Raw genomic sequence first — 82,038 nt, 5'->3', positions numbered from 1 at the left:
GCGGATGACAAGGATTCGGCTGTCGCCCGGCTGGCGGAGGTCCGTGCGATGCTGGGTGTGCTGGGTCTGGATCCGCTGGACGCGCAGTGGGCCGATGCCTCCGGTCGTGGTGACGATCTGCACGGCGTGGTGGACTCCCTGGTCAGGCTGGTCCTCGAGCAGCGTGAAGCGGCCCGGGGGCGTAAGGACTACGCGACCGCGGACGCGATCCGTGATCAGCTCCAGCACTCCGGACTCGCGATCGAGGACACCCCCGCCGGACCGCGCTGGTCCCTGTCCTGAGGGACACTTTTCGTACGTACGTTTACTGAGCCTCTGTCCCAGAGGCTCTGAGCAGTAAAGAAACAGGTGACCCCATGGCCGGCAACAGCCAGCGCAGGAACCGCCGCACGTCCAACAAGAAGGGCGCGACGGTCGGCAGCGGCGGCAAGCGGCGCCGAGGCCTGGAGGGCAAGGGCCCGACCCCGCCCGCGTCGGAGCGCAAGGGGCACAAGAAGAACCGCCTCGCCAACGCCGCTGCCAAGCGGACCGTCGCCGCCCGCCGCCCCGCGCCGCGTCGCGGCGGCCCCAAGGGCACCAACGAGCTCGTCGTCGGCCGTAACTCGGTCGTCGAGGCGCTGCGCGAGGGCGTCCCCGCGAACACGCTCTACGTCCAGCAGTTCCTGGACAACGACGAGCGCGTCCGCGAGGCGCTCCAGCTCGCCACGGAAAAGGGCCTCAACCTCATGGAGGCCCCCCGTCCCGAGCTCGACCGCATGACCAACGGCCTCAACCACCAGGGCCTCGTGCTCTCGGTGCCGCCGTACGACTACGCGCACCCCGAGGACCTCACCGCCGCCGCCTACGACGACGGCGAGGACCCGCTGATCGTCGCGCTCGACGGCATCACGGACCCGCGCAACCTCGGTGCCGTCGTCCGCTCCGTCTCCGCCTTCGGCGGTCACGGCGTCGTCGTCCCCGAGCGCCGTGCGGCCGGCATGACCGCCAGCGCCTGGAAGACCTCGGCCGGCACGGCCGCCCGTACGCCCGTGGCGCGCGCCACCAACATGACGCGCATGCTCGAGGCGTACCAGAAGGAAGGCCTGATGGTCGTCGGCCTCGCCGCGGACGGCGACGTCGAGCTGCACGAGCTGGAGGCCCTGGAGGGCCCGGTCGTCATCGTCGTCGGCAGCGAGGGCAAGGGCCTGTCCCGCCTGGTCGGCGAGACCTGCGACTTCCGGGTGCGGATCCCGATGCCGGGCGGCGCCGAGTCGCTCAACGCCGGTGTCGCCGCGGGCGTCGTGCTCTACGAGGCGGCGCGCCGCCGCGCCTGACGCGAACCGTTTCGCCCGGCGGCCAGGGATGATCTTCCCTGGCCGCCGGGCGTTTTCTTGATGATCTTGACGGGTCTCGGACACATCGAACCGGTCAAGGCAGTGTCCTAATCTCCGGTCACTCGGTTAGATGAGTGTGGACACCAGAACACCCCGCACACCTACGGGGGGAAGCTCTTCGGGTTACGACGACCAGCCCGTGCTGAGTACGGTGAAGGTCCCGTCCGACCCCGCGCAGGTCATCGTCAACAACCTGAGCTTCCGGGTGCAGCTAGCCCGGCCCCCACGCGCCGTACGGCAATTCGCCGGAGGAGTGGACACGGCGCGGCTGCCCACCGTCAAGAGCGGCGCGGCCAAGCGCCGCGCCCCCGTGGTGTGGAGCGGGCGGACCGGTCCGGGCGACTCGGCCTCCACCCAACTCCTGGAGGCCGTCCGGGACTCCGGCGCCGCCGGGCCCGGCCATCCGGCCGCCTCGGGGGACGCCGGAGCCACCCAGGTGCTGCCGCGCATCGGCGCGGACGACGGCCCCCCGACCACCGTCATCGGCCCCCGGGTGCCCGCCGAGGCGGCTCCGGGCGGCCCCGGCACCCAACTGCTGCACGGCGTGCGCACCACCGAGAGCGCGTACGACGAAGAGCACTACGACTACCCCGAGTTCGACGAGCAGGACCCCGACGAGGACGACGAGCTCGACCAGGGCCGCGGCGACTCCGTCCGCCACGCCTACTACCCCGGGCGCCGGATGAACCTCGGCGTCGTCCTGCTGCCGCTGCGCATCTTCCTCGGCCTCATCTCGATCTACGCCGGCATGGGCAAGCTGTGCGACCCCGTCTACTTCGACGGCGGCAAGCGCGGCTCCATGGTCGGCTGGCTCACCCAGCTCCACCCCTGGGCCGTGGCCTCGCCCCTGCGGGACCTCGCCCTGAGCCACCCCGTCGGCGCAGGCCTCACCGTCGCCTTCCTCCAGGTCGTCGTCGGCATCCTGACGATCTTCGGCCTCTGGCAGCGGCTCGCCGCCTCCATCGGCGCCCTGCTGTCCGCGGTCCTCCTCGTCACGGTCAGCTGGCAGAACGCCCCCGCCTACGACGCGCCCGACATCATCTACCTCGCCGCGTGGAGCCCCCTGGTGATCGCCGGGGCGCCCTTCTACTCCATCGACGGGCGGCTGGCCGGCGAGGCCTGGCGGCGGCTCGGCCCGCGTGCCGAGCTGTGGGACCTGCGGCGGCGCGTACTGCGCCGGGGCACCGTGATGGCGACGGTCCTCATCGGGATCTCCCTGCTGGCCGGCTCGATGCTCGGCGGGGCCGTCCGCTCCTCCCGGGTCGCCCAGGCGCCCGGGACGCCCGCCCCGCCCGCCAACAGCCTCCCCGGCTCGCCGCTCCCGCAGCGGCCCTCCTCGTCCACCCCGCGCGGCTCCCACGGCCCCGCGGTCGCGGGCACCCCGAAGCCCAGCGCCTCCAACCGCAAGGCGCCGACGCCGGCCGCCACCCCGTCCGCGCCCGGCGCGGCACGGACGCCCGCGAGCTCGGCGGGCAGCGCCGGCCAGCCCGGCAGCACGGGCAGCGTCCGCCCGGCCCCGCAGACCCCGCGCCAGGCCCCGGCGCCGGCGGCCCCGCCGCACAGCTCCTCGGGCTCGTCGACGGGCACCTCCACCGGAGGGAGCGCGGGCGGCTCGGGCGGCTCGTCCAGCGGCTCCGGCTCCGGCGGCTCACGCGGCGGAGGCGCCCTCGGCGGCCTCCTCGGCTGAACCGCCTCCCCACCCCCCACGCGCCGGCCGGGCTGGACCTCCAGCCCGGCCGGCGCTCTGCTGTACGGGGGCGGAACCGGCTCCCTAGCGGGCCAGCTCCTTGGCGGCCTCGGTCAGGTCCTTGGCGGTGTCGATGGCGCGCCAGTACGCCCCGTGCGGCAGCGGGAAGCCGGCCAGCCGGCGCTCGCGGGCCAGCCGGGGGAACGTGGTCCGCTCGTGGTCGCCGCGCTCCGGCAGCAGGTCGGTGAAGCCGGGCGAGAACACGTACACGCCGGCGTTGATCTGGTACGGCGAGGGCGGCGACTCGATGAAGTCCAGGACGTGCCCGAACTCGTCGGTCTTCACCGCGCCCCAGGGGATGCGCGGCCGGGCCAGCGCCAGGGTGGCCGTGGCGTCGCGCTCATGGTGGAAGGCGGCCATCTCCCGCAGCGAGAAGCGCGTCCAGATGTCGCCGTTCGTGGCGTACCAGGGTTCGTCGGGGCGGGGCAGGGAGGCGGCCGCGTACTTGAGCCCGCCGCCCCGGCCGAGCGGCTCCTTCTCGACCACGGTGGTCACCCGGAGCGGCAGATCGGCCGACACGAGCCAGTCCTGGAGAACTTCGGCCAGATGGCCGCACGAGACCACGGCGTCCGTGACGCCTTCGGAGGCCAGCCAGGCAAGCTGATGGCCGATGATCGGGACTCCCGTGCCGGGAATCTCGACCATCGGCTTGGGACGGTCGTCGGTATACGGGCGAAGCCGTGAACCCTGGCCTCCGGCCAGGATCACGGCTTGCGCGGGGTACGGGTAGGGATGCGCGGCGGTCATGCTCCGCACGATATGCGGTGCCGCGAGCGGAGACGCCGCCGGTGGGCCCGCCCGTAGCCATGGGGGCGGCCGTGGGACCGCCCGGAGCCCGCCAGGGGGCTCAGCCGGCCCCCGGGGCCTCAAGGGGTCCGCCGGAGGCCGTCAGTGCCCCTGGACGACGCCGGAGGCGAAGGCCGTGTCACAGACGGGCCGTGAGTAGGACTGCGCCTGCTTGACCGAGTGGTACTTGGCGACCGCCGCACGCCCCAGCGCACGGGCGATGTCCGCGCAGTGCCGGGCCAGCGAGGGACGGCCGTTGGTCGCCTCCTGCAGGTGCGTGAGGGCGACGCCGGGGTTCTTCTCCTGCAGCTCACGCATCAGCCGGTCGCGCAGCACCTCGTGCGGGGCGCGCACCTGCGCGACGGTCGAGGCGTTGCCGGAAGAGGCGGTGAGTACCTGCGACTCGGCGTTCGGTGCCGCCCAGGGGACACGCGTTACCGCGAGAGTCCCCGAGAGCACAAGAACGACCGGGAGGACGAGAGCGAGGGTTCTGCCGATGCGGCGGGCGGCCTGGTTCATGCCGGAGATGGTAGCGAGGGGTAATGACGAGGCGACATTTAGTCACCCGGTCGAGCGACACGGCTGCGCACAGGTGCGGTTATTCCTTTGACGCGTGGGGCTCGAAATGGGGGATGTGTCGGGGATTTTGCGGACACGACGGCGCCCCGGGTCCGTACGCGACGGACCCGGGGCGCCGTCGTGTTGCTGTCGGGCTCAGTCGCTGAGGCGCTCGCCCGAGGACGTGGAGAAGACGTGGAGCTCGCCGGCGCGGGGCACGACGTGCAGGACGGAGCCCTTCTCCGGTACGCGCCGGCCGTTGACGCGCACCACGAGGTCCTTCTGCTCGCCGCCGACCTCGGCGGTGCCGTACACATAGCCGTCGGCGCCGAGCTCCTCGACGACGTTGACGGTGACGGCGAGGCCGGCCGGGGCGTCCTTGCTGAGCGAGCCGACGGAGCCGGCGCCCTGCTCGACGACGTCGAAGTGCTCGGGGCGCACGCCCACGGTGACCGTGCGGTCGCCCTTGTCGGAGGCGGTGGTCAGCGCCTCGCGCGAGACGGGCACGATGCTGTTGCCGAACTTCACGCCGCCGTCGGTGATCGGCACCTCGACCAGGTTCATGGCGGGCGAGCCGATGAAGCCGGCGACGAAGAGGTTGGCGGGGCGGTCGTACATGTTGCGCGGGGAGTCGATCTGCTGCAGCAGCCCGTCCTTGAGCACCGCCACGCGGTCGCCCATGGTCATGGCCTCGACCTGGTCGTGGGTGACGTAGACGGTGGTGATCCCCAGGCGGCGCTGCAGCCCGGCGATCTGGGTGCGGGTCTGCACGCGCAGCTTCGCGTCGAGGTTGGACAGCGGCTCGTCCATGAGGAAGACCTGCGGCTCGCGGACGATGGCGCGGCCCATGGCCACGCGTTGGCGCTGGCCGCCGGAGAGGGCCTTGGGCTTGCGGCCCAGGTACTCGGTGAGGTCCAGGATGCGGGCCGCGTCCTCGACCTTCTGGCGGATCTCGGCCTTCGGCACCCCGGCGATCTTCAGGGCGAAGCCCATGTTGTCGGCCACGGTCATGTGCGGGTACAGCGCGTAGTTCTGGAACACCATCGCGATGTCCCGGTCCTTCGGAGGCAGGTGCGTGACGTCGCGGTCGCCGATGCGGATCGAGCCGCCGTTGACGTCCTCCAGCCCCGCCAGCATGCGCAGCGAGGTGGACTTGCCGCAGCCGGAGGGGCCCACGAGGACCAGGAATTCCCCGTCCTCGATGGCGATGTCGAGCTGGTCGACGGCCGGCTTCTGGGCGCCCGGGTAGATGCGGGTCGCCTTGTCGAACGTGACTGTGGCCATGGTGATGCGTCCCTTCACCGGCAGGAACGTGCCGGACGATCCGAGTAGAGGGAGTGGTCCAGTCCAATTGGACGGGATCGCCGGTGACGCTACCCGGGCGGGGGACGGTTGTCAGCAGTCGGCGGGGTTACGAAATTGATGGCCTGTGCATGGTCGGAGTCCGGTTAGACTGCCTCTCGCAAGCCGACTTAGCTCAGCTGGTAGAGCACCGCTCTTGTAAAGCGAAGGTCGTCGGTTCGAACCCGACAGTCGGCTCTTCACGACAGAACCGCAGGCCCCCCGGAGGGGACCTGCGGTTCTGTGCGTTTCACGGGCCGTGGCGGCTAGCGCCGGACCTGCTCGCCCTCCCACTGCGGGGCGGTGCCCAGGGCGGCGTCCGCCGGGGCGGCGGTGGCCTTGGGCGCGTCCTGGTGGCCCGGCCACCAGGCCTTGTGGCCCAGCAGGGACGTGATGGTGGGCACCAGCAGCATGGCCATGACGAAGGCCGTGAGCAGGATGCCGAAGGCCACCGCGAAGCCCATCTGCTGGAGCATGGAGTTGTCCGCGAGCATCAGGACACCGAAGGTGCCGGCGAGGATGATCGCCGCGGCGCTGATGGTCGGTGCGGACTGGGCGACCGCGGTGCGGATGGCCTCCTTGGGCTCGACGCCGCGCTGCACTTCTTCGCGCAGGCGGGCGACCATGAGGATGTTGTAGTCGGTGCCGATGGCGACGACGAAGAGATAGACGATGACCGGCAGCATGAACAGCAGGCCGTTCTTGCCCTGCACGTCCTGGAAGAGCCAGACCGTCGCGCCGAGGGTGGCGCCGAAGCCGAGGGCCACCGCGATCATCAGGTACACCGGGGCGACGAGGCTGCGCAGCAGCAGGCCCAGGATGAGCATGATGGCGAGGCCGGCGACCGGGAAGACGAGCCGGTAGTCGTGCCCGACGGCGTCCTTGATGTCGTACAGGACGGCGGAGGTGCCGCCGACGAGCGCCTTGGTGCCCTCGGGAGCCGCCTTGTGGGCGCTGTCGCGCAGGGGGCCGCCGGCCAGCTCGATGGCCTTGTCGGCGCTGGGGGCGTACTTGAGGACGACGCTGTACTGGGCGACGGAGCCGTCGGGGTTGCTGACGGCGGGCGAGGCCTGGCCGACGCCCTCGACGGCGGCGAGCTTGCCGCGGAAGGTCTCCAGGGCGGCCTTGTCGAGGGGCGAGCCGTCCTTGGACTTGAGGTAGACCATGGCCGGGTCGGACTGGCCCGCGGAGAAGCCGCGCTGCAGGTCCTTCATGGCCTGGACGGACTCGAGCTTCTGCGACATCTGGCTGGAGGTGTCGAACTCCGCCTTGAAGTTGAACGCGCCCACGGCCAGGACGGCGAGCACGACGGTGGACAGCGCCGCCATGATGCCGGGACGGCGGGAGACGAGGTTGCCCACGCCGTTCGCGAAACGATTCTTCGGCTGCTTCTTCCACGCCTTGGACGGCCAGAAGGCCTTGGCGCCCAGCAGTGAGAAGACGGCGGGCACGAGCGTGAGCGCGGCCACGAGGGTGACGGCCACGGCGATGGCCAGGGACGGGCCCATCGCGCGCATCATGCCCATCGTGGACAGCAGCAGCGCGAGGAAGGCCACGATGACGGCGCCGGCGGCCGAGGCGATCGTCTCGCCGACCTTGGCGACCGCGTCCTCGAGGGCCTGCTTGGGCGCCTGTCCGGCCCGCAGGTGCTCGCGGTAGCGGAAGAGCAGGAAGAGGATGTAGTCGGTGCCGACGCCGAAGAGAACGACGATGAGGATCGCGGATATCGAGCTGTCGGCCTTCAGACCGCCCAGTTCGGCGGCGGTGCCGATCAGGCCGATGGCGACCATGAACACCAGCATGATGATGACGACCGGAAGAATCGCGATCAGCGGGCTGCGGAAGATGACCAGCAGCAGCACGATGATGAGCAGCAGCGTCGCCGACATGATCATCGCATCGGTGTCGCCCGAGGACTCCTGCGAATCCAGCGCGGTCGCCGCCTGACCGGTGACGCCCAGCTTCAATTGCGTGCCGTCCAGCAGCGGTTTGGCGTCCTCGCGCAACTGCTTGACCGACTTGGGCAACTGCTCGTCGTAAGCGTTCTTGGTGGTCGCGATGATGTTCGCGAGGGCTATTTCCCCATTGGGAGAGACGGCCTGCGGTCCGGTGACGACCTTGGCGATCTTCTCCCGGTGCTTGCCTTCGAGCCCGCCGGCCACCTTGATGACGTCACGCCGGTCGGCGTCCGTGAGCTTGCCGCCGTCGGTCCGCTGGAAGACGGCTATGGCGGCGGGCTGTTCGGTCTTGGGGAAGGCCTTTTCCTGGAGGTTGCCTACCTGTACGGATTCGTAATGGGAAGGCAGGAACTCCGTTTCATCAGTGGTGGACTTGAGACCGGGGGCCAGTATGGCGAGGGCCACGGCTGCGATGATCCAACCCGCGATCGTGAGCCAGGGCCGGTGGACGGCGAACCGCCCGACTCGACGGAACATGGTGCTCCTTCAACATTCTTCACTTGACGTCGCTGCGTCGCTGCATCTGTGCGTGCCGACAGCGGATTCGACTGCGGGGGTGTTCGTACGGGCGTGCAGCACGGGCATGAACACGCTAGGCAACCGAGTTCCGCGGACACAATGATTTCCGGGGGGAATCAGGGGGAAATCGACCCTGGGGTAGGTGGTGTCTCCACCCTGGGGAGGAGGGCCCCTCACCCGTGGGGTAGAGACCGCCCTGCCGAGCGCCTTCGTGGGGATTACTCTGCCCCCATGAGCGATGTCGACTTCTACGCGGCGCGCATGGACCGCGCCGCCCGCGCGGCCACCCAGGAAGGGCTGGCCGGACTGATCGTCACGCCGGGCCCCGACCTCGTATGGCTGTGCGGCTACGGACCGCCGGCCACCAGCGAGCGGCTGACCGCCCTGCTGCTCGTACCGGGCCGTCGCCCGCAGCTCATCGTGCCCCAGCTGGAGCGCCCCGACGCCGAACGCGCGCCCGGCGCGGGCGCGTTGGTCATCACCGGCTGGACGGACGGCGAGGACCCGTACGCGGCGGTCGCCAAGCTCCTTGACGGGCACGGCCGTTACGGTGTGTCCGACAATGCCTGGGCGCTGCACCTGCTCGCCCTCCAGCGCACCTTCCCGGGCACGGCGTACGGCGCGCTCACCGAGGCGCTGCCCATGATGCGGGCCGTGAAGGACGCCTACGAGGTGGAGCGGCTCGCGGCGGCGGGAGCCGCGGCGGACGCCACGTACGAGACGATCGTCGACCTGCGGTTCGCGGGCCGCCGGGAGAGCGAGGTGGCCGCCGACCTCGCCAGGCTGCTGCGCGAGAACGGCCACAGCCAGGTCGACTTCACGATCGTCGGCTCGGGCCCCAACGGCGCCAACCCGCACCACGAGGCGGGGGAGCGCGTCATCGAGGACGGCGACATGGTCGTGCTCGACTTCGGCGGGCTCAAGGACGGCTACGGCTCCGACACGACCCGTACCGTGCACGTGGGCGAGCCGTCCTCCGAGGAGCGCAAGGTCCACGACCTGGTGCGGGAGGCGCAGCAGGCGGCGTTCGAGGCGGTGCGCCCGGGCGTCGCCTGCCAGGAGATCGACCGGGTGGCCCGGCAGATCATCCGCCGGGCGGGCTACGGCGAGTACTTCATCCACCGCACCGGCCACGGCATCGGCGTCACCACCCACGAGCCCCCCTACATGGTGGAGGGTGAACATCTGCCCCTCGTCCCCGGAATGTGCTTCTCCATCGAGCCGGGCATCTATCTGCCGGGCCGTTTCGGGGTCCGCATCGAGGACATCGTCCTGTGCACGGAGACGGGGGCGCGGCGGCTGAACAACACGGCGAGGGAGCTGCGGATCGTGGCTTAGCCGCGGCTACCGCAGCGGGCGGTGCATGACGTGCAGCCCGGTGTACGAGCCGTCGGGGAGCCGGAAGCCGTCGGGGATCGTGCCGACGATCGTGAAGCCCAGGGAGCGCCAGAGGGCGACGGCCCGGGTGTTCGCCTCGACGACGGCGTTGAACTGCATGCCGCGGTAGCCCTCGGCGCGCGCCCACGCGATCGCGTGCTCGCCGAGGGCCCGGCCGACGCCGCGGCCCGTGTGCTCGGGCGCCACCATGAAGCTGGCGCTGGCGATGTGGGAGCCGCCGCCCATCTGATTGGGGTTCATCTTGGCGCTGCCGAGGACCGTTCCGTCGTCGTCCACCGCCACGACCGTCCGGCCCGGCGCCGTCAGCAGCCACCACTCGCGCCCCTGTTCGAACGTCAGGTCGCGGGGGTAGGTGTAGGTTTCGCCGGCGGTGGTGATGTCCCGGAAGAACGGCCAGATGGCAGGCCAGTCGGCGGGGTCGGCGTCTCTGATGGGCATGGGGGTCAGGATGAGGCCATCGTGCATTTCGCGCCACCGATTTTCGCCGGGCACGCCGACTGCCGGCCCCGTCCGGCCCTGTCCGCATGCCGCGCTCAGACGGCCCGCATGCGGTGCGGGTCGTAGGCGGGCCCGTACTCGGTGGCCGCCGACGCCTGCCGGGGCGCCCGCGCGGTGATCAGCAGCCAGGCCACCGTGGCCGCGAGCAGCATGATGCCCGAGCCCCAGGCGATGGCGACGCCGAAGCCGTGCACGGTGCCCTCCTTGACGACCCGGTCCTGGACGTCCGGGGTCATGCCGCCCGTGGCGGCCGCGGTCTGCAGGTGCGCGGTGATGTAGGCGGCGCTCGTGGAGGTGGCGATGGTGTTGAGCAGCGCCGTGCCGATGGAACCTCCCACCTGTTGCGCCGTATTGACGGTCGCCGAGGTGACACCCGAGTCGTGGACGGCCACCCCCGAGGTCGCGACGTCCATGACGGGCATGAAGATCAGGCCCATGCCGAGGCCGACCAGCAGCATCGACGGCAGGACGTGCGAGGCGTAGGCGGGCTCGACGGTCAGGAACGTCAGTGCGAACAGCCCGCCGGCCGCGAGGAGGGCACCGGGCGTCATCAGCAGGCGCGGCGGCAGACGGCTCATCAGGCGCGCGGAGATCTGCGTGGAGGCGAAGATGATGGCGCCCGTCAACGGCAGGAAGGCCAGCCCCGCCTTGAGCGGCGAATAGCCCAGCACCACCTGCAGGTAGTAGGTCATGAACAGGAACATCCCGAACATCCCCATGACGGCCAGCGCCAGCATCAGGAACGCACCGCCACGGTTGCGGTCGCGGACGATGTGCAGGGGGAGCAGGGGGTTGCGCGCCCGCGTCTGCCACCAGGCGAAGACGCCCAGCAGCACCACGCCGCCGCACAGCAGCCCCAGCACGAGCGGGTCGCTCCAGCCGCGCGGCCGGGCCTCGCTGCAGCCGTAGACGACCGCCACCAGACCACCGCAGCCCAGCACCACGCCGCGGATGTCCAGACTCGGCCGTCCCGCGCGCTCCGGGCGCGGGTCGTGCAGCAGCCAGAGCGCGCCCAGCAGCGCGACGAGGGCGATCGGCACGTTCACGTACAGGCACCAGCGCCAGTTCAGGAACTCGGTCAGCAGCCCGCCCATGATCAGCCCGATGGCCGCGCCGCCGCCCGCGATGGCGCCGTAGATGCCGAACGCCTTGCTGCGCTCCTTGACGTCGGTGAACGTCGTCGTCAGCAGCGACAGCGCGGAGGGCGCCAGGAGGGCGCCGAAGGCCCCCTGCAGGGCCCGGGCGGCGAACAGCAGCCCCGAGGTGTGCGCGGCCCCGCCCAGGGCGGAGGCGCAGGCGAAGCCGACCAGGCCGATGACGAAGGTGCGCTTGCGCCCGATCAGATCGGCGATCCTGCCCCCGAGCAGCAGGAGCCCGCCGAAGGCGAGGGTGTAGGCGGTGATGACCCATTGCCGGTTGCTGTCGGACATATGGAGCTCGCGCTGCGCGGAGGGGAGCGCGATGTTCACGATGGTCGCGTCGAGGACGACCATGAGCTGTGCGAGGGCGATCACCACCAGTCCCCACCAGCGGCGGGGGTCGGCCTCCGGCCGGTGGGAACGGGTGGTGGACGGTATGGAGGGCTGGCTCGTCGAGCTCATGAAGACCTGCTCTCGCGGCCGGCTGCGGGGAGCGGCCGATGGCGTGCAGAAGCTCGCAGTCCAGCGTAGGCCCGGCGGGTGACATTCGCGCGCCGGAGGTTTGGCGGACCGAGAGGCTCTGACAGCGGGAGCGCGGCGGGCCCGTCAGGGGACCAGGACGACCTTGCCGACCGTTCCGCGCGTCTCCAGCGCCTTGTGCGCGGCGGCGGCCTCGGCGAGCGGGAAGCGCTGCACGGCGGGTACGACCTTGCCGGCGGCGGCCTGCGCCAGGGACTCCTCCTCCAGCCGCCGCAGGCCGGTTTGACCGCCGCCGAAGCGCGCCAGCATGGCCGGCCCGAGCACGCTCCGCGAGGTGATGCCGCGCTCGGCGAGCCAGTCCGGGTCGAGATCCAGCGGGCCGCCGCCGGTGATGCCCCGCGCGGACCAGCCGAACACCAGGTGCTGCCCGCCCGGCCCGAGCAGGTCGACGGCGGCGCGGGCGGCCTCGCCGCCGACGCCGTCGAAGACGACCGTGACGGACTTCCCCCACAGGGCGGTACGGGCCCGCTCGGCCCACTCGGGGTCGTTGTAGTCCAGCGCGTGGTCCGCGCCCAGCGCGCTCACCTGCCGGACCTTGGCCGGCCCACCGGCGAGCCCGACGACCGTGGCGCCCGCGTTCCGGGCGTACTGCACGAGCAGGGAGCCGATGCCGCCGGCCGCCGCGGTGACGATCACGACGTCGTCCTCGGTCAGCTCGGTGAAGCCGAGGATGCCGAGCGCGGTGCGGCCCGTGCCGATCATGGCGATGGCCTGGTCCTCGCCCAGTCCCTCCGGTATCTCGTGCAGCCGTTCGGCGTCGGTGACGGCCAGCTCCGCGTAGCCGCCGCCCGGAACGCCGGCGCCCAGGTGGGCGACGACGCGGCGGCCGAGCCAGGCCGGGTCGGTGCCCTCGCCGAGCGCGTCGACGGTGCCGGCGACCTCACGGCCGGGGACGACGGGCAGTTCGGGGAGGGCGTACGGGCCGTTGGGGTCGCCGGCGCGCAGGGCGGCGTCGACGAGGTGGACACCGGCGGCGCGCACGGCGATCCGGACCTGGCCGGGGCCGGGGACGGGGGCTTCGGTCCGCTCGTAGGCGAGGTTCTCGGCGGGGCCGAAGGCGTGCAGCCGGACGGCGTTCATGGGGCTCATGGGGCTCTCCTCGAAGATCGGCGGGGGAACATCCCCGAGTCTTCAACCCCAACCATGGTTGAGGTCAAGGCGTCCCGGGACGTTGTCAGTGCCGTGTGTCACGGTGGGACGCGTACGGAGAGTGACGGCGAGGGGAGACGGGCATGAGCGGCACGGGCGACAGGGGCAGGACGCGCAAGGCCCGGCAGCCGCTGGCCAGGCTGCCCGAGGTGCGGCTGCCGGACCTGCGGCCCTTCGACGGGGGAGAGCTGGAGTCCGAGGAGGACTACGACGGGCTGGAGTTCACCGACGCCGACTTCGCGGGCCAGGACGGCCGCAGCGCGTACTTCATGGACTGCGCGTTCCGCCGCTGCGCGCTGGACGAGGCCCGGCTGCGCCGGTCGCGGTTCGTGGACTGCGTGCTCGACGGGGTGCGCGGCGTGGGCACGGACCTCGCGGACGCCACGCTGCGCGACGTGGAGGTGCGCGACGCGCGGTTCGGCGGGCTGCAGGCGCACGGCGCGACCCTGGAGCGGGTGCACTTCAAGGGCGGCAAGATCGACTATCTGAACGCCCGGAAGGCCGTGCTCAAGGACGTGACGTTCGAGGGCTGTGTGCTGGCCGAGGCCGACTTCGCCGCGGCACGCCTGGAGCGGGTCGTCTTCCGCGACTGCGTGCTGCGCGGGATGGACTTCGGCGGGGTGCTGATGAAGGACGTCGATCTGCGGGCTGCCACGGAACTGCAGATCACCAGGGGCATCGACCGGCTGTCGGGTGCGATCATCAGTCCGACCCAACTCATCGAGCTGGCGCCCGCGTTCGCGGCGCAGATAGGTCTGCGCGTGGAGGTGCCGACGGGGGAGTGACGCCCCGCGCGGGCGCCGGGAGCCGGCTCAGACGCGGGGGAAGCGGCTCTGCAGGTCCCAGACGACGGGGTTGTCGGCGAGGCCCTCGTGCATGTCGGCCAGGTCGGCGATCAGGTCGTGCAGGAAGTCACGGGCCTCGCGGCGCAGCGCCCGGTGGTTGAAGGTCAGCGGGGCCTCGTCGGGTGCCCAGTCGGCGGTGACGTCGACCCAGCCGAAGCGGCGCTCGAAGACCATGCAGTCGGTGGACTCGGTGAAGTCCAGCTCGGCGAACTGGGTGGCCGAGGAGCGGTTGCCCCGGGGATCGCGGTCGATCTGCTCGATGACGTCGCACAGGGCCCAGGCGAAGTCGAGCACCGGCACCCATCCCCAGGCTGTGGACAGCTCCCGGTCCGCCTTCACGTCGGCGAGGTAGACGTCGCCGCAGAACAGGTCGTGCCGCAGGGTGTGGACGTCCGCGGTGCGGTAGTCCGTCTGCGGAGGGTCCGGGAAGCGGCGGGAGAGGGAGTAGCCGAGGTCGATCACGCTTCGATGGTACGGAACGGACGGGTGCGCGAGGTACGGGCGCGGGGGCGGCGGGGCCGCACGAGCGGCGGGGCCCGCGCCCCGGCCACCGGGCGGGTGGCGGGAGCGCGGGCCCCACGAGGCTCCTGGAGGCCGCCGGAGGGCTCCGGACGGCTCGGGGAGGTGCTGCTTACGTCACTACTTCACGTTGATCGCGGTCCAGGCGGCGGCGACCGCCTTGTACTCGGCGCTGGTGGCGCCGTAGAGGTCCGCGGTGGCCTTCAGGGTGCCCGTGCGGGCGGCCTTGTAGTTCGTGGTGGAGGTGAAGTACGTGGTCAGGGCCTTGTACCAGATCTTGGTGGCCTTGTCCCGGCCGATGCCCGCGACCTTGCTGTTGTTGTAGGTCGGGCTGTCGTAGCTCACGCCGTCGATGACCTTGCTACCGCTGCCCTCGGAGAGCAGGTAGTAGAAGTGGTTGGCGGGGCCGGAGGAGTGGTGGACGTCCGAGTTGCCGAGGGAGGAGGACCAGTAGTCCTTGGAGCTCCCGTCCTTGCTGGGCTTGTCCATGTAGCGCAGCGGGGTGCCGTCGCCGTTGATGTCGATCTTCTCGCCGATGAGGTAGTCACCGGGGTCGGTGGCGTTCTTGGCGTAGAACTCGGCGGCGGTGCCGAAGATGTCGGACGTGGCCTCGTTGAGGCCGCCGGACTCACCGCTGTAGGTGAGGTTGGCGGTGGCGGAGGTGACGCCGTGGCTCATCTCGTGGGCGGCCACGTCGAGCGAGGTCAGCGGGTTGGCGTTGTTCTCGCCGTCGCCGTAGGTCATGCAGAAGCAGTCGTCGTCCCAGAAGGCGTTGACGTAGCCGTTGCCGTAGTGGACGCGGGAGTAGGCGCCCTTGCCGTCGCCCTTGATGCCGCTGCGGCCGAGCACGTTCTTGTAGAAGTCCCAGGTGACGGCCGCACCGTAGTGCGCGTCGACGCCGGCCTTCTGGCGGCCCGCGCCCCACACGTCGCTGGAGTTGGTGAAGAGCGCGCCGGTGCCGTTCTCGCCCTGGTTGAGGTCGTACGTCTTGTGGCCGCCGCGCGCGCCGTCGGTCAGCGTGTAGCTCGAGCCGGACTTCGTGGTGGTCAGCGGGACGGTGCCGCTGTAGGTGCTGGTGCCCGAGCCGGTGTGGACGGTCTCGTTCTGGAAGAGCTTCTTGCCGGTGTTCGCGTCGGTGATGACCTTCAGCTTGCTCGGCGTGCCGTCCTTCTGGACACCGGTGACGGTCGTCTCGTACGCGAGGACCGGCTTGCCCTGCGCGGCCCAGATCACCTTGCGCGGCGCCTGGCCGTCGGCCTTGGCCGTCTTCTCCTCGGCGGCGGCGCTGAGCGCGCTCTTCTTCGCGGCGGAGGGCGCGAGGGAGGGGGTCGTGCTGGGCACGGCTATCTCGGCGTCGGTCGCCTTGGTGACGTCACGGTCACCGCTCTTCTTCTGGTGCACGACCAGGTCGCCGCCGAGCACCGGCAGACCGTCGTACGTACGCTCGTAGCGCGTGTGCACCGTCCCGTCCGCGTCCTTGACGACGTCGCGGACGACCAGCTTCTCCTTGCCGTCCAGACCGATCTTCGAGGCGGTCGAGGAGGCCTCGCCCTGCGCGTCTCTGATCGCGGAGGCCTTCTGCCCGGCGGACAGCGCGAGCTGCTGCCCGCCGCTGTTCTTGTCGGCCGAGGCGTTCGCCGAGCCGGCCTGGACGCCGATGACGACCATCGTGGCGGAGGCGACCAGCGCGGCGGCGCGGAGAGTGGTCTTGCGGGAGGTGGAGGTGATGCTGCTCAACTCTGTCTCCTATGAGGGGGGTTACAGGCCGCCTGGTCAAGACGGCCCGCTGATGCAGGAGTGGTGCATGAGTGAAGTGAGGAGAGCGTGCCATCAAAAGTGCGTGTTTGACAGGGGCGCAACAAGGATTTGATCTGTTGGTAAACGATGAGCGGTGGATTGCGTCCGCTATGCGGCGAGTTGAGCAAAATCGAGCAGGGGTTCAACTGCTCATCATGTAAACGAGGGCAGGCAGAAACGATCGGGACAGATCAGAAGTGCCCCGACTCGGATACAACTGGCGCGGTCCGTACGGCAGATGACGAAGGAGGAAACGGACGTGAGAGTCGTAACCTACGCGGAACCCGAGGTTCCGTCAGAACTGCGCGCCCAGGCGACCGCCCTGCGCGAACAGGCGTGGCCCGGCCTCGGCGCCAGCCCCCACGACCGGGCGCTCAACCCGGTCGTCATGCTGCTCGTGTCGCCGGAGGGCGAGGTGACGGCGGCCCTGGACATCCTGTCCAAGGACCTCGAGCACGGCGGACGCACCTACCGCGCCGCCGGCCTGAGCGCGGTCGCCACGGCCGAAGCGCACCGGGGCAAGGGAAACGGGCGGCAGCTCGTGGCTGCCGCCCGTGAGGCGATCGCGCAAAGCGGCGCGGACGTGGGCCTGTTCACCTGCGACCGCCCGCTGCGGGGCTTCTACGAAAGCGCCGGCTGGTCAGTGCTCCAGGACGCGGTCCTGGTCGGCGGCACGCCGCAGGAACCCTTTCCGAGCGACCGACCGGGTTTCGACAAGGTCACCATGGCCGGTTTCTTCACGGAGAGGGCGCGGCGGCACGCGGACGCCTTCCCGGGCAGCCGGATCGGGCTGTACCCGGGGGAGATCGACCGGTTGTGGTGAACGGACGGGCGCCCGTCAGGGCTTGTCGTCCGTGGGCGGACGGTCGCCGATCTGCTCGTTGAGCTTCTGCTGGGCGGTGTCGACCTGGCTCTGGTACTTGTTCTGCGTCTTGGCGTCGAACGCGTCCCCCGCCTTCTCCACGCCCTGCCGGGCCTGGTCGGGGTGCCCCTTGATGAGGCCCTTGAGCTTGTCGAGCATGGACATGACCGTCCTCCTTATGGAACGCCTGACCTCCTCAGGATCGCGGTGTTCGAGCCGCCCCGCATCCCAGGACGGGGGCGCTCGGAGGCCCTCGGGGGGCGTACGGCGCGGGGCGGCCGGAGAAAAAATGTGTAGAGCAAGATCGACTCGTTGTGATGGGCTTTGGCGGCATGCGTGTCTGCGCACTTGCGTCGCCTTCTCAAGGGAGAGATCTCGATGAACGCAATGAAGCTGCCCCGCACCACCCGTCTGGCCGGTGTCGCCGTGGCCGCCCTCATGGCCACCGCCGGCGCCGTGGCCGTCGCCTCGCCCGCCGCCGCGAAGTCCCACAGCGTGGTCATAGACAAGGTCGCCCTCGGTTCGACGAACAAGTCCGTCGAGACTGACGTCACCTACACCTGCGACCAGGGCTCGGACGTCGACCTGAAGGTCACCGTCAAGGGCCCCGGCCGCGTGTTCGGCCTCCCGGCCCAGGGCACCACGACCGTCCCCAACAAGGACCTGACGTGCGACTTCAAGCCGCACGCCCTGCACCTCAAGGTGACCTCCCTGACGGGTGGCACCTTCGAGAAGGGTGACTACGTCGGCGTCACCGCCGGCTACCCGCTGAAGAACGGCGACTTCCTCGGCGAGACGAAGTCCTTCTTCATCTAAACCGTGCTTCCCGCGACGGCCATGCCCCGGCGCATGGCCGCCGCCACGCGGCGGGCCGCCTCGCGGTCCGCCGCGCGCCGCGCCCCGGGCGACGGGGTGACCGCGTGCGGCAGCCCCGGGGGCCGCAACGAGGCGTAATCCGGGAAACGCCGGGTTCCGCACCGTCCGCAGCGTTCCTCGCCCGCGGCGGTACGGGTCCAGCCGGCGTGGTGCCGGCAGTTGTCCACGAGGCGGCCGGCCCCGTACGCGGTGCGTCTGTTCCTCGTCACGAGGTCCTCACCGCCGGCAGCAGATGGGCCGAGCGGAAGTGACCGCGCACGGCCACGGTCGCGTCCGCGAGCGCCGTCTCGTCGCCGCCGGCCGCCGCGTCTCGGCGTGCCGCCTCCAGGGCCGTGCAGTCCGCGCACCCGTGCGGGGGCGCGGACGGGTTGCCCCGGATGCCGGCCGCCTCCCGCTCCCGGCGCGTCGCCAGCCGCAACGCCTGTGCCGGAACCTCCCACTCCCGGTCTCCACCGGGTGCCCTCACCCGGACGCGTCGCCCTTCGCCGCCCCTGACTTGGGCCAGCGTTTCGCTACGCGTGTCCACCACGTATGCGCCTTCGCGGTAGGTCACGGAATTTCCCCTTCGGGTTGTGCTTACTGCGTGTGCGTCCAGGGTTGCGGTTTGGAGCTACGCTCAACAGGGGGGAGCGCTCTACAACGGCGTTGTTGTGAAGGGGAGTTAGCCTGTGGCCAACGGTTCCGGTGCGAGCGGGCGGTTCGGTCAGTCCAAGCTGGGGTGGGAGTTCTTCGGCTCGGAGCTGAAGCGGCACCGCGAGGCGGCAGGGCTCACCCAGCAGGAGCTGGGCAGACGCGTGATCTGTTCCGGTTCGTACATCGGGCAGTTCGAGACGGCGAAGCGCAAGCCGCAGCTCGATATGGCGCAGCGGATCGACGTGGAGCTGAAGACGAACGGCCTCTTCGAGCGCATGTGTGAAGAGTTGATCAATGGCTCGCCGTACGCCCATTGCTTCGCCGAAGCGGCGTACCTCGAGGGTCTGGCCGTCACGATCAGGGAGTACGCGCCGACCTTCGTACCTGGCATATTGCAGACCCCTGCCTACGCTCGTGCCGTTTTCGTGGGCGGGTTTCCCTTCGCTCCTGAGGACGACATCCAAGCTCGCGTGACCGCTCGTCTGGAGCGGGCACGCCTCCTCGATCATCCAACAGAGCCCTTGTTGTGGGCTGTGCTCGACGAGAGCGTCATTCGACGCAAGTTCGGCAGCGCGGTCGTGATGCACGAGCAGTTGACGCACATCGTGTCGCTGGTGCGCAGGCGCCGAATCGGTGTGCAGGTGTTGCCGTTCGAAGCGGGCCATCCGGTGGTGGACGGCACGCTCACCCTCATGACCTTCGATGACGCGCCACCAATGGCGTACAGCGAGGGGCATCGAACTGGGAACTTGCTGGACGATCCGGCGATGGTGGCGCGGTGCGTGCGTTCGTATGAACTCGCCACGGCTGTCGCTCTGTCGCCGGCCGAGTCCTTGTCGCTGATCCAATCGGTTGCAGAGGAGTACGCACATGAGCACCGCGCATGACGCCAGCACTGTGGCATGGCGTAAGAGCAGCTACAGCGGGGCCGGCGACGAGAAGGGGGGCAATAGCTGCCTCGAGGTCGCCGACCACATACCCGGCTTAGTCCCCGTCCGGGACAGCAAGAACCCCCACGGCCCCGCCCTCGTCTTCCCGGCACCGGCCTGGGCCGCGTTCGTGGCCTACGCGGGCACCGCCCGTACCCATGTGCGGTCGTCCGTCAGGTAGGTGTCGACGGCCAGGTCGGCCTCGGCCAGGGCCCGTTCGAACGCCTCCGGCGTCAGGGGGCGGGACAGGAACGTCTGGGTCCAGTGGGCGTCCGGGAAGACGTACTCGGCGTGGACGGAACGGACGCCGGGGCCGGCCGGGTCGGAGGACACGATCCGGATGAGGCCGTCGGCCAGCGGCCGCTCCTGGGGCAGGTTGTCGTGCCGGTCAGCCGCTTCGCGCTGGATCAGTACGCAGCCGTCGTCCGTGACGTGCCGGCGGCAGGTCCGTAGGAGTCCGTGGGCGACCCGTGGGTCCCCGGCGTGCACGAGGAACGAGCCCAGGACCACCACGTCGAAGCGTTCGTCGAGCTCCAGCTCCTCGATCGGGCTGTGGACGGTCCGGGCGCCGCTCACCCGCTCCAGCATCTGCGGGGACTCGTCGACGGCGGTCACGGTGAAGCCCCGCTCGACCAGGGGGTGGGTCACGCGGCCGACGCCGGAGCCCAGTTCGAGGATGCGGGCGGCGGGCGGGGCCGCACGTTCGATGATGTCGGGTTCGTCCCACACGGGCAGCCGTAGATAGAGGTCGACCGCGCAGCCGTCCGGCGTGATCGCTCCTGGTCCGGTTCCCCGGTATCCCTCGCGCATTCGCTCGCTCATTGCTTCATCCGAACATGGCGGGGGCGGCCTGGGAAGGGTCGCGTCACGGGCCTTCCGGGAGATCGACGATGACGAGCGTGCCGTGGCTGCCGGGGCGGACGGCGGCGGCCCTCACTTCACCGCGGCGCTCTCCAGCACCGTGTCGACATTGCGGCGCTCGGTCGGGCCGGCCGACTGGGCGATGCCGAGGAGGAAGGACGAGCGGCCGTCGGGCACCGAGATGAGGGTGAGGCGGAGGTGGCCGGTGTGGCCGTGGCCGTCGTTGGTCTTCATGACCACCGTGTGGGCGGGCCGGCCGCTCACACGGGTCGGGCGGGACTCCTCGCGCGTCGAGCTGCCGTCCGGGTAGAAGAACTCGGCGTTCGACCGGGCCGCCCGCTCCGCCGTCCGCTGCAGCTCGGACTCCGGAACGGTTCCCGCGCGGCCCGCGAGGACGACGCTGCCGTTCGTGTCGTCGGCGTGCTCCGTGTTGATCATCGAGGTGAAGGCGTTGATCAGGCCGCCTTGGTCCTTCTGCTTCCAGCCCTCGGGGATCGCATAGGAGAGGCCCGTCGCGTTGTCCACGACGCGGGGCCGGCCGGCCAGTGGGGCGTCGTCGCGCGTCAGCCACCACGCGGCGGCGCCTCCGCCCGCGAGGACGAGGATCACTGCCGCGATGATGCCGGCCACGACGGCGCGGCGATTTCCCGAGGGCGTGACCGCGACCAGGGGCGGATAGGCCGGGCCGGGCGGATACGGCGGAGGACCGGCAGGGGGCGGTGTGATCATGCGTCCAGCATCCTGCCCCTGCCCGGATCGGCCGTGAGCGTTCGTACTCAGATTCGGTACTCAGATGCGGTACGAGAGGATTCAGGACGGCTCAAGGAGCTGCGCCAGCAGGGCGGTGTCGCGCAGATACCGCTCGTACGGGAAGCCGGCTTCGAGCAGGGCGTTGCGCAGCTCGTCGTAGAGCGGTTTCCCGTTGTCGTGGAAGGCCTTGCGGCCGGCGTCGGTGATGCCGACCAGGCGTCGCCGTCCGTGCTCGGGGTCGGGGCGGACCTGCACGAGTCCGGCTGCCTCCAGCGGGCGCAGTGCCCGGCTGATCGCCGGGTCGGACACCGACAGTGCCTGTGCCAGCTGGTGCTGAGTCACCGGCTGGATGTCCTCCAGTGTCCCCAGCAACCGCATCTGGCTGTAGCTCAGACCGGCGGGGCCGTCGCCGCGCTGCCGCGCGGCCTCCCCGAGCAGGAACACCACGCGATGCAGCAAGTCGGCCAGCCCGTCGTCCATGATCCGAGCGTACCAGAGTCTTGCGAGGTTAATATTAACCATGCAAGACTCGTTGGCATGGTCGAGATTCCGTACGTCCTACAGTCGGCATTCCCTCTGGTCTGGGTGCTGGTGGCGGTCTTCGGTGCATTGATCCGCACCCGGCACAGCCCCTCCCGCCAAGCGGCACTGGAAACCTGGCAGCGGTGGTGGGCCGTCGCCGCACTCGGCTGCGGGAGCCTGTGGCTGACGATCGCGTTCCTCACCGTCCCGGACGTGATGGCCACCGCGATCGGCTTCAACCGGACCCCGTTCGAGTTCGAGATCGCCTTCGCCAACCTCGGGCTCGCCGTCATGGGCTTCCGCGCCGCCTCGCCCTCGGCCACGGCCCGCGAGCGCATCACCGTCGGCCTCGGCACCGGCATGTTCCTCTGGGGCGCGGTGATCGGCCACGTCTACCAGTGGTTCGCCAACGGCGACCACGCTCCGGGCAACACCGGCGGGGTCCTGGTCTGCGACCTGCTCTTCCCCGCAGTCATGATCATCCTCGCCCGTCGCTCGCGACGTCTGCCCATTGCGGAGCAGCCCGCCACCGCAGCCCTCGCCTGACAAAACTGGAGCGCCCCTCCCATGCCGGAGAGGGCCACGCCCAAGAACGGGGTGGCCCTCTCTCGCTGCTGCGACGGCGCTACGGCAACGGCGCGACTACGGCGGCGTTGCGACTCCTACGGCGCCGAACGTCAGACGTTGACGCCGAAGTCCTGCGCGATGCCCGCGAGGCCCGAGGCGTAGCCCTGGCCGACGGCGCGGAACTTCCACTCGGCGCCGTTGCGGTACAGCTCGCCGAAGACCATGGCGGTCTCGGTGGCGGCGTCCTCGCTGAGGTCGTAGCGGGCGAGCTCGGCGCCGCCGGCCTGGTTGATGATGCGGATGTAGGCGTTGCGGACCTGGCCGAAGTTCTGCGAGCGCGTGGTGGCGTCGTAGATGGAGACCGGGAAGACGATCTTGTCGATGTCGCCGGGGAGGGCGGCCAGGTTGACGTTGATCTGCTCGTCGTCGCCCTCGCCGGCACCCGTGACGTTGTCACCGGTGTGGACGATGGACTGGTCCGGGGTGGACTTGTTGTTGAAGAAGACGAAGTGGGAGTCGGAGTAGACCCGGCCGCCCGCGTTCACGGCGATGGCGCTCGCGTCGAGGTCGAAGTCCGTACCCGTGGTGGTGCGGACGTCCCAGCCGAGGCCGACCGTGACGGCCGCCAGGCCCGGGGCCTCCTTGGTGAGGGAGACGTTGCCGCCCTTGGACAGGCTTACAGCCATGGGAATGTCCCTTTCTGGTGGGGTAGTGCCACGAAGCTCGCGCCCGAAGCTACCGTCACCCCAGTTAACGCCGACCGAGGGACGCAGGGTTCCAGCCTTCTTTACTTTCTTTGCCAATTCCTGATGCCGGCCTCGCCGCGGCCGGGCTCAAAACGAGGTGACGGGGGCGCTCGTGGCAGGGGAACATGGGACGCATGTCCGGTCCCCACGTCATCCGCGGCTCCGTCTCCCTGCCCGAGGCCGAGCTCATGTGGCGTTTCTCGCGGTCGTCCGGGCCGGGCGGACAGCACGTCAACACCAGCGACAGCCAGGTGGAGCTGCGGTTCGACCTCGCGGCGACCGACGCGCTGCCGCCGGTGTGGAAGGAGCGCGCCCTGGAGCGGCTCGCCGGCCGGCTGGTCGACGGGGTCGTGACCGTACGGGCCTCCGAGCACCGTTCGCAGTGGCGCAACCGCGAGACCGCCGCCGTACGGCTGGCGTCGCTCCTGGCGGAGGCCACGGCGCCGCCGCCGAAGCCGCGGCGGCCCACGAAGATCCCCCGCGGCATCAACGAGCGGCGGCTGCGGGAGAAGAAGCAGCGCGCCGACACCAAGCGGGGCCGGTCGGGCCGGGACTGGTCCTAGGGCCCAGCCCTCTCAGCCCCCTATGCCAGGAAGCGGTACCGCCCGCGGAAGTACGTCAGGGGTCCGCTCTCCGCGCTCGGGGTGTCGGCCCGCAGGACGCGGCCGATGACCAGCGTGTGGTCCCCCGCCACGACCCGCTGCTCCGTGCGGCACTCCAGCAGGGACAGCGCGCCCCGCACGAGCGGTGCGCCCGTGATCCCGCCGCGCTCGTAGGGGATGTCCTCGAAGAGGAGCCGGTCGCTGATGCGGCCCTTCATCGCGAAGCGGCCGGCGATGTGACGCTGGCTCTCGGAGAGGATCGAAACCGCCCACAACGGTTGGTGCTCCAGGAGATCGTCCATCCGGGAGTCGTTGCGAACGCTCACCATCACCAGGGGCGGCTCCAGCGAGACGGACACGAAGGCGGTCGCCGTCATGCCGACGTCCTCGCCGCGCGGCCCGTCCTCCGGGTCGTGCGCGGTCACTAGCACGACGCCCGCGGCAAGGCGGGCGAGGGCTGCACGGAATTCGTCGGCGGTCACGCATTCAGGATGAGCTATGCCGGTCTCTGGGGCCGAAGTCGTCTGCAACACGCTCCGCACGCTAGCCGTCCCGGGGGACGAGGCGCATCGGGCTGCGGGACCAGACGGGTCCTAGGTCGAAAGCGCCTCGAAACCGACGCGAAACCGTCGCGAAAACGATCCTGCCGTGTCTTCGAATTTGCGTTCACGAAGCATAGGGGTGCGCTCGAACGCCAGTAGTAGGACTTCATCACACTTTGTGACTTGAGTCACAGAGGGCAGTAATTGTTGACCCTGTGTACCGGGTGGTCAGCTCGCTGTGATTCAGTGGCCGGGTAAACGGACGAACAAGAAGCCTGGAGTTGCTGTCGAGGTCTCGGGGGAGAGCGAGCTATGGAGACCGAGTCGGAGCCGTATGTCCGCCTGGCGACCTTGAGACAGGTCCATCAGGCGATCGCGGAACTGAACACCGCGCGCAGCCTCGCGGACACCTTGCAGACCGTCGCCGACGGCATCGTCGCCGGGCTCGGATATGAGCTCTCGGCCGTCAACCTCGTACGCCCGGACGGCGATCTCGTCGTGGCCGCGGTGGCCGGAAGCGCCAGCGCCGAGGCGCTCATGGCCGGCCGCGTCGGCTCCCGCGTCTCGTGGGAGCGGCGGCTGTCGATGGGCGACCACTGGGGCGGGCTGCGCTTCATTCCGTACACCGAGGGCTGGGTCCTCGACGAGGACGACGTGCCTCAGTGGCACACCGCCGGACCGGCGCCGCGCTTCGCCGACGAGTGGCACCCGATGGACCGGCTCTTCGCCCCCATGTACACCGCCGGGCCCTCCGGCGGGGAGCTGCTCGGCGTCATCTCCGTGGACAAACCGCGCAACGGGCGGCGGCCCGGCCCCTGGGGTCGCGAGGCGCTCCAGATGTATGCGTCGCAGGCGGCGATTGCGATCAGTAACGCTCGTCTACGCGCAAATATGCAGCGTGCCCTGGTCCGGCTCGAACGCGAGCAGCAGGCCCTGCGCGCCAGTGAGGAAAGCTTCCGCCAGGCCTTCGAGTACGCCCCCAGCGGCATGGCCATCGCCGAGATGGGCGGCGACCAGCACGGCCGGCTGCACCGCACCAACGACGCGCTGTGCCGGCTGCTCGGCCGCTCCGCGTCCCAGATGCGCCGCTACTCCTTCTCCGACCTCGTCCACCCCGACGACATCGGCACCCTCCTGCGCACCTCCGCCGAGGGCGGCCGCGCCGAGCTGCGCCTGGCCCGGCGCGACGGCACGTTCGTGTGGGTGTCGCTGCGCAACTCCGTCGTGGCCGACGCCGCCGACGGGCCGCGCTTCCTGCTCACGCACGTCGAGGACATCGAGGAGCGCAAGCGGCACGAGCTCCAGCTCGCCCACCGCGCCAGCCACGACTCCCTGACCGGCCTGCCCAACAGCGCCGAGCTGCGCGCCCGCCTCAGCAGCCGCCTCTGCGGCCGCCCGCCGGGCAGCGACACCCACGCCGCCGCGGCGGTGGGGCCGTACGGCTCCCTCGAGGGGTTCGCCGAGGTCGAGAGCACGGCGAGCGCGGCGGTGGGCGCCGCGGCGGGCGCGGTCGGCGCGGTCGGCGCCGTGGGACTGCCGGGTGCCGCGGGGGCGGCGGGCGTGACGGGCGTGATGAGCGCCGCGCACGGCTTCGGCTCCGACACCGGGCCCGACTACGCGCCGGACTTCACGCCCGACGACTTCGGCGGCGTTCCCGAGAGCCCGTACGGCCGCCACGAGCACCACCACGAGCACGCGATAGCGCCCGACGAGGAGGTCGACGACGGCACCAAGGGCCTGGCCGTCCTCTTCTGCGACCTCGACGGCTTCAAGTCGATCAACGACCGCTTCGGTCACCACACCGGTGACGCCGTCCTCATAGAGGTCGCCCGGCGGCTGAGCAGCGGCGTCCGCGACGGCGACACGGTCGCCCGGCTCGGCGGCGACGAGTTCGTCGTCCTGGCGGACGGGCTGGCCCCGGCCGACGCGGAAGATCTCGCGGTCCGGCTGCGAAATGCGATCATTCCCCCGATAAGGGTTGATGGCCGTGCGGTGCGGGTAGGGGCGAGTTTCGGAATCGGCTGGGCGGGTTGCGGAATGTCCGCGGACGAGGTCCTGCACTCCGCTGACCAGCGCATGTACGTCGAAAAACGCTCTCGCGCCAAGGCCGGCAGGCGGGCCGGCTGAGCCCCCTTGCGCCCCTGTCAGGGGGGTTGGGGCGCGGCGTGAAACCGCCCTGTCGGGGTAGGCTGCGCCGATGCGGCACCGCCGCCGCCCGTGGTGGCCGCCCCGGCCTCGACAGCCGCGGATTTGGCGCGTACGAGCGTGGGCGCCGATGGGCACACCATGTGGGGAGTGACAGGGGATGACGGCCGGTAACAACGGCACCGGTACGCCGGAGAACGACGACCCGTTCGGTTACCTGTACCGAGGCGGTGAGGGGTCCACCGAGGGCGGCGGTTCCGCCACCCACCAGCCGGGCGTCCCCCGAACGTCGCACCACCAGGTACGCCCGGTCGGCTCACGCACCTACGGCGGCCAGCAGGGCGCCGCCGCCCAGCGCCCCGCGCCGAACCCGCACTACGCCGCCCCCGAGACCCTGCCGGGTGGCATGCCGCCCGCCGCCGGAGCCCCGCAGCCGAGCGGGCACGCGGCCGGCGGCAGCGCCCGGCCGAACCGGCGTGGTCTGCTCATAGCTGCCATAGCCGTGGTGCTCGTGGTCGCGGGTGGCATCGGTGTGGCGATCATGACCAATCAGTCGTCCGGCAAGGACGACAAGCAGAACAGTGCGAGTGATGGGGAGAACCCGGGCGGCGACTCGGGTGAGTCCGACAAGTCCGACGATTCTTCTTCGAAGAAGAAGGAGAAGGACAAGGACAAGAAGGACGACGGGCCCCAGAACCCCTCCGCGAACGGCCTGAAGAAGCGTGACGCGGCGAGCCTGCGTCTGAGTGGCGGCGCCACCACGGAGAAGACGGTCAAGGGCGCCGAAGCCGACGGCGGTACGTACATCACCGGGATGAACACGGTGGGTGCCGCGGTCGAGTGGACCGTGGACGTCGACGCGCCGGGCGAATACCGGCTGAACGCCCGTTACGGCGTGCCCGGCAAGGACGCCAACCTCACCATCTTCACCAACGGCAAGGGCGACACCCGTGCCATCAGCATGAAGAACTTCGGTGGCACGAAGGAAGGCGACTGGGAAGCCGGCTGGAAGAACACCTGGTCGCTGATCAAGCTGAACAAGGGCACGAACACCATCAAGCTCTCGTGCGAGCCGGGCAACGCGTGCGAGGTTCACCTCGACCAGCTCTGGCTCAGCGCTAAGAACGGCTGACCGCCCGCAGGAAGTGCCCACTGCCCTCGCCCCCGCCTCCCGTGCAGGGGCGAGGTATTTGCGGGGACATGATCAAGCTGTCGTTTGAGTAGGGCGACCAATGCGCCCGAGGCGTTTGAAGCCGTGGAGTCAGGCGGTCGGGTTCGCTCGATCAACTACCCGTACCCGCCGAGTCGCGGGCACGGTACGGCGGGTGTGAATCTGGTCGCGGCGGCCGTCGTGGTCATAGCCGCGTTCAGCCTGTCGGGCGAGGCAGCCGGGTACGACCGCCCTCCCCCTATTAGCGGTAGTGACCCGCTCGGGGCCGCGCAAAAGCTGGCGGACACTGTGACCTGCCGTCCGCCAGCTTTCTGTGCGTGACTTCGCTTCAAGCCTTCTCGTTTGGCACGAGAAAATCTGAGAGATTTAAGCGGCCGCGCCTAGTAGTCCACAATGTCCCATTTCTGTCCTGCGACATCCGCGTTGGACCACTGCTGGGCCTTGGCCCCGTTTTCACGACTGGAATTCTCTATCTCGAGAGGCTTTCCGCTGTTGTGATTCCAGATTTTGCCATGCGATACGTGCCAGAGCATGCCATCGTTACGCCTGTTGCAGGTCCACTGCTGGGCAGGTGCGCCATTATCGGTTCGTGAGTCGGAAATCTCCAGGCACTTATCGCTGTAGTTTCGGATCATGTACACTTCGTTAACTACGTGATCGAGGTACCAGAGGTTGCCGGTCTGGTTGCCGCAGCCCCACTGCTGGGCTCGGGCGCCGTTCTCGTCGCTTGAATTATCAATCTCAAGGCATTTGTTGCTGCCGTGGTTCACGATGCGGAAATAGGGTTCGGCGTGACTTACGTTTGGCGTCAGCATTGTGACGGCGATTGCGGACATTGCTAGAGCTGAAATTTTTGCGACGTTCTTCACGGTGGCTCCTCGGCTCCATTTTTCATCGGGCGTGTGCATCGGCTGAAGTTTGCGCAACGGAGGGTGATCGTACATGTGTTCGCATATGTCGGCAATGGGAACTATTCGCTCCGTTTAGTGATTCATTTTGGCCATTAGGTGGATTTTGGCCACCGTTGAGTGAGGGCTTCCTGAGCCGCCTCGCAAGCTGGCTCGGCTGCCATGCGGGATGCTGGATACGAGATCCCGTTAGACAACGGGTCGTAGCGACGGCGTCGGCCGAACGTCCTCGGCCCGGCGTCCTGGAAACCCTTCAGTGGGGGCTTGGCCGACCTGTGAAGGCTTGTCAAGGAACTCTTCCTCTATCGCCTCTGGCCACGGCGCTGGAGGCGCGGGGTCGATCCGGCCAGCTGGCGCTCGTCTTGTAGATGCGGCTTGGTTGTTAGCGGTACCCGGCGAGCTAGCACGGGATGGCCGCGCCGCTCGTTCGAGGTTCCCGCGCTCGAACTGTCGCCCATTAGGGGTGCGCTTTTCGGCAACGCGCTGAATTGGCAATGGCCGAATTCGGCGAGCCTCGTGCCATAGCCCAGAGGTTGCTGGGGCGTTGGGGAGAATAGTTAAGCTGTCGCGTTTCGTCTACTCGTCGCGAGCGCCCAGCTGACCGCTTGAGCGTAGCCATAGATCAACGGCATAACTTCTGGGCCGGATAGATGTTGATTCACTTACAGCGCAGCTGCCGAGGAGTAGGCCGAACCACGCCTTATTGGCCCTAGCGTTCGCCCGGTACGCCGAGCCCTAAAGCATCGCCATTATCTCTACGCCTATCAGGGCATCGCGGGCTATGCGCCAGTGTTGCTGCTCCTGTTTGTGATCCGCAGATAGGCCGCCACCGTCTCCGCCATCGCCGCCCGCGCCGGTGCGAGGTACTTGCGTGGGTCCACCGTCGACGGGTGGGCCTCCAAGAACGCTCGTACCGCGCCGGTGAAGGCCGTGTTCAGGGCCGTGCCGACGTTGATCTTCGTCATGCCCGCCGCCACCGCCGCGCGGAGTTCGGTGTCCGGGACGCCCGAGGAGCCGTGCAGGACCAGGGGGACCGGGACCGTTTCGCGGAGGGTCGCGATGAGGGTGTGGTCGAGGGTGGCCGTGCGGGTGGTCATGGCGTGGGTGCTGCCCACGGCCACGGCCAGGGCGTCCACGCCGGTGTCGGCGACGTAGGCCGCCGCCTCGGTGGGGTCCGTGCGGACGCCAGGGGTGTGGGCGTCGCCCGCCTTGCCGCCGACGCGGCCCAGTTCCGCCTCGATCCACAGGTCGCGCTCGTGCGCCCAACGGGCCGCTTCGGCCGTGACCTTGACGTTGTCTCCGTAGGGCAGCTTCGAGGCGTCGAACATCACTGACGTGAAGTCATGTGCTGACGCCGCGTGGAGGAGGGCCGTGCTCTCGACGTGGTCGAGGTGGAGTGCCAGGCGGGCGGTCGAGGACCGGGCGACCGCCGCCGTGGCGGCGGCGATGGGGGCGAGGCGGCCGCCGTGGAACTTCACGGCGTTCTCGGAGATCTGCAGGACGGCCGGGGTGCCGGCGGATTCGGCGCCGGTGGCGATGGCTTCGGCGTGTTCGACGGTGATGACGTTGAAGGCCATGACGGCTGCGCTCCGGGCTCGCGCCGTGGTGAGCAGTTCGCTCGTGCTGACGAGGGGCATGGGGGCCTCCTGCCGGTGACGGTTGCTGCGGTGCGTTCGGCACCGCCGGGCCTGTGCGTCGTGGTCGCGCGCCGTCGCGGCGGAGAGATCCTCCCCGGCCCCGCCCCTTCCCGTAACCGGGGCTCCGCCCCGGACCCCGGCACGCTCACAGCTCCCTCACCCGTACGCGCGTCAGCGTCTCCTCGTACGTCGCGCGGTCGAACTCGCCCGCCGCCGGGGCGCGGACCGTCGCGGCCGACAGGGCCACGGCGCGGGTCAGGCGGTCGGGCCAGGGCAGGCCCTCGGACCAGGCCGAGAGGAGGCCGGCCACGGCGGAGTCGCCGGCGCCCGTGGGGTTGCCCGGCAGGGGTTTGGGCGGGGTGGCGTGCCAGGTGCCGTCCGGGGTGACGGCCAGGATGCCCTCGGGGCCCAGGGAGGCGGCCACCGCGTGGGCGCCGCGGCGGCGGGTGTCGAGGGCGGCGCGCAGGGGCTCGGTGGAGCCGGTCAGGGCGGCCAGTTCGGCGGCGTTCGGCTTGACCACGTCCGGGCGGGCGGCGACGCCCCGCCGCAGCGGCTCGCCGCTGGTGTCGAGCAGGACGGGCACGTGCCGGGCGCGGGCCTCGCGCACGAGGTGGGCGTACGCGCCGACCGGTACGCCGGGCGGCAGGCTGCCGCACAGGGCGACGGCGCGGGCGTTGCGCAGGAGGCGGACGTAGCGTTCGTCGAAGGCGGCCCACTCGTCGGGAGTGACGTCCGGGCCGCCCTCGTTGAGCTGGGTGGTGTCGCCGGTGGAGTCGTCGGCGACGCCGACCGTGCGGCGGGTGTCGCCGGTGATGGGCACGAGCGCGTCGGTCAACGGGCCCGCGCATTCGGCGAGGAGCCGGCGCAGGGTGTTGCCCGTCGGGCCGCCCGCGAAGCCGGTGACCACGGTCTCGTGGCCCAGTGCGGCCAGGACCCGCGCGACGTTGAGGCCCTTGCCGCCGGGGCGTTCGGCGGCCCGGGCGACGCGGTGCGAGGCGTGCGGGAGCAGGCGCGGGACGCGGTAGGTCAGATCGAGCGCGGCGTTGAGCGTGACCGTGAGGATCATCGGCGCCTCTCTCTCACGACTGCGTGACTTCCCCCGATGACGGATGCGCGAGCGATCATGCCAAAACAGCGGCGGCAGGCCCAGACCTCGGGACCCGCCGCCGCCGTTCAAACCGGGGGAGAATCAGCCCACTTCGGGCCGAACCAGCCATTCGCCCTTGCGCATGACGCCGGCCAGGTCGTACGAGGCGTTCAGCACGACCAGGTCCGCGTCCTTGCCGGGCTCCAGCGAGCCGACCCGGTCGGCGACGCCCAGCACGCGTGCCGGATTGGCGGAAAGGGCCCGTACGACGTCCTCCACGGGCAGCTTGTCGATGGTCACCGCACGCTTGAAGGCCGTGTCGAGCGTCAGCGTGGAGCCCGCGATCGAGCCCGCCGTCGGGCCGTCGGCGATGCGGGCCACACCGTCCTTGACCTCGACGCGCATCGGGCCGAGCGGGTACATGCCGTCGTTCATGCCCGCCGCGCCCATCGCGTCCGTGATGAACGCGACCCGGTCCGCGCCCGCCCGGGCGAAGGCCAGCTCCAGGACGGCCGCGTGCAGGTGCGTACCGTCGTTGATCAGCTCGACGGTGACCCGCTCGTCCTCCAGCAGCGCCGCGATCGGGCCGGGCGAGCGGTGCATGAGCGACGGCATGGCGTTGAACAGGTGGGTGGCGACGGTCGCGCCGGCGTCGATGGCCGCGAGCGTGGCCTCGTACGTCGAGTCGGTGTGGCCTACGGCGGCGACGACACCGCTGTCCGCGAGCAGGCGTACGGACTCCAGGCCGCCCTCCAGCTCCGGCGCCAACGTCATCATGCGGGCCGCGCCGCGCGCCGCGTCGACGAGCTTGCGGACGTCCGCCGGGTGCGGGTCGCGCAGCAGCTCCGGCTGGTGGGCGCCGCAGCGGTGCGGGGAGATGAACGGGCCCTCGAAATGGATACCGGCCAGGTCGCCCTGCTCGGTGAGCTCGGAGAGGACCGCGGCCTGCCGGGCGAGGTCGTCGAGGTCGCCGGTGACCGTGGAGGCGACCATCGTCGTGGTGCCGTGCGCGCGGTGCGTACGGATCGCGGTGAGCGCCTCCTCGGCCGTGCCGGCGGAGAAGGACGCGCCGCCGCCGCCGTGGACGTGGAGGTCCACGAAGCCGGGGACGATCCAGTGCCCGGTCAGGTCGATGGTGGGTGCCTCGTGCCGCACGTCGTCCGCGATGCGGCCGCCCTCGACCGTGACGCGGCCGCCCTCCGCCACGCCGGTCGGCAGCACCACGCGGGCGCCGGTGAGAACCGTTCGTTCGACCATCAGGCGGATACCTCCGTGGGTTCCATGGATTGCTTGGCGAGCAGGTCCCAGGCGAGCAGGCCCGCGCCCAGGCAGCCGGCGGTGTCCCCGAGGGCCGCCGGGACGATGAGGGGGAGCTTCTGGAACGTGACGCGCCGCGCGACCGCCGCGCGCAGCGGTGCGAAGAGGGTGTCCCCGGCCTCCGCCAGCCCGCCGCCGATGATCAGCGTGCGGGGGTCGAGCAGGGTGAGGCCCATGACCAGACCGTCGGCGAGGGCGTCGACCGCGTGCTGCCACACGGCGCGGGCGCGGGGGTCGCCGGCCTCGACGGCCCGCGCGCAGTCGGCGGCGTCGGCGGCCGGGTCGCCGCTCGCGGCGGCCCAGGCGCGGCCGACCGCCGAGGCGGAGGCGACCGTCTCCAGGCAGCCGCGGCCGCCGCAGCCGCACTCCGGGGCGTCGGGGCCGGGGCGCACGGCGATGTGGCCGATCTCGCCCGCGTAGCCGTGGGCGCCCTCCTCGATGCGGCCGTCGATGCCGATGGCGCCGGCTATGCCGGTGCCGAGGGGGACGAACAGGAAGCGGTCGGCGCCCCGGCCGGCGCCGATGCGGCCTTCGGCCAGGCCGCCGGTGCGGACGTCGTGGCCGACGGCGACGGGGGTGGGGGCGGTGCCGTTCTCCGGGCCGCTTCCCGTGCCGAGGCGGCGGCTCAGCAGGTCCCGGAGGGGGACGTCGCGCCAGCCGAGGTTGGCGGCGTAGACCGCGATCCCCCGGTCGGCGTCCACGATGCCGGGGACGGCGACGCCCGCCGCGGACGCGGGTTCGCCGAAGCGCCGCAGGCCGAGGTCGCGCAGCTCGGCGGCGAGCTCGAGGATGCCGGTCACGACGGCGTCGGGGCCCTCGGTACGGCCTGTGGGGCGCCTGGTCTCGTGCAGGAGCGCGTGGTCGGGGCCGATCAGCGCGGCCTTGATGGCGGTGCCGCCCACGTCCAGGGCGATGACGTGTTTCACGCATGTAGTTTTGCGCGTCCGGGCATGAAAGGTCTAGTCCACTCGCCGTGGGTGGGCGGCCGCGGCGCCGTTTCCCGCCTGCGGCGGGGTTTCGGGGCTCTGCCCCGGACCCCGGTCCTCAATCGCCGGACGGGCTGGATTTTGCCCGCCCGGCAGGCAGGAAGCCCTACTCGCCCAGGACCACGCTCCGCGTCAGGTTCCGCGGCGTGTCCGGGTTCAGGCCCCTCGACTCCGCCACCGCCACCGCCAGGCGCTGGGCGCGGACCAGGTGGGCCATGGGGTCGCGGGTGGTGTCCGTCGGGGTGAGGGTGGCGCCCGTGCGGGTCACGTCGGCCGGCAGTCCTTCCGGGAGCGTCCCGAAGCCCCACACCACCCGGCCCGGCGCCGCGATCGCCACCGGCCCGTGGCGGTACTCCATCGCCGGGTACGACTCCGTCCACGCGCCCGCCGCCTCGCGCATCTTCAGGGCCGCCTCCTGCGCCAGGCCGTACGTCCAGCCGCTGCCCAGGAACGTCCACTGCTCCGCCTCCAGCGCCGCCGCCGGCAGCGGGTCGGCCAGGGCCCACTCCGCGTCCGCGGCGGCCGCGACGACCGGGTCCATGCCCTCCACGGCCGTCCGCAGGTAGGCCAGGGCCGTGGTCGCGAAGCGGGTCTGGACCACGGACTCCTCGTCCGCCCAGTCCAGCACCGCCACCTCGTCCGCCGCGTCCATGACCGGCGTCTTCGGGTCGGCCGTGATCGCCAGGGTGGGCGCCCGCACCGCGTCCAGCAGGCGCAGCACCTCCGTCGTCGTGCCCGAGCGGGTGATCGCCACGACCCGGTCGTAGGTGCGCGTGAGCGGGAACTCCGACGCGGCGAAGGCGTCCGTCGCGCCCTGGCCGGCGGCCTCGCGCAGCGCCGCGTACGACTGGGCCATGAACCACGACGTGCCGCAGCCGGTCACCGCCACGCGCTCGCCCGGCCGGGGCAGGCCCGCCGCGCTCGCCGCGGCCTCGGCGGCGCGCCGCCAGCAGTCGGGCTGGGTGGCGAGTTCACGACCGGTGAGGGAGTCAGAGGAAGGGGAGGGCTTCATGCGCTGCTGCTCCTTGCGAGGTGCGGTTAGCGGTCGTCCCGTGGATAGCAGCCCTCTGTGACCTGGGGGAAGACCGCTACGGCGATACCGAAGCGCAACGCCGGAGCCGTAGACCGTAAGGTGGCGCGCGGGAGAAACTCACGGTCTCCACGGGACTCACGAATCCCAGGGGGGAGATTCACGGTCCTCCACAGGGCGAATACGAACCACAAGGTGGGTAGCAGTAGTGCAGCGGCGGCGGTTCTTGGGCATGACGGCGGCGGGTGCCGCAACGGCGGCGTTGGCGCCCGCGCTGACGGCGTGCGGGAGCGAGGGCCCCGGCGGCGACAAGAAGCTGAAGCTCATCGCTGCTGACTATGGCGACAAACCGGGCAACTCCTCCAAGAAGTACTGGGACTCGCTGGTCCGCGAGTTCGAGAAGGAGCACGGCGGCATCAAGGTCGACGTCGAGGTCTACAGCTGGACCGAGGTCGACAAGAAGGTCGCCGACCTGGTCGCCGCGGGCAAGGCCCCCGACCTCGCGCAGATCGGCGCGTACGCCGAGTTCGCCGCGGCCGGCAAGCTCTACAGCGCCGAACAGATGATCTCCATCCCCACCCAGGCCGAGTTCATCTCCTCGATCGCCAAGGCGGGCGAGGTGCACCGCGTGCAGTACGGCCTGCCGTTCGTCGGCAGCACCCGCCTGCTCTTCTTCAACAAGACGCTCTTCCGCCGCGCCGGCATCGCCAAGGCCCCCGAGAGCTGGGAGGAGCTCCAGGCCGCCGCCGTGAAGCTCAAGGCGGCCGGCGTGAAGATACCTTTCGGCCTGCCCCTCGGCCCCGAGGAGGCCCCGGCCGAGACCATGCTGTGGATGCTCGGCGGCGGCGGTGGCTACACCGACAACACCGGTGCTTACATCATCAGCTCGCCCGAGAACGTCAAGGCCTTCACCTGGCTGCGCGACGAGCTCGTCGGCAAGGGCCTCACCGGCTCCGGCGACCCGGCCCGCACCAACCGCCAGCAGGTCTTCGACGCGTTCGTCAAGGGCGAGGTCGGCATGCTCCACGGCCACCCGACGCTGATGCAGCAGGCCAAGGCCAACAACATCGAGTTCGACATGGCGCCCCTGCCCGGCATCAAGGGCAAGGCCCAGTCGACCATGGGCGTCGCCGACTGGATGATGGCCTTCAAGCGCAACGGCCACGGCTCGCAGATCGGCACGTTCCTCGACTTCGTCTACAGCAAGAACAACGTGCTCAACTTCACCGGCCAGTACGAGCTGCTGCCGGTGACCAACTCCGCGTCCACCGCGATGCAGGGCGACCAGCGCTACCGCCACCTGTGGCAGTTCCTGGAGCAGCTGCAGAACGCCGAGTTCTACCCGGCCGACAAGACGTCCTGGGCGAAGGTCAGCGCGACGATCAAGGAAAAGATCGGCGCCGCCGTGCAGAAGGGCGGCGACCCGACCGCCATCCTCGGCGAGATCCAGCGCGAGGCGGAGGCGACGGAGCTCGCGGGCCGTTAGGTTGGGTGACGTGAACGAGGACCGGGGCGAGCCGCCGGGGGGCGATCCCTCCGCGCACGGGCTGTCCGGGCGCGATCTGGCCGTGCTCGCCCTGGAACGGCGGTCCTGGCCCGGCCCCGGCGCCAAGGAGCGGGCCGTGCGCGAGCGCCTCGGCATCACCCCGACCCGCTACTACCAGCTCCTCAACGCCCTCCTCGACGACCCGCGCGCCCTCGCCCACGACCCCGTCACGGTCAACCGGCTGCGGCGGCTGCGCGACGCCCGGCGCGAGCGCCGCTGACGTCGACGCGGTCGTACGGTTCGCGGGCGTACGGTTCGCGGGCGTACGGTTCGCGGGCGTACGCCCCGGGCGTTCGTACGTCCCGTACAAGTGCCCGCCCCGGCGGCAGCGGCACCGGTAGGGTCGCCGTATGGGCAGCCACCCCCTCCCGGAACCCGTGACCGCCGCCGGCCGCGACGGCCTGGCCGCACTGCTGGCGCGGCCCGAACGAGCCGTCGTCGCCCTCGACTTCGACGGCACGCTCGCCGAGATCGTGCCGGACCCCGAGCAGGCCCGCGCCCACCCCGGCGCCGTGCCCGCCCTCGCCCGGCTCGCGCCGCACCTGGGCTCCATCGCCGTGATCACCGGCCGCGCGGCCGGAGTGGCGGTGCGCTACGGCGGCTTCGCCGGGGTCCCCGGCCTGGAACACCTCGTGGTGCTCGGCCACTACGGCGCCGAGCGCTGGGACGCCGTCACCGGCACCGTGCACGCCCCCGCGCCGCACCCGGGCGTCGCCGCCGTCCAGGCGGAACTCCCGGGCGTACTGGACGAGTCGGGCGCCTGGCAGGGCACGTGGGTCGAGGACAAAGGCCGCGCCATCGCCGTCCACACCCGGCGCGCCGCCGACCCGCAGGCCGCCTTCGACGCCCTGCGCGAACCGCTCGCCGCACTCGCCGCGCGCCACGGCCTCATCGTCGAGCCGGGCCGGCTGGTGCTGGAGCTGCGCCCGCCCGGCATGGACAAGGGCGTCGCCCTCGCCGAGTACGTACGCGAGGTCGACGCCTCCTGCGTCCTGTACGCCGGTGACGACCTCGGCGACCTCGCCGCCTTCGCGGCGGTCGAGAAGCTGCGCTCCGAGGGGGTGCCCGGCACGCTCGTGTGCAGCGGCAGCGCCGAAGTCGCGGTGCTCGCGGAGCGGGCTGATCTCGTGGTGGACGGGCCGGCGGGCGTGGTGGAGCTGCTGACGGTGCTGGCGGCCGGCATCGGCTGACCCGGGGGCTCCGCCCCCGGACCCCCGGTCCTCAATCTCCCCCAGCTACCGCTGGGAGGTGCCCCCAGACGGGCTGGTTTTGTCCTCAAGCGCCGGACGGGCTGAAAGTCGTCACAGGTCCAGCGCCCGTAGCTGTTCCGCGAACCAGCGCCCCGGCGGTAGTGCCGTCGCCGCCGCGGCCAACCGCTTCGTGCGTTCGGCGCGCTCGCCGGGGTCCATCAGCAGGGCCAGGTGGAGCGCGCGGGCGGTGGCCTCGATGTCGTACGGATTGATGGTGAGGGCCTCCTCGCCCAGCTCCGCCGCCGCCCCCGCCTCACGGGAGAGGACCAGGGCGCAGCCGTGGTCGGAGACGACCGGGACCTCCTTGGCGACCAGGTTCATGCCGTCGCGGATGGGGTTGACCAGGGCCACGTCCGCCAGCCGGTAGGCGGCCAGGGAGCGGGCGAAGTCGTCCTCCAGATGGAGGGCCACCGGCTCCCAGTCCTCCGTGCCGAACTCGGCGTTGATCTCGCGGGCCAGCCGTCCGACCTCCGCCATGTAGTCGCGGTAGACGGCGAGGTCCTGCCGCGAGGGGTAGGCGAAGGCGATGTGCACCACCCGGCCCTGCCACTGCGGATGGTCCTGCAGCAGCCGCCGGAACGCGTGCAGGCCGCGCACGATGTTCTTCGACAGCTCGGTGCGGTCCACGCGGACGATCGTCCGGCGGCCCGGACCGACGCGCTCCCGCAGCGCCGCCAGCCGCTCCTCGACGTCCGGCCGGTGCGCGCGCTCCCGCAGGAAGTCCGCGTCCGCGCCCAGTCCGTGCACGCCGAGCCGGGTCGTACGGCCCTCGAAGCGCACCGCCGTGACCACGCCGTCCTTGCGCACCGCCTCCGCCCCGAGCGTGCTCTCGCAGCACGCGGCGAAAGCCTCGGCCCAGCGGCGGGTCAGGAACGCCGCCCGGTCGCCGCCCAGGACGCCGCGCAACACCTGCGCGGCCACGTCGTCCGGCAGCAGCCGGTAGTAGTCGGGCGGGGCCCAGGGGGTGTGCGAGAAGTGCCCGATCCGCAGGTCCGGGCGGCGGGCGCGCAGCAGCCCCGGGACCAGCGTCAGGTGGTAGTCCTGCACCAGCACGCAGGCGCCCTCCGCGGCCTCCTCGGCGATCGCGTCCGCGAAGGCGGCGTTGTACGCCTCGTACGCCGCCCACTGGGCGCGGAAGCCGGCGTCGAAGGAGGGCTCCAGCGGGGTCTGCCAGAGCATGTGGTGGAGGAACCACAGCACGGAGTTGGCCACGCCGTTGTACGCGGCGGCGAAGGTCTCCGGCGGGATGTCGAGCATCCGCACCTGATGCCCGCCGGTGTCGGCCGGCGACAGTCTTCGGCCCGCCCGCCCGGCCGCCTCGCGGTCGCCGGGGCCCAGCGCGGCGCACACCCACACCGCCGCCGCCCCCTTGGGGTCCCGCCCGATCTCGCTCAGCCCCGAGACCAGCCCGCCGCCGCCCCGCCCCGCCACGAGCGAGCCGTCCTCGCGCGGCTTGTACGAGACGGGCCCCCGGTTGGAGGCCACGACGATCGGCGCGGCGGCGATCGGTGCGTCCGGCGTGTGCTCAGCGACCATGACCGCAGCCTTGCCCTTGAGGGAACCGCTCAAACGTACGCTTACGCGGCGCGCCGTCGGGCGTACTCGGGTATTCCGGCCATCGGCGGCCGCTCCTCGGTGTCCACCGCGTACGTGCGCGGCACGAACCCTTCCGCCGTGCGCTCGAACTGGGTGAGCGCCGGACGCACCAGATGGCCGCGTGCCAGCCGCAGCTGCGCGGTGCGGTAGATCGCGGCGGCCATCCGGCCCAGCGCCCGCCCGTCCTGGTGACGGTGCACGCGCACGCCGACGTCCACCTGCGCCAGCGCGTCCAGGCCCACCGTGTGCAGCGCGTCCACCAGCAGCCCCAGCTCCACGCCGTAGCCCACCGGGAACGGCAACTGCTCCAGCAGCGAGCGGCGGGCCGCGTACTCGCCGCCCAGCGGCTGGACGAAGCCCGCCAGCTGCGGCCAGTGCAGGTTCAGCAGCGGGCGCGCCACCAGCTCGGTGACCCGGCCGCCCTGGCCGGAGACCTCGCCCAGCGGACGGTCGTACATGCCCTTGACGAAGTGCACGCCCGGGTCGGTCAGCAGCGGGCCGACGATGCCGGAGACGAAGCCCGCGGAGAAGTCCTTCAGGTCGGCGTCGATGAAGCAGACGATGTCGCCGGTGGTCGCCAGCAGCGACCGCCACAGCACCTCGCCCTTGCCGGGCAGCGCGGGCAGCCGCGGCAGGACCTCGTCGCGGTGCACCACGCGCGCCCCGGCCGCCGCCGCGACCTCGCCCGTACGGTCCGTGGAGCCGGAGTCCAGCACCACCAGCTCGTCCACCAGGGGTACGGCCTCGGTCATCAGCTCCCGGCGGATCGTGGCCACGATGGCCCCGACCGTGGCTTCCTCGTTCAGCGCCGGCAGCACGACGCTGACCGTGGTGCCGGTGCCGCCCTTCGCGGCCAGAAGCTGGTCGAGCGGACGGTCTGCTGCGGACCAGGACCGCCGGGCCAGCCAGCGCTCCACCTCTTCCAGCACGTGAATTACTCCTCGTCGTGACACATCTCGCGGTGCGGACGGCCCTCTCGTGCGGCCATCCCTTCCGTTACAGTCTTGAACAACGCGGACGCCCGTCCTATGTCGGGGTCGTCGTGCGCACAAACGCCTGGGCCCCGCCCAGTGCCATACCGCTCATCCAGAGGGGCAGAGGGACACGGCCCGATGAAGCCCCGGCAACCCTCCAGCCGGTCTTGTCGTTCACTGCGGCGAGGCTCCCGGCGGGGAAGGTGCCAATTCCGTCTCACGACGAGGTTCGTCGTGGGGAAGATGAGGAGAAAGGGCCTCGCCTCCATGGCTGTGCAAGCCGTTGAAAGTCGTACCGTCGTACCCTCCTTCGGCCCCGCCGTCGCGCTCTCCTGCCGCGAGTGCGGCGAGCGCTTCGACCTCGGCCCGGTCTTCGCCTGCGCCGTCTGCTTCGGCCCGCTGGAAGTGGCGTACGAGCTCCCGGCCGGCGACCCGGAAGAGCTGCGCCGGCGCATCGAGGCCGGACCCGCCAGCATCTGGCGGTACGCCCCGCTGCTGCCCGTCCCCGCCGACGTCGCCGACAAACCGAACCTCAACCCCGGCTTCACCAAGCTCGTCAAGGCCGACAACCTCGCCCGCGAACTGGGCGTCACCGGCGGCCTGTACGTCAAGGACGACTCCGGCAACCCCACGCACTCCTTCAAGGACCGCGTCGTCGCCATCGCCGTCGAGGCCGCCCGCGCCTTCGGCTTCACCACCCTCTCCTGCTCCTCCACCGGCAACCTCGCCGGCGCGGTCGGCGCGGCGGCGGCCCGCGCGGGCCTGGAGTCCTGTGTGTTCATCCCGCACGACCTGGAGGCCGGCAAGGTCGTCATGGCCGCGGTCTACGGCGGCGACCTCGTCGGCATCGAGGGCACCTACGACGACGTCAACCGCTTCTGCTCCGAGCTCATCGGCGACCCGCTCGGGGAGGGCTGGGGCTTCGTCAACGTCAACCTCCGGCCGTACTACGGCGAGGGGTCGAAGACGCTCGCGTACGAGATCTGCGAACAACTGGGCTGGAGGCTGCCGGACCAGATCGTGGTGCCGATCGCCTCGGGCTCACAGCTGACGAAGATCGACAAGGGGCTGAAGGAGCTCATCGCGCTCGGGTTGGTCGAGGACCGCCCGTACAAGATCTTCGGCGCCCAGGCGGAGGGCTGCTCGCCGGTGTCGCGGGCGTTCAAGGACGGCCACGACGTCGTCCGGCCGGTGAAGCCGGACACGATCGCGAAGTCCCTCGCGATCGGCAACCCCGCGGACGGGCCGTACGTGCTCGACATCGCGCGGCGGACGGGCGGCGCCGTCGAGGACGTGACCGACGCCGAGATCGTCGACGCGATCAGGCTGCTGGCCCGGACGGAGGGCATCTTCGCGGAGACGGCCGGCGGGGTGACGGTGGGGGTGACCCGCAAGCTGATCGAGGCGGGTGTGCTCGATCCGGCGCTGACCACCGTTGTGCTCAACACGGGGGACGGGTTGAAGACGCTCGACGCCGTGGCGGCGGGGCCGACGGTGACGATCCGGCCGTCGTTGGACGCGTTTCGCGCCGCCCGCTCCTGAGCGGGGCTCCGCCCCGCACCCCGGTCCTCAAACGCCGGACGGGCTGAGTGTGTCCGGCCTACTCAAAGGTGATCCCATGAGCGTCAGCGTCCGTATCCCCACCATCCTTCGTACCTACACCTCCGGCCAGGCCGAGGTCAGCGCCGAGGGGGCCACCCTCGCCGAGGTCATCGCGTCCCTCGAGGCGAACCACCCCGGAATCGCCGCCCGGGTCCTCGACGAGAGCGGCAGGCTGCGCCGGTTCGTCAATGTGTACGTCAATGACGACGACGTGCGCTTCGAGGGCGGACTCGAGGCCGCCACGCCCGACGGGGCGGGGGTCTCGATCATTCCGGCGGTGGCCGGCGGCTGAGCGGGCTAAATCATTGGCCTAAGCTTTTCGCAGCGTTCCTGAGCAATTCCCTGGAATCGCCCCGCCCGTTAAACGGACGGGGTGATTCCGTCTGTTGAAGCGCGATACAGTTGGGGCGTTCCCCCTCCGGTGTCACTGCCGAACGCATATGAGAACCCGTCAAGTTGTGCGCGTAACGTGTGCACGAATTGTCGGGTTGGTTGCGTTATGCCCGGCCCGACTTGCCCGGGAAGCGGTGGAAATCGGTGCTAATAAGCACTCGGCCACGCCCGGAATTCTCGTCCGACTGACCTGTTGCAGACGGCATCCGTGCAGATACATTCAGCCGCGGTCGACGCGTTCCGGCGCACACCCCCAACCTGTCTGGGGGTGAGGTCTGACCCGGGTCCGCGAGGTGCGGTCCTGCGCAAGGGCCAGTAATAGGGGAGTTAGGCATGGCTCAGGGCACCGTCAAGTGGTTCAACGCGGAGAAGGGGTACGGCTTCATCGCGGTCGACGGTGGTGCGGATGTTTTCGTCCACTACAGCGCGATTCAGATGGACGGCTACCGCACCCTCGAGGAGGGGCAGCGAGTCGAGTTCGAGATCTCGCAGGGCCAGAAGGGGCCTCAGGCGGACATGGTGAGGCTGGCCGCCGGCTGATCACGTCGCATCGACCATCGGCTCATAACGGCTCGCCGTCGAGGGGCCCGCACCTGTTCGAGGTGCGGGCCCCTCGCGTGTACGTCGTCGGACCGGTGTGCATGCCGGGACGCGAACGTGGGCAGACCCTGGGTTGTCCCGAGTCGCTTGCACTCGCAGGGGTCGAGTGCTAATCATTGGGCTTAGCACTCTCCGGGTGAGAGTGACAGATTTGGACCGTCGGTGAGGTCGGCGAGCCAAGCGGGGCAAGGAACCGCAGGGCACGCAGGCCGTCCGTCGCGGGCGCCAGCGCGGTCCGGAGCAATCCACCCCGTCCTGGGAGGACCACTTCACATGGCCAAGATCATCGCGTTCGACGAGGAGGCACGGCGCGGTCTCGAGCGCGGGATGAACCAGCTCGCCGACGCCGTCAAGGTCACCCTCGGCCCCAAGGGCCGGAACGTCGTCCTCGAGAAGAAGTGGGGCGCCCCCACGATCACCAACGATGGTGTTTCCATCGCCAAGGAGATCGAGCTCGAGGACCCGTACGAGAAGATCGGCGCCGAGCTGGTCAAGGAGGTCGCGAAGAAGACGGACGACGTCGCCGGTGACGGCACGACGACCGCGACCGTCCTCGCTCAGGCGCTGGTCCGTGAGGGTCTGCGCAACGTGGCCGCCGGTGCCAACCCGATGGCCCTGAAGCGTGGCATCGAGAAGGCCGTCGAGGCCGTCTCCGCCGCCCTGCTCGAGCAGGCCAAGGACGTGGAGACCAAGGAGCAGATCGCCTCCACCGCCTCCATCTCCGCCGCCGACACCCAGATCGGCGAGCTCATCGCCGAGGCGATGGACAAGGTCGGCAAGGAAGGCGTCATCACCGTCGAGGAGTCCCAGACCTTCGGTCTGGAGCTGGAGCTCACCGAGGGTATGCGCTTCGACAAGGGCTACATCTCGGCGTACTTCGCCACCGACATGGAGCGTATGGAGGCGTCGCTCGACGACCCGTACATCCTGATCGTCAACTCGAAGGTCGGCTCGGTCAAGGACCTGCTGCCGCTTCTCGAGAAGGTCATGCAGTCCGGCAAGCCGCTGCTGATCATCGCCGAGGACGTCGAGGGCGAGGCCCTGTCGACCCTGGTCGTCAACAAGATCCGCGGCACCTTCAAGTCCGTCGCGGTCAAGGCTCCGGGCTTCGGCGACCGCCGCAAGGCCATGCTGGGCGACATCGCCATCCTCACCGGTGGCACGGTCATCTCCGAGGAGGTCGGCCTCAAGCTGGAGAACGCCGGTCTCGACCTGCTCGGCCGCGCCCGCAAGGTCGTCATCACCAAGGACGAGACGACCATCGTCGACGGTGCCGGTGACAGCGACCAGGTCCAGGGCCGCGTCAACCAGATCCGCGCCGAGATCGAGAACAGCGACTCCGACTACGACCGCGAGAAGCTGCAGGAGCGCCTGGCGAAGCTGGCCGGCGGCGTGGCCGTCATCAAGGCCGGTGCCGCGACCGAGGTCGAGCTCAAGGAGCGCAAGCACCGCATCGAGGACGCCGTTCGCAACGCGAAGGCGGCCGTCGAGGAGGGCATCGTCGCCGGTGGTGGCGTGGCCCTGCTGCAGGCCTCCCAGGTCTTCGAGAAGCTCGAGCTCGAGGGCGACGAGGCGACCGGCGCCAACGCCGTGAAGCTGGCCCTGGAGGCCCCGCTCAAGCAGATCGCCGTCAACGGTGGTCTCGAGGGCGGCGTCGTCGTGGAGAAGGTCCGCAACCTCACCGTGGGTCACGGCCTCAACGCCGCGACCGGCGAGTACGTCGACATGATCGCCGAGGGCATCATCGACCCGGCGAAGGTCACCCGCTCCGCCCTGCAGAACGCCGCGTCCATCGCCGCGCTCTTCCTGACCACCGAGGCCGTCATCGCCGACAAGCCGGAGAAGGCCGCCGCGGCCGCTCCGGGCGGCATGCCCGGCGGTGAGATGGACTTCTGATCGACCTCTGACGGTTGATCGCCTGTCCTCATGGACACCGGGGCGGCACTCCCTCACGGGGGTGCCGCCCCGGTGGCGTTTTCCGGGACGCCGGGCGCGCCGGGCCCCTAGCGTGTGGTCGGCACACTTTCCGGAAGCGGAACGCGGGGGCGCGGGCATGCAGGTCGACAACGACATCAACGGCGGCGTCTTCTTCAACGTCGTCGCACAGGGCGGGAACGTCACCCTCGAACTGCCGAGGGAGATCACACCCGCCCTCACCGGCATGCCCGCCCCCTCCGCCACCTTCACCGGCCGCGACGCCGACCTGAAGCCCCTCGTCGAGGCGCTGCGCCCCGGCCCCGCCGGCGAGCGCGCACCCCGCGTCTGCGCCGTGGCCGGACTGCCCGGCGTGGGCAAGACCGAGCTCGTCCTGCAGGCCGCCCGGTACGCGCTGGACCAGGAGGGGTGGTTCCCCGGCGGCGTGCTGTTCATCGACCTCTTCGGCTACGACAACGAGCGCCGCCTCAGCCCCGAACGCGCCCTCGGCTCGCTGCTGCGCGCCCTCGGCATACCCGACGAACACGTCCCCGCCGATCTGCAGGACCGTGCGCGGCTGTACCGCTCGGTGCTGTCCGCCTACGCCGACCAGGGGCGCCGCATCCTCGTCGTCGTGGACAACGCCCATGCCACCGAGCAGGCGAAGCCGCTGCTCTCCGCCGATCCGCGCGTCCCAGTCCTGGTCACCTCCCGGCACACCCTGACCGGGCTCGGCGCCCGGCTGCGCGATCTGTCCGAGCTGGACGAGGAGTCGGCGGTCGAGCTGCTGCGCAGCGCGCTGCGCGAGGCCCGGGGGAAGGACGACACACGGGTCGACGACGACCCCGCGTCCGCCGCCGCCCTCGCCGGACTGTGCGGTTACCTCCCGCTGGCGCTGTGCATCGTGGCCGCGCTGCTCGCCGAGCTGGCGAGCCGGCCGCTGTCCTCGCTGGCCGGTGCGCTCAAGGACAACCGGCGGCGGCTGGAACGGCTCGCCTGCGAGAACGTCGCCGTGCGGGCCGTCTTCGGGCTCTCGTACGAGCACCTGGGCGCCGAACAGGCCCGGCTCTTCCGGCTGCTGTCGCTCAACCCCGGCCCCGACCTCTCCACCGAGGCGGCGGCCCACCTCGCCGACGCCGACCCGTACGCCGCCGAGGAACTCCTCCAGGCGCTGGCCCGCGGCCACCTGATCGAGCAGGGTGCCGCGTACGGGCGCTGGCGCATGCACGACCTGATGCGGCTGTACGCCGCCGAGCAGGGCGAGGCGCGGGGCGGTGAGGACGCCCCTGCCCAGGCCCTCGAACGGCTCTTCCAGTACTACGCGAGGACCACCGGCGCCGCCGCCGTTCACCTGGCCCACGCGGCGGGCCCGGACCGGGCCGGCCCGGAGCCCGGCTTCGCCACCCGGGAACAGGCCGTGGCCTGGCTCGACGACGAACGCGCCAACCTCGTCGCGGCCGCGGTGGCCGCACCCGGCCTCGGCGCGCGCAAACTGTCACTGATCCTCTTCGAGACGCTCGGCGGCTACTTCTCCCTGCGGCGGCACTTCGACGACTGGCTTCTCGTCGGCGTCACGGCCATGCAGGTGGCCCTGGACCTCGACTGGCCACTGGCCCAGGCGGAAGTGATGCAGAACCTGAGCGTCCCGATGCGCCACCTGAGGCGGTTCGACCAGGCGGCCGACATGCTGGAGGCGGCGAGGGCCGTCTACCGGAAGATCGGTGACCGGAGCGGCGAGGGCGGCGCCCTGAGCAACCTCGGCCTGGTGCTGTGGGAGACGCGCCGCTTCGACGAGGCGATCCCCCTCCTGGAGGAGGCGATCGCCGTCCACCGGGAGACCGGGGACCGCCACGGCGAAGGCGTTGCCCTCACCAACCTCGGCCTGGTCCTCCAGAGCCTGCGCCGGTTCGCCGAGGCCGTCGAGGTGTACCGCGAGGACGTCGCGATATGCGGGGAGATCGGGGACCGGCGGGGCGAGGCACAGGCCCTCAACAACCTCGGCACGGTCCTGCGGGAGGAAGGCCGGCTCGACGAGGCGGCCACGGCCCTCACCGAGGCTTGCACCATCTTCCGGGAACTCGACGACCGGCACGGCGAGGCCCAGGCCCTCACCAACCTCGGCGTCGTCCTCGCCCGCCAGGGCCGCTCCGAGGAGGCGATCGACGCCCAGACCCGGGCCGTCGAGGCGTTCCGCGCCTCCCGCGCCCCGCACGACGAGGCCACGGCCCTGAGCAACCTCGGCCTCGTCCTGCTCACGGCGGACCGTCCCGCCGAGGCCGTCGCCCCCCTCGACGAGGCCGTCGCCGGCTTCCGGCGCCTGGCCGACCGCGATGGCGAAGGCATGGCCCTGACGAACCTCGGCACTGCCCTGCGCCTGGCCGGCCGGACCCCGGAGGCCCTCGACACGTGCGCCCGGGCCGTCGCCTGCTACCGCGAGAGTGCCGACCGCTACCGCGAGGGCATGGCGCTGGTGAACCTCGCCGCGGCCCTCGGGGACGCCGACCGGGCCGAGGAGGCCCGGGCAGCCGTCGACGAGGCGGTCCCCGCCCTGCTGGAGACCGGGGTGCTGGCGGAGGGGGCGACCGGGACGGTCACCCTGGACGGCCTGCGCACGCTGCTGCGCGAGGCCGGGATCGTCTGGTGACCGGACGTGATCCGGCCCGGATGAGGGACACTGGAAGCTTGTCCCCCGTGCACGAGTGGAAGGCCGAGGCGTGAACGGACCCCTCATCGTCCAGAGCGACAAGACCCTGCTGCTGGAGGTGGACCACGAGCAGGCGGACGCGTGCCGCCGTGCCATCGCGCCGTTCGCCGAGCTGGAGCGGGCGCCCGAGCACATCCACACCTACCGGGTGACCCCGCTCGGGCTGTGGAACTCGCGGGCCGCCGGCCACGACGCCGAGCAGGTCGTCGACGCGCTCGTCACGTACTCCCGCTACCCCGTGCCGCACGCCCTGCTCGTCGACATCGCCGAGACCATGGCCCGCTACGGGCGGCTGAAGCTGGTCAAGCACCCCACGCACGGGCTGGTCCTGGAGAGCACCGACCGGCCGGTGCTGGAGGAGATCCTCCGGTCGAAGAAGATCCAGCCGCTGGTCGGCGCCCGGATCGACCCCGACACCGTCGCCGTCCACCCCTCCGAGCGCGGGCAGATCAAGCAGACGCTGCTGAAGCTGGGCTGGCCGGCCGAGGACCTGGCCGGGTACGTCGACGGCGAGGCGCACCCCATCGAACTGCGCGAGGACGGCTGGGCCCTGCGCCCGTACCAGCGGCAGGCCGTCGAGGGCTTCTGGCACGGCGGCTCCGGCGTGGTCGTGCTGCCCTGTGGCGCGGGCAAGACGCTCGTCGGCGCGGGTGCGATGGCGCAGGCCAAGGCGACGACGCTGATCCTGGTCACCAATACCGTCTCGGCGCGGCAGTGGAAGCACGAGCTGGTGAAGCGGACCTCGCTGACCGAGGACGAGATCGGCGAGTACAGCGGTACGAGGAAGGAGATCCGCCCCGTCACCATCGCCACCTACCAGGTGCTGACGACGAAGCGGAAGGGCATCTACCCGCACCTGGAGCTGTTCGACTCCCGGGACTGGGGCCTGGTCGTCTACGACGAGGTGCACCTGCTGCCCGCGCCGGTCTTCAAGTTCACGGCCGATCTCCAGGCGCGGCGCCGGCTGGGGCTGACCGCCACGCTCGTGCGGGAGGACGGGCGGGAGTCCGACGTCTTCTCCCTCATCGGGCCCAAGCGCTTCGACGCGCCCTGGAAGGAGATCGAGGCCCAGGGCTACATCGCCCCGGCGGACTGCGTCGAGGTGCGGGTCAACCTCACCGACTCCGAGCGGCTGGCGTACGCGACGGCCGAGACGGAGGAGAAGTACCGCTACTGCGCGACGACCGCCACCAAGCGGAAGGTCACCGAGGCGCTGGTGCGCAAGCACCAGGGGGAGCAGACGCTGGTCATCGGCCAGTACATCGACCAGCTGGACGAGCTGGGCGAGCACCTGGACGCGCCCGTCATCAAGGGCGAGACGACCAACGCCCAGCGCGAGAAGCTCTTCGACGCGTTCCGGCAGGGCGAGATCTCCGTGCTGGTCGTCTCCAAGGTCGCGAACTTCTCGATCGACCTGCCCGAGGCGACGGTCGCCATCCAGGTGTCGGGCACGTTCGGGTCGCGGCAGGAGGAGGCGCAGCGGCTGGGCCGTGTGCTGCGGCCGAAGGCGGACGGGCACGAGGCCCGCTTCTACTCGGTGGTCGCCCGGGACACGGTCGACCAGGACTTCGCGGCACACCGCCAGCGCTTCCTGGCCGAGCAGGGCTACGCGTACCGGATCATCGACGCGGACTCGCTGCTGGCGGGGGAGGGCGCGTAGGCCCGGCGGGGGCCCGGGGCAGGCCTTGCGCTTCAGGCCTTGCGCTTGTCGGCGTACTCGCCGAGGACGACGACGCTGACGGCCGCGCCGGCGAACGCCTTGAGGGCGCGGAGGGCGGTGGCCAGGGGGGTGGCGGCGGGGGCGACGGATGCTGAGGTCATGTCTTCCATGATGGGTTGCGGAATCGCCCCCGGCATCGGCCTGCCGGTGTAAACGCGCAGGTGCGCCCGTACGACCGAAGGATCATTCCGTCCCCTACGGGAGATGGACGGCAACCCTGAGGGCCTCCCGGGGGTGCGCGAAATTCGCTCGCGCGCCCCCTGTCCCGCTGACTACAATCCACCCTTCCCGCCGCCTCCCGCATCGCCTCGGGAGCGCCGCCGTCCGGACGGAAACCGGGCGGCTCACCGCTCTTTCCGCCGTACGCCTGGAGGCCTTGCCGTGCCCGCGCACGTAACCGACGCGAACGACCCGCTCGAGCGTGAGCGCGCCCATCTCGCCTCGTCCCGTTCCGCCCTGCGCGCGATGCGCGCCGATGTCGAGGCCCTCGACATCAAGGACGTCACCGCCAACTGGGTCAACGCCGCCGTCCTGGAGCGGCAGATCGAGGAGCGCATCACCGCGCTCGCCGATCTCGCGCACACCCCGCTCTTCTTCGGCCGTCTGGACTATCTGCACGCCCCGGGCGCGGAGCAGGCCGAAGGGGCGGACGGCGAGCAGTTCTACATCGGGCGGCGGCATGTGCACGACGCGGTCGGCGACCCGATGGTCATCGACTGGCGCGCGCCCGTCTCGCAGCCGTTCTACCGGGCGTCCAAGAAGGAGCCGATGGACGTCCGGCTACGGCGCCGGTTCGGCTATACGGGCGGGGAGTTGACCGCGTACGAGGACGAGGACCTGACGGACGCGGCGGCCGACGACCGTACGAGCCGGCTGCTGCAGACCGAGATCGAACGCCCGCGCGTCGGCCCGATGCGCGACATCGTCGCGACGATCCAGCCGGAGCAGGACGAGATCGTGCGGTCCGGAATCGGCGGCACCGTGTGTGTGCAGGGCGCCCCCGGCACCGGGAAGACGGCCGTCGGCCTGCACCGGGTCGCGTATCTGCTGTACGCCCACCGTGAGCGGCTCGCGCGAACCGGCACGCTGGTCATCGGCCCGAACCGCTCGTTCCTGCGGTACATCGAGCAGGTGCTGCCCGCGCTGGGCGAGTTGAACGTGCAGCAGGCGACCGTCGGCGATCTCGTCGCCCACGTCGAGGTGCGCGGGGCCGACTCGCCCGCCGCCGCCCGTATCAAGGGCGACGCCCGCATGGCCGAGGTGCTGCGGCGCGCGGTGCGGGCGGGGGTGACGATGCCCGTCGAGCCGGTGGTCGTGGTGCGGGGCTCGCGGCGCTGGCGGGTGCCGGCGTACGAGATCGAGGAGATGGTGCGGGAGTTGCTCGCCCGCGACATCCGCTACGGAGCCGCGCGGGAGGCCCTGCCGCAGCGGATCGCGCACGCCGTGCTCGTACGGATGGAGGAGGCGGGCGAGGCGCCCGACGACCGGGTGCAGGACGCGGTGGCGCGCAACGCTGCCGTGAAGGCGGCGGTCAAGGCGGTCTGGCCGGCCGTCGACCCGGTGAAGCTGGTGCTGCGGCTGCTGTCGGACGCGGAGTTCCTGGCGGAGCACGCCGGCGGGGTGCTGTCGGAGGAGGAGCAGGGGGAGATCCTCTGGGCGCGGCCCGCCCGTGGCGTGCGGTCCGCGAAGTGGTCGGTGGCGGACGCGGTGCTGATCGACGAGGCCGCCGACCTCGTGGCGCGTACGCCCTCGCTCGGGCATGTGGTCCTCGACGAGGCGCAGGACCTGTCGCCCATGCAGTACCGGGCGGTGGGGCGCCGCTGCACGACCGGTTCGGCCACGATCCTGGGCGACCTGGCCCAGGGCACGACGCCGTGGGCGACGGCGAGCTGGGCGGAGGCGCTGACCCACCTGGGCAAGCCGGAGGCGGCGGTGGAGGAGCTGACGCAGGGCTTCCGCGTGCCGCGCGCCGTGATCGCGTACGCCTCGCGGCTGCTGCCCTCGATCGCGCCGGGCCTGGCGGAGGCGACGTCGGTGCGCGAGTCGGAGGGCGACTTCTCGGTACGGGCCGTCGCGGGCGACGCGCTGGACGCGGCGGTGGTGGACGCCTGCCGCGAGGCGCTGGAGCGCGAGGGGTCGGTCGGACTGATCGCGGCGGACGCGCGCGTTCCCGTGCTGGGCGAGGCGCTGCGGGCGGCCGGCCTGGCGTTCCTCGCCCCGGGCGAGGAGACGTCGGCGGACGCGCGGCTGACGCTGGTGCCGGCGTCGCTGGCCAAGGGCCTGGAGTACGACTACGTCGTGCTGGACGAGCCGGCGGCGGTGGTGGCCGGCGAGCCGGACGAGCGGACGGGGTTGCGGCGGCTGTACGTCGCGCTGACGCGGGCGGTGTCGGGGCTGGCGGTGCGGCACGCTTCGCCGTTGCCGGTGCAGCTGGGCTGAGGCGGTTCGGCACCGCCGGGGGCCCTTGTGGGGGGCTGGGCGCCGTCGCGGCGGGATGGGCCCCGGCCCCGCCCTTTCGCCGTTTCCCTGGGGGCGGAGCCCCCAGACCCCCTTGTCCTCAATCGCCGGACGGGCTCTTATCGAGCGCCCTCCGCCACGCGCGTACCGCATCCGTGTCCACCGGGCCGTTCCAGCCCGCCGGGCGGGACGCGCTGCCGATGTGGAAGGCGGTGATGCCCGCGTCCAGCAGGACCGGCACGTGCTTGAGCTTGAGGCCGCCGCCGACCAGGATCCGCGGTTCGTAGCCCGGCTCGTCCGAGCGCGCCGCCTCCGCGAGCAGCGTGGCGAGGCCGTCGTCGACGCCCGAGGCGGAGCCGGCGGTGAGGTAGGTGTCCAGGCCCGGCTGGTCGGCGAGCTGCTTGCGCAGGGCGTCGCGGTCCGCCGCGCGGTCGATGGCGCGGTGGAAGGTCCACCGGGCCCGCGGCCCGACGGCCTCGGCCAGGTCGGCGACGGCCGCCAGGTCGGCGCGCCCGTCGTCGGTGAGGAAGCCGAGCACGAACTCCTCCGCGCCCTCCGCGCGCAGCGCCCGCGCCTCCTCGCACAGGGCGGCGAGCGCGGCGGCGCCCCCGGCGGAGAAGCCGTCCGTGGCGCGCAGCATCACCCGTACGGGGATGTCGACGGCGTCCCGTACCGCGGCGAAGGTCTCCCGGGCGGGGGTGAGGCCGTCGGCGGCCATGTCGCTGACCAGTTCGAGCCGGTCCGCACCTCCGGCCTGCGCCGCCACCGCGTCCTGGGGGTCGAGCGCGATCACCTCCAGGATTGCGCCGTTACCCACGTGACACCATTCCTCTCCAGTAACACGCGTCACTTGGACAACGCGTGTGCGGTCCTTACGGCCGTCGGCAGACGTGTCGCACGGGCGGCAACAGGTCTAGTCCAATAGCACAGCGTAAGTCCTGCGAGGCATTCGTGGCATCAGGGCCTGCTCGGGCGCATCCCGCCTACGGCCCGGCCCCGCCCCCCGCCTCCGCCCCCACCTCCTCGCTCACCCCGAAGAAGTACGTCGCCGCGAACCCCACCACGTACCCCACCAGCAGCCCCGCCCCGTAGACGGCGACCGCCTCGGTCAGGCCGTGGTTGCCCTTGAGCAGGGGGAAGAGGGCCCAGCCCGAGGGGCCGATGGCCGTCGCGCCGCACTTGGCGCCGAGCTGGTGGGCGAGGCCGACCAGGCCGCCCCCGAACGCGCCGCCCACGCACGCGGTGACGAAGGGCCGGCCCAGCGGCAGCGACACCCCGTAGATCAGGGGCTCGCCGATGCCGAGGACGCCCGCCGGCAGCGCCGAGCGGATGATCCTGCGGACCGAGAGGTTGCGGGCGAGGCGGACGTAGACGGCCAGGGCCGCGCCGACCTGGCCGGCGCCGGCCATGGCGAGGATGGGCAGCAGGACGGTGTAGCCCTGCTCGGTGATCAGGGTGGTGTGGATGGGGATCAGGGCCTGGTGCAGGCCCAGCATGACCAGGGGCAGGAAGAGGCCGCCCAGGACGAAGCCGGCCCCCGCGCCGCCGTGGGACAACAGCCAGTCCGCCCAGCGGCCGATGGCCGTCGAGACCTCGCCGGCCACGAACATCAGCCCGTACAGGGTGACCAGGCCCGGCAGCAGCACCGTGAGGAACGGCGTGAGCAGGACGTCCAGGGCCTCCGGCACCAAGCGGCGGCAGGCCCGCTCCACGTACACCGCCAGCAGCGCCGCGGCGAGCGCGCCGAGGACCCCGCCCTGACCCGGGGAGAGCTGCTGGCCGAAGGCGTCGACGTGGGTGACGCCGGGGTGGACGATGACGGCCGCGACCGCACCGCCCAGGATGGGCGTGCCGCCGAACTCCTTGGCCGTCTGGTAGCCGACGAAGACCGCGATGAGCGACATGAAGCCGGAGGCGATCGCGGTCAGCGCCGGTACGAGCGAGGGCAGCCAGTGCAGGTTGGCGAGCAGGCCCGCGGCGCCCGCGATGATGCCGCAGCCGATCAGGGCGGGGATCAGCGGCACGAAGATGTGCGCGATGCGGCGCAGGAAGAGCTTGAAGGGCGTGGCGTTGCGCGCCCGTCGCTCCTCCTTCAGCTCCGCGCCGCGCTCGGCCAGCGCCTCGGCGCTCACCCCGGGGGCGGCGGTCAGCCTCTCCAGCGCGGGGGCCACCCGTGCGACCGCGCCCGGGCCGAGCACGACCTGGTACGCCTGCGCGTCCTCCACCACGCCCAGCACGCCCGGCAGCGCCCGTAGCGCCCCGCCCCGGACCAGGGAGCGGTCGCGGACCTCCACGCGCAGACGGGTCATGCAGTTGGTGACGGAGAGGAGGTTCGCGCTGCCGCCGAGGAGGGGCAGGAGCGCGGCGGCGGTGGCGCCGTACTTGTCGTCGCCGTCTTCTCTGGCTTCTCTGGCTTCGCTGTCGTTACGGTCGTCGGGTGCCGGCATGGGACCTTGCTTCGCTGGTGCGTGACGGTGCGTCAGTCGGGTGAGGTCGCGCGGAGGGCCGCGCGCAGGTGGCCGTGCGACTCCTCCAGGAGGCGGGCGGCGGTGGGGCCGTCGACGTCGCCTAGGAGGACGAGGATGGCGTTCTTCACCTCGCCGTCGGTGGCGGCCAGCGCGGCCTCGATCTCCGCGTCCGGCGCGCCCGTGGCGAGGGAGACGATGCGCCGCGAGCGGGCGCGCAGCTTCTCGTTCGAGGCGCGGACGTCGACCATCAGGTTTCCGTAGGTCTTGCCCAGCCGGATCATGGTGATGGTCGAGAGCATGTTGAGGACGAGCTTCTGCGCCGTGCCGGCCTTGAGCCGCGTCGAGCCGGTGAGCAGTTCCGGCCCCACGACGACCTCGATGGCGTGCTCGGCGGCCGCGCCCAGCTCGGAGCGGGCGTTGCAGGACAGGCCGACGGTGAGCGCCCCGGCGGTACGGGCGTGCCGGACGGCGCCGACGGCGTAGGGGGTGCGGCCGGAGGCGGAGACGCCGACGACGGTGTCGTTCGCGCAGACCTTCAGCGCGTCCAGGTCCCCGGCGGCCAGCGCGGCGCTGTCCTCGGCGCCCTCGACGGCCGAGATCAGGGCGGGCGGGCCGCCCGCTATCAGGCCGACGACCTGCGCGGGGTCGGTGTTGAAGGTCGGCGGGCACTCGCTGGCGTCCAGCACCCCGAGCCGTCCGGCGGTGCCGGCGCCCGCGTAGATCAGACGCCCGCCGCGGGACATCCGGGCGGCGGTCGCGTCGATGGCGGCGGCGATCTCGGGGAGCCGCTCGGCGACGGCGCCGGCCACCGTCGCGTCCTCGGCGTTCATGATCTTGGCGATGGTCTGGGTGGGCAACCGGTCGATATCGGCGAGGTCGGCGCGGAACGCCTCGGTGGTGAGCGTCGCGAGCTGGGCGCGGAGGGCGGCGAAGGCAGCGGTCGAGGTCATGGCTGGCGGCTCGTCTCCGTGTCGGTCCGTGGCGGTTCCGTGGCGGTTCCGTGGCGATATGGGTCGATGGGGGCCGTACGTGCGACGCGCGCCGGCCGGGCCGTCAGCGCCGGTCGCGCGGGTCGTGCCGGTGCGCCAGCGCCTCGTACGACGCGGACAGGGCGGGCGCCGCTCTCTCGTACGTGCGCTGGGCGACGCCGATGAACAGGCAGTCCACCACGAGAAGCTGGCTGGTGCGGCTCGACATGGCCGCAGGCCGCAGCTCGCTCTCCCGTGCGGAGGACGTGGTGAGGATGTGGTCCGCGTACTGGGCGATCTCCCCCTGCGGGCGGCCGGTGATCGCCACCGTCGTCGCGCCGTGCTCGAAGGCGACCCGCAGCGGCTCGATGACGTCGGTGGTGCGCCCGGAGTGGGTGATGGCGATCGCCACGTCCCCGGAGCCCAGCTGGACGGCGTTGGTGACGGCCAGGTGGGGGTCGCCCGGCGCGTGGGCGATCAGGCCGATGCGCAGCAGCTTCTGCACGAGGTCCTGGCCGACGAGGTTCGAGGCGCCGATGCCGTAGACGTCGATGCGCCGGGCGCCGGCGAGCGCGGCGACGGCCGCCTCGAGCGCGGTGGTGTCGAGCCCGGCGGCGGTGTCCGCCAGGCACTGCGCCTCCTCCTGGGCGAGCTTGGCGACGACGCTGGCCAGCGGGTCGTCGACGGCGATGTCGGCGGTGACCGCGGGGGCCCGGCCCGCCGCCTGCTCGGCGGCCAGCGCGGCCAGCGCGAGCCGCAGGTCGCGGTAGCCGGGGTAGCCGAGGATGCGGGCGGTGCGCACGACGGTGGCCTCGCTCGTGCCCGTGCGCTCCGCGAGGCCGGTGACGGTGAGCGCGGCGGAACCCGCCGGGTCGCCCGCCACGGCCTCGGCCACCCGCTGCATGGAACGCGTCATGGACGGGGCGAGCGTACGGACCTTCGCCGCCAGCGCCGCGGGGGGCGTCGGGGCGGGAACGGGACCGGGGGGACGGGAGGAGCCGGAAGTTTCTTTCACCTTGCTGCTCACCTTCCGAAAGGTATTTTCGGCCCGGTGTGCCGTCAACCCTCCAGGCCCCCGACAATGGGTCATATGGAGCTCGAACAGGCACTGCACGCGGCGCGGGCGCTGGTCCTCGCCGACCTTGTGGCGGGTGATGCGGCCGAGGCCGATGTCGTCTCGCTCGTCGAGGACGCGGTCGCGCACCGCCGGTGGTGGGTCGAGCAGTGGCCGGAGGGCGCCGCCTTCCTCCCCGGCCTCGTCGCCCAGGACGTTCAGGACGCCCTGCTGGAGCGGCACGGCCGCTGGCCGCTGTGCCCGGTCTGCACGGACTCGGGCGACCCGCACGCACTGGAGGTCGAGCCGGAGCTGGGCCCCGACCCGCACTGGGCCTGCACGAAGCAGGCGGTGTTCGTCGCACCGGTGGGGTCCCTGGCATCGGCCCTGCGCCGGTGACCGCGTGACGGTGAATCGATGACCCTCTACATCGACCCGCCGAACTGGGCCGGTCACGGCCGCATGTGGTCGCACCTGATCAGCGACGTCTCCTTCGACGAACTGCACGCCTTCGCGAGCCTGCTGGGCGCTCCGGAGCGGGCCTTCGACGGCGACCACTACGACATCCCCTCCACGTCGTACGAGGCCGCCGTGCGGCTCGGCGCGGTGGAGGTCAGCAGCAAGGAAGTGGTCCGCCTGCTGAGGACGGCGGGCCTGCGCAGGCCGAAGCACCGCTGACGGAAGAGGACGGAAGAGGGCTGTCGGCCGTACGGGGTGTTTCAGTCCCCCGCCCGGGCCGGTGCCGCCTCGGGCACGGCCGCCGCGCCGCCCGCCACCACCCGGGAGGCGCCGCGCCGCAGCCAGGACGACGCCGCGGTGGTGCCCACCGCGAGCGCGGCGAGCACGGCGCCCGTCCAGGCGACCGCCGGATAGCCCCATCCGGCGGTGATGACGAGGCCGCCCAGCCAGGGGCCGAGGGTGTTGCCGATGTTGAAGGCGGCCGTCGTCGTGGCCCCGGCCAGCGTCGGCGCGGAGTGCGCGACGTCGAACATCAGCGCGTTGAGGGCCGGGGACGTGAGGAAGTCCGTGACGCCCAGCAGCAGCGCCAGCACGACCGCGACGGCCGGATACTGCGCGGTCAGCGCCAGGGCGGCGAGGATGACGGCCGAGGCCGCGATCCCCCCGTACATCGTGCCGAAGAGGTGGGCGTCGGCGAACCGCCCGCCGGCGGCCGTGCCGATCAGCGCCCCCACCCCGAAGAGGGCCAGCACGGTCGGCACCCAGCTCTCCTTCAGCCCGGCGGTCTCGGTGAGCAGCGGGGCGAGGTAGGAGAAGAGGCAGAAGACGGCGGCGGCGTTGAGCGCGGTGGTGGCCAGCGCGAGCCACACCTGCGGATCGCGGTAGATCGTCAGCTCCTTGCGCAGGCGCGGCGCGTCCGCGCCCGTGGGCGGCTTCGTGGCCGGTACGAGCGCCACGACGCCGGCCACGCCCACGGCCGAGAGCGCGGCCACCGCCCAGAAGGCGGCGCGCCAGCCCGCGTGCTGGCCGAGGAAGGCCCCGGCCGGCACGCCCACGATGTTGGCGACCGACAGCCCGCCGACCATCACCGCCATCGCCCGCCCCCGGGCGCCCGCCGGCACCAGCGACACGGCCACCGCGGCGCCCACCGCCCAGAACCCGGCGCACGCCAGTGCGCTCACCACCCGCGACGCGAACAGCACCTCGTACGTGGGCGCGAGCGCCCCCGCCACCTGCCCGAGCCCGAAGACGACCAGCAGGGCCACCAGCGTCGTACGACGCGGCAGCCGCAGCGTCGCAGCGGCCAGCAGGGGCGCGCCGACGACCATGCCGAGGGCGAAGGCGGACACCAGCAGCCCCGCCTTGGGGATGGACACCCCCATGTCGCGGGCGAGGGGCTGCAGCAGCCCGGAGAGCATGCATTCGGCGGTGCCCAGCGCGAAGGCGGCGAGGCCGAGGACGTAGACGGCGAGGGGCATGGGGGTACGAGCGGGCACGGTCCGGCTCGGGCTGGCGTTCGGCATACCGGCCGACCCTAGGCGCCCCCGCGCACGTAATCCCCCAGAATCCGCCGGATGCGGAGGGGACGGCTCAAGCGGTGAGCAGCTCCAGCTCGGTGGCGAGGTTGCGGCGCGCCAGCAGCTCCCAGCGGTCGTGCCCCAGCGGCGTACGGAACAGCCGCGGCAGCCCCAGCAGATGGCGCAGCACATCGGCACGCCCGGCGCGGAAGGCGTCGTCCGGCACGAAGCCGTACTCCTCACGCACCGCCGCCGCGTACGCCGCGTACTCCTGCGGCGTCCCGCCGAGCACGGCGAGGTCCGCGTCGCACAGCGTCTCGCCGTCCCGGTCGCCGGCGTCGGGATCGTGGCTGACCGTGAGCCGCACGAGCCGGGCGACCTCGGCCGTACGGGCCGCGTCGACGCCCAGCTCGGGCAGCGCCCGCTCGCACAGGTGGGCGCTGCGCTCCTCGTTCTCGGAGCGGTCGGGGCGGTAGACGGCGTCGTGGAACCAGGCGGCGAGGCGCACGGTCTCGATGTCGTCGGCGTGGGCGGCGAGCGTGTCGAGATGGCCGAGGACGGCGGCGAGGTGATCGACGGTGTGATAGCGGCGCTGCGGCTCGGACCAGCGGGCGAGGAGATCGTCGGCGTACGGGCCGGGATCCGGCTCCTCGACGGTACGGACCTGCCGCACGGTCTCCCGCCAGCGGGCGCGCAGCCCCTCGTGCCGGAGGCCGGACGGGTGCTCGGGCGTGAGTGCCATGGGTCCAATTGTGGGGTACGGCCTCAGGCACCGGACGCCAGCGCCCGCACGAGGAGCGTGCCGGTCCTCCAGCCGTCGGGCGGGGTGATCACGTTCGCCAGCGGGTAGCGGAACCCGTGCTGCTTCAGTCGGTCGGCCCACATGTCGGGGGTGTAGTCCCAGCGCTTGACGACCAGCGGGTCGGGGTCGTCGGCTTGGTTGATGTAGGACGCCTGGCAGCCGTAGCAGCCTTCGACCGGGGGCCGCTGGGAGAAGGCGAGCACGCCGCCGGGCTTGAGGACTTGCCGGATGGCGGGGAGCGTCCGGTCCGGGTCGGTGAACCAGATGGCGCCGAAGACGGAGTACACGGCGTCGAAGCGCTCGGCGGTCCCGCTCATGAAGTCGAGTGCGCCGCGCTGGTGCAGTTCCAGACCCGGCAGGTCGCCCCAGCGCTCGCGGGCGGCGTCGAGCTGGACGGGGGAGACGTCGACGCCGACGGCGCGATGCCCGACGGTGGCGACGTGAGCGAGGTTGCCACCTGTACCGCACCCCAACTCCAGGACGGAGGCGCCTGCCCTCTCGCCCAGCACTTCGATGCCGGGGCCGTGGTCGGGGTACTGGGTCCAGTTGAACCAGGTGGTCTCCCCCTTGGCGTTCTTCTCCCGCCGGCCGCCGGGCTTCCTGCGGGCGTAGGTGTCCCACGCCGTCGTGTCGCTCACGTGCTCCTCCGTGGTGTTCGTGGGTGCGGCCGGCCGCACCACGTGGGTACGGCCGGCCCGGGTGCCTGTGCGCTGGTCAGCTGGTCCTGGCGGCGTTGTGCTTCGGGCTGTTGTGGCAGTTCGCGTGGCACTGCGAGCAGGTGGCGATGTCCAACTCCGGCCAGAACTCGAGGTCGACGGCGTACCCGGCCGCCTGGATGGCCTCCACGGTCCTGACGCGCAGTCCCTTGCCTCCGCCGTGCTCCTCACGATCCAGGAACCCGGGCTGGTGATGGACGAACTTCCCGAACGTCTCCTGGCAGAAGTCGGCATACGCCTTGGTCCGCAGGATGAACGCGTGCCAGAAGTCGTCCACCAGCGGGGACGGGCTCAGCGGCTTCTCGCTGGCCGCGCCGGCGGCCACGAACGCCAGCATCTGGCCGACGCCCCGCGTCGCCGTGCCTGCCGGGATGTGGTCGTACTTGGCGCGCACGTCGGCGGCGAGGGTCTCCAGCAACTCGGCGCTGATCAGTGTGCCCGCGTCGATCGCGGCACGTTCCTCAACGATGGTCACGGCCTTGCCTCCTCTGTCGGATGGTGCTCGGCTGTACGAGCAGCAAGCTAGGGGCGAGGAGACGGGCGCGGAATCGCCGATTCGCGAATATTCGACCGTCGCGAGGTGGGCTTCCGCGTGATTCTCAGGCCGTGTTCAGGGCCCGCCGGGCCCGGGTGATCACGCGATGCGCGTCGGTGCCGTAGACGGCCGAGTCGGCGAGTGCCTGCCACACCTTGAGATACAGGCCGACGCTCTCCGCGTCGTCGAGCCACAGCTCCGCGTGCCAGTCCTCCGCGATCACCAGACGCTCGTCGTAGACCCAGAAACCGTTGGCCGGCGGGAGTTTGAGGGGTGCCCCGAACGGGATGATGCCCAGGGAGACGGTGTCGAGGCCGAGTACGCCACTCAGCCGGTCGAGCTGTGCGGCCAGCACCGGGGGTGGGCAGACCAGGGCATGCAATGCCGCCTCCCACATCACGATGTGGAACGTCCTGCCCGGCTCGTACAGCATCTCCTGGCGCTTCACGCGGGCCCGGACGGCTTCCTCCGTATCCCGGACCGACTGATGCAGATCCCTGTACCGCGAGATCACATGACGGGCGTACTCCGCCGTCTGGAGCATGCCGACGACCATGGCGCTCTGCCAGGCCCTCAATGTCGTGGAACGTTCGTACTCGGCCGTGAGCGTGTCCTGTACGGGCTTGTGTCCGGCGGCGAGCTGTCGCCGCCAGGAGCGGGACCGGGACTCCAGGCACCGGAGCCGGCTGACCAGCTCCTCGGCCGCCTCGGGCCGCCCCGTGCCCCGTGCCCACGCCAGAAGGTCGTCCGCCGTCGCGGTCTGGCGGCCAGTCTCCAGCTTGCTGACCTTGGACTGAGTCCACCCCAGCCTGTCCGCCAGTTCCCTGCCGGTAAGCCTCTGCTCGGTGCGCAACTCGCGGAGTCGTGCACCGAGGGCGGACCTGGCCTGCTGAAAGTCTGTGGTCACTCGGTGGAAGGCACCTGATTCCCGAACGTGTCGTATGGAACGGCGTGGTGCCATGCGGCATCGCGGACCTGACAGGCGCGTACGACCTCCACGGGGTCCGTGACGAGTTCGACGCCCGTCATCCGGTCCGCGTCGTCGAAGTGGAGGCGTGCGACGACGCGTGAATCGAAGAGCCAGAAGTCTTCCTCTGGGAGCTTCAGCCGCTCCGCGTCGCCCCTCCACAGATTGCGGATGTCTTCGCCCACGGCGCTGTTCCGGCGCGCGTTGTCCAGCAGGTACCGCTGCCCCAACGTCGGCGGGTTGTCCACGACGCGGACGCGCTCGAACCGTTTGCCCAATGACGACTCTTCGCGCCGCGAGACACACCACGGGTCGTCCAGGTCCCATGCGGGGGCCTCGCCACGAGCGAACCGGCGGTACGTCTCCGTCTCCTCGTCCGACTGGTAGCGGCGACGGGTCTCCAGGCGCCAGGCGGTGTGCTCGAACGTCTGGAACATCCCTCCGAACTCGTCGAAGTCAATCATCACGGGCACCCGGTCGACCTCCCTCGGAGCGAAGTCCGCCAACAGTACGCGCGGCACCACGACGAACCCCTCACCGTCCTTGACGTCACGGAGCTGGGCCACGTCGTCGGGGTCGGTCACCGCGTCCCCTTGGACCAGGACCTCTCCGGTGTCCAGGTCTTCATACAGTGTCGGACAGCCGTCGTTGCCGGAGTTGGTACCGATGAAGCGGAGTCGCCGAGCCATCGCCGCTCTCCTCTCGCCGGACTGGTCCCGACCAGGATGGGACCGTCCAGCGGGATCTGTCCGGCGTGATTCTCGATTATTCGCGCAGATGGCTGACGTTCCGTCACACCACGTCGTCCGCCAGCTCCGCCACCCCCGTGATGCGGTGCAGCGGATACGTGCGGACCTCGTCGGCCGTGTGGTCGTACGCCGTGACGAAGCCGCCCTCCACGCGGATGGGGGCGATGACGCGCTGGCTGGCGGCGCCGTCCGCGTTGACGTAGCCGATCCATACGGCCTCGCCGGTCAGGACGGCGGCCTGGACCGTGGCCAGGGTGTCGGCCGACGTGGTGCGGGGGAGGCCGCCGGTGGTGGGGGTGGTGGTCGGGGACTGTTTGCGGGGGGTGGTGGAGGCCAGGTCGCCGGCGCGGATGGCGCGGACGGCGGCGCCGAGGAGGGTGGTGTCCGGGGCGGGCGGGCCGTCCGGGACCGGGGCGGGGGGCGTGCGCGGGGGCGTGCGGTGGACGTCGGCGCGGGTGACGACCACGTCGCCCTCCGCCGACTCCGCCGCCGGGGCGTAGCCCATCGCGCGCAGGCCCTCCAGGAGCAGGTCGGGGGCGACCTGGGCGGCCAGGACCGTCGCCGCCAGGCGGCGCAGCCGCAGCGGCGCCGAGCGGCGGTCGGCGAGGAGCTCCGCCAGCACCGCCTCGTCGTCGCAGCGCAGGTACGAGGAGGCGGCGCCCACCCGCAGCCGGCCGTGGCGGCGCGCCACGTCGTCGATGAGGTACGCCAGCGGCTGCGGCACGGGCGTACGGGAGTGCTCGGTCAGGAACGCCCGCAGGTCCGCGGCCGTGCGGCCCGCGTCGAGGGCGCGGCGCACCGACCCGGGCGTGAAGCGGTAGACCGTCGCACCGCCCTTGGACTCGATGTCGGCCAGCACCGACAGGGTCTGCGCGAGGGGGCGGCGCAGCGGGCCGGGCGCCACCGCGGTCAGGTCGGCCTGGAGGAGGACGTGGTCCAGCGGCTCGGGCAGGAGCGGGGCCAGCACCCCGCCCGCGGCCGGCGGGTCGAGCAGGAGCGCACGGCCGTGGCCGGACAGCGCGCCCCGGCTCGTCAGCCCCAGCTGGTCCGCCTCCGCCAGCGCCCACAGCGCCAGCCGCGAGCGGAGGTCGTCCGTCGCCGTGCGCGGCGGGCGCTCCCACTGCAGCCGGGCCAGCAGCGTGTCCGCCGAGACGGACGCCCCTTCCGGCAGCTCGGCGAGCAGGGCCAGCACCCGGCGGCGCACCTCGGGGGCCGGGCCCCGGTCCAGGTCCGGTCCCAGCGCCGCCAGCGTGCGGCCCTTCGCGTCCTTCTCGCCCGCCAGGCCCGGGGTGCGGGTGGTCGCGAGCCACGCCTCGGCCAGCCGCGTCCAGCGCTGCTCGGCGGGCAGCTGCAGCCAGTCGTCGTAGGCGGGGGTGGGCGCGTACCGCTCGTCGACGTCGCCGTCGGAGGCCAGCAGCCCCGCCGCGTAGGCGAGCTCGGCCCAGAAGGCGGCGGCCGCCTCGGTCGTGTCGAGGGCGCTCGCGCCGCGCTTGAGGTCACGGACGCTCAGGCCGCCCGCGCGCAGGACCAGCGGTCCCGCGCTCTCCCACTCCTTGAGCAGCTCCTCCACGGTCGACAGGGCCGTGAAGGCCTGCCCGGCGGCCGTCGCGTCGACCAGCCGCGCGGAGTGCTCGGTGACGGGCGCGAGCTCCGGGGCCACCGGCTCGGGGGCGCGGTGCGCGCGCCCGGCGCGCAGATGCAGGGCCGCCTCGCGGGGCAGCGCCACATTGCCGGGGCCGGTGGACAGCAGCAGGCCACGGTCCATCAGCCAGCGCAGGTGCGCGGCGGGTTCGGCGGTGACCGTGCCGTACGGCGGACCCCACACCAGCTTGCCGAGCACGGCGGTGGCCTCCGCCGGGGCCCCGGCCAGCAGCGCCGCCATGCGCGTACGGTCGCCGAACAGCCCGGTCAGGGCGGCGACGGCCGTCACCGGATCGTGGGTGGCGGGCAGCCCCGCCGCGGCGATGATCTCCTGCAGCCGGCCCGGCGACATCCCGGCCGTGGCCTCGGCGACCGTCGGCCCCAGACCCGTGGGGGAGGGGTGCGCGGGACTGGGCGCCAGCAGCTCGTAGGCGGTGCGCACCAGCCGCAGCCGCTCCTCGCCGCCCCACACCAGTGCCTGCTCGCGCAGCGCGGCCACGGCCCGCGGCAGGGCGGCCGCGATGGCCGGACCGGCGCCCTCCGTGCTCGCGTCGCCCGTCATGAGCGCGGCAAGCGTGTCGTACGAGCAGGGGTCCGGGGCCACCGCGAGCGCCTCCGCGACCTGCAGCGCGAACCGGTCCAGCCGGTCCAGCGCACGGACCACCGAGGCCCGGGTGGACGCCCGGGTGGCGAGCTGGGTGAGATCGCCGGGCACCGGATTGAGCAGGTCGGGCCGCGCCCGCAACAGGCCCGCGAGGGCGTCGTCGGGACGCGTGCGCAGCTCTTCCGCGAGCGTGCGCGGTGCGCTGCCGCTGCCGGCGGTGCTTCCGGTCTCCCGCGAAGTGGTCATTCTGCTTACGGTACCGGGTCCGTGCCGGCCGGCCCCGGCTTCGGCCCGCCTTGGCCCCGCTTGGCTCCCGGCTTGCCCCGTGCCCGAAGACCCGTGAGCGGGAACCGGGTACCTTCGGTGGGGTTCGACGGCTCGTGCGGTCTTGGGGGTTCCGGTGGGGATCGAGAGCGATCAGCTTGTTTACGACTATTTGAGCAGGGTCGGGGACCTCGCCCAGAGACAGTCCCTCACCTCGGGCGACCGCATGCGCCTGGTCTCCCGGCTGCGCGCCGAGATCGAGCGCCGCCGGGCGGCCGAGGGGGCCGACACCCCCACCGCCGTCCAGCGCATCCTCGACGGGCTGGGCACCCCCGCCGAGGCGGTCGCCGGCGCCGACGACGCCCTGGGGGCGGCCGCCGCCGAGACGGGCCGGGTGCCCGTGCAACGCCGGAACGACGAGGCTCCCGCCCCCGTCCGCGCGCTGCCGCCGCACCTGGCCACGGAGGAGGAGCTGCGCCCGCACGGCGGCGAGGTCCCGGAGGGGTGGGGGCTGGAGCCCGGACCGTTCGTGGGCGGCGACGAGGTGCACGGATTCGTCGGCGGCATCGAGATCCCCGACATGCTCAGGCCCCCGGAGGCGGCACGGAAGGCGGCGGCGGGCAAGGCCGTGGCCCCGGCCGCGGCGGAGAAGCGGCTCGAGAAGCCGCAGGAACCCAAGCAGTCCAAACAGCCCAAGCAGTCCGGGCAGCCGAAGCAGTCCGGGCAGCCCGAGCAGTCCGAGGACGAGCCGGCTGACGGGTCCGGCGGGCGCCGCTTCAGCTTCTGGCGCTCGCGCTCCGGTGTCCCCATGAGCCCGCTGCTCCTGCTGATCGCGATCCTGCTCGTGGTCGGCGCCGTCATCGGCAACTGGCTCGTGCTCGTCGCCGGCTGGGCCCTGGCCTATGTGACGCGCCGCCTCACGCAGACGGAGTCGAAGCTGGCCGTGCTGGGCGTGCCGGGGCTGGTGGTGGCGGGCGGCCTGGTGTGGCTGTGGGGCCGGGTGAACGGGCGGTGGGGCGAGCCGATACCGCAGGGGGAGATGGGGGCGGCGCTCTCCGACACGCTGCCGGTGGTGGTGAAGGTGGCGGCGGTGGCGTCGGCGGCGTTCGTACTGTGGCGGGCGCGGAAGCCGGGCTGAATTTCAGCCCGTCCGGCGTTTGAGGACCGGGGTCCGGGGCGGAGCCCCGATTACTGAGCTGGCTCCCACGGCCTCCCCGGCACCACCAAGGGGCTGCCCGTCACCGGATCCGGTACGACCACCGAGTCGAGGCCGAAGACCTCGCGCACCAGGTCCGCCGTGACGACATCCGCCGGCCGGCCCCGGGCCACGATCCGCCCCGCCTTCATCGCCACCAGATGATCCGCGTACCGCGCCGCCTGGTTCAGGTCGTGCAGCACCGCCACCACCGTCCGCCCCCGCTCGTGGTTGAGCTGGCGGACCAGGTCCAGGACCTCCACCTGGTGGGAGATGTCCAGATAGGTCGTCGGCTCGTCCAGGAGCAGCAGATCGGTCTCCTGCGCGAGCGCCATCGCGATCCATACGCGCTGCCGCTGGCCGCCGGAGAGCTCGTCCACCGGGCGGTCGGCGAGCGCGGACACGTCCGTACGGGCCATGGCGTCCGCCACCGCCCGCTCGTCGGCCTCCGACCACTGCTGCCACCAGCGCTGGTGCGGCTGCCGGCCGCGGGCGACCAGGTCCGCCACCGTGATGGCCTCCGGCGCCACGGGCGTCTGCGGGAGCAGGCCCAGCGACTGGGCGATCCGGCGCGTCGGGATCCGGGCCAGCTCCTCGCCGTCGAGGAGGACCGTGCCCCGCGCCGGCTTCAGCAGCCGGCCCAGCGCGCGCAGCAGCGTCGACTTCCCGCACGCGTTGGGACCCACGACGACCGTGACCTCGCCGTCCGGGATGTCCAGGTCGAGGCCGTCCACGACCGTGCGGTCCTCGTAGGAGAGGGTCAGGTCGCGGGCGGTGAGGCGGCTCGCCGCCAGGACGTCGGTCGTGCTCACGCTCTTCCTCCGGTGCGGCCGCGGACGAGCAGCCAGATCAGGTACGGGGCGCCCACGGCGGCGGTCAGCACGCCCACCGGCAGCTCGGTCGGCTCGAACAGCTTGCGGCCCAGCAGGTCGGCGGTGACGACGATGAACGAGCCCGCCAGCGCCGAGCACAGCAGCGGGATCTGCGCGGTGCGCGTCATGCGGCGGGCGATCTGCGGGGCGAGCAGCGCCACGAAGTCCACCGGGCCGGCCGCGCCCGTGGCGACGGAGGCGAGGACGACGCCCAGCAGCGCCAGCCCGACCCGCACCCGGTCCAGCCGTACGCCGAGCGCGGTCGCCGTGTCGTCGTCCATGGACACCGTGCGCTGCGCCCGCGCCGCCCAGCACACGAACGGCGCCAGGACGAGCAGGGTCCAGGCCAGCGGGGCCGCCTCGTCCCAGCCGCGCGCGTTGAGCGAGCCGGTCATCCAGACCTTGGCCTGCTGGGCGACCAGGTAGTCGCCCTTGGTCAGGAAGAGGTGGGTGACCGAGCGCAGCGCGACCGCGAAGCCGATGCCGACCAGGACGAACCGGGCGGCCTGCAGCCCGCCGCGCCAGGCGAAGGCGTAGACGAGCGCCGCCGCCAGGAGACCGCCGGCCACGGACAGATAGGGCAGCGTGGCGTACGAGGTCACGCCGAAGGTCATCGCGCCGACCGTCAGCGCGCTCGCGCCCTGGCTCACGCCGATGATGTCGGGGCTGGCCAGCGGGTTGCGGGCCACGGTCTGGATGAGCGCACCGGCGACGCCGAAGGCCGCCCCCGCCAGCAGGCCCACCGTCATCCGGGGCAGCCGGAAGGTGCCCACGGTGAGCTCCTCCGGGGAGGGCTGCCCGAACAGCACCTTCAGCGCCTCGCCGGGCGCGGTCCACGTCTTGCCCGTGCACAGGTACAGCAGGCAGACGCCGGCCAGCAGCACGGCCAGGCCCAGCGCGACGGCCGCGCCCCGGCGGTGCACGAGGAAGGAGCTCCGCCCGGCCCGGACCAGCGCGTACCCGGCGGGACGCGCTCCCTTCGCCGGAGCCGGAGCCGTCGCTGTCGCCGTCGCTGTCGATATCGCGCTCACGCCGCCACCGCCTTGCGGCGGACCAGCGTGACGAGGAAGGGCAGGCCGATCAGTGCGGTCATCACACCGGACGGCACCTCGCTGCCGTCGTAGACCACCCGGCCGGCGACGTCGGCGCCCAGCAGCATCACCGGGCCGACGAGCGCGGCCATCGGCAGCACCCAGCGGTGGTCGTTGCCGACGATCGCGCGGGCGATGTGCGGCACGGCCAGGCCGAGGAAGACGATCGGGCCCGCGGCCGCGACGCCGACGCCGGTGAGGACCGTCGCGCCCAGCCCGCCGACGATGCGGACGAGCGCCACGTTCTGCCCCAGCCCCTTAGCGACGTCGTCGCCCAGCGCGAGCGCGTCCAGACCGCGCGCCACCGACAGCACCATCACGGTGCCCACCAGCAGGAACGGCCAGATCTGGCCGACGATGTCCGCGTCCCGCCCGGCGATCGAGCCGACCTGCCAGAAGCGGAACTCGTCCAGCGCCGAGGCCTTCGTGGTCAGGACGCCGGAGATGACGGAGACCAGCAGCGCGTTGATCGCGGCGCCGGCCAGCGCCAGCTTCAGCGGCGAGGCCCCGCCCCGGCCGCGCGAGGCGATCGCGTAGACGCCCACGCCGGCGACGGCGGCCCCCACGAACGCGAACCACACATAGCCGCTCAGCGTGTGCAGATCCGCCACCGCGATCGCCAGGACCACGCCCAGCGAGGCGCCCTGGCTGATGCCGAGGATGCCGGGGTCGGCGATCGGATTGCGGGTGATGCCCTGCATGACCGTCCCGGCCATGGCGAGGGCCGCGCCGACCATCACGCCGATGAGCGTGCGGGGCAGCCGCATGCTGCGCACGATGACGGTCGCCTTGTCCGTCCCGTCGTGCAGCAGGGCGTCGAGGACCTGGGACGGTGCCACGGGGTGGCTGCCCACGGCGAGGCTGAGCAGGACCGCGACCAGCAGGGCGGCGACCGCGGCCGCCGTCCAGCCGACGCGGCGGCGGACCAGGGACGATCCGGGGCTGCTGATCGGGACGGCGGTAGACATCGCTTCCACTTCGGCGGGCGGCACAAGAAAGCCCCGGCCACGGGATCCGGCCGGATCCTGCTGCCGTGGCTGGAATGGGCCTCGGGTTAGGCGAGGCTAAGTGTACGGGTGGGGGGAGCGGCACAATGTGGCGCATGACCTCAGCACCGCGTACGGACCCGCTGCCGCGCACGGACCACCGGTTCACGGTCGGCTTCGACCTCGACCTGACGCTGGTGGACTCCCGCCCCGGCATCAGAGCCGCCTACGAGAGGCTGGTCGCCGCCACGGGCGCCCACATCGACATCGACCTCGTCGTCAGCCGGCTCGGGCCGCCGCTGACCCACGAGCTGCGCAACTGGTTCCCGGAGGAGAAGGTCGAGGAGGCCGCCGGGATCTACCTCGCCGCCTACCCCTCGCACGGCATCGCCTGCTCGCCCGCCATGCCGGGCGCCCGGGAGGCCGTGGCCGCCGTCCGGGAGCTGGGCGGGCGGGCCATCGTCGTCACCGCCAAGTTCCCGCGCAACGCCCGGCTCCACCTCGACCACCTGGGCATCGAGCCCGACGAGCTCGTCGGCGGACTATGGGCCGAGGGCAAGGCCGTGGCCCTGCGCGAGCACGGCGCCGCCGTCTACGTCGGCGACCACGTCGGGGACGTACGCGGTGCACGCACCGCGGGCGCGCTGTCCGTGGCCGTGCCCACCGGTCCCTGCGACGCGGAGGAACTGCGCGCGGCCGGGGCGGATGTGGTCCTGCCCGGCGGCCTCATGGACTTCCCCGCCTGGCTGCGCGGCTACTACGCCGCCGAGCTCGCCTCGCGGGCCTGACGGCGCTGCTCGGCGATCGAGCGCAGCACCCCGGCCGCGGCGACGACGAAGCCGACGCCCATCAGCATGCAGACGAAGTACGCCGCGGGCGGCAGCGGATCCGCGCCGAGGAACAGCGGGGCCACCGTGGCCAGGGTGGCCACAGCGCCGACCAGAAAGACGATGGCTCCGGTCCGTACCAGCAGATCCCCGGCTCGGGGCGTTTCGCTACTCACCTGACCAGGGTAGATCCCCCTGCGGCGGTATGGCTGCCGGATGACCACGAACAGATCGGACGCGCAGAGGTACGACCCGAGGACGTCTTGTCACCGGGCCCGGGACCATTAGCCTTGGGGGTAGCGGGTCTTGCGGCCCGCTGTAGTGCTATCCAGAGCTGTTTTTTCTGTCGTCAATTGATTGCAGATTTTTCGGTTTTTCGGTATCCGACAAGACACGAGGACGAGGACAGACGTGCCTACCGGCAAGGTCAAGTGGTTCAACAGCGAGAAGGGCTTCGGCTTTCTCTCCCGCGACGACGGCGGAGACGTCTTCGTGCACTCCTCGGTGCTCCCGGACGGGGTCGACGCCCTCAAGCCCGGCCAGCGCGTGGAGTTCGGCGTCGTGGCAGGCCAGCGCGGTGACCAGGCGTTGACGGTGACGCTGCTCGACCCCACCCCGTCGGTCGCGGCCGCACAGCGCCGCAAGCCCGATGAACTGGCCTCCATCGTCCAGGACCTCACCACTCTCCTGGAGAACGTCACCCAGCAGCTCGAGCGCGGCCGCTACCCCGACAAGGCACACGGATCCAAGATCGCGGGCATGCTGCGCGCGGTGGCCGACCAGCTGGACGTCTAGCCCGCAGCGGGTGTGACGGGCCTCTAGTTTGGCCCGCTAGACGAAGGCGAGCGCGTCCGGGCCGAGGGGCGGTACGAGCCCCTCGGCCGCGGCGCGTGTGAGCAGGCCCCGCACCGCGGCGTAGCCGGGCTCGCCCAGGCCGGCCGTGAATTCGTTGACGTACAGCCCGATGTGCTGGTCCGCGACCGCCGGGTCCATCTCCTGCGCGTGCTCCAGCACATACGGACGGGAGGCCTCCGGGTCGTCCCAGGCCATCCGCACCGATGCGCGCGCAGCCTCGGCCAGTTCCCGCAGCAGCGGGGCCCCCAGCGACCGCTTGGCGATGATCGCGCCCAGCGGGATGGCCAGCCCGGTGGTGTCCTCCCAGTGCTCGCCCATGTCGGCGAGGCAGCTCAGGCCGTAGTCGCGGTAGGTGAACCGCGCCTCGTGGATGACCAGACCGGCGTCCACCTTGCCGTCGCGCACGGCCGGCATGATCTCGTGGAAGGGCAGCACGACGACCTCGCCCACACCGCCCGGCACCTCGGTCGCCGCCCACAGCCGGAACAGCAGATACGCCGTCGAACGCTCGCTGGGGACCGCGACGGTCTTCCCCGCCAGGTCCGCCGGCCGCTGGGCCTCGTTGGTCAGCACCAGCGGGCCGCAGCCACGGCCCAGGGCACCGCCGCAGGGCAGCAGCGCGTACTCCTCGAGCACCCACGGCAGCACCGCGTACGACACCTTCAGTACATCGAACTCTCCGCGCTCGGCCATGGCGTTGGTGATGTCGATGTCCGCGAACGTGACGTCCAGCGGGGGCGCACCGGGGACGCGGCCGTGCGCCCAGGCGTCGAAGACGAAGGTGTCGTTGGGGCAGGGCGAATAGGCGATCTTGATCGGCTTGCTCATCCGGACACCTCGGATTCGTCGGTCAGTGCTGCGGCGAGCTTGCGGAAGGCGCCCGAGAGCGCGCCCAGCGCCTCGCCGATGCGCCAGGCGTCCTTGTCGCGCGGGCCGATCGCGTTGGAGACCGCACGCAGCTCCAGCGCGGGCACGCCGTGCGCCCGGGCCGCCTCCGCGACCCCGAAACCCTCCATGGCCTCGGCCACCGCCCGCGGATGACGCTCCGCGAGCTCCGCGGCCCGCCCGGCGGTGCCGGTCGCCGTCGAGACGGTCAGCACCTCGCCGCGCAGCGCGCCCGTCGCCCCGGCCACCCGTCGCACCAGCGCCTCGGGCACCTCGTGCGCGACCGTGCCGAAGCCCAGCTCCGCCACGGACAGGAAACCGCCCGCACCCGACTGCGCACCCAGGTCCGCGGCCACGATCGCGTCGGAGACGACCACGGAACCCACCGGCACGCCCGGCGCGAAGCCGCCCGCGATGCCCGTCGAGACCACCAGGTCGTACGGCTCGCCCGCCAGCGCCGCGGCCGTCAGCGCCGTGGCCGTCCCGGCCGCCGCCGCGCCCGGACCGACACCGGCCGCCAGCACGTCGAACACCGGGCCGCCGTCACCGCCCGGCAGGGCCCGGCGCAGCACCGCGCCGGGCAGGGCGATCTCCGTCGTCTCCGGCCAGGCGGCCGTGACGACGTCGCGTTCCGCCGCGACGGCGGCGACGATCAGGACGCGCATCCGCGAGGGGGCCACGGTGCGTCAGGAATCGCGCTCGAGGGTGAAGTTCCAGATGCCCAGGGCCTTGCCCGAGGACGCCTCGACAATGCTGATCTGCGTCTTCTTCACGGCAGCACCCTGGCCGGCGGAGAAGAAGGCGCTGGCCGGAATGGTCCGGTACGTCTTGGTGTTCGGCTCCTGCTCGGCCGGCTGGCCGTTGATGAAGAGCGTCCAGCCCTCATCGGCGATCTTCGGGTCGACGCCGAAGCGGACCTTGTCCTCCATCGACGCCTTGACGGTCTTGCCCGAGCCGTCCTTCAGGCACGCCAGGACCTTCTCGTTGGCGAGCGACTCGCCGTCGTTGTAGCAGGCGGCCTCGGCGGTCACCGTGGACGAACCGACGGTCACGGTCGCCAGCGGCGTCGGCTTGTCGCAGGCGGAGAGGGCGACGAGCCCGAAGGTCACGGCACCGACGGCGGCAGCGGCGCGGCGGCGCTTGCCCCGGAAAATCGCAGCGGTCATGCGGGCAGGCTATCGGGCCCTCCGGCTCAGGCCACGCGCGGGTGCGGCGAGCCGCGCCGAGCGGCCGTCAGCAGGCCCCGTACGGCAGTGGCCGCGCCCAGTGCCAGGAAGCCGGCGGCCACCGCCATGCCCACCGCGCCCTGGAGCGGCAGCAGGATGCCGATGGCCCCGCCGACCACCCAGCACATCTGCAGCACCGTCTCCGAACGGGCGAACGCCGACGTCCGCACCTCCTCCGGCACGTCCCGCTGGATCAGCGAGTCCAGCGACTGCTTGCCGAGCGCCTGCGAGATCCCGGCCACCGCCGCCACCACGACCACGAAGAAGGCGTTGTAGAGCACCGCCGCCACGATCGTGGTCCCCAGCGTCACCGTCAGTACCAGCGCGATCATCTTCTCCGGCCCCCGCGAGCGCAGCAGCGCCCCGATCGCCGTGCCCAGGGCGTTGCCCGTGCCCGCCGCCACCGCCACCACGCCCAGCGAGAACGCCGGGCTCAGGCCGCCCAGCGGATGCACCCGCAGCAGGAAGGCCAGGAAGAAGGTGAGGAACCCCGACAACATGCGCAGCGCGCCGTTGGCCTGCAGGCCGTGCAGCACCGAGGCGCCCACCGTGCGCAGCCCCGGCGGCCGGCGCCGCTTGCGCTGCTTCGTCAGATGGTGCCGGGACTCGGGCGCGGTCAGCCGGGCCCGGGCCTCGCCCTTGGCCGAGTCCACCTTGTGCGGCAGCGAAAGGGACAGATACGTACCGAATACGAAGACCGCGCAGGCGCCGTACAGCGGCCAGGCCGGGCCCAGCTGATGCAGCCCCGCACCCAGCGGGGCCGCCACGCCCGTGGCCAGCAGCCCGCCCAGCGTCACCCGGGAATTCGCCTTGACCAGCGCGATCCGGGGCGGCAGCAGCCGGGGCACCACCGCCGACCGCACCACGCCGTACGCCTTCGACGCCACCAGCACCCCGAGCGCCGCCGGATACAGCTCCAGCCCGCCCGTCGCCACCGCGCCCGACATCGTCAGCGCCAGCAGCGCCCGCGTCAGCATCGCGCCCGCCATCGCCGCCCGGCGGCCGTGCGGGACCCGGTCCAGCAGCGGGCCGATCACCGGCGCCAGCAGCGTGAAGGGCGCCATCGTCACCGCCAGGTACAGGGCCACCCGGCCGCGCGCCTGGTCCGTGGGGACCGAGAAGAACACCGTCGACGCCAGCGCGATGGTGATCATCATGTCGCCGGCCGAATTCACCGCGTGCAGCTCGATCAGCCGCCCCAGCCCGGACTCGCCGGCGCCGTGCGCGTTGGTGGCCTTCCGGACCCCCCGGGCGGCCCCGCTGAAGGGGGCGCGCAGCAGACGGCCGGCGCCCCGGGCCGTACGGCGGAGCGGACCGCCTTCGGCTGACCGGATGGCTCCCACCACGCCATACTGCCCCAACTGGCACCGCGCATGGCACTTTCGGCGCACGAGCGGGGCGCGCACACCAGGTTGCCGGGGGCACGCCGTGGCCCGGGTATCCCCCGGGCGGTCGCGCGGGGTAGCGTGCGTAGCGCGCCACCGGCCGCCACTCTTGGCCGCACCCCGAGTCCCCATCCCGCAGAATGGGTGATGACAGGTGCGCCCGAGGCCGTTCGGGCGCGGACGTCGACGCGGTCCTATGGTCCGCTCCGTCCGCCGCCCCGACCGTTCGGCTGGCGCACTCGTGAGACGGCGTGGAAGAGAGAATCGATTCTTGTGAGTGCTGCGATGCGAAGCCGTACCCCGGACCGCCTGTGCGCCGAGGCGGTCGAACTCGCCCGTGCGGCGGCCGAGGAGGCCGCGCTGCCCGGGAAGGTGGGTGACCACGTCGAGGTCGTCGCCGACGGGGACCGCGTCGTCACGCACTACTTCGCCTGCGAGGACCCCGCCTACCGCGGCTGGCGCTGGGCCGTGACCGTGGCGCGGGCCTCCCGCGCCAAGATCGTCACCCTCGACGAGACCGTCCTGCTGCCCGGCGCCGACGCGCTCATGGCCCCCGAGTGGGTGCCGTGGAGCGAGCGGCTGCGCCCCGGCGACATGGGCCCCGGCGACCTGCTGCCCACCGAGGCCGACGACCTGCGTCTGGAGCCGGGCTGGACCGGCGAGGACGTCCCGCCGCCGAACTCCGCCATCTCGGAGGAGATGGCCCAGCTCGCGGAGGCGGAGGACGCCGACGTCGCGGCCGGGCCGCCGTCCGCACAGCCGGTCGCCCCCGCCCGCGGTTCGATCTCCGCCCTCGCGGAGGAGCTGGGCATGCGCCGGGCGCGGGTCCTCTCGCGCTATGGCCTGCACACGGCGGCCGACCGCTGGGACGAGTCGCACGGCGCGAAGACGCCGATGGCGCAGGCGGCGCCGGCCTCGTGCGTCAGCTGTGGCTTCCTGGTGCCGATCGCGGGGTCGCTCGGGCAGGCGTTCGGCATCTGCGCGAACGAGTTCGGGCCGGCGGACGGGCACGTTGTTTCGCTCTCGTACGGATGCGGGGGGCACTCGGAGGCGGCGGTGATGCCGAAGGCGCCGCGGCCGGCGCCGCCCGTGGTGGACGAGACGCTGGTGGACCCGATGCCGCTGCGGTCGCCGGAGGCTCCGGAGTCCGAGGACGACCTCGGGCACGCGTAGTCCCTGCGGGTTGTGGGTGGGTCCGGGCGCCGGGGGCTCCGGAGGGTATTCCGGAATCGGATATTTACGGGCCCGGCGCCGTCCCTCGTATTGAGCACCCCCGCATTGGGCCCACAAATATCCGGCAGCATTCCGGAACACCCTCCTCCGCCCCCGGCACCCTCCCGTCAACGATGCCCGGCGCCCCCCGCCAGGTGGGCCGGGCACCCGCCCCGTTCCCGGTGCCCCGCGCCCCCGTCACCCGTACGCCGTAGTGGTGCCGGCCTCTCCTGCTGAGAGCCATGGGTACGGTCCGCGGACTCCGTCCGGGCCGGAGGGGCCGGGGTGGGGTGGGCCCTGGCAGGGGCGTAAAGCGTTATTTGCGGCCCAATGAGGGGGCTCCGATGGCGCTGCCGGGCAACGGGCCGTAAATAATGCAGCCCCAGAAGGGCCCGTCCCACCCCGGCCCCGACCCACCCACGGAGCCGGGGAGAACCGCACCACGAAAGCGGAGCGGAACGGCCCCGACCCACCCACGCGCACAGGGAGACCACAGACGTGAGCGGCACGGAAACGGACCCCTTCGGCACGACACGACTGCGCCGCGGCGTGCTGGACGCGTGGGCGGCCTCGCCCGCACGGTTCCGGGAGGACGCCAACGCCGAGGAGGACCTCGCCCTCGGCGGCTACCGCGACCGCCTCGTCGTCGAGCTCGCCCAGAACGCCTCCGACGCCGCCGCCCGCGCCGGCGTGCCCGGCCGGCTCCGGCTCACCCTGCACGCCGGCAACGACGGCGCCCCCGCCACCCTCGCCGCCGCCAACACCGGTGCGCCCCTCGACGCCGCGGGCGTCGAGTCGCTGTCCACGCTGCGGGCCTCCGCCAAGCGGGACGGCGACGAGCGCGCCACCGGCCGCTTCGGCGTGGGCTTCGCCGCCGTCCTCGCCGTCAGCGACGAACCCGCAGTCCTCGGCCGCACCGGCGGCGTGCGCTGGTCCCTGACCGAGGCCCGCGCCCTCGCGCAGGAGGCGGCGGAGGGCGCGGCCGCCGGGCTCGCCGAGGAGATCCGCCGCCGCGAGGGCCACGTCCCCCTGCTGCGGCTTCCGCTGCCAGCTGAGGGCGCGGCCCCCGAGGGGTACGACACCGTGGTCGTGCTGCCCCTGCGGGACGGCGCCGCCGAGGACCTGACCGGGCGTCTGCTCGCCGGGATCGACGACGCGCTGCTGCTGACGCTGCCGGGTCTGACCGAGGTCGTCGTCGAGACGCCGGACGGCACCGAGCGGACCCTGACGCGCCGCCAGGAAGGCCCGTACGTCGTCGTCGAGGACTCGGCCCGGGCCGCCGCCCCCGCCGCCGCGACCCGCTGGCGCGTCGAGCGCGCCGGCGGCCCGCTGGACGCGGCGCTGCTGGCGGACCGCCCCGTCGAGGAGCGGCTGCGCCCCCACTGGTCGGTCACCTGGGCCGTTCCCGTGGGCGCCGACGGCGCACCCGTACGGCCCGCCACCGCGCTCGTCGTACACGCTCCGACGCCCACCGACGAGCCGCTGGGCCTGCCGGCGCTGCTCATCGCGAGCTTCCCGCTGGAGCCGACCCGCCGGCACACCGCCCCCGGCCCCCTCACCGACTTCCTCACCGAGCGCGCCGCGGAGACGTACGCCGCGCTGCTGCGCGACTGGCACCCGGTCGGCACCGGCACCCTCGACCTGGTGCCCGCCCCGCTGGCCCGGGGCGCCCTGGACGCGGAGCTGCGCCGCCAGGTGCTGGAGCGACTGCCGCGCGTGGCGTTCCTGCCGAGCGCTGCCGGGGTCGCCGGGGCCGTCGGGGCCGGTGAGCAGGAGGCCGCGCCGGCGGGCGGGGGAGTGGAAGGGATTCCCTGGACCCAGGGCCCGGACGCCTCCACGCAGACGCCGGAGCCGGCCACCGCCGCCGCCACCGCGTGGGAGGACCCCTTCGCGGAGGGCGGCCCCGCCGGCGAGGCCCGGGCGCTGCGGCCCGTGGAGGCCGAGGTCGTCGAGGGCGCGGGCGCGGAGACCGTCGCCGTGCTGGCCGAGCTGTTCACCGGCCTGCTGCCCGCCGGCCTGGAGCGGCGCCAGGAGCTGCGCGCGCTGGGCGTGGCACGGGTGCCGCTCGGCGAGGCCATCGACCGCCTCGCCGGCGCCGAGCGGCCCGCGGACTGGTGGTGGCGGCTCTACGACAGCCTGGCCGGCGTCGACCCCGACCGGCTGACGGGGCTGCCCGTACCGCTGGCGGACGGCCGTACGGTCATCGGGCCCCGCCAGGTGCTGCTCCCGCCCGCCGACACCACCGGTTCGGAGCGGCTGTCGCGGCTGGGCCTGAAGGTCGCCCACCCCGATGCCGCGCACCCGCTGCTGGAGAAGCTGGGCGCGACGCCGAGCTCGCCCCGGGCGGTCCTGACGACGCCGCAGGTGCGGGCGGCGGTCGCGAACTCCCTCGACGCGGAGGACGTGTGGGACGAGGAAGGGCTCGACAGCGACGCGCTCGTCGAGGTGATCCTCACCCTCGTCCGCGACGCCGACCTCGCCCCCGGCGACGAGCCCTGGCTGGCCGCCCTGGCCCTCCCGGACGAGGACGGCGAGCTCGCCCCGGCGGGCGAACTCGTCTTCCCCGGAAGCGCGTTCGAGCGCGTCATCCGGCCCGGGGAGCTCGCCGCGTGCGACGCCGAACTGGCCGAACGCTGGGGCGAGCAGCCGCTGACGGCGGTGGGCGTGCTCGCGGACTTCGCGCTCGTACGGGCCACGGACGTGGTCCTCGACCCGGACGAACTCGAGCCGCGCGACGGCGACTTCGCCGAGCCGGACGACGTCGGCCTGCTGGACGCCGTCGACGTCTGGTGCGAGGACGTCCTGGACCGGCTGCCCGACACCCCGGTCCCGCCGGTCGCCACCGAGATCGTGGCGGTACGGGACCTGGACCTGGTCGACGACGACGCCTGGCCCGAGGCCCTCGCGCTGCTGTCCCGCCCGCCGCTGCGCGACGCGCTGACCACGCCGGTGCGCATCCTGCTGCCGGACGGCACGACCGAGTCCGTACGCCCGTACACCGCCTGGTGGCTGCGCGGCCACCCCGTTCTGGACGGCCGACGTCCCGCCGGACTGCGGGCGGCCGGCGGCGATCCGCTGCTGGCCGGCCTGTACGAGGCGGCGGACGCGGCCGGTCTCGCGGACGAGCAGGTGCTGCGGGCGCTGGGCGTACGCACGTCCGTGGCCGCCCTGTTGGAGGAGCCCGGCGGCGCGGCGGAGCTGCTGTCCCGGCTGGCCGACCCGGAACTGCCGGTGGGCGCAGCGCAGTTGCACGGGCTGTACGGGGCGCTGTCCGCGCTCGACCCGGACGAGGTGACGCTGCCGGAGGAGCTGCGGGCCGTCGTCGACGGCGAGGTGCGGGTCGTGGACGCGGCGGACGCGGTCGTCGCGGACGCCCCGGACCTGCTGCCCCTGGCGGCCGGGCACGCCCTGCTACCCGTACGCCCGGAACGGGCCGACGAGCTGGGCGACCTGCTGCAGGTGCGGCGGCTGAGCGGGGCCGTCACGGCCTCCGTCCTCGCCGACGAGGGCGAGGTGCGCCAGGTGCCGGAGGGCGTGCGCGTCCTGCTGCCGGGCGCGCCCGCGACGTACGTCGAGCACGAGGAGCTGGTCGCCGACGGCATCGAGCTGGACTGGCGCTTCGGCCCCGACGGCGTCCTCCACGCGGCGACGCTGGAGGGCGTGGCCGCGGGCCTGGCCTGGGCGGCCGGCGCCTGGTCCCGCCGCTTCGAGGCGGCGGCCCTGCTGGAGGACCCGACGAGGACCGAGGAGCTGGCGCGGGCCCGCTGGTTCGACTGATCAGCCCGTCTGCCGTGACGGCCCGGCACCACTGGCCGTCACGGCGGAAAGCGCCGGCTCACCCACCGCCAGCTCAACTCCAAGGCGACAGCCGCAACGGCCGCGATGGCCACCGCCGCCCACGGCATCGTCGTACCGACCAGCTTCAGCGCGAAGAAGCGCTGCAGCCACGGCGTCACCAGGACGATCAGGAAGCCCGCCCCCATGGCCGCCACCAGCGCGATCCGCCACCACGTGTAGGGCCGCGCGATGATCGCGAGCACCCACATCGAGATCAGGAACAGCGTCAGCGTCGCCACGCTGGTCTCGGCGTCCAGCGCGCCGACCCCGGAGTAGTGGTGGCGGGCCAGCAGGTACGTGGCGAAGGTCGCCGCGCCCGCGATCAGCCCGGACGGCACGGCGTACCGCATCACGCGGCGTACGAAGTGGGGCCGGGCCCGCTCCTTGTTGGGGGCGAGGGCCAGGAAGAAGGCGGGGACGCCGATGGTCAGCGTCGACAGCAGGGTCAGGTGGCGCGGCAGGAACGGATACGGCACCCGTGTGCAGACGACCAGGATCGCGAGCAGCACGGAGTAGACGGTCTTGGTCAGGAACAGCGTCGCCACGCGCGTGATGTTGCCGATGACGCGCCGCCCCTCCGCGACGACGGACGGCAGGGTGGCGAAGCTGTTGTTCAGCAGGACGATCTGGGCGACGGCCCGGGTGGCCTCGGAGCCGGAGCCCATGGAGACGCCGATGTCGGCGTCCTTGAGCGCGAGGACGTCGTTGACGCCGTCGCCGGTCATGGCGACCGTGTGCCCGCGCGACTGGAGGGCGCCGACCATGTCGCGCTTCTGCTGCGGGGTGACGCGCCCGAAGACCGCGCCCTCGTCCAGGGCCTCGGCCATCGCGTCCCGCTCGGCCGGCAGCCGGCGCGCGTCCATGGGGGCCTGGGCCCCGGGGAGGGCGAGCTTGGCGGCGACGGCGCCCACGGAGACGGCGTTGTCGCCGGAGATGACCTTCGCGGAAACGTTTTGCTCGGCGAAGTAGCGCAGGGTGTCGGCGGCGTCGGAGCGCAGCCGCTGTTCGAGGACGACCAGTGCGGTGGGGCGTACGCCCTCGGTGACGCGGGGGTCGTCCAGCTCGCGCTCGGCGCGGGCGAGGAGCAGGACACGCAGGCCCTGGGCGTTGAGGCCCTCGATCTCGGTGAGCGTGGAGTCGCCTGAGGGCAGCAGGACGTCGGGGGCGCCCAGCAGCCAGTTGCTGCTCTCCGCGTCGGGGCCGTTGAAGGAGGCGCCGCTGTATTTGCGGGCGGAGGAGAAGGGCAGGGACTCGGTGCAGCGCCAGCCGGCGCCGTCGGGGTAGGCGTCGATGATGGCCTGGAGGCTGGCGTTGGGGCGCGGGTCGGACTCGCCGAGGGCGCCCAGCACCTGGCGTACGTAGCGCTCGTCGGCGCGGGAGCCGGGCAGGACGCGCAGTTCGCTGACGTCCATGCCGCCCTCGGTGAGGGTGCCGGTCTTGTCGAGGCAGACGACGTCGACGCGCGCCAGGCCCTCGATGGCGGGCAGCTCCTGCACCAGGCACTGCTTGCGGCCGAGCCGGATGACGCCGATGGCGAAGGCGACGGAGGTGAGCAGCACCAGGCCCTCGGGGACCATCGGCACGATCCCGGCGACCATGCGCCGGACCGCTTCCCTCCAGTCGTGCTCCTCGACGAAGAGCTGGCTGACGATCAGGCCGATCGCGGTCGGGACCATCATCCAGGTGACGTACTTGAGGATCTGGCTGATGCCGGTGCGCAGCTCGGAGTGGACGAGCGTGAAGCGGGACGCCTCCTCGGCGAGCTGGGCGGCGTAGGCCTCGCGGCCGACCTTGGTGGCGGTGAAGGCGCCGCCGCCGGCGACCACGAAGGAGCCGGACATGACCTTGTCGCCGGGCTGCTTCAGCACGGGGTCGGCCTCGCCGGTGAGCAGCGATTCGTCGATCTCGAGGCCGTCGGTCTCGAGGACCTCGCCGTCGACGACGCACTTGTCGCCGGGGCCCAGCTCGATGACGTCGCCGAGGACGATCTCGCCGGTGGCGATGGCGGTGGGGGTGCCGTCGCGGCGGACGGTGGGTCTGGCCTCGCCGATGAGGGCGAGGGAGTCGAGGGTCTTCTTGGCGCGCAGTTCCTGGACGATGCCGATCGCGGTGTTGGCGATGATCACGAAGCCGAAGAGGCCGTCCTGGAGGGGGCCGACGGCGAGGATGATCAGGAAGAGGACGCCGATGATGGCGTTGAACCGGGTGAAGACGTTCGCCCGGACGATGTCGGCGGTGGAGCGGGAGGAGCGGACCGGTACGTCGTTGACCTCACCGCGCGCCACACGCTCGGCGACCTCGCGGGAGGTGAGCCCGGGGTGCGGATCGCTCATGGTCCGACGGTAGCCGGTGGGCGGGCCGGGGGCTGGCGGTGCCGGGCAAACGGGCGGGAGGGCGGGCGAACACCGCGCCGCAGGCGCGGGGAACCCCTACGGCGGGTCAGCCGGACGTCAGGAGCGGTCCGATGCCGCGTGGCGGCGGATGGCCGCGTCGCGCTTGCGGACGTACCAGATGCCGATCAGGCCGAGTCCGCCGCCGGCCAGGCACGTCCACAGCCACCACAGGTACCCGTGGTCCGAGAACCATCCGTAGAACGGCAGCTGGCCGAGGAAGAGGACGAACCACAGGATCGTGCCGCCGGTGATCGTGGCGACGACAGGGCCCTCCAGGGGCTCGGGTGCCTCGTGGGTGGGTGTCCACTTCGTCATGGCGCCAGCCTAGTGCGTCTCCGTTCGATAGGGGGCCGCGGAGGCCTTGTCCCGCAGGGGTCTACGCGCGGAGATAGCTATTCGGCGTTTGTTTATTCATACTGAATCGAACCGGATTTGACTGGACGCTTTTGTTGGATCACCCAAAGAGCGTTCGGATCTTGATCCCTTTTGTTTGTCTCCCGGCCACCCCAGGCCCGTACGACTGAGGTCCCCCCATGCCCACCTCGGCCACCTCCGCGGTCGACGACGCCCAGCAGGCGTCGCCCGTGCCGCCCGCCGGAAACAACGTCCTCGACCGCTACTTCCGGATCTCCGAGCGGGGCTCGTCCGTCGCCCGCGAGCTGCGGGGCGGACTGGCGACCTTCTTCGCGATGGCCTACATCATCGTGCTGAACCCGATCATCCTCGGGGCAGGCCAGGACAAGTTCGGCCATCAGCTGGACAACGCCCAGCTGGTCACGGCCACCGCTCTGATGGCCGGGCTCTCCACCGTCCTCATGGGCACGATAGGCAACGTCCCCATCGCCTGCGCCGCCGGCCTCGGCATCAACGCCGTCGTCTCGCTGCAGCTCGCGCCCAAGATGAGCTGGCCCGACGCGATGGGCATGGTGGTGCTCGCCGGTCTGGTGCTGATGGTCCTGGTCGCCTCCGGCCTGCGGCAGCGCGTCATGGACGCGATCCCGGGCGGGCTGCGGCGTGCCATCGCGATCGGCATCGGCATGTTCATCTCGCTGATCGGCCTGGTGGACTCCGGCTTCGTCACCCGCAACCCCGACGCCGCCCACACCACCGTCCCGCTGGGCCTCGGGCAGGGAGGGCAGCTGCAGGGCTGGCCGGTGCTGGTCTTCGTGGCCGGCCTCGCGCTGACCTTCGTACTGCTCGTCCGCAAGACGCGCGGCGCGATCCTCATCGGCATCGTCGCGATGACCGTCGCCGCGGTCGTCATCAACACGCTCGCCGACATCCCCGACGCGAGCTGGGGCCTGAGCGTCCCGAAGATGCCCGACAGCGTCGTCGGCACCCCCGACTTCGGGCTCATCGGCGACGTCAGCCTCTTCGGCGGTTTCCATGAGGTCGGTCTGCTCACCGGCTGCCTGTTCGTGTTCACCGTGCTGCTG

At 72.1% G+C, this 82,038-nt stretch carries 77 protein-coding genes, 1 tRNA gene, 1 pseudogene and 1 riboswitch (1 of these 80 cut by a window edge); of the genes and pseudogenes, 32 read left to right on the top strand and 47 right to left on the bottom strand.

All coding sequences use genetic code 11. The features are described from left to right. The 3 genes and pseudogenes from AB0G59_RS16815 to AB0G59_RS16805 form a co-directional block, all read left to right on the top strand. Nucleotides 1–282 (top strand): annotated as a pseudogene (locus tag AB0G59_RS16815) (cysteine--tRNA ligase); the annotation flags it as partial. 74 nt (nt 283–356) lie between these two features. Further along, nucleotides 357–1,313, top strand: a complete 957-nt coding sequence (gene rlmB, locus AB0G59_RS16810) for a 23S rRNA (guanosine(2251)-2'-O)-methyltransferase RlmB (RefSeq protein ID WP_360912205.1) — start codon at nt 357–359, stop codon at nt 1,311–1,313. 130 nt (nt 1,314–1,443) lie between these two features. Further along, nucleotides 1,444–3,060, top strand: a complete 1,617-nt coding sequence (locus AB0G59_RS16805; RefSeq protein WP_360912203.1) for a DoxX family membrane protein — start codon at nt 1,444–1,446, stop codon at nt 3,058–3,060. Between the two features lie 84 nt (nt 3,061–3,144). Here the strand turns inward: AB0G59_RS16805 and AB0G59_RS16800 are convergent, their stop codons facing one another. The 3 genes from AB0G59_RS16800 to ugpC form a co-directional block, all read right to left on the bottom strand. Further along, complete coding sequence (locus AB0G59_RS16800) at nt 3,145–3,867, bottom strand: nucleotidyltransferase family protein (protein ID WP_071964894.1); 723 nt, start codon at nt 3,865–3,867, stop codon at nt 3,145–3,147. 141 nt (nt 3,868–4,008) lie between these two features. After that, a complete protein-coding gene (locus AB0G59_RS16795) occupies nt 4,009–4,425 on the bottom strand; it encodes a hypothetical protein (protein WP_071964895.1) in 417 nt (138 codons plus the stop codon). A 195-nt stretch (nt 4,426–4,620) separates the two neighbouring features. Next, on the bottom strand, nt 4,621–5,748 hold the full coding sequence (gene ugpC / locus AB0G59_RS16790; RefSeq protein WP_360912200.1) for a sn-glycerol-3-phosphate ABC transporter ATP-binding protein UgpC: 1,128 nt from the start codon (nt 5,746–5,748) through the stop codon (nt 4,621–4,623). Nucleotides 5,749–5,930: 182 nt separating this feature from the next. Between ugpC and AB0G59_RS16785 the strand changes: the two genes are divergently transcribed. Continuing rightward, nucleotides 5,931–6,003: transfer RNA gene (locus AB0G59_RS16785), tRNA-Thr, on the top strand. Nucleotides 6,004–6,071: 68 nt separating this feature from the next. Here the strand turns inward: AB0G59_RS16785 and AB0G59_RS16780 are convergent. Continuing rightward, nucleotides 6,072–8,240 carry an MMPL family transporter gene (locus tag AB0G59_RS16780; protein ID WP_360912199.1) on the bottom strand — a complete coding sequence of 723 codons (2,169 nt, stop codon included), beginning with the start codon at nt 8,238–8,240 and terminating at the stop codon, nt 6,072–6,074. Between the two features lie 273 nt (nt 8,241–8,513). Here AB0G59_RS16780 and AB0G59_RS16775 point away from each other — a divergent pair, with 273 nt between their 5' ends. Further along, nucleotides 8,514–9,620 (top strand): aminopeptidase P family protein, encoded by a 1,107-nt coding sequence (locus AB0G59_RS16775; RefSeq protein WP_360912197.1) that lies wholly within the window; start codon nt 8,514–8,516, stop codon nt 9,618–9,620. Between the two features lie 6 nt (nt 9,621–9,626). Here AB0G59_RS16775 and AB0G59_RS16770 read toward each other — a convergent pair whose 3' ends face one another. The 3 genes from AB0G59_RS16770 to AB0G59_RS16760 all read right to left on the bottom strand — a co-directional run bounded on the left by AB0G59_RS16770 (nt 9,627) and on the right by AB0G59_RS16760 (nt 12,937). Continuing rightward, nucleotides 9,627–10,118, bottom strand: coding sequence for a GNAT family N-acetyltransferase (locus tag AB0G59_RS16770; protein ID WP_360912195.1), 492 nt, complete (start codon nt 10,116–10,118; stop codon nt 9,627–9,629). 95 nt (nt 10,119–10,213) lie between these two features. After that, complete coding sequence (locus AB0G59_RS16765) at nt 10,214–11,779, bottom strand: MFS transporter (protein WP_360912192.1); 1,566 nt, start codon at nt 11,777–11,779, stop codon at nt 10,214–10,216. Between the two features lie 144 nt (nt 11,780–11,923). Beyond that, complete coding sequence (locus tag AB0G59_RS16760) at nt 11,924–12,937, bottom strand: zinc-binding dehydrogenase (protein ID WP_360912213.1); 1,014 nt, start codon at nt 12,935–12,937, stop codon at nt 11,924–11,926. Nucleotides 12,938–13,089: 152 nt separating this feature from the next. Here AB0G59_RS16760 and AB0G59_RS16755 point away from each other — a divergent pair, with 152 nt between their 5' ends. Beyond that, complete coding sequence (locus AB0G59_RS16755; RefSeq protein ID WP_360912190.1) at nt 13,090–13,791, top strand: pentapeptide repeat-containing protein; 702 nt, start codon at nt 13,090–13,092, stop codon at nt 13,789–13,791. Nucleotides 13,792–13,818: 27 nt separating this feature from the next. On the opposite strand, the gene AB0G59_RS16750 is transcribed toward AB0G59_RS16755, so the two are convergent. Together AB0G59_RS16750 and AB0G59_RS16745 are read right to left on the bottom strand one after the other, a co-directional pair. Then, entirely contained in the window at nt 13,819–14,313 is a 495-nt protein-coding gene (locus AB0G59_RS16750) for a hypothetical protein (protein WP_360912188.1), read from the bottom strand. A 177-nt stretch (nt 14,314–14,490) separates the two neighbouring features. Next, nucleotides 14,491–16,107: a M4 family metallopeptidase gene (locus AB0G59_RS16745; protein ID WP_360912186.1), complete on the bottom strand. Its 1,617-nt coding sequence runs from the start codon at nt 16,105–16,107 to the stop codon at nt 14,491–14,493. 319 nt (nt 16,108–16,426) lie between these two features. Between AB0G59_RS16745 and AB0G59_RS16740 the strand changes: the two genes are divergently transcribed. After that, the gene (locus AB0G59_RS16740; RefSeq protein WP_360912183.1) at nt 16,427–16,990 is read left to right on the top strand and encodes a GNAT family N-acetyltransferase; all 564 of its coding nucleotides are present in this window, start codon (nt 16,427–16,429) and stop codon (nt 16,988–16,990) included. Between the two features lie 15 nt (nt 16,991–17,005). Here AB0G59_RS16740 and AB0G59_RS16735 read toward each other — a convergent pair whose 3' ends face one another. After that, entirely contained in the window at nt 17,006–17,194 is a 189-nt protein-coding gene (locus tag AB0G59_RS16735) for an antitoxin (protein WP_071961745.1), read from the bottom strand. A 213-nt stretch (nt 17,195–17,407) separates the two neighbouring features. Between AB0G59_RS16735 and AB0G59_RS16730 the strand changes: the two genes are divergently transcribed. Further along, a complete protein-coding gene (locus tag AB0G59_RS16730) occupies nt 17,408–17,845 on the top strand; it encodes a hypothetical protein (RefSeq protein ID WP_360912181.1) in 438 nt (145 codons plus the stop codon). On the opposite strand, the gene AB0G59_RS16725 is transcribed toward AB0G59_RS16730, so the two are convergent. Both AB0G59_RS16725 and AB0G59_RS16720 read right to left on the bottom strand, forming a co-directional pair. After that, nucleotides 17,842–18,114 (bottom strand): DUF6255 family natural product biosynthesis protein, encoded by a 273-nt coding sequence (locus tag AB0G59_RS16725; protein WP_360912179.1) that lies wholly within the window; start codon nt 18,112–18,114, stop codon nt 17,842–17,844. The genes AB0G59_RS16730 and AB0G59_RS16725 overlap by 4 nt on opposite strands. Beyond that, entirely contained in the window at nt 18,111–18,371 is a 261-nt protein-coding gene (locus AB0G59_RS16720; protein WP_360912177.1) for a hypothetical protein, read from the bottom strand. The genes AB0G59_RS16725 and AB0G59_RS16720 overlap by 4 nt, the downstream gene beginning before the upstream one ends. Before the next feature lie 202 nt (nt 18,372–18,573). Here AB0G59_RS16720 and AB0G59_RS16715 point away from each other — a divergent pair, with 202 nt between their 5' ends. Together AB0G59_RS16715 and AB0G59_RS16710 are read left to right on the top strand one after the other, a co-directional pair. Next, nucleotides 18,574–19,425: a helix-turn-helix transcriptional regulator gene (locus tag AB0G59_RS16715; RefSeq protein WP_360912175.1), complete on the top strand. Its 852-nt coding sequence runs from the start codon at nt 18,574–18,576 to the stop codon at nt 19,423–19,425. Further along, entirely contained in the window at nt 19,409–19,648 is a 240-nt protein-coding gene (locus AB0G59_RS16710; protein WP_360912173.1) for a DUF397 domain-containing protein, read from the top strand. The genes AB0G59_RS16715 and AB0G59_RS16710 overlap by 17 nt, the downstream gene beginning before the upstream one ends. Here AB0G59_RS16710 and AB0G59_RS16705 read toward each other — a convergent pair. The 3 genes from AB0G59_RS16705 to AB0G59_RS16695 form a co-directional block, all read right to left on the bottom strand. Then, nucleotides 19,603–20,289 carry a class I SAM-dependent methyltransferase gene (locus AB0G59_RS16705; RefSeq protein ID WP_360912172.1) on the bottom strand — a complete coding sequence of 229 codons (687 nt, stop codon included), beginning with the start codon at nt 20,287–20,289 and terminating at the stop codon, nt 19,603–19,605. The genes AB0G59_RS16710 and AB0G59_RS16705 overlap by 46 nt on opposite strands. Nucleotides 20,290–20,400: 111 nt before the next feature. Continuing rightward, a complete protein-coding gene (locus AB0G59_RS16700; protein ID WP_360912171.1) occupies nt 20,401–21,057 on the bottom strand; it encodes a hypothetical protein in 657 nt (218 codons plus the stop codon). A gap of 81 nt (nt 21,058–21,138) precedes the next feature. After that, nucleotides 21,139–21,558, bottom strand: coding sequence for a MarR family transcriptional regulator (locus tag AB0G59_RS16695; RefSeq protein WP_360912169.1), 420 nt, complete (start codon nt 21,556–21,558; stop codon nt 21,139–21,141). 57 nt (nt 21,559–21,615) lie between these two features. On the opposite strand from AB0G59_RS16695, the gene AB0G59_RS16690 reads away from it, so the two are divergent. Then, nucleotides 21,616–22,146: a DUF6790 family protein gene (locus AB0G59_RS16690; RefSeq protein ID WP_360912167.1), complete on the top strand. Its 531-nt coding sequence runs from the start codon at nt 21,616–21,618 to the stop codon at nt 22,144–22,146. A gap of 131 nt (nt 22,147–22,277) precedes the next feature. Here the strand turns inward: AB0G59_RS16690 and AB0G59_RS16685 are convergent, their stop codons facing one another. Further along, complete coding sequence (locus AB0G59_RS16685) at nt 22,278–22,853, bottom strand: TerD family protein (RefSeq protein ID WP_360912165.1); 576 nt, start codon at nt 22,851–22,853, stop codon at nt 22,278–22,280. Between the two features lie 194 nt (nt 22,854–23,047). On the opposite strand from AB0G59_RS16685, the gene arfB reads away from it, so the two are divergent. Beyond that, nucleotides 23,048–23,476 carry an alternative ribosome rescue aminoacyl-tRNA hydrolase ArfB gene (gene arfB, locus AB0G59_RS16680; RefSeq protein WP_071961754.1) on the top strand — a complete coding sequence of 143 codons (429 nt, stop codon included), beginning with the start codon at nt 23,048–23,050 and terminating at the stop codon, nt 23,474–23,476. Between the two features lie 20 nt (nt 23,477–23,496). Here the strand turns inward: arfB and AB0G59_RS16675 are convergent, their stop codons facing one another. Next, the gene (locus AB0G59_RS16675; protein ID WP_360912163.1) at nt 23,497–23,997 is read right to left on the bottom strand and encodes a flavin reductase family protein; all 501 of its coding nucleotides are present in this window, start codon (nt 23,995–23,997) and stop codon (nt 23,497–23,499) included. A 372-nt stretch (nt 23,998–24,369) separates the two neighbouring features. On the opposite strand from AB0G59_RS16675, the gene cdgB reads away from it, so the two are divergent. Both cdgB and AB0G59_RS16665 read left to right on the top strand, forming a co-directional pair. After that, nucleotides 24,370–26,184 carry a diguanylate cyclase CdgB gene (gene cdgB, locus AB0G59_RS16670; protein WP_360912161.1) on the top strand — a complete coding sequence of 605 codons (1,815 nt, stop codon included), beginning with the start codon at nt 24,370–24,372 and terminating at the stop codon, nt 26,182–26,184. 178 nt (nt 26,185–26,362) lie between these two features. Then, on the top strand, nt 26,363–27,334 hold the full coding sequence (locus AB0G59_RS16665) for a carbohydrate-binding protein (RefSeq protein WP_360912158.1): 972 nt from the start codon (nt 26,363–26,365) through the stop codon (nt 27,332–27,334). A 419-nt stretch (nt 27,335–27,753) separates the two neighbouring features. On the opposite strand, the gene AB0G59_RS16660 is transcribed toward AB0G59_RS16665, so the two are convergent. From AB0G59_RS16660 to AB0G59_RS16635, 6 genes are all read right to left on the bottom strand, one after another. Continuing rightward, complete coding sequence (locus tag AB0G59_RS16660) at nt 27,754–28,242, bottom strand: RICIN domain-containing protein (protein ID WP_360912156.1); 489 nt, start codon at nt 28,240–28,242, stop codon at nt 27,754–27,756. An 818-nt stretch (nt 28,243–29,060) separates the two neighbouring features. Next, nucleotides 29,061–29,918, bottom strand: a complete 858-nt coding sequence (locus AB0G59_RS16655) for a class II fructose-bisphosphate aldolase (protein WP_360912154.1) — start codon at nt 29,916–29,918, stop codon at nt 29,061–29,063. Between the two features lie 145 nt (nt 29,919–30,063). Next, nucleotides 30,064–30,984, bottom strand: a complete 921-nt coding sequence (locus AB0G59_RS16650) for a 1-phosphofructokinase family hexose kinase (RefSeq protein WP_360912152.1) — start codon at nt 30,982–30,984, stop codon at nt 30,064–30,066. 123 nt (nt 30,985–31,107) lie between these two features. Further along, nucleotides 31,108–32,262: an N-acetylglucosamine-6-phosphate deacetylase gene (gene nagA / locus AB0G59_RS16645; protein WP_360912149.1), complete on the bottom strand. Its 1,155-nt coding sequence runs from the start codon at nt 32,260–32,262 to the stop codon at nt 31,108–31,110. After that, the gene (locus tag AB0G59_RS16640) at nt 32,262–33,248 is read right to left on the bottom strand and encodes an ROK family protein (protein WP_360912147.1); all 987 of its coding nucleotides are present in this window, start codon (nt 33,246–33,248) and stop codon (nt 32,262–32,264) included. Before AB0G59_RS16640 ends, nagA begins: the two co-directional genes overlap by 1 nt. Before the next feature lie 166 nt (nt 33,249–33,414). Next, nucleotides 33,415–34,320, bottom strand: a complete 906-nt coding sequence (locus tag AB0G59_RS16635) for an SIS domain-containing protein (protein ID WP_360912145.1) — start codon at nt 34,318–34,320, stop codon at nt 33,415–33,417. 250 nt (nt 34,321–34,570) lie between these two features. On the opposite strand from AB0G59_RS16635, the gene AB0G59_RS16630 reads away from it, so the two are divergent. The 3 genes from AB0G59_RS16630 to otsB all read left to right on the top strand — a co-directional run bounded on the left by AB0G59_RS16630 (nt 34,571) and on the right by otsB (nt 37,074). Beyond that, nucleotides 34,571–35,824 carry an extracellular solute-binding protein gene (locus tag AB0G59_RS16630; protein WP_360912142.1) on the top strand — a complete coding sequence of 418 codons (1,254 nt, stop codon included), beginning with the start codon at nt 34,571–34,573 and terminating at the stop codon, nt 35,822–35,824. A gap of 10 nt (nt 35,825–35,834) precedes the next feature. Next, entirely contained in the window at nt 35,835–36,104 is a 270-nt protein-coding gene (locus tag AB0G59_RS16625) for a DUF3263 domain-containing protein (RefSeq protein WP_360912140.1), read from the top strand. Between the two features lie 130 nt (nt 36,105–36,234). Next, nucleotides 36,235–37,074, top strand: coding sequence for a trehalose-phosphatase (gene otsB / locus AB0G59_RS16620; protein ID WP_360912138.1), 840 nt, complete (start codon nt 36,235–36,237; stop codon nt 37,072–37,074). Nucleotides 37,075–37,185: 111 nt separating this feature from the next. Here the strand turns inward: otsB and AB0G59_RS16615 are convergent, their stop codons facing one another. After that, nucleotides 37,186–38,670, bottom strand: coding sequence for a trehalose-6-phosphate synthase (locus AB0G59_RS16615; RefSeq protein ID WP_360912136.1), 1,485 nt, complete (start codon nt 38,668–38,670; stop codon nt 37,186–37,188). 41 nt (nt 38,671–38,711) lie between these two features. After that, entirely contained in the window at nt 38,712–39,659 is a 948-nt protein-coding gene (locus AB0G59_RS16610; protein ID WP_360912134.1) for a glucosyl-3-phosphoglycerate synthase, read from the bottom strand. Nucleotides 39,660–39,809: 150 nt separating this feature from the next. Then, nucleotides 39,810–39,954: riboswitch (SAM riboswitch) on the top strand. A 17-nt stretch (nt 39,955–39,971) separates the two neighbouring features. On the opposite strand from AB0G59_RS16610, the gene thrC reads away from it, so the two are divergent. The 6 genes from thrC to AB0G59_RS16580 all read left to right on the top strand — a co-directional run bounded on the left by thrC (nt 39,972) and on the right by AB0G59_RS16580 (nt 48,577). After that, complete coding sequence (gene thrC / locus AB0G59_RS16605) at nt 39,972–41,246, top strand: threonine synthase (RefSeq protein WP_071961763.1); 1,275 nt, start codon at nt 39,972–39,974, stop codon at nt 41,244–41,246. Nucleotides 41,247–41,322: 76 nt separating this feature from the next. Beyond that, nucleotides 41,323–41,598: a MoaD/ThiS family protein gene (locus AB0G59_RS16600; RefSeq protein WP_360912131.1), complete on the top strand. Its 276-nt coding sequence runs from the start codon at nt 41,323–41,325 to the stop codon at nt 41,596–41,598. Between the two features lie 434 nt (nt 41,599–42,032). Next, complete coding sequence (locus AB0G59_RS16595) at nt 42,033–42,239, top strand: cold-shock protein (protein ID WP_005486335.1); 207 nt, start codon at nt 42,033–42,035, stop codon at nt 42,237–42,239. Nucleotides 42,240–42,572: 333 nt separating this feature from the next. Beyond that, the gene (gene groL / locus AB0G59_RS16590; RefSeq protein ID WP_071961765.1) at nt 42,573–44,195 is read left to right on the top strand and encodes a chaperonin GroEL; all 1,623 of its coding nucleotides are present in this window, start codon (nt 42,573–42,575) and stop codon (nt 44,193–44,195) included. Nucleotides 44,196–44,352: 157 nt separating this feature from the next. Then, on the top strand, nt 44,353–46,857 hold the full coding sequence (locus AB0G59_RS16585; protein WP_360912128.1) for a tetratricopeptide repeat protein: 2,505 nt from the start codon (nt 44,353–44,355) through the stop codon (nt 46,855–46,857). 70 nt (nt 46,858–46,927) lie between these two features. Further along, nucleotides 46,928–48,577, top strand: coding sequence for a DNA repair helicase XPB (locus AB0G59_RS16580; RefSeq protein ID WP_071961767.1), 1,650 nt, complete (start codon nt 46,928–46,930; stop codon nt 48,575–48,577). A 32-nt stretch (nt 48,578–48,609) separates the two neighbouring features. Here the strand turns inward: AB0G59_RS16580 and AB0G59_RS16575 are convergent, their stop codons facing one another. Next, entirely contained in the window at nt 48,610–48,738 is a 129-nt protein-coding gene (locus AB0G59_RS16575; RefSeq protein WP_360912125.1) for a hypothetical protein, read from the bottom strand. 364 nt (nt 48,739–49,102) lie between these two features. On the opposite strand from AB0G59_RS16575, the gene AB0G59_RS16570 reads away from it, so the two are divergent. Further along, complete coding sequence (locus tag AB0G59_RS16570) at nt 49,103–51,076, top strand: AAA family ATPase (RefSeq protein WP_360912211.1); 1,974 nt, start codon at nt 49,103–49,105, stop codon at nt 51,074–51,076. Between the two features lie 118 nt (nt 51,077–51,194). On the opposite strand, the gene AB0G59_RS16565 is transcribed toward AB0G59_RS16570, so the two are convergent. From AB0G59_RS16565 to AB0G59_RS16550, 4 genes are all read right to left on the bottom strand, one after another. After that, on the bottom strand, nt 51,195–51,911 hold the full coding sequence (locus AB0G59_RS16565; RefSeq protein ID WP_360912123.1) for a copper homeostasis protein CutC: 717 nt from the start codon (nt 51,909–51,911) through the stop codon (nt 51,195–51,197). 166 nt (nt 51,912–52,077) lie between these two features. After that, nucleotides 52,078–53,541: a PTS transporter subunit EIIC gene (locus AB0G59_RS16560; protein ID WP_360912121.1), complete on the bottom strand. Its 1,464-nt coding sequence runs from the start codon at nt 53,539–53,541 to the stop codon at nt 52,078–52,080. A 32-nt stretch (nt 53,542–53,573) separates the two neighbouring features. Beyond that, entirely contained in the window at nt 53,574–54,512 is a 939-nt protein-coding gene (murQ, locus tag AB0G59_RS16555) for an N-acetylmuramic acid 6-phosphate etherase (RefSeq protein ID WP_360912119.1), read from the bottom strand. A 103-nt stretch (nt 54,513–54,615) separates the two neighbouring features. Next, nucleotides 54,616–55,545 carry a MurR/RpiR family transcriptional regulator gene (locus AB0G59_RS16550; RefSeq protein ID WP_360912117.1) on the bottom strand — a complete coding sequence of 310 codons (930 nt, stop codon included), beginning with the start codon at nt 55,543–55,545 and terminating at the stop codon, nt 54,616–54,618. A 75-nt stretch (nt 55,546–55,620) separates the two neighbouring features. On the opposite strand from AB0G59_RS16550, the gene AB0G59_RS16545 reads away from it, so the two are divergent. After that, entirely contained in the window at nt 55,621–55,983 is a 363-nt protein-coding gene (locus tag AB0G59_RS16545; protein ID WP_360912114.1) for a hypothetical protein, read from the top strand. 18 nt (nt 55,984–56,001) lie between these two features. Then, nucleotides 56,002–56,262: a DUF4031 domain-containing protein gene (locus AB0G59_RS16540; protein ID WP_360912112.1), complete on the top strand. Its 261-nt coding sequence runs from the start codon at nt 56,002–56,004 to the stop codon at nt 56,260–56,262. 41 nt (nt 56,263–56,303) lie between these two features. Here the strand turns inward: AB0G59_RS16540 and AB0G59_RS16535 are convergent, their stop codons facing one another. From AB0G59_RS16535 to AB0G59_RS16505, 7 genes are all read right to left on the bottom strand, one after another. Continuing rightward, nucleotides 56,304–57,566, bottom strand: a complete 1,263-nt coding sequence (locus tag AB0G59_RS16535; protein ID WP_360912110.1) for a Cmx/CmrA family chloramphenicol efflux MFS transporter — start codon at nt 57,564–57,566, stop codon at nt 56,304–56,306. A gap of 67 nt (nt 57,567–57,633) precedes the next feature. After that, nucleotides 57,634–58,302: a hypothetical protein gene (locus AB0G59_RS16530; RefSeq protein ID WP_360912108.1), complete on the bottom strand. Its 669-nt coding sequence runs from the start codon at nt 58,300–58,302 to the stop codon at nt 57,634–57,636. Between the two features lie 23 nt (nt 58,303–58,325). Continuing rightward, nucleotides 58,326–59,000 (bottom strand): class I SAM-dependent methyltransferase, encoded by a 675-nt coding sequence (locus AB0G59_RS16525; RefSeq protein WP_360912107.1) that lies wholly within the window; start codon nt 58,998–59,000, stop codon nt 58,326–58,328. Nucleotides 59,001–59,076: 76 nt separating this feature from the next. Then, on the bottom strand, nt 59,077–59,553 hold the full coding sequence (locus AB0G59_RS16520) for a hypothetical protein (protein ID WP_360912105.1): 477 nt from the start codon (nt 59,551–59,553) through the stop codon (nt 59,077–59,079). 124 nt (nt 59,554–59,677) lie between these two features. After that, nucleotides 59,678–60,520 carry a helix-turn-helix transcriptional regulator gene (locus AB0G59_RS16515; protein ID WP_360912103.1) on the bottom strand — a complete coding sequence of 281 codons (843 nt, stop codon included), beginning with the start codon at nt 60,518–60,520 and terminating at the stop codon, nt 59,678–59,680. Beyond that, the gene (locus tag AB0G59_RS16510) at nt 60,517–61,269 is read right to left on the bottom strand and encodes a DUF6879 family protein (RefSeq protein WP_360912100.1); all 753 of its coding nucleotides are present in this window, start codon (nt 61,267–61,269) and stop codon (nt 60,517–60,519) included. The genes AB0G59_RS16515 and AB0G59_RS16510 overlap by 4 nt, the downstream gene beginning before the upstream one ends. A gap of 103 nt (nt 61,270–61,372) precedes the next feature. After that, nucleotides 61,373–63,820 carry a helicase C-terminal domain-containing protein gene (locus AB0G59_RS16505; RefSeq protein ID WP_360912097.1) on the bottom strand — a complete coding sequence of 816 codons (2,448 nt, stop codon included), beginning with the start codon at nt 63,818–63,820 and terminating at the stop codon, nt 61,373–61,375. Between the two features lie 190 nt (nt 63,821–64,010). Here AB0G59_RS16505 and AB0G59_RS16500 point away from each other — a divergent pair, with 190 nt between their 5' ends. Further along, entirely contained in the window at nt 64,011–64,976 is a 966-nt protein-coding gene (locus AB0G59_RS16500; RefSeq protein WP_360912095.1) for a hypothetical protein, read from the top strand. Between the two features lie 50 nt (nt 64,977–65,026). Here AB0G59_RS16500 and AB0G59_RS16495 read toward each other — a convergent pair whose 3' ends face one another. From AB0G59_RS16495 to AB0G59_RS16485, 3 genes are read right to left on the bottom strand one after another with little or no spacing between them, the layout of a single operon-like run. Then, the gene (locus tag AB0G59_RS16495; RefSeq protein ID WP_360912093.1) at nt 65,027–65,845 is read right to left on the bottom strand and encodes an ABC transporter ATP-binding protein; all 819 of its coding nucleotides are present in this window, start codon (nt 65,843–65,845) and stop codon (nt 65,027–65,029) included. Then, complete coding sequence (locus AB0G59_RS16490) at nt 65,842–66,936, bottom strand: iron chelate uptake ABC transporter family permease subunit (protein ID WP_360912091.1); 1,095 nt, start codon at nt 66,934–66,936, stop codon at nt 65,842–65,844. Before AB0G59_RS16490 ends, AB0G59_RS16495 begins: the two co-directional genes overlap by 4 nt. Next, nucleotides 66,933–67,964 carry an iron ABC transporter permease gene (locus AB0G59_RS16485; RefSeq protein ID WP_360912089.1) on the bottom strand — a complete coding sequence of 344 codons (1,032 nt, stop codon included), beginning with the start codon at nt 67,962–67,964 and terminating at the stop codon, nt 66,933–66,935. The genes AB0G59_RS16490 and AB0G59_RS16485 overlap by 4 nt, the downstream gene beginning before the upstream one ends. A gap of 134 nt (nt 67,965–68,098) precedes the next feature. Here AB0G59_RS16485 and AB0G59_RS16480 point away from each other — a divergent pair, with 134 nt between their 5' ends. Then, nucleotides 68,099–68,770, top strand: a complete 672-nt coding sequence (locus tag AB0G59_RS16480) for a haloacid dehalogenase-like hydrolase (RefSeq protein ID WP_360912087.1) — start codon at nt 68,099–68,101, stop codon at nt 68,768–68,770. On the opposite strand, the gene AB0G59_RS16475 is transcribed toward AB0G59_RS16480, so the two are convergent. Continuing rightward, nucleotides 68,740–68,985, bottom strand: a complete 246-nt coding sequence (locus tag AB0G59_RS16475) for a hypothetical protein (protein WP_071961776.1) — start codon at nt 68,983–68,985, stop codon at nt 68,740–68,742. The two genes, AB0G59_RS16480 and AB0G59_RS16475, sit on opposite strands and share 31 nt — an antisense overlap. A gap of 235 nt (nt 68,986–69,220) precedes the next feature. Here AB0G59_RS16475 and AB0G59_RS16470 point away from each other — a divergent pair, with 235 nt between their 5' ends. Further along, a complete protein-coding gene (locus AB0G59_RS16470) occupies nt 69,221–69,604 on the top strand; it encodes a cold-shock protein (RefSeq protein ID WP_190064580.1) in 384 nt (127 codons plus the stop codon). 36 nt (nt 69,605–69,640) lie between these two features. On the opposite strand, the gene AB0G59_RS16465 is transcribed toward AB0G59_RS16470, so the two are convergent. Genes AB0G59_RS16465 through AB0G59_RS16450 form a run of 4 tightly spaced genes read right to left on the bottom strand, consistent with a single transcriptional unit; the run spans nt 69,641 to nt 73,118 of the window. Then, entirely contained in the window at nt 69,641–70,492 is an 852-nt protein-coding gene (locus AB0G59_RS16465; protein ID WP_360912083.1) for a 1,4-dihydroxy-6-naphthoate synthase, read from the bottom strand. Continuing rightward, nucleotides 70,489–71,214, bottom strand: a complete 726-nt coding sequence (locus AB0G59_RS16460) for a futalosine hydrolase (RefSeq protein ID WP_360912081.1) — start codon at nt 71,212–71,214, stop codon at nt 70,489–70,491. The genes AB0G59_RS16465 and AB0G59_RS16460 overlap by 4 nt, the downstream gene beginning before the upstream one ends. Nucleotides 71,215–71,235: 21 nt before the next feature. Next, entirely contained in the window at nt 71,236–71,715 is a 480-nt protein-coding gene (locus tag AB0G59_RS16455; RefSeq protein ID WP_071964238.1) for a DUF2771 domain-containing protein, read from the bottom strand. Between the two features lie 26 nt (nt 71,716–71,741). Continuing rightward, nucleotides 71,742–73,118, bottom strand: coding sequence for an MFS transporter (locus AB0G59_RS16450; RefSeq protein ID WP_360912078.1), 1,377 nt, complete (start codon nt 73,116–73,118; stop codon nt 71,742–71,744). Between the two features lie 327 nt (nt 73,119–73,445). Between AB0G59_RS16450 and AB0G59_RS16445 the strand changes: the two genes are divergently transcribed. Then, the gene (locus AB0G59_RS16445; protein WP_360912076.1) at nt 73,446–74,333 is read left to right on the top strand and encodes a DUF3027 domain-containing protein; all 888 of its coding nucleotides are present in this window, start codon (nt 73,446–73,448) and stop codon (nt 74,331–74,333) included. Nucleotides 74,334–74,870: 537 nt separating this feature from the next. After that, complete coding sequence (locus AB0G59_RS16440) at nt 74,871–78,149, top strand: molecular chaperone Hsp90 (protein ID WP_360912073.1); 3,279 nt, start codon at nt 74,871–74,873, stop codon at nt 78,147–78,149. 38 nt (nt 78,150–78,187) lie between these two features. Here the strand turns inward: AB0G59_RS16440 and AB0G59_RS16435 are convergent, their stop codons facing one another. Continuing rightward, nucleotides 78,188–80,542 carry a cation-translocating P-type ATPase gene (locus AB0G59_RS16435; RefSeq protein ID WP_360912072.1) on the bottom strand — a complete coding sequence of 785 codons (2,355 nt, stop codon included), beginning with the start codon at nt 80,540–80,542 and terminating at the stop codon, nt 78,188–78,190. Between the two features lie 117 nt (nt 80,543–80,659). Next, nucleotides 80,660–80,917 carry a DUF2530 domain-containing protein gene (locus AB0G59_RS16430; protein WP_071965720.1) on the bottom strand — a complete coding sequence of 86 codons (258 nt, stop codon included), beginning with the start codon at nt 80,915–80,917 and terminating at the stop codon, nt 80,660–80,662. Between the two features lie 218 nt (nt 80,918–81,135). Here AB0G59_RS16430 and AB0G59_RS16425 point away from each other — a divergent pair, with 218 nt between their 5' ends. Continuing rightward, nucleotides 81,136–82,038 carry the 5' portion of an NCS2 family permease gene (locus AB0G59_RS16425; protein WP_360912069.1) on the top strand. It continues 573 nt past the right edge of the window, so 903 of the gene's 1,476 nt are visible here — the first part of the coding sequence; it begins with the start codon at nt 81,136–81,138; its stop codon lies beyond the right edge, outside the window.

Origin of the sequence: Streptomyces sp. NPDC021096, assembly GCF_040641275.1 — a bacterium.
Classification (GTDB): domain Bacteria; phylum Actinomycetota; class Actinomycetes; order Streptomycetales; family Streptomycetaceae; genus Streptomyces.
This window is presented reverse-complemented; position numbering and strand designations above follow the sequence as displayed.

What these genes read in the sequence shown, in the direction of transcription:
- rlmB (WP_360912205.1), top strand. Translation starts at nt 357, where the DNA reads ATGGCCGGCAACAGCCAGCGCAGGAACCGCCGCACGTCCAACAAGAAG.
- AB0G59_RS16805 (WP_360912203.1), top strand. Translation starts at nt 1,444, where the DNA reads ATGAGTGTGGACACCAGAACACCCCGCACACCTACGGGGGGAAGCTCT.
- AB0G59_RS16800 (WP_071964894.1), bottom strand. Translation starts at nt 3,867, where the DNA reads ATGACCGCCGCGCATCCCTACCCGTACCCCGCGCAAGCCGTGATCCTG.
- AB0G59_RS16795 (WP_071964895.1), bottom strand. Translation starts at nt 4,425, where the DNA reads ATGAACCAGGCCGCCCGCCGCATCGGCAGAACCCTCGCTCTCGTCCTC.
- ugpC (WP_360912200.1), bottom strand. Translation starts at nt 5,748, where the DNA reads ATGGCCACAGTCACGTTCGACAAGGCGACCCGCATCTACCCGGGCGCC.
- AB0G59_RS16780 (WP_360912199.1), bottom strand. Translation starts at nt 8,240, where the DNA reads ATGTTCCGTCGAGTCGGGCGGTTCGCCGTCCACCGGCCCTGGCTCACG.
- AB0G59_RS16775 (WP_360912197.1), top strand. Translation starts at nt 8,514, where the DNA reads ATGAGCGATGTCGACTTCTACGCGGCGCGCATGGACCGCGCCGCCCGC.
- AB0G59_RS16770 (WP_360912195.1), bottom strand. Translation starts at nt 10,118, where the DNA reads ATGCCCATCAGAGACGCCGACCCCGCCGACTGGCCTGCCATCTGGCCG.
- AB0G59_RS16765 (WP_360912192.1), bottom strand. Translation starts at nt 11,779, where the DNA reads ATGAGCTCGACGAGCCAGCCCTCCATACCGTCCACCACCCGTTCCCAC.
- AB0G59_RS16760 (WP_360912213.1), bottom strand. Translation starts at nt 12,937, where the DNA reads ATGAACGCCGTCCGGCTGCACGCCTTCGGCCCCGCCGAGAACCTCGCC.
- AB0G59_RS16755 (WP_360912190.1), top strand. Translation starts at nt 13,090, where the DNA reads ATGAGCGGCACGGGCGACAGGGGCAGGACGCGCAAGGCCCGGCAGCCG.
- AB0G59_RS16735 (WP_071961745.1), bottom strand. Translation starts at nt 17,194, where the DNA reads ATGTCCATGCTCGACAAGCTCAAGGGCCTCATCAAGGGGCACCCCGAC.
- AB0G59_RS16730 (WP_360912181.1), top strand. Translation starts at nt 17,408, where the DNA reads ATGAACGCAATGAAGCTGCCCCGCACCACCCGTCTGGCCGGTGTCGCC.
- AB0G59_RS16710 (WP_360912173.1), top strand. Translation starts at nt 19,409, where the DNA reads ATGAGCACCGCGCATGACGCCAGCACTGTGGCATGGCGTAAGAGCAGC.
- AB0G59_RS16705 (WP_360912172.1), bottom strand. Translation starts at nt 20,289, where the DNA reads ATGAGCGAGCGAATGCGCGAGGGATACCGGGGAACCGGACCAGGAGCG.
- AB0G59_RS16700 (WP_360912171.1), bottom strand. Translation starts at nt 21,057, where the DNA reads ATGATCACACCGCCCCCTGCCGGTCCTCCGCCGTATCCGCCCGGCCCG.
- AB0G59_RS16695 (WP_360912169.1), bottom strand. Translation starts at nt 21,558, where the DNA reads ATGGACGACGGGCTGGCCGACTTGCTGCATCGCGTGGTGTTCCTGCTC.
- AB0G59_RS16690 (WP_360912167.1), top strand. Translation starts at nt 21,616, where the DNA reads ATGGTCGAGATTCCGTACGTCCTACAGTCGGCATTCCCTCTGGTCTGG.
- AB0G59_RS16685 (WP_360912165.1), bottom strand. Translation starts at nt 22,853, where the DNA reads ATGGCTGTAAGCCTGTCCAAGGGCGGCAACGTCTCCCTCACCAAGGAG.
- arfB (WP_071961754.1), top strand. Translation starts at nt 23,048, where the DNA reads ATGTCCGGTCCCCACGTCATCCGCGGCTCCGTCTCCCTGCCCGAGGCC.
- cdgB (WP_360912161.1), top strand. Translation starts at nt 24,370, where the DNA reads ATGGAGACCGAGTCGGAGCCGTATGTCCGCCTGGCGACCTTGAGACAG.
- AB0G59_RS16665 (WP_360912158.1), top strand. Translation starts at nt 26,363, where the DNA reads ATGACGGCCGGTAACAACGGCACCGGTACGCCGGAGAACGACGACCCG.
- AB0G59_RS16655 (WP_360912154.1), bottom strand. Translation starts at nt 29,918, where the DNA reads ATGCCCCTCGTCAGCACGAGCGAACTGCTCACCACGGCGCGAGCCCGG.
- AB0G59_RS16650 (WP_360912152.1), bottom strand. Translation starts at nt 30,984, where the DNA reads ATGATCCTCACGGTCACGCTCAACGCCGCGCTCGATCTGACCTACCGC.
- nagA (WP_360912149.1), bottom strand. Translation starts at nt 32,262, where the DNA reads ATGGTCGAACGAACGGTTCTCACCGGCGCCCGCGTGGTGCTGCCGACC.
- AB0G59_RS16635 (WP_360912145.1), bottom strand. Translation starts at nt 34,320, where the DNA reads ATGAAGCCCTCCCCTTCCTCTGACTCCCTCACCGGTCGTGAACTCGCC.
- AB0G59_RS16630 (WP_360912142.1), top strand. Translation starts at nt 34,571, where the DNA reads ATGACGGCGGCGGGTGCCGCAACGGCGGCGTTGGCGCCCGCGCTGACG.
- otsB (WP_360912138.1), top strand. Translation starts at nt 36,235, where the DNA reads ATGGGCAGCCACCCCCTCCCGGAACCCGTGACCGCCGCCGGCCGCGAC.
- AB0G59_RS16615 (WP_360912136.1), bottom strand. Translation starts at nt 38,670, where the DNA reads ATGGTCGCTGAGCACACGCCGGACGCACCGATCGCCGCCGCGCCGATC.
- thrC (WP_071961763.1), top strand. Translation starts at nt 39,972, where the DNA reads ATGGCTGTGCAAGCCGTTGAAAGTCGTACCGTCGTACCCTCCTTCGGC.
- AB0G59_RS16600 (WP_360912131.1), top strand. Translation starts at nt 41,323, where the DNA reads ATGAGCGTCAGCGTCCGTATCCCCACCATCCTTCGTACCTACACCTCC.
- AB0G59_RS16595 (WP_005486335.1), top strand. Translation starts at nt 42,033, where the DNA reads ATGGCTCAGGGCACCGTCAAGTGGTTCAACGCGGAGAAGGGGTACGGC.
- groL (WP_071961765.1), top strand. Translation starts at nt 42,573, where the DNA reads ATGGCCAAGATCATCGCGTTCGACGAGGAGGCACGGCGCGGTCTCGAG.
- AB0G59_RS16585 (WP_360912128.1), top strand. Translation starts at nt 44,353, where the DNA reads ATGCAGGTCGACAACGACATCAACGGCGGCGTCTTCTTCAACGTCGTC.
- AB0G59_RS16575 (WP_360912125.1), bottom strand. Translation starts at nt 48,738, where the DNA reads ATGACCTCAGCATCCGTCGCCCCCGCCGCCACCCCCCTGGCCACCGCC.
- AB0G59_RS16570 (WP_360912211.1), top strand. Translation starts at nt 49,103, where the DNA reads ATGCGCGCCGATGTCGAGGCCCTCGACATCAAGGACGTCACCGCCAAC.
- AB0G59_RS16560 (WP_360912121.1), bottom strand. Translation starts at nt 53,541, where the DNA reads ATGCCGGCACCCGACGACCGTAACGACAGCGAAGCCAGAGAAGCCAGA.
- murQ (WP_360912119.1), bottom strand. Translation starts at nt 54,512, where the DNA reads ATGACCTCGACCGCTGCCTTCGCCGCCCTCCGCGCCCAGCTCGCGACG.
- AB0G59_RS16545 (WP_360912114.1), top strand. Translation starts at nt 55,621, where the DNA reads ATGGAGCTCGAACAGGCACTGCACGCGGCGCGGGCGCTGGTCCTCGCC.
- AB0G59_RS16540 (WP_360912112.1), top strand. Translation starts at nt 56,002, where the DNA reads ATGACCCTCTACATCGACCCGCCGAACTGGGCCGGTCACGGCCGCATG.
- AB0G59_RS16535 (WP_360912110.1), bottom strand. Translation starts at nt 57,566, where the DNA reads ATGCCGAACGCCAGCCCGAGCCGGACCGTGCCCGCTCGTACCCCCATG.
- AB0G59_RS16530 (WP_360912108.1), bottom strand. Translation starts at nt 58,302, where the DNA reads ATGGCACTCACGCCCGAGCACCCGTCCGGCCTCCGGCACGAGGGGCTG.
- AB0G59_RS16510 (WP_360912100.1), bottom strand. Translation starts at nt 61,269, where the DNA reads ATGGCTCGGCGACTCCGCTTCATCGGTACCAACTCCGGCAACGACGGC.
- AB0G59_RS16505 (WP_360912097.1), bottom strand. Translation starts at nt 63,820, where the DNA reads ATGACCACTTCGCGGGAGACCGGAAGCACCGCCGGCAGCGGCAGCGCA.
- AB0G59_RS16485 (WP_360912089.1), bottom strand. Translation starts at nt 67,964, where the DNA reads ATGTCTACCGCCGTCCCGATCAGCAGCCCCGGATCGTCCCTGGTCCGC.
- AB0G59_RS16480 (WP_360912087.1), top strand. Translation starts at nt 68,099, where the DNA reads ATGACCTCAGCACCGCGTACGGACCCGCTGCCGCGCACGGACCACCGG.
- AB0G59_RS16465 (WP_360912083.1), bottom strand. Translation starts at nt 70,492, where the DNA reads ATGAGCAAGCCGATCAAGATCGCCTATTCGCCCTGCCCCAACGACACC.
- AB0G59_RS16460 (WP_360912081.1), bottom strand. Translation starts at nt 71,214, where the DNA reads ATGCGCGTCCTGATCGTCGCCGCCGTCGCGGCGGAACGCGACGTCGTC.
- AB0G59_RS16455 (WP_071964238.1), bottom strand. Translation starts at nt 71,715, where the DNA reads ATGACCGCTGCGATTTTCCGGGGCAAGCGCCGCCGCGCCGCTGCCGCC.
- AB0G59_RS16445 (WP_360912076.1), top strand. Translation starts at nt 73,446, where the DNA reads ATGCGAAGCCGTACCCCGGACCGCCTGTGCGCCGAGGCGGTCGAACTC.
- AB0G59_RS16435 (WP_360912072.1), bottom strand. Translation starts at nt 80,542, where the DNA reads ATGAGCGATCCGCACCCCGGGCTCACCTCCCGCGAGGTCGCCGAGCGT.
- AB0G59_RS16430 (WP_071965720.1), bottom strand. Translation starts at nt 80,917, where the DNA reads ATGACGAAGTGGACACCCACCCACGAGGCACCCGAGCCCCTGGAGGGC.